Source organism: Sneathiella glossodoripedis JCM 23214, from assembly GCF_000616095.1.
Lineage (GTDB): Bacteria > Pseudomonadota > Alphaproteobacteria > Sneathiellales > Sneathiellaceae > Sneathiella > Sneathiella glossodoripedis.
On record NZ_BAMS01000007.1, the window covers coordinates 1 to 115343 of the forward strand.

Below are 115343 nucleotides of genomic sequence, written 5' to 3' on the forward strand. Positions count from 1 at the left end.
CGCTCCCATAAATTGGGGAGCTTCGCCAGTTGAGATGGCTAGGAGTAATGCTAGAAGCCCGTACACTTCAAGGTTCGCGGGCTTTTTTGTGCCTGCAGTGCCTTGAAGTGGGTGTTTGGGTGATCCATTTACGAAGTAGTAACTTGCTTAATATACATCTTTGTAAATGTACCTACCCCCAAAAGGTAATATTGTTCTCTCTGGTATTTCATAGTTGCGTTCTTTGGCTTTCAGTTTTCCATGTGCCAATGCTTCATAAATAAAATTTCTGGACTCTTTAAAAATTTGTTTCCACTCATGTATCCAGTGTGGATTAAATCGAAGTGTCACTAGAAGCGAATCCAAACTGAACATTATTGTGCATCTATTGAGGGACATAGTACAAGACATATAAATAGGTTGTTCGACATCAATGCTTGGAACAAGACTGGCGTCTCTATATTCTTTCAAAAGTTTTTCTTCGGATTGTGACCATTCACTGAAGTAGATGACATTTTTTTCTTCAGTTCTGACACGCTCGTTATTCATTAGAATTACTTCTCCAGCGTCCTTCCTGCCATCAATAAATATGTCTACATTACCATATATTTGACGCTCTTTAATGGTTTTCCATTTGTCTATACCTGGATACCGGCCAACAACTGAAACATTGTCAGTAGCTCCATTTTCTAGATGAAAAAACCAATATAGTGACCCTGGGGGGAAGTAGATAAATTGATTTTGAATATAATATAGGTGCCAGTCTTCTTTATATGTAGCCCATTTGTAAACTGGATAGCTTGCATAAGTTAGCCCTGCCAAAAGAAGTAGGCATAATGCTATTCTCATTTTAGAGTATCGTTTTAACACTCAGTCTCCTTCTTCATAAACAGTCTGAATTTAGATATTTCAGTACCGGATCGGTATTTTTTGAGAGTAGATTTATTGGTTTATGAAAACAAGTCTTGCGTGGGACTTCATTTTTTGTAAGAAGAAAAGTACCTTTTTGTTTTGCTGGGTATGCCTTTTGCTGATACTCAGATTAGTAGTAATGGATTTTCACTAGTCTTAAATTAGGAGTCTCCATAACTATCATTTAGTCAATTTAGGCACTAAATTTGAATGTATGTTTGAGGTTGTTGCGTGCCCCCGCAACCAAATGAAAAAAAGCTCATCCGCCTAGGATGGCCTTTTTTGTTGACTGCTCAGTCGGTGAAATTGATACCTCAAGGAAAACCCTCAAGCCTTCCCAAGGTTCCCAGCCACAGCGAAGCGCCCCAGACGCCACCAAGCAAAGGGACGCAAACTAATTAAAACTCATATGTCTATCGCTTAGGTGGATTTCAATATTAACGGAAATTGTGCACGTATTAAATTCTGGAAGCGATACGGAAACGTATGACGCAGGCAATTTGTCATGAAATAGAGCTATTAAAGAGCCAATGGTAATTATTATTGCCTTAAACTGACACAGACATTCGTATTGGTAGGCTTTGGGACGCTGCAAACTGAAACTCTTGGGGAAGGGCGTCAATAGAACTACTAAATTCTTATTCCTTAAAAATTTGAATAATTGGTTCTTCGTTAAATCTATTGCGTTTCAGTTTTCTTTCGTCTTTTAAGAATGGCTTTAGTTGTAAATTGACTAGTCCAAAAAGCGTAAATCAAATCGGCAGTCACTATAAGCGATTGAATTATGGTAGTCGTTTTTGCTAATCGGGATAGGTTTATTACAGATCAAGTGGTCTGCCCAAGCCATAATTTTGCATTGACGTAGTTTAGCGCTTTTACCATTGAGTTTGAAATAACACCAGTTTACGGACTTAGAGTAAAAATTTGAACCAGCCCTAAGTTTTTCAAATTTGCTATCTGCTCTGGTTTGGGCCGCTGACTTTTCGGCGTCTGAAAGAACTTGATCCAATTCTGTGAGCGCATTTTTTAGGTTGAAAGGTCTCATTTTAGCAGTAATCAGGTAGTATTCATAGGCTTTGCCAGCGTTTGCTTTTATCTGGAAACCTTTTTTATACATTTGGGCAAACAGGGGGTAGATTTCGTATACGCCGAAATTCAGATGTTTAACTAAGGCGTCAAAAGACTCGGTTTCTATATCTGTATATTGTTCTGCCCAGATATCCATAGTAAGAGATCGTGCCAAAAATATAGCTGATCGGGGATCATTTAGGGTACGGAAATTCTGTTCATAAATCTGTGAGGTGCTCATCCCCTGAAATTGGGGGAATGCCTTGAAAATCTGATCGCTATAGAAATGAACGCCAAACTTGAACTCACGCTCCAGCATTCGAGCGACATATTCGATATATCTACTATCTTCATAATTTTTCCATGATAGCAACAACTCTAGCATTTCCTGAAATTTTCCTGGTGATGGCGTCCCAAAACCACTGATACCAATCCAGGTTAGGAAAGCAAGTTCCTGAAATGCGGGGGCATAACTCTTAGCAACGGCTTTTTTTAAATAAGTAATGCCTCTGTCATATGATATGGGAACTTGTATATTCCTAAAATGTGCCTCACTAATTAGATACTTTAGGTATAAATCACTGCCGCTTGGGTCTGTTGACTTTTTGTTCAGTATATCTTCGACAATTTTATACTCACCGGCCAGATAGTGTGTCCAAGCTACGCGTGAATAGCCTTCCGTAATCTCTGTCGCAGAAGCGCCAGCGGTAAAAAACAAAGTTAAATACAATAACAGATATTTGATCATATACATGAAACACTCAATCTATTACTTGTGAACCAAATGCAGGGCACATTCATCAAGCACGTAGGAATGTAGATTTCTCTTAAAAACAAGAATGGCTTCTTTCGTAAGTGTATTAATTCTATCATAAAATGAATGGTTTTGTGGAATTTACGGCATTTATTTTAAACAAGTGCCATGGAGTTTAAGAGATATCGAAAATTTTCACCTATGGTTCAAGAGCAAGCATTCAACCTTGATTTAGTCCTCTAGCTGACCGTTAAAATATTGCATTGATGGTCTTTGTTAAAACGTTTCCCTTCAGAATTATGCATGCCGGTTTTTATTGATAGATGAAGGTATGCAATGGATCAGTTATAGCTAAATTGATACAGCAAATATATTTGTGGGTAAGTGTAGAGAAGAGAAGTGAATAGTAATTTAGTTAACCAATGTATTTGATATTTTTATAGGTTGCCTTTGCTTGCCGTTTAAAAAAATTAATTCAAACAATATTAATGACTTATAGAGGGTGCCCTTATAGATCTAAGCGTTGTGAGTTCAAGGCGCGTCTTGGAAGTAATTGAAAACGATATCCGGAGTTTGTGCCGACTTTAAGTAGTAGTTACGTCTTTTGAGCATAATATTTGTATTTTTAGTGTATTTCCAAAGGGTGACCGAGTGGTACTCTTACAGAGTTTGAAAGACTAAAAACCAGTTTTTGATCCACCTAATCCAATTCTTCGATAGGGTGTCACTTAGCCGAGGAGGAAATTCTTTTCTTGGCAAATTGTTCTTTACTCCAATTAAGCTTACAGTCGTAAAGCCTGATAAGCTAAATACCGGGGGAATTAAATTGGAAAATAGTGACAAGAAAAAATTCACGTATGATCGTGCAAAGAGTACAATTTATCTGCTTGAGGACCCCTCAATTAGCTTGAAAGAATTTGGATTTCGTCCAGAGCAGGGATATGTCTGGGTCCTTGGGTATGGGTATAAGAAAATAGGCCTGACAACTTTGGATCGGGATGGGACGGAATATTTTCCAGAAACGGCTAGCGATGGAAGGAAGATCCGGATTATCGCTGATATTGGAGTTTATGTAGACAATGGGTCGCTTCGCCCACCTCACGCTAGGGAGTATCGGTTCAGAAGTCAGAAAGAGTTGGATGACGTTTTAAACGTCATTAAAAAAGTTTTTTACATTTTGCCAGGTGACGGGAAATTTGAACGGGGTACAGGCGATAGTTTGCTTCGTTTTTCGGATGGCATGCTGGAGAGGATCAACAATGGGGAGTATCTCAAATGAGCTACGCTGGTATAACTCTTCTAATCGCCTTAAAAGAAACTTCACCCACTCGATAATTTCGAAAATACCTCTTCAGCCTCATTAATCAGGCGATTTGTGAGTTCACTTGCGCTTTCACGGCGGCCCAGTGCTGCGGCTTGACCTGCTAGATAGGAGGAAAATTCCGTTGAGCCTTCGGCTTCTGCTTTCGCCTTGAACTGTGCAAGAACACCATAACCCATCGGAAAATCCATAGGCGTGTCCGTAATTGGCCCAAGATCACGGGTTAAACGGGTAGCGAACCCTCGGGCCGGTTTTCCCGAAAAAACGTTGGTTATGACCGTATTATTATCTGTCGCGCCCTTAAGCTTTGATCGATACATATCATTTGCGAGAGATTCATCGGTAAATAGATAGGCAGTTCCAATCTGCACTGCCGATGCACCAAGCGCGAAAGCTGCAGCAATCGCGCGACCATCAGCAACTCCTCCGGCTGCGATCACAGGTATATTCACGGCGTCAACGACCTGCGGGAGGAGGGCAAAAGTGCCTGCCTGTTCCGCAACTGACTTAGATAGGAACATCCCGCGATGCCCTCCTGCTTCTGTGCCTTGCGCAATGACTGCGTCGCAGCCCGCTCTTTCCAGCCAGAGCGCTTCCTCTACCGTATTTGCGGAGGAAATAACCTTACAGCCAGCTGCTTTTACCCTTTGAAGAAGAGTGGTTTCAGGTAGACCAAAGTGAAAGCTGACAACTTTGGGGCGAAGCTCTTCAACGAGCGCGCAATGCTCGTCCGAGAAGGGATTTTTATTTGACCCGGCAGCGCCAAGAGCGGGTTCGATCCCCAGTTCCGATAGGTATGGGGTGAATTTTTCGAGCCAGGAACGTTCAGCTTTTTCCGTATATTCATTATAACTGTGGCAAAAGAAATTCAGATTTATCGGGTTGCGCGTGGTTTCGCGGATTAGGGAAACTTCCTGCTTTATTTTCTCAACTGAAAGGCCTGCGCAGGGAAGCGAGCCAAGTCCGCCAGCATTGCTAACAGCCGCGGCCAGAGCATGATCGCCTGATCCTGCCATAGGGGACAGGATTATGGGATGCTGTATGTCAAATAAGTCCAAAATTCTGTTGCTCGGCCACATCTCTCGGCTCCTCAATTGTGAGAAGATAAACGCTTACGCATTACCTGTTGTTTGTATTGGATGCCAATTCGCGTGATTTGTACAGCTTGTTAGGTAAGTTTATTGTTCTTCAGAATTTGGATGAAAGGTTTTCCATAATAGAGAAATGGTCGTCGTCACTGCTCGAACACCCTATAGAGCAGATTAGATCAATTCCCGAGAATTTGTTCGGTTCTGGTGCCGAACCAAATCTTTTAAGACTGCATCCCAAGGCGCTCGAAGAGGGCATTCAGTTTTTCAAGTTCTGCTGGTGCCAGTGCATCCTGCGCCCTTTGGAGTGAGGTCCTTGCATGTTCCTCAGTAACCCGGCTCACGTCAGGATCGGAAATCCAGATCAGGGCTTCGTAAGCTTTTGCCAAGCGGGTAACGAGTTCGATAGAACCCGCACCATCCCGTGCTATAAGGGAAAATGCATCATCGTACATGTCCTCAAGTTGCAGTGCCGGGACTTCGACAAGATCGTAGAGACATGCCTCCGGCTTTTCCTCAGGCGGGGTAAGCCATCTGGAAAATATACGAACGAGGGTGCCAATCACGCTGATTGCGGTGCCAGGGTCATTTATACCCGGTGAAAGAGCACGACAGGCGATTTCGGACAATACGATAAGGCCGAAGCGTGGATCGTCGTCAAATGTCCGCTTTTTACCAATTCGAAAGGCTGCTTCAAATTTATCGCTGTTTATGGATTCAGTTTCTTCTTCGGGTTTAATATAGCCGAGAACCCGGCCTGGAGCGGCAAAAGTGCCTGGTAATGCCGTGACCTCAAACCGCACTTTCTGTCTTTTGGCTTCGGTTTGCATCAACTGTAAATCCAATTGCTGAATATAACCAACCCGGTCCGTGAATATGGGTTTAGATATTTTCGTCCGCGGCGTGATCGAACTTGCCCCCATCGTGGGATGAAGCGTCGCCTCTCTAAAGCTTCTAGAGTAGCGTTCTCCACCTTGTCGATCGTCTCCTCAAGCCGTCCAAGGCGGGCAACCCGATCAACCCACCTGATGAATGTCACGATAACAACGATAAAAACGAAAAGTGTCAGCGAAAATAATACGAAGCGGCCAGCATTTCCATACAAACCATTTTGCAAGGCGATCAGCGCAACGATACTGAATATGAATGAGCCTACAAACGCCGAAAGCGCATTTTGAGAAACATCATCGGCAACCACGAGAGTGAATGAGCGTGGAGTTGCAGTTCTGCTCGCGTTGGAGTAGGCAGAAATCATTGCTCCAACAGCAAATGTGGCAATTACCAGCATACTTGCCGAGATAATGGATAATAGCGTGTTCAACGATTCGACGGTCACATTGGGGAGGAGGTGATCTATTCCTGAATTATCCACCAGTCTGGCAAGAAATGCCATGCTGATAGACAGCAGGCAGATAATCAGAGGTCTGATCCAAAGGAGTTCACCCATTCGATTGAGCAGATATCTTAATTTGTCTCGCACGACTTTTTCCTTAGATTTTGTTTAAGTAGCGCCTCTGGCTGAGGGTGGACGCTTTGATTATATCTTTTTCCCTTCAACGATTTTATTTGCACGGCATCTGCATTTCCAAGTCTTAAAAATGCTTACATTGACGGGACGACGTCTTCCATAATGTACTTTGGTATTGCGGGTAGACAATAGGCTTTTTTCCCAAGCATCCCAGTATCTACGCGCAACCGTTGGAAATAATACAGTAACTATATCAATCACATCCAAGAAACACACCCTGCCAAGTGATCGTGAATCTTCGCAATAAGAAGCTACTCTAATCCTCGAAGCCGACGAACACTGTCGCTTCTTCCACGCTTTTACGTGTTGAGACCACGGCGTTTGCGGGAAAGGTTTCATCGGGCCAGCCGAGGGCAATACTCTTCATGATGACTTGATCCTCGGCGATGCCTGCATGTTCACGCACCACGGGAGATTGCATAATTCCCTGACTGTTGATGACTGTTCCAAGCCCCCGCGACCATGCCGCATTCACGAGCGCCGTGGCAACCGCACCGCAGTCGAAAGCTGTATCGTCACTGTCGGCCAATTCGCGGTCATAGGTCACAATTATGCTAACCGGGGCATCAAATTGGCGAAAGCCCCTCAGCACCCAGTCCTGCCGTTTTTCTTTGTCTTCACGGGCGATACCCATTGCCGAAAAAAGTTGCTTTGCAACGCCCACCTGTCTCTCACGATGCTTACCGGTGAAAGGTTCTCCGATGCGAAATTCGCGCGAGTGGGGGACGCCCGCCAGGTTCCGCTCCGTGTTCCCAGCCCGGATCCGGGCAAGCGGCTCACCCGTGATGACATAGAAACTCCAAGGCTGGGTGTTCATTGAGGAGGGCGCGCGCATTGCGAGGGTTATGATTTCTTCAATCAATTCTCTTGGCACAGGGTCGGGTTTATAGCCGCGAATACTGCGGCGATTAAGGATCACTTCATCAAAATTCATTGTTAGCCCTTGAAAGATTTCGTTCTTTTTGGTTTTTCTTACCCCGTGATAACTACCGATTAATACCGGACAACGCAAACAATGATGTAAGTAGGCAGGTTTTCGTTTAATGGTGATCTCAACCATGTAGGCTCAAAAAAAGAAGGCGCGTTCCATCATCTATCAGGAACACGCCTTCTTAAACCGCAAGAGTGAGCCGGAAGGCCCAAGCTTGGTTATTTTACCTGCAGGTTGACCGCAGAAGATTTATTGCGAGCTTTATCAACTTCAACTTCGTAACTTACGTTGTCACCCTCGTTCAAGCCGTTCAGTCCTGCCCGCTCAACAGCGCTGATATGCACAAACACATCCGAGCCGCCGTCTGTTGGAGCAATAAAGCCAAAACCTTTGGTTCCATTGAACCATTTTACTGTACCATTAGCCATTTTGATCGTTCCTTTTCGTCTGATCGTTACAAGTCTTGATTGACTTATTATTTACCGCGATGATGCGGATTATTTCGTTTTGTTGAGCCCGCATTTGCGAGCATGCGATTTAGCCCCGCTACTGTGTCTTTAGGACTTGGGGTCCCGTCACTGCTTTGAGAGTTTTTCTTTGGTTTAGATTTAAACTTTCGGCGGCGGCTTTTTATGCCGTCCTGACTCTGTGAGCTTTTAAATTTTTGATTGGTCGGCTTTGATTTTTTCGGCCGCTCTGTGACTTTTATCGCTTCTGCCAAAGGCTGGTTAACACTCTCGAGGCGGGCCCCAATCAGTTTTTCTATGCTCCTTAGAAGGTCCTGTTCTGCCATATCACATAACGAGATGGCCTGACCTGATCTGCCGGCCCGCGCAGTACGTCCTATTCTGTGAACGTAGGACTCGGGGACGTTTGGTAGCTCATAATTGACGACAAGTGAAACATCATCCACATCGATACCGCGAGCAGCGATATCCGTCGCAACAAGAACGGATATATCGTTGGTACGAAAGGCGGCTAGTGCCCGCTCTCTTTGTGACTGGCTCTTGTTGCCATGAATAGCGGCTGCAGAAATTCCTGCTCCCTCCAGGTGTCGACTTACCTTGTCAGCTCCCCGCTTTGTGCGCGTGAATACAATGGAGCGTGGGCTTTCGCTTAATATTTTTGTCAATGCAGCACGTTTTTCGGCAGCAGGAACGTGCTGAACGGATTGCTCAATTCGGTCAATCGGTTTCGAGACAACAGCAACTGCAATTTCGACTGGATTGTTCTGAAAATCATTTGCCAGTTTACGAATTGCCGGTGGCATGGTTGCTGACATCATGACTGATTGTCTCTGCCGCGGGAGCTGTCCCATGATTTTTCGAATGGTTGGCATAAATCCCAGATCCAGCATCTGATCTGCTTCGTCCAAGACGATTGTGTTCGTCTGCTTTAGAGAAACAACACCAGCCGTCATATGATCAAGTAACCTCCCTGGGGTAGCGACAATGATATCAACACCCGGGGCGAGGGCTCGGATTTGAGGCTTGGGCTTTACACCGCCAACGACAACCGCTACGGAGATTTTCGTAAATTTTGCATAGTTAGCAATATTTTCGGCAATTTGGGCGGCCAGTTCGCGAGTGGGAGCCATTATCAATGCATGGCTTGCTTTGGGCTGAGCCCGTTTTCCATTTTGCAATATCCTCTGCAGCAGAGGCAATACGAAAGAAGCCGTTTTTCCGGTTCCTGTCTGAGCAATACCTAAAACATCGCTTCCTGCCAACATGGCGGGAATAACATCGGCTTGAATTGGAGTAGGGGTTGAGTAGCCTTCGGCATCTATTGCACGAAGTAAAGTCTCGTCAAGAGCGAGATCTGTAAACTTGATCAAGTTGTCACTTTCAAAGACCAGCAGATCAGCACAAATCATCCGTGCCGCATGAAGGTCTGTTTTTATGGAAGCTCGCGTAGATTAGCTGCCGAGTTAAATCCGATCCACAAGGATCTTTCAGGCAACTCTATCAATACGACTAATTGCGAGAAGTCTGCACTGTTAGTGATGTACGGTAATCAACTACGCCCAGCGCAGATCGAGACATGCTCACACTTCAGGAATAATAGCAAGCTGAATTTGTAATTTAAAAAACTAATAAAGCAAATTATTCCAAAAAAGAAACGGGAGATTTGAACTTCAATCGCCCAAATCCGCCGCGTTATTGGTTGCGAATTGATAGTTCCTGTGCCAGATTTTCCGCCGCTATATGCGCGTTTTGGACGGAAAGTTTGTGCCGTCCGTCATTAAATTCCTGATATTCGGCGGTTATCTCGTGGACTGTTTCAACGCCCAGGTAACGGCTTAACGTTTTGATATGGGGGGTTAGATGGTTCATTTTTTCGCGAATGCCGCCCTTCGCAAAACCAAATTCACCACAAGATGTAATCAGCACCAGTGTCTTGCCTGACAAAGTTGGCTCGAGAGGAAAATCCCCGCGCGCCAAATCAAAGCTAAAGGTTTTGTGGACCCGGATTACCTGATCAAACCATGCCTTTAACGAAGCCGGCATGCCGTAATTATACATTGATGTGGACATGGCAATAATGTCTGCCTGTTCCAGCTCTTTGATCAATGTGTCAGATAAGGAAAGTAATGATTTTTGAGTGTCGGTTTGGCTTGCGTCTGGTGTGAAAACTGCGGCAATCCAGTCCTGACTTATGAAATCCGGCGGGTTAGCTCCCACATCTCTATAGATGATATTATCTTCGTTATTCAGCGCTTGCCAGTTTTTTATAAATGTCGATGCAATGGATTTGGAAATTGAGTTGTACTCTGCAACGGGATTGTCTGTTTTTCGCGCACTCGCGTCTATGTGAAGTATGGTTTTCATCTGTTCCTCTTTCATGTGAGCACTGAATTGTTTGAAGATATATGGCACTTGAGAGGGTGTTTGACGACTGATCGTTTCTTTACTATAGATGAATTAAATTCATCTAAAATGAGAGAATGAATGCTTTCGAAATTGCCATCACTAAATGTTCTCAAGGTGTTTGACGCTGCTGCAAGGCTAAAGAGCTTCAAGAAGGCTGCAGAAGAGTTGCATGTGACGCCAACGGCCGTCTCCCATCAGATCAAAACGTTGGAGGAAAGTCTCGGGACGCGGCTGTTTGAGCGACACACTCGTGCCGTTCAGCTAACCAGAGACGGAGAGTTGCTGTCAGAGACCACATTTGACGTGTTTCGTCGGCTGAGCGATACCATTAATTTTATTGTTGGTTCAGAACAGGTACTGACGATCAGTACAACTTCCTCTTTTGCATCACTGTGGCTGGTATCAAATCTGGTGAAATTTTACAAAGAAAACCCCAGTATCGGAATATCCATTCATACGGCGGAGCAGAAGGCTGACATTATGGCGGATCGTCGAATTGATCTAGCAATAAGCTATGGACAATTTGAGGGTGCGATGCCTCATTCTTCAAAATTGATTACCGAGAAATTTGGACTGTATGCGACATCTGCCTATCTTGAGAAATATGAGAAACTGGATGAGGTTCAGCTGCTGGAAACAGAGTGGGTGAATACATCCCTGCCGTCTATCAGTTGGGAGACACTCTTAAGCCAAGATTGGTGCAAGGAAGGGGTGAGCTATCAGATTAGGCGCTACAATCAGGAGCAGCATGTAATTCAGGCGGCATTGGCAGGGCAGGGGATAGCCCTTGTAAGCTCCTTGCTCGTCATGAACGCATTAACGGAAAGCTGGTTGGTGCCTTTTACCAGGAATGAATTGCCGAACGAAATTGCAGGTCTGACATATTATCTTGTCGTACCCCCACGCAATCGACGCAATAAAAATGTTCTGGCTTTTACCAACTGGTTAAATTCTGAATTTGGGAATTTGTCGGCCGATTAATTTTTGAACAGGAACTTAATGACTCCATAAATTCTGTAATATTTCGAGCACCTGATTATATCGTTTCGGTAAAGTCTTGTATTTTTTAGTGACTAAATAAACAGTTTCTTCGCAAGCTTTGTCTATCTTGCCAGTCTCAATCAAGTTGCGATCTGGATACTGCTTTAGTGTACTTTCTGGAAGAACCGTAAAGCCAAGCCCTTTTGATACAGGAAGCAGGATTTGATTAATTTGGTTAACATAACCTGAAATGGGAAAATTATTGAATCCGTTGAATCGGTCCGGGTAGTTCAACTCAAATAGCTGAGATGCATAATGAGCACCATTGGGGTGGTTGATATAGCCTAACTCAAGCAAGTTTGCCCAACTGCTCGTGTGGCCTTTCGGCAATAAAATACAGAGTTGTTCAGAACCGATTTTTTTTAATGCCAGATCCGGGTCATCAATATGACTTGTGATAAGAGCGATATCACTTTCATCTTGTTTGATCTGTTGTATCGACTTTGAATTCGGAGCAGCTTCAAGGCAAACCCGCAGTTTTGGAAATTTTGATTGAAGGTCAAGTAGCTCTGGGTAAAGAAGGATCGCCATTGAGCCCGAGCAAGAGATTTTGATTTCACCTGCATCCAATGTGTCTTTGTGCAGATTTTCCCGAAAATTTCTTTCAGCCCTGAACTGCTCTTCTGCATAAAGGCGCAAGCGCTCACCCGATAACGACAAATTCACTTTTTTCCCATTCCGAAGAAGCAATACCGTGTTTAGTTCTTTTTCTAGGGACTTAATATGTTGGGATACACCGGGTTGGGTCATATTTAAGTTTTCCGCCGTTTTCGTGAAATGACGGGTGTTGCAAAGCTCAAGAAATGTTCTCAGATGGTGAGGATTTATCATAACGAAAATTTATCAAAATGAGTATATCTAATAATTATACATGATGTTATCGGTGTGGCAATTTGATTTCAGAGTTTAAGTTATTCAGGAGATCAAAATGAATAATACAGCCTATCCTAGAGCTTTTTCACACATTGGAATTTCAGTCCCTGATTTGGAGGCTGCAGTCAAATTTTATACCGAGGTTCTGGGTTGGTATCTGATAATGGAGCCAACTCAAATTAAAGAAGATAATTCAGCAATTGGAGAAATGTGCACAGATGTTTTTGGTGCTGGGTGGGACCATTTTAGAATTGCTCATCTTTCTACTGGGGATCGCATCGGTGTTGAATTGTTTGAATTTAAAAATCAAGAAAACCCGGAAGATAATTTTGAATATTGGAAAACAGGCATTTTTCATTTCTGTGTTCAAGACCCAAATGTGGAAGAATTAGCGCAAAGAATTGTCGCTGCCGGAGGAAAAAAGCGTATGGAAAAACCACGTTACTACTATCCGGGTGAAAAGCCATATCGAATGATATATATGGAAGATCCGTTTGGAAATATTCTCGAAATTTATAGCCACAGCTATGAATTGCACTATGGATCAGGGGCCTACTCGTAAGTTGCGGATTTTAAAATAAAGATAAGTGAGCCCGTTTTTTCGCTGTTAAAGTGACGGCTGTTGAGGTTGGTTGTTGTAACCCTCTCGATGGAGTGAAGGGTTTCATTTAGGGCCCTTTCATCGTGGTCTTCCGGGTAAAACTGATAAAAGACTGGGTAATATTTGAAACCTTACGGCTTAACTCTGTCGGCACAGCACCAATAAGCATTAAAAAAACCGCCGAGACCACCGGCGGATTAGAGGCGTTTGGTAGTTGTTCGTAAAGTGGAGATTGCATTGAATTTGATTGTACTCTATTTAAGGGTTTACAATTAAGGGTAGATAATTTATAATTAGAATACTCTAATAAAAATAGGGAGGTATTGTTATGTCCCGTTGTTTTTATCTCATCATTTTCATTTTAGTGTCTGTTATTTGGTCAGAGCGTTCTGCACATGCCGAGTGCAGTAGTGAAACGCTAGAGCGTCTTGCAGCCATGGACGGAATGACAGCTGAAACCATTAAAAAACTTTGCTTGCAAACTGCGACTTCTAATGTAGAGGCCCGAAACATCAGCAATACGCAGCGATATCAGGATGGTGGAGAACGTTGTGCAGTGCAAGCGAGTGCTTTATCGATTAAGGAAGAAGGCGTTTGGCTAAAAACGGAAACAGGTACTCTAGCAAAAGAATGTTGCATTGGTAAAAGTAAAGGAAACTACATTACAGTGAATTTTTATAACTCAATTAATAGAAATTCGTCTACAAAAGTGGGTAGTTCGGATCCAATGGCTGTTTGGGCTAATAATGCTAAAACCTGGAAAACCTTTAATTTCGATGTCACTAGTTTTCTCCCTAAAAATCAACGGAATGAAGTGAAAAGTTTTGATATCACTTGGACTGGTATGGGAGGGTGTTAAGGCTGATGTGACTAATGACCAAATAGACGCAAACACCATGCTCAAGCTCGCAACAAACATTAAAAAAAACCGCCGGGACCACCGGCGGTTTTTTCTGTCACTAACGAGTATTATTGGACTGGGGGGAGGTCAGCTGTCATGACTTGGCTCCATGCGGTGATGAAGTCAGTTACGAATTTATCCTCTGCATCGTCCTGTGCATAAATTTCCGCATAGGATCTCAGGATTGAGTTCGATCCGAAAACCAGATCAATTCGAGTTGCAGTCCATTTGACTTCACCGCTTTTACGGTCCCTAATTTCATACAAGTTGTTACCCGCTGGTTTCCAAGTGTATTTCATGTCGGTCAGATTGACGAAGAAATCGTTTGTCAGGCAGCCTTTGCGATCAGTGAAAACGCCATGTGAAGTCATTGAATGGTTGGTGTCCAATACTCGCATTCCGCCGATCAAAACAGTCATTTGTGGTGCCGTTAAGCCCATCAGTTGGGCTCGGTCCAACAGAAGTTCTTCAGGGGAGACTGCATAATCCTTCTTCAACCAGTTCCGAAACCCATCCGCAATGGGCTCTAGCGGCTCGAAAGACTCTGTGTCTGTCTGTTCAGGGGAGGCATCTCCGCGTCCGCTTCGGAAGGGAACCGTTACCTTGTGTCCAGCTGCCTCTGCGGCCTGCTCAATCCCGACATTCCCAGCGAGAACGATCATATCAGCCAAGCTTGCCCCAACTTCCTCAGCGATGGGTCGCAGCACCGCCAGAACTCGTTTAAGTCGTTCAGGCTCGTTTCCTTCCCAGCTATTTTGAGGGGCAAGTCGAATACGGGCACCATTTGCGCCACCTCGCCTGTCAGAACCACGGAACGTGCGAGCGCTGTCCCAAGCCGTGCTGACCATTTCGCTGATAGACAGCCCGCTTGCAGCAATTTTGGCTTTTGCTTCATCTACATTATAGTCCGAGGGGCCTTCTGGGATAGGATCCTGCCAATCAAGGTCTTCGTTTGGGACATCCGGACCGATATAGAATGATTTTGGTCCTAAATCCCTATGGGTCAGTTTGAACCAAGCCCGGGCGAAGGTTTCTGAAAAATATTCCTGATCCTTGTGGAAGCGTTCGGATATTTTGCGATAGACCGGATCCTTGATCATAGCCATATCTGCATCTGTCATAATCGGGTTCTGCCGGATAGCAGGGTCCTCCACGTCAACAGGCTTATCTTCGTCACTAATGGAAACAGGCTCCCATTGCCACGCACCGGCCGGGCTTTTCTTGAGTTCCCATTCGTGATTGAAAAGCATTTCAAAATAACCATTGTCCCATTTTGTTGTGGGTAGTCCATGCGCCTTCAATGCCGCTGGTGATCGTGTGGCGCCCATGGCCGCTGCCGGTGGGGTTGTGCCATCCAAATCCCTGTTGTTCGACATCTGCTGCCTCAGGATCTTCTCCGAGGAGGGACGCGTCTCCATTCCCATGCGCTTTGCCAATTGTATGGCCACCTGCTGTCAACGCGACAGTTTCTTCGTCGTCCATTGCCATCCGGGCAAAGGTCTCGCGTATTTCCTGAGCGGTTTTTAATGGGTCAGGCTTGCCGCCGACACCTTCAGGGTTGACGTATATAAGGCCCATCTGTATAGCGGCCAACGGGTTTTCGAGAGATTTAGGGTCCTCGTCATTTTCATAACGTCCACGTCCCAGCCATTCTTTTTCCGATCCCCAGTAAATGTCTTTTTCAGGATGCCAAATATCTTCGCGGCCAAACGCAAATCCGTAAGTTTTAAGTCCGGCTGCTTCATAAGCTATGGTGCCGGCTAAAATCATCAGATCAGCCCATGAAAGACGATTGCCATATTTTTTCTTGATTGGCCATAAAAGCCTGCGAGCTTTATCGAGGCTGACGTTGTCCGGCCAGGAGTTGAGAGGGGCAAACCGCTGATTTCCGGTTGCGCTGCCGCCGCGGCCATCTGCAATTCTATAGGAGCCCGCGGAATGCCAAGCCATTCGGATCATCAACCCTGCGTAATTCCCCCAGTCTGCTGGCCACCAATCCTGGCTATCGGTCATTAGCGCGTGCAGATCTTTTTTTACGGCTTCAAAATCGAGCTTCTGAACTTCGTTACGATAATCAAAGTCATTTCCCAATGGGTTGGTTTTGGTGTCGTGCTGATGGAGGATGTCGAGATTTAAGGTTTGAGGCCACCAGTTTGTGTTGGATTTACTTGTTGATGTGTTAGCACCGTGCATTACGGGGCATTTTCCCTGGCTCATAACTGGCTCCTTTAAGTTGGTGTATGAATTTAAGCTAATGCGAAACTCCAGTAATTCGAGCAAAAATTAGTAAGACCCAAAATCCGGGTATTTCGTTCCTTTGATGAACATAAGAAGGATGGGTTGTTCCGTAAAATTCAATTTTTTTAAGTTGAGGTTCAGTTTTTTAGATCGATCTACTTTGCAAGAAGATACGCAGGGTGGATTAGATAGAGGTGTACAACTTACCTGTAAATGACAAGAAAGGTAGTGTTGGCGGGTAAAAACATTCGAAAACATGGATGAGTTGATAAATTATCTGCGTTTTTACATTCTAAATAAACTGGAAAAAAACGAATTTAAATATTTGTATACAACGACTTGGTTTTAATAAAAATTAAATATTTGAATATGATAAATATTTTATATTAATGTGGTTTTTTGATTATTATTAGTATTATTTCGGTTGTTCTTGGCATTATTTTAGAACAACTTATTTAATTCTCCAATTTTTTAATAAAATACTTAAAATCAAATTACGCATAATACCTAATTTGATTATATATATATTTGATTGTTTTGAGAAAATTTCCATATCACTGTTGTTTTATTCTGTGATTTTTGTTTTAATCGCCGCGATTGGGAGATGAGCCGTCTAAGGCTCAAGTTAATATTTGGATGAGAGATACAGGGGGCCAGCTTGGCTAATACAGCAGAGGAGCGCGCGTTTGTTGAGTTTGAGCGTGTGCAGAAGAGTTATGATGGTGAAACTCTTGTTGTTAAAGACTTGAACCTTTCAATGCCCAAAGGGGAATTCCTAACCATGCTGGGGCCATCAGGGTCTGGAAAGACGACCTGCCTGATGATGCTTGCAGGTTTTGAAACCGCAACACATGGTGACATTCGCCTTGATGGCAAAGAAATCAATAACATCCCTCCACACAAAAGGGGAATTGGTATGGTTTTTCAAAACTATGCACTTTTTCCCCACATGACCGTTAATGAGAATCTCGCTTTTCCTCTTGAAATCAGGAAGCTTGGTAAAGCGGATCGGGAAGCGAAAGTAAGACGGGCTTTGGAGATGGTCCAGATGGGGGAGTTTGGCGCACGTCGTATTGCTCAACTCTCTGGCGGGCAACAGCAGCGGATAGCACTGGCACGTGCGCTGGTATTTGATCCTTCGCTTGTGCTGATGGACGAGCCTCTGGGGGCGCTGGATAAACAGCTTAGAGAACATATGCAGTTTGAAATCAAGCGGATTGCAGATGATTTGGACATTACGGTTGTATATGTGACGCATGATCAGACGGAAGCTTTGACGATGTCTGACAGGGTTGCCGTGTTTGATGATGGTCGTATTCAGCAGCTGGCGCCGCCTGATCAGCTTTATGAAGAACCAGAAAACAGCTTTGTAGCGCAGTTCATCGGCGAGAATAATACTCTCGAAGGCGTCGTTCAGGAAATTAGAGACGGGCTTGCTCTCGTCAGGCTCGATAACGGCGAGGTGATTGACACCACCCCTGTGAATGTCAGTGAGGTGGGAGAGAGGACAAAAGTATCAATAAGACCTGAAAGGGTCGAGTTTGATAAAGAGCGTTTGGGTTCAGAGGCGCATACGCTTAAAGCCGAAGTGCTCGAATTCATTTACATGGGAGATATTTTCAGAACCCGACTGCGGGTCGCTGGAAATGAAGATTTTATCGTCAAAACGCGTAACGCGGTTAATCAGACACGGCTTGAGCCGGGGCAGCAAATTGAAATTGGTTGGCTGCCAGAAGATTGCCGCGCACTTGATGCGTAGTTTTGACTGTTGGTTTGCTGCGGCGGTGCTCTTAAGACAGCATTGTAGGAAAGGTTATCCAGTGTCTGGCAGCGAAAATAATTTGTTACTGGGAAAACAGAGGAGATTGGTATGAAATTTATTACGAAACTGTCGGCTGCGATGGTTTTGGCTGCGGTTGGGACGACTGCAGCTACTGCAGCGGATATGGCCAATGAAATGACGATTGTATCCTGGGGTGGAGCATATTCTACATCTCAGATGAAGCGTATCATGAGCCATATATGGAAAAGACCGGCATTAAAGTCATCAATGATGAAAGCTCCGCTGAAGCAGTTGCGAAACTGCGCGCTATGGATGAAGCCGGAAATGTAACCTGGGATCTGGTCGACGTCGTCGCGGCTGATGCCATTCGTCTTTGTGACGAAGGTCTGGCTATGGAAATTGATCATGATGAAGTTCTGGCAAAGGCTCCGGACGGGACGCCGGCAAGTAAGGATTTTGGTGACTTGATCGTCTCTCAATGTTTTATCCCGCAGATTGTGTATTCAACGACATTTGGATATCGCACTGATCTGGTCGGCGACAAAAAGCCAACAAGTGTTTGCGCTGTCTTTGACACCAAAACATGGCCTGGCAAACGGTCACTCGAAAAGCGCCCTATCAACAACATGGAATGGGCTTTGATATGTGATGGCGTAGCCAAAGATGAAGTTTACGATGTATTGGCAACACCAGAAGGGCAGGAACGTGCGCTCAAAAAGCTGGATACGATCAAAGATGATGTGATTTGGTGGTCAGCCGGTGCCGATACACCACAGCTTCTTGCTGACGGTGAAATTGTCATGGGCTCCACATATAACGGACGCCTGTTTTCTGTGATCGAAGAGCAGAAACAGCCTGTCGCAATGTTGTGGGACGCACAGGTGTTTGATCTGGACGGTTGGATTGTTCCTGCCGGCTTGAGCCCTGAGCGTAAAGCACGTGTGATGGACTATCTGAAATTCGCGACCGATACGCAACGCTTGGCGGATCAGGCGAAGTACATCTCTTATGGTCCGGCTCGAAAGTCTTCAGCACCATTGGTTGGCAAGCATGCTGATCTAGGAATTGATATGGCACCACATATGCCAACAGATCCGAATAACGCCAAGAATACATTTTTGTACAACTATGAATTCTGGGCAGATTATCGCGATGATATTGACGCGAAATTCCAAGCTTGGCTCGCCAAGTAAGCAAACTGGGAGTGGGCTCGGCCCGCTCCCTTTTCCCATTCAAGTTATAATTTGATTACGATGGCAATTAGAAAACTGGCGGCAGAAGCATGAGTGAAACTATTGGTTCAGGTCCGGTACTGGCAGCTGACGGAACTCCCTTAAAGAGAAGTTTGCAGCGGTCTTTACGATTGCAAAAGCTGAGGGCGCTTTTATTGATCGCCCCATTGCTGGCCTTTATTCTGATAACATTTATTGCGCCCATCGCCGATATGCTCTTTCGCTCGGTTGAAAACGAGATTGTCAGCGAAACTTTGCCTCAAACGGTTAAATTACTTGATGCTGATGGTCCGTCAGCTCCCATTGTGCCAGGGAATGAGACATTCTCTGCTCTGTATGTTGATTTATATGTGGCGGTGAAAAATAAAGAACATACCCGTTTGGGGAGCCGTCTTAATTACGAGCAAACCGGGGTGTCATCCCTGTTTCGCAAATCCGGGCGTAGAGTAAGGCGTCTGGATGTTGAAATTTATAAAAATCAGTTTCTTGATGTCGATCCAGCATGGGGTGAGGTGACAACCTGGTTGACCCTTATGGAAGATGCCAAGGTTCATAAAGCGCTGCCACAAACAATGTGGGCTTTTTCCGCTTGGCTGGATGACGTGATTGAAGACGGTGATAAGCCGGAAGAAGAAAAGCTTGAAGATTATATATTTGTTGCCTTGTACAATGATCTGTCTGCAGTCAGCGATAAGGCTGTCAGCCGTGATCTTATCAATAAAACCGCTTCGGCAGTGGGTGGTTTTGAAACAGTAGATTTTAAATCTGCATTCGCTAAATTTGATAAAGATTGGCACAATGAAGACGTCTGGAAAACTCTGCGAGTATACTCTCCGCCCTATACAGAAGGGTACTTCCTGAACGCGGTTGATCTGCAAAAAGAATTTGAAGGTTACTCAGTGCGGCCAGAGAATGAACGGATTTACGGAACGCTGTTTATGCGCACCCTGTTCATGTCACTTATCATCACCGGCTGTGCAATATTATTGGGCTACCCAATTGCCTGGCTGATGTCCAACAGGCCGATGCGAGAAGCAAATTTGCTCATGATCATGGTTCTGCTCCCATTTTGGACGTCACTACTTGTGAGAACATCAGCATGGAAGGTTATGTTGCAGCAACAGGGGGTGATTAACGATACACTTGTTTGGCTCAATATCATTGATGAGGCGGGACGGCTGGTTTTGATAAATAATCAGTTTGGCACCATAGTCGCCATGACGCATATTCTTCTGCCATTCATGGTGTTGCCTCTTTATTCCGTTATGCGAACAATTCCAGTCAGTTACACACGTGCTGCGAAGTCATTGGGGGCGACAAACTGGACGGCTTTTTGGCGGGTCTATTTTCCATTATCGGTGCCGGGTATCGGCGCTGGTTCAATCCTCGTATTCATCCTGTCCATTGGCTATTATATTACTCCTGAAATTGTGGGCGGAACATCAGGTACCTTTATTTCAAACCGAATTGCGTATCACATATCCAGTTCCCTCAACTGGGGGTTGGCTGCTGCATTGGGATCAATCCTGCTTCTTGTGGTTCTTCTTCTGTATTGGGTTTACGACAGAATTGTCGGGATCGATAACGTGAAGTTGGGAGGGTAAGGATATGTCTAAAAGTAAACAAAAACCGATTGTCGCATCCCAACAGCAGATTGCAGGTAGTGGTGCATTTTTCGCCGGGCTTTTCGGCTTCCTGTTCGGGATGACACAGGAAATGCCACTGATTGGTATCGCCGGCGGGATTGTCGCCGGCGCGATTGTTGCCTTTCTGGCGAGCAAATATATTCCAACGAAACGGCTGGCCCAGTTGATGTCAGTAATTTTGGGAGGCTTGCTTGGATATGTTCAATCGCAAGTTACCGGCGCTATCGTTGGTGCGGTGTTTGGATGGACATTTATGTGGTTTGTGTACTGGGTCGCAACTGGTGAATATCGTAGACGGTTGCCATCATATGCGACGCCCTGGCAGGTGATCTGGCATCACAGCTTTGTTGTTTTGTGCTGGGCAATTTTCCTGTTTTTGATCACGCCGATCATAGTCGTGATGCCTCTCAGTTTTAATGCAGAGAACTTTTTTACATTTACACCAGAGATGTTGAATTTTGATCCGGCGGGATACTCTCTAAAGCATTATCAGGACTTTCTAACCAATTCAGATTGGCAAAGCGCCTTAAAAAACAGTTTCTTGATCGCACCTGTTGCGACTCTGATTTCTGTGTCTCTGGGAACGCTTGCTGCTATCGGGTTGAGCCAACCATTCGTTCCTTTTAGACGAGCGATCATGGCAATATTGATCTCCCCAATGATCATGCCCCTTATAATCTCAGCGGCTGGAATGTATTTCTTTTATAGTCGGGTCGGCTTGCAAGGTACATATTTGGGGGTCGTTCTGGCCCATGCTGCACTCGGTATTCCATTCGTCATTATTACAGTGACAGCCACTTTGATAGGCTTTGATAGAAGCCTTACGAGAGCGGCAGCAAGCCTTGGAGCAAATCCGATCACGACCTTCTTCAGGGTTCAAATGCCTCTTATCCTTCCAGGAGTTGTATCTGGCGGCCTGTTTGCGTTTATCACCTCATTTGATGAGGTCGTTGTGGTGCTTTTCGTTGGATCTGCTGGACAGAAAACCTTGCCGTGGCAAATGTTTACGGGACTTCGAGAGCAAATCAGTCCAACAATTCTGGCTGTCGCAACAATTTTGGTCGCGCTGTCCATATTAATGCTGACAACGCTGGAACTATTGCGCAGGCGCTCAGAAAAACTAAGAGGGATGACACCGGCTAAGTCGGCTGTTAAGCAGACAGCTGAATGGAGGATGTCAGTTGCCGGGGGCAAGCCGTAGTAATGCGCCGTTGGTGCTATCTGTCAAAACATAGATTGCCCCATCCAGGCCGACTTCTACATCGCGAATTCTGTATCGCCCCTGCAGATATCTGGCCTCGCCGACAACCTTGTCATCTTTGAGTGACAGGCGCACAAGTGACTTGGCTGCCAATCCACCAATCAGAATATTGCCGTTCCAGCTTTTTGGAAACAGGTCCCCCTCATAGAATGTCATTCCACTTGGTGCAATGACGGGATCCCAGTAATAGATTGGCTGTTCCATACCCTCCTTTTGCGTAATACCGTCTCCGACGGCTTCGCCGCTATATTCCTCACCGTAAGTGATCACAGGCCATCCATAGTTTTTGTGTGCTTCGGGTTTATTAAGCTCATCCCCACCGCGCGGACCATGTTCAACCGTCCATAATCGTCCAGTTTGGTCAAGGGCGGCTGATTGAATGTTACGGTGTCCGTAAGACCAGATTTCCGGCAGGATTTTTGCTTTTTGAGGATTGTCGTGTGCAGGTCCTCCATCCGGATGAATGCGAAGGATTTTCCCAATATGTGTGCGCGTGTCCTGCGCAAGTTTTCGAGCATCCTTGTAAGAGCGCTCACCCGTTGTAACAAACAGGGCACCCTGTTTATCAAATACCAACCTCGAGCCGAAATGAAGCGTGGACTGCCAAGGTGGGTTTTGGCGGAAAATAACCCTGACTTCGGCTATTTTGGACATATCTTCCGATAAAGTCCCTGTAGCGACCGCTGTAGCGTTGCGTCCGTTTGAACGTGGCTCAGCGTAACTCCACCAGATTCGATGTGTATTTTTAAAATCTTCTTTGATGGCAATATCAAGCAAGCCACCTTGCCCTCTGGCATCAACGTCCGGTAATCCGATGATTGGTTTGGATATTTCACCCGTAGCTTTAACCAGCCTTAGATTGCCCGGACGCTCAGTAACCAACCATCCACCGTCAGGCAATTGAGCCATACCCCAAGGATGTCTCAGGCCATTTGCGATTATTGCCTCTGACAGGGTTAGCTTGTCGTCAAGTTTCGGTGCTCTTGTTTGCTCTGCGAAAGCGGGTATTTGACCTGTTGCGTTAGGAGGACGACTGTTAAAATTCTCGGCCGTAACTGATGAAGTGAAGGACAAACAAAAAAGCAGGAAAATTGCGAGCCGGACCACAGATCTGTTGATGGCGAGGTTCATTCCAACTCCTTCTATCAAGTGGACGGGTTTGGATATCTGCTGGAGTTTAAGCCAGTTCCTTCACATCTTCCACTTTAAAGAGTTCCTTAAAGCCAATGCTATCATCGATAATTTTCAGATCACGGACGTCCTCGTAATGCTCATAGTCTGGAATGGTTGAGAAAAGGAGCATATTCACTCTTTGACAGTCATCAAAAAGAGGTAGAAGCAAGCGTCGTGTTGTTAATCCTTTTTTGCCTGCATAAAGGAATTTCGAACGAGAATATATAGGGTTTTTAAAAGATACGACTTCCGCATAGAGATCTAGCAGGAAGCGACCATAGGCACCGGATTTAGATGTGGCAACATCCAGTCCAGTGAAATCACGACCAAATAATGTAACCATCGCTGTTCCGATCAGCCGGTAGGAGAATTTATTCGCACCGTCTACATTGATCAGGCCGACATGCGGTAGCAAGGGCACTATTTCCTCAGGCTTGACATGCTTTCTTTGTGGTGGTTTGCCATTTTCAAACTTGCTACGCCAATAGTCATAAAGTTCTGTTTGAACTTTGCATTCCAAATATGCCCTAAACATTTGGCAATTTCTCTCATTGATTGTTCTAGCCAGACATTCACTCGGTACGGACATGTTACACTTGCAACTGTATTTAATACTTATGGCGTATAAGTAAAGTGATTATCATGTGAACTGTATTGAAACCTGCCGATGGATTGGGAGGAAATGGTTAGAACAGGCATGCGGCCCGGCTTGTGGTTAGTTTATGCGACCGTAAAAAGTCTTTCGGGCTTCCTCCGATAAGGAAATACCCGGCTCGGAGTTATAGGCGAGGACAGCCAACATTCTGGTTCGCTCCCCTAAGTTTGGTCTAACCCGGTGCAGGGAGTTGCGCCCTCTAAACAAGACCAGCGTGCCAGCGCCTAAACTTAGTTTTTCCGTAGATAAGTCGCCGTTGAGTACTTTTTCGGTTGTCTCGTAGCCCATGTCGTTGTTTTCAGCACTGCGCGTATTCTTGACGAATTCGAACTCTCCGCCTTGATCAGCGGGTTGAATCATGAGTGTAATGGCAAAGGAAGAGTTATCGTAATGCCAACCTAGTTCCTGACCGGTTTTTGCAAAATGCAAATTCACGGATGACAGTGGATCCGCATAAGGGTACAGGTTTTCTTCTCTCAGAACCGAACATAGAAAGTTCTTGAAGTCTGTGGACCTGTAAAGAATTTTAAGTGGTGAGCTCTCTCCTATCTGGTCGTCGGTCAGGCAACCTTTTGAAGAGATTACTAGCTGATTTCTTATATGTTGGTCGGGGAAAGTTTTATCCGTTGGTGAGAGATAGACAGTGTGTCTTTCCGTTTTGGCATACACCAGGTCCTCATTCGACAAACCTTCTGTTCGGATTGTCTCTACAGCGCGAGGGGAGATAAAGTTTTCAAGGACAATAATGCCATTTTTGTCCAGCGCCTGTTTCTGGCGATCGATGAACTGAGGGTCGCTGATAGGATAATCTCTATGATTGATGATCTGTTCGAGTTTCATCTTTTCACCGAAAAAGTGCAATGGGACAAGAATTTATAGATCAAATTTGTATGCTGGAGAATTAAAAGTTGGATGTAAAAGAACTCTTAGGACATTTGAGTGATGATAACACTCTATTATGGATTGTGTTCTAGTATTTAGTCAGTCAGTATTCAGTGAATGTGCCATGTATAAAAACAACAATACCTATAATCAAAAAGAGAGAGGAATGGAGCGGAGTTTAAAAAATTTAGACCTCCTTGAAACTTTCCCACACGGTGTGTTTGTTTTTGATCAGGATCTGAAACTGGTGTCGCACAATAGTATCGGTGCGCAGATGATGGGTCTTCCAGAAGAACTGATGTTACCGGGCGTTCACATCGAAGACCATTTTAGATTTAACGCCGAGCGCGGAGAATATGGAGCAGGGGACGTAGAGGACCTTGTTCGCATCCGAATGGCTCCGCTTCAAAAAGGGAAACCTTTCGACTATCAAATCGCACGGCCCAATGGCAGAGTAATTTGGCGGCATGGAATATTTAATGACGATGGTTGGCTTGTCGTAACTTTTACAGATGTGACTAATCGCGCGCGTGAAGAGGATCACCTGCGGACGGAGAATACATCTCTTACTGAGATTACACAGTCTCAGAAGGTGGCAATTGAGAAAGTAAGTACGCGCCTCGAAAGACAAAATCATATACTCGATACAATTTTGAATAATATCAGTGATGGCGTTTCGTTGGTTGGTCGCGATCTGATCGTCAAAATGGCCAATGATCAGTTATTTGAGCTTATGGGCTTGCCGGTTGAAATGAACAGGGAAGGGCTTCCTGTCAGGGAAATTTATAAGTTTTTATCCAGTACCGGAAACCTCGGCGATCCTGAGGAGGATACAACTGTCGATGAGTTTATTGGTGAGTTGTTCAAGAAAGGTGACTTCGTTGTCGAAAGGGAGATTAATTCGGGCAGAATATTGAGAATTTCCCGAAAATTGGTGGATGAAGGTATCGTTACGACAATTTCCGATGTCACCGAATTAAAGTCCAGTCAAAGAGAGCTTGAAGCTGAAAATCAGGCGATTGAAAGGCAAATTGAATATCAGGGAGCAGCGCTCTCCGAACAGAGAAAACTTGCCGACCGCCTTCATGCTGCGATTGATGCATCCGATACCAGTATCATCCTGTTCGATGAAAATGATCGCTTCGTATTTGCCAATAAAAGATACCGTGAAGTTAATCCAGAAGGTGCCCGCTTTGTCAGGGTTGGGATGAAGTATGAAGAATTTTTGGATTATAATCTAAAACTGGGTGTTTATCCGGACATCACGGTTGGGCGAGAAGAATATATCGCCAATCGCAAAAAGCATCTCAAATATTATGGTTCAAATACAATTGTTGAAAAAACAAAGTTCGGGACCTGGTTGCAAATACATGAGCATCGCTTGCCGGACGGCTCGTTGCTATCCCTGGCATCGGATATTACTGATTTGAGGGAAGCTCAAATAGAGCTGGAAAAAAATGAGGAACGTTTCAGGGATTTTGCAACCGATGCTGCCGATTGGTTCTGGGAGATGGATGAAACCCTTACATTTAGTTACGTAAATGGCAAGATTGATGAAGTTCTGGGTTTGTCTGCAGAAGAAATGTTGGGCAAAAGCCGTCACGAAGTGCATGGGTATTCCGAGGTAACGGCACAAGGTACCTGGAATAGTTATCTGGATAGCGTAGAAGATGAAATCGAATTTGTGAGCCCACCAGTTACCATCGTGCGTCCAGACGGGGAGACCCGATACATCATTACAAGCGGTAAACCGATTTATTCGCCTTCTGGTGAATTTAGAGGTTACCGTGGCGTTGGACGGGATATCACGGAGCTGACGCGAACGGAAGAAGCGTTGCGTCGCTCGCAAAAAATGGAAGCTGTCGGCCAGTTAAGTGGCGGCATTGCTCATGATTTTAACAACATACTGGGGATCATATTTGGTAATCTGGAACTTCTCGCTGAAGGTTTGGAAGATCCGTCACCACAAAAGCAATTTGCAGAAAATGCATTGAAGGGAGCAGCAAGGGCAGCGGAGCTTACGCACAAACTCCTGGGCTTTTCACGCCACCATCACGGGTCGATTGATCATGCGGATATTAATGAACTCGTCCGGAATATGAGCAATCTAATATCCAAGTCTCTGACGAGCTCCATAACGGTTGAGCTCGACCTTCATGAGGATTTGTACGATGTAGCAATTAATATTGGTGACTTCGAAGACTCTTTGCTCAATTTATCCTTAAACGCCCGTGACGCGATGCCAAGCGGTGGTACTCTGGTGATATCTACAGAGAATAAGGAGTTGAATAGTTCGCAGCTACAGGATTTCCCTGAATCCAGCCCAGGAAATTATGTCGTTGTAACAGTGAAAGACACGGGTACAGGAATGTCGAAAGATATTCGTGAACGAGTTTTTGAGCCCTTTTTCACGACAAAGGATGTCGGCAAGGGCACAGGTCTTGGCTTGAGTATGGTTTTTGGTTTCGTGAAACGTAGTGGTGGTTTTATTGAGTTACAGTCAGAGCCGGGAATGGGAACAAAGTTCAGCCTTTACCTGCCTGCAGATGAAAATGCAGATGCATATGCTGCTAAAGAAGAAAAGGCGGATCAAGGGCCAACTGGGCGCGGTGAATTGATCTTGATTGTTGATGATGAACATGAATTGCTGGAAATAACCCGCAAGGTGCTGGAGACAAATGGATATTCAGTCGTGGCTGCGCAAAATTCGAAACAGGCGCTGGATTTATTATCAAGTAACCCTGAGATAGAGCTTCTATTCAGTGACGTCATCCTGGCAGAAGATATGGATGGATTTGGTTTGGCGGAACTCGCACGGCAGATGAGTTCGGATCTTAAAATATTGTTGACGAGTGGCTATAACCAGCGATCAGCAGAGGGAAATACGGGAAATACTGAAACCATTCTGAAAAAACCTTATACTCGATCCGAATTGGCATCCGCTATACGTAACGCATTGGATGATTGACAAATATTAAAATTTAATTTGGGGGGATTATGTCAAAAACAGCGATAGTAACAGGTGCAGCACGTGGCATCGGGTTGGCGACCTCCAAATTGTTTTTGGGCAGCGGCTGGCAAGTCGTCATGTTAGACCGCGATGGTCCAGAGTTGATCGCAGCTTCAAAGGACCTTCAAAACACCTCACCAATAATATGCGATGTTTCAGAGCCTAAAGAGGTACAAAGCGCGTTTGAGGAAATTAAACTTGAAGCGCAAAATGTAAATGCGCTGGTCAATAATGCGGGAGTAGCTGATTTTGGCCCCATGGAGGAGACCGATTTTTCAAGATGGCGCAATGTTATGCAGACTAACCTTGATGGCGTATTCCTGATGTCCCAGACATTCATCCCGCTCTTAAAAGAAACCAATGGCTCAATTGTCAATATCGCTTCTATTTCTGGGTTGCGGGCTTCAACGCTCAGGGTCGCTTATGGGACCTCAAAGGCGGCTGTTATTCATCTCACAAAACAGCAGGCAGCGGAACTCGGTGAATTCGGGGTGAGGGCAAATTGCGTTTGTCCGGGCCCGGTTAGAACGAAACTGGCGATGGCGGTTCATTCCCAAGACATCATAGATGCATACCACGACGCCATTCCATTAAACCGATATGGAACGGAACAGGAAATTGCCGAAGTGATTGTCTTTTTATGTTCAGATAAAGCTTCCTATGTTACCGGGCAAATAGTCTCGGTTGATGGTGGATTTGAAAGTACAGGGGTCGGTTTACCTGCTTTACGGCAAAACTGATGAGATTTCTTTAGGCTAGATTTACCGCTTGTCGAATCATTAGATAAAACTGAAATTTGTTTTTTGGCTTTCTGGATGACAAATCTTCTTTTGGGTCGATAGGCTGGTTGTTCGCCTGTTTGTGGATCAAGATAGATTTAAACCTGCTCTGTTGTTTTTCTGACGAAGGGCAGTGAAATTTCGAGGGGCGGATAAAGGCTTATAAAATAAGTCTGATTTTCAGCACCAACTATAATTGCAAGGGAAATTCTGGGTCTTTCGCTATCCATTTTAGTGTGCGCAAAAAAGATCTTTGAAACTTTTATGACAAAAATAGAATAGTAATATTAAAACAAACAGTCTTGACTGTTTTTTTATATGAGCGTATTGACGATCATCCTGAAACACTGGGAGGATCGGATGAAAACGTTAGCTAGACTGGAAAATTTTGGACTTGCAAAGTTCGCATTAGGGGCTGCTATGTCAGCAGCAATTGTCTTAACAGGTACTGCTTTTACATCAACTGCGTATGCTGCTGAATATAAGTGGGATCTTGCCAATGCCTATGGGGCTACCAGTATTCATGCTGAAGGAGATATGGTTTTTGCCAACGAATTGGAAAAACTTTCCCAAGGCAAAATTAAAGTGACAGTACATCCAGGCGGTGCCCTCGGCTATAAATCCGCGGATCACTTTGATGCTGTTAGTGATGGTGCAGTTGAAATCGCCGATACCCCGGCGGGATTTATGGGTGGAGTAGACGCCATCGCACTTTTGTCATCTGTGCCTTTTCTCGTAAAAACTGTCGATGATGCAAAAATCCTTATGGAAGTTGCGTTTAATGAGTATGAAAAGTTTTTTGAAGAGAATGGACAGAAACTATTATATACCTCTCCATGGCCGGCATCCGGGATTTGGTCGAAGCAACCTGTAAAAGAACTGGCAAATCTTAAAGAGTTGAAGATCAGAACCTATGATCCGGGTGGAACCAACACGTTCAAAGCCATTGGCGCTGCACCAATTCAACTGGCTTGGGGCGATGTTGTCCCGCAGCTTGCTACAGGCGGCATAACTTCAGTATTGACATCTGCTGAAGGGGGCGTTTCCCAAAAATTTGTTGAGCATACTCCTTACTTCACTGAGATAAACTATGCGCTTCCGTTAAATTTTGTTCATATGAACAAGGACACGTTTGATAACCTGCCTGCAGAGTTGCAGGACGCCGTAATTGCAGCCGCCAAGATTGCCTCCGACCGCAACTGGTCCGAAGTTGTCAGTCGCACAGAGAGAAATTACGAGCAGGTCGAAAAAGATGGTGGCACGTTAATTCTAACGGGAACTGACAAACTTCTTGATGGGCTGGCTGAAGCAGGAAACCTTGCTTTAAATGACTGGTTGAAAAAAACCGGTGATCGCGGTCAGAGGATTATCGACGCTTACCGCGCTCGGAAATCTCAATAACTCTTTTCCTCACCCTGTACCTGTCTTGCCGGGCAGGTGACACTGCCCGGCTTTTTTTTGGAAAGGAACTGGATATGTATCGGCAATTTGTGGATCGACTTAGCCAATGTGCGGCTGTCCTGTCCTGCGTTATCCTGGTTATGATTGTCAGTTTTATACTTCTGGAAATTACCCTGCGCAGTTTCTTTAACTCATCCACTTATGTATTGGATGAATTCGTAGGATATGGCGTTGCGGCTATGACATTTCTCGCTTTCGCTGCGACATTGCGTGATGGGGTCTTCATTCGTGTTGAAATGATCCTGGCTCATTTGTCACCACAACCCAGAAGAGCTGTTGAAGTTCTTTCCCTATTGGTAGGTACAGCTTTGTTCAGCGGACTTACCTGGTATGTAGCAAAGCTGATTTACCGAAATTTTGACAGGGGGGTCGTTAGTAACTCAATCGCCGAAATCCCACTTTGGATACCGCAAAGTTTTATCCTTGCGGGACTGGTGTTGCTCGTGTTGCAGTTCGTTGCCCAGGCGATATCAGTTGCATTAGGTGCTGACTATGCGGGGATGGAAGGCGCGAAAGGGGCTTCAGGTCATGACTGATATCGGCGCCGCACTCATCGTATTACTTCTTATTTTCCTATTCCTTGGCAGCGGAATTTGGGTCTTTATCGGTCTTATTCTTGTATCCGTCACCGTCCAGTTTTTCCTTCTGGATTTCTCATTGGCGCGCATAGGGTCAATTGCCACCAAAATTATGATGCGCAGCGCAAGTTCGTGGGAACTCGCAGCAATCCCCATGTTTATCTGGATGGGAGATATAATTTTCCGAACGGATATTTCACAAAGATTATTCAACGGTCTCGCGCCGCTTGTCGCCAGAATTCCTGGCCGGTTACTTCACGTCAATATTGTTGGGTGCACCCTGTTTGCCGCAGTGAGTGGCTCCAGCACAGCAACCACAGCGACCGTCGGCCGGATCTCTTTGGATGAGCTGACTAAACGCCAGTATGATCCGCTTCTTGCCGTTGGATCTCTGGCTGGTGCAGGCAGTCTGGGTCTATTAATCCCGCCGTCCATAGTGATGATCGTTTATGGAATATTGGCAGAGGTTTCAATCGTTTCTTTATTCGCCGCAGGCGTATTGCCGGGGCTCATGGTTGCGGCCTTGTATTCCACTTATATTGCTTGCCGGGCAAGCCTCGACCCTGTGATATCGGCGCAACTGGCTGCACAGGAAAAATTACCGGTTCGACTTGGAGATTTCCTGAATCTGGTACCTATTGTTCTGTTAATCGTAATCGTGTTGGGGGCGATCTATTCCGGGTTGGCCACGCCCTCTGAGGCTGCTGCAATTGGGGTGCTGGCGGCGCTGTTGATTGCGGTGTTTACGGGACAACTGACATTCGCGGTGATTGGCGAGTCATTGATCAATGCAGTGAAAATGTCAGCGATGGTTATCTCCTTGGTGATCGCTGCGGCATTGCTTTCTACACAATGGGGTATTTGCATTTGCCGCAGTCGGTTGCCTCTTTGATTGCGGGTCTGGAATTATCGCCCTATGCGCTTGTCGCCATTCTCGCGCTATTTTACGTTTTGCTTGGGCTTTTTCTGGAAGGAATTTCGATCACGGTCATGAGCCTTCCGATCACGCTTCCTCTTATTGTTCAAGCGGGATTCGATCCGTTGTGGTTTGGTGTATTCCTCATTTTGATGGTGGAGCTGGCGACGATTACGCCGCCAGTGGGCTTCAACCTTTTTGTTCTACAAGGATTGACAAATATGCCCATAAGCCGTGTCGCTCGGGCATCATTACCCTTTTTCTTACTCTTATGTCTGGGCGTAATTTTGCTAACAGCTTTTCCGAATATTGCGCTTTGGTTGCCTTCCGCACTCAAAGGGGGAGCATGATGACTAATTTCAATGATCAATTGATTGAGCTTGTTAATCAAGACTCTGATCAGCAGCTCATTTTTGACTGTGTTTCCGAAATATTACGCGATCAAGTCGGCTACAAGCTCTTTACTATATTGGGTTTTCAGAACTCCCGGAGAATGGTGTCGCGACTTTATAGCTCCGATCCAGTTAATTTTCCTGTTGGTGGTTTCAAGGCACTTGGCTCAACGGAATGGGGAGCAATCGTACTTCAAAAGGGAGAAGTTCTGATTGCAAAGAATAAAGGCGATCTGCGGAGAATTTTTCCAGATCACACATTGCTCCTGAATATGGGGCTGGGATCTGCGGTCAACATTCCCATTAAATATGCAGGCCAGGTCCACGCGATGCTGAACATGTTGGATGTAGAAGGTTTCTATAACAGCAGGAGCGTCCATAAAGCTGAACGGGTTGCAGAGCTACTCGGGCCTGTGCTGGCAGCAGAGAAAAAAGTCAAATTTTACGATTGCGCGAGGGAATAAAGTGAAACCAACTAGTTTGATACTCAAGAATGCCAACCTTCTGGATACCCGTGCAGGAAATATTGTCGGTAAGCGCAATATTCGCATTGAAGATGGTATCATATCGGAAATTTCAGCGGGTTCAACGAAACCTGCCGACGAAACACTGGATGTTGACGGCAAGGTTGTAATGCCGGGACTTTGCGATGCCCATGTTCATGTGGTCGCCGCAACTGCCAGTTTTCCCGATCTGATAACCTGGTCTCCCAGTTATGTTGCCGCTCGATCAGGCAGATTTTAAGTGGAATGCTGATGCGGGGATTTACAACTGTACGTGATTGTGGCGGGGCGGATTACGGGCTCGCCAAGTCAGTAGAAGAAGGTTACCTCATTGGACCCAGGCTCCTTTTCTGCGGTCACGCCATTTCACAAACCGGTGGACATGGGGATATGCGCGGACCGGGGGAAAATTGGGAAGAATGCACCTGCTGTGCTGGGCTTGGCAGGGTGGTTGATGGCGTACCAGAGGTTAGGCGTGGCTGTCGCGATGAACTGCGAAAAGGTGCGCATTTTATCAAAATCATGGCATCCGGTGGGGTGTCATCTCCGACAGACCGAATTGGAAATACACAATTCTCCATGGATGAAATCAGGGCTGCAGTCGAAGAGGCAGAAGCGGCTGAAACATATGTCGCCGCCCATGTTTATACAGCAAGAGCGGCAAACAGAGCGTTGGAATGTGGGGTGCGTTCGCTGGAGCACGGTAACCTGATCGACGACAGCACGATTGATCTGCTCCTCGAAAAAGAGGCTTTCCTTGTCCCAACAATGTCAACTCATGAAGCCTTGAGAAGAGAAGGTCTCAAGAACGGGCTGTCTGAAGATATGTACAAAAAAGTTCATGAGGTGGTGGAGGCTGGTCACAGAACGCATTCCCGCGCGAGTGACCGAGGCGTGAAAATGGTGTTTGGCACCGACCTATTGGGAGCAATGCACGAACATCAACTGACTGAGTTCGAAATTAGAAGTGCGTTTCAAAGTCCTGCAGAGTTGATCCGATCCGCGACAGTAACCGCTGCGGAGTTATTTCAGATGGAGGGGCAAATTGGCGAAATTATCGAAGGGGCGTTTGCCGATCTGATCGTGCTGGATGGTAATCCGCTGACAGATATTGGCGTACTGCAGGCTCCAGACAGATATTTGAAAGCCGTTATCAAACAGGGAGAGATTTTTAAATCCGCTCTTTAACTCTATAACTTGGGAGGAGTTCATGAAAACACAGATCAAAACAGGCGTCACCGCGTTGGTCTGCAGCTTTGTAATTGGAATGACTGGCATAGGGTCGGTCGCCGCTGACAACTTAAAGGCAAATATATTTTTCCCTGCTCAGCATCCATTGGCAAAATTTGGGTATGTACAATGGGCGGAAACAGTTCGAGAGCTTTCAGACGGCGAACTGGATGCGAAAGTCTTCACTGGAACAGTAATTTTACCTCCACGTTCAGGGATGGCGGGTGTTCGCGATGGTATCGTAAATGTGGGATACCATGCAGCAACTTACACACCAGCGGAACTGCCTATTACCAACGCAATTCAGGAAATGGGGTTCAATTATAGTGACCCGCTGGTGATGATTGCTGCGGCGACGGATTTTAACACGAACAACGAACGAGCGCAGGAGCAATGGCGAAAGGCTGGGGTCGTCTACACTGGTGGCTATAGCACGCCTCCCTATAATTTAATGTGCCGTGAACCTGTAAAAACGCTGGCAGATCTAAAAGGCAAACGGTTGCGGACCGCTGGTGCTGCTATGTCCCGTTGGGCGGAAGAGATTGGGGCTGTTCCTGTAAATATTCCCTCCAGTGAAATGTATCAAGGTGTTGAAAAAGGAACACTTGATTGCGCTGTTAATGTGGCGAATGACCTTAAATCCAGAAGTTTGTGGGATGTGGCCAAGCATACAACCATGGCCCCGCTTGGGCTTTATTGGTCTGGTCCCATGTGGGCTTTCAATCAGTCATACTGGAATGATTTAACTCCCAGAAAAAGAGAAATATTCTTTAGGGCGAACGCACGTTCGATGGCGAACTTGTATGTAGCTATGCCGCTTCGGTCAAGGAAGCGCTTGATGAGGCAGCCTCTCACGGAGTTACAATCTATGAGCCGGGTGAAGATATTTTGAATTCGATTTCCGAATTTGCAAAGACCAATCTGAATGAGGTCTATTCAAAAGGTCGAGAGAAATATGGCCTGCAGGATTCTGAAAAAATATTGGGTGAATTCGATAGCAAGGTCAAAAAATGGGAAAAACTATTCGCGACTGTTGATCGACAGGATGCAACTGAAATTGAAAGAATTATTTGGGATAATTTGTATAGCAGGCTGGATGTAAAAAGTTTCGGTGTGAACTAAAAAATTGGAAATAACCGCTCCTCGATTGTGGAGTGGGGGAAATTATTGATAATATTATTTTATCATTAGTTAATCCATAAGCAGGTCACGATGAACAAAATTGAAAAACCCGGCAAGCAGGCTGTCAGATCTTTAAGAATGCAGGAAAGGTTGCTTCTGGCAACACTGGACAGTATTTACGAAGACGGTTTTCAGAATGCGTCCACGACCGAGATTGTCAAGCGAGCCGGGGTCTCCAGAGGGGCCATGTTGCATCACTTTCCAAGTAAAGAAATGTTGATTGCAGCGGCGATTGAAAAATTATTGGCCGACGAGATTGAGTTCATTCGTGAGGAGGCCGGCGCCTATGCCCGACACGAAAAAACCATCGATGATTTTGTGGATTTCCTGTGGGGTCGTTTTTCCAGCCGCCTGTTCATGATTACGATAGATTTTCTTTCAAGTGCGCGTACAGATGAAAAACTGCGCGATGCTGTTATTCCCGTGAGTTTGAATTTCCATGAAAGCCTGAACGAGATTTGGTCGCAGTTTTTTCATTATAAAAACTCTTCTCCAGAAAAGGTGCAAACCCTTTTAAATACAACACTTTGCCTGATGAGGGGTATGGGAATTCAGACGGTCATCCGCTCCGATGATGCTTATTTTGAAAGCATCAGAAATTGCTGGAAACAGATTTTACATAATCAGTTGGATGAAGATCCAGCCGGATAGTCGCAATGGGGACGAAATGGACGATGTAAAGTTATCAAAATTCAAAACAGAAAAACTGATCCTTTATATTGTCCGAAGCATGATGGCCTTATGTTGCCTGTTTCTGGTCTTAATGATGGTCCATGTTGGGGCAGATATCGCTGCGAAACTGATCCTGAATTCACCGCTTACAGGAACGCTTGAAACCGTTTCTTATTACTACATGGTTAGTCTGGTCTTCCTTGCTTTGCCTTATGTGGAACTGCGCGGGGAGCATGTATCAGTTGATTTGTTTTTCCAGAAATTTCCGCCAAATCTAAAAATATTCGTTTATGTGACAGGTACATTATTAGCGGCAGCCTATTACGGTTTGTTTGCCTATACGACTTTTCTTGATGCTCTTAAAGCGACAGAACAGTTGGAAACGGTGATGGCAAATTTCCTATTTTATGTTTGGCCCAGTCGGTGGGCGTTGCCAATCGGCAGTTCTGCACTGGTATTGATGTTGGTGTTGAATGCGGTGAAAACCTGTTTGTCTTTAAGCCTTCCCGTCACCGAACAGTCCGACCCTACAGAGGCAGTGATATGAGTACCGGAGCCATTGGTATATATGGGGTCATTGCAACTCTTCTATTGATGGGATTGCGTGTTCCTATCGCTGTTGCACTGGGTAGTGTTTCCATTATTGGCATTATCTGGATGCTGGATTTGCGGGCGGGCCTCGGAATTATATCATCCGTTCCGTTCAATTTTATTGGAAACTGGGCGTTGACAGCGGTTCCAATGTTCCTGTTGATGGGATTCATTTGCACGACAACAGGTATGACCAATGGTCTGTTTAATGCTATGCGTATCTTCCTGCAAAATTGCCGGGGGGATTGGCGGTAACTGGAGTTGCAGCCAGTGCTTTATTCGCTTCTGCATCAGGCCCAAGCGTTGCCACTGCCTCCGCCATGGCGAGAATTGCTGTCCCGGAAATGTTAAAACACAAGTATGAGCCCGGATTTGCGAGTGGGGTAATCGCGGCTTCCGGCACTTTGGGATCGTTAATTCCTCCCAGCATTTTAATGGTTCTGTATGGAATTTATGCCGAAGTTTCCATCGGAGCATTATTTATCGCGGGTTTCCTGCCAGGCCTTATCTCAGCCGGTTTGTATGTGGGAATGATCATATTACGCGCTCATTTCAATCCAGAGCTGGCGGGAAATGGTCACTCGCAACCTTCAACTGGAATAGCAGAAAAGCTGTCTGCATTGTCTGATGTCTGGCCGCTTCCAATTTTGATCGGCGCGGTCCTTGGTGGTATTTTTACCGGCCTATTTTCCCCAACAGAAGCCGGCGCGGTCGGTGCGTTAGTGGCAACCATGATTGCGGCATTGCGCCGTCAGTTGAACTGGCAAAATTTCAAAGAGGCGGTGAAGCTTGCCGTAGTCGGCAGCAGCAGTATTTTCGCCATTTTAATAGGAACTTTATTCTTTACCCGGTTTTTGGTTTTAAGTGGCTTGCCGACTGATCTTGCGCAAATGGTTCTATCCCTGACGGATGGTAATCCATATCTTATTATCCTCGGTGTAGCCGTCATTTACGTTATTCTTGGGATGTTTGTTGAGTCGATCGGTTTGATGCTCCTCACTCTTCCGATAATTCTACCGTTGGTAGCTGGCGCGGACATGAACCTGATCTGGTTTGGAATCATTATCATCAAACTGTTGGAAATTGGACTAATCACGCCACCCATTGGTTTGAACGTCTATGTCATAAAAGGGGCGCTTGGAAGCCGTGTTTCCCTGCAAAACATTTTCCGCGGTGTGACCTGGTTTCTCGTGATGGATATAATCGCCCTTTTATTAATTGTCGCAATCCCCTCGCTTTCCCTTTGGTTGCCAAAGGTGATGTGGAATTAAAAGATAGATTGCAAATTTGTTTAAAACTACCATAAGTTGAAAATAACGCCTTCAACACCCATGTACACAACCTTAAGTTAATTTGAAAGGTGTGTACTATGTTTGTCGAAGATATCCATATGGAGCAAAAACTTGTTCCGTCTCTTGCACTAAAACCCGGAACTACATTTAATTTGGAGATCCTTACCGATGCGGAAAAGTCTACAAAATACTTTAAAGCACTGGAGTTGACAGCCGAGAGAATTATAGGAGGGGGTTTTCCAGAAAAAGTTAGTAACCTTGAGTTGCTGTCGCATTATCACTGTAGCAATAACGGGTTTCAGAGCGGGCTTAGTATCGTCCACCCTTTTTTGGAAGTCGGTGGGGCACTCCGGACCCAGGTTCCCTTGCCGAAGACCATGAGCGAACTTGGAATGCTGCTAAAGGTGGTGTTGCATGATTATGGTTCTGAATATCTTGAAGATTTCGCTAAATCTGGCTTGAGAGATTTTCGGCCTCGTGATGGGTTCAATGTAAAAATATCGCACAATATTGGGCTTTTGGTGTGGAATGATGCAGCATCCATGCACAGAAATAACAAAAAATTTGCAGCAGATATTGATGACGGGGATTTTTTTCAATCATTGTCTATTTTGCTGATTAGCGTCATTTATCAACGTGCGGATCTTTCTTACTATGGCAAGCGCGGTAGGTACGGGCCGGAAACGCTTAGGCGATTAATTGATGGTCATGCTTCATCTCCGACGGAGCTAAGCCCTCCGAACAAGACTATCACTACTTTTACTTACTACATTCGTAACGGTGAAAAAGAGTTCCCGGACATTGACGGAATGCCTTTCGCGGCTTTTAGCGGGGTTGTCATTCCCTCTCAATTTAACTATCAGGATGAGCAGGGCGCGTGGCTGACATGCGATGCGGAAAAACCCACCTTACAGTTGAATTATACTTTTACCGAGATCATGCCTCGAGAACTTCAAGAAAAGAATCGTGGGAAATTCAAGCATACGGAGTTTATTGTCGCGGGTTTGTTGCTGAAAGCCTCACAGTTAGAAAATGTGGCACCAGATAAGTTCTATCTAACCATACATACAGACAAATGCGCCGCCGCTAAGGGGTTTCAAAAATATATGCAAGCACTTGATGATAAGTGCGACATATACAAAGCCATTTCCAGAAAAGTGTGGACAAATGTAATCCACAACAGATTGCAAAGTTTTCGCGCGGAAATGGAATGTACTCACAAAGATTGGAAAATGCTGTTCTTCGTAGATAGGTCTACTGTTGAGGAGGGGGATCCCGGGGAAGAGGTGCCGTTTGGCTGTGATAGATTCTATCACGCGATCTACCCTGAATATTGTAGATTGATTAAAAAAAGAACGGGGCAAGAAATTAGTAAACAGTTATTGAATGGGGTAATTGATGAGAAACAAATTGGAGAATTCTGCGAAAAGCATGGGTTGCCGTTCGAAAGATTGATGGAATTGTTGCACACTAAACAGGTGGAAAGAACAAACCCCGACGGAAAAAAAGTAGAATTCAATTTTGTCGATGATGGCCGTATTTCGATCTTCTGGCTTATGAATAATCGCCATTCGGGTGAGGCGTTTGTGGATGACCTTGCGCGGATGCACAAAAAAGAACCAAAAGTGATGGCATCTCCAGAAGAAATGGCGCAGGAATTGGGCATGTTGTTAAATACAATGGCCAAGACAGGTAACACTGCCAATAGTCACTCATGGGCAGGGGAAGTGCCAAATGTTGACCTTGATGTTCCACGACTGACGGAGTTTGCTTATATTTTGACCGGTGAAGTCAAGCTTTCCTCTGCTGAAAATTCTCAAGTTCAACCGAATCCCCAGCTCACCGGCTCTCTTGGCGAGTTGCAGAAAATTCTTCGAGGGCAATTAAACTTGGCAGCAATAAGAGGCAGGGTGCTGAATGCCTGAGTGATGTCATCAATTCAGTTTGGTTGATCAGTTATTCTATTTTTGCTTGCTTGATTGGCCGTTTTCAGAGTAACGGCCAATCAGGTTTTTCCCTTCGAAATTGCACAATATAGAGTCTGACGCTTTTCTCCACTTGCTATGTCAATGAGCATCAATTTCATTAGTTAAATAGAAATTATAAACTTCAAAACAATTTATGGTTGAATAATTATGAGTTTGAAACCATATCCACAACCTTAGGTTTAATTAAGAGGTTTAGGATATGTTTGTTGAAGATACTCATGCAATACAAAAAGCGGTGAGACAGCTTGATATGCGTTTGTGCGATTTTGGTCTACAGGTTCTGGAGCGTTTTGGCGGGGAAGAGCCATATGTTAAAGCGCTAAACGAAGCCGCCGCAAAGATGATTAATTCCGGATTGCCTTACTCGGAATTGTTGGGAAAATATAATTGCGAATTCGATGAAATTATGAACGGAGTGAGTCCGATTCACCCGTTTTTGGAGATTGGCGGAGCCATCAGAATTCAGGTGCCACTTCCAAAAAGTAAAAAAGAATTAAATATCTTACTGACCCTGGTATTGCAGCGGTATGAGTGCCGTGAAAAAGCAGATTTTTTAGAAAATGGTTTCAATTCGTTTAACGGCAAGGATTGCAACCGAATTAATCTGGGCGAGAACGCTGGTTTATTTGTTTGGAATGATGCCTGTAACATGAACAATGTGAAACATCCTCAACATGATACTAATGATTGGATGGAATTTAATCAGTCACTCTTGATGGTATTGTGCAGCGTAATCTATCAACAAGCGGATTTGGATGCTTACGGTAAGCGGGGGCGTTACGGGGCAGAAACGGTTCGGCGATTGATTGACGGGCATGCCTATCAACCCGATCGCTATAATCCTGCGGATAAAACGATTTCAGCATTTATATATGATACTCGTGATGGCAAGCCTTTTGGAGTTTATAACGGCATCGTGTTTGCCCGAAATTTCTTTACCCAGATTGAGGATGGAACGTGGAAAACCTGTCAGTTGCCTGCACCGACCTTGCAATTAAATTATACTTTTCTGCAGAGTTCGCCGGATGGCGTTATTGATCCAGGTCGAAATGCAGGGCCGACAGAGATTAAACCTAGATTCACAGATAAAATTGTTGCTGCTTTGTTGATAAAAGCTTCACGCTTAACGCAATGTCCAGTCGAGGATTTCTTTATTACAATTCACACGGATAAATGTGCTGCTGCAAAGTCAGCTGAGAAATATATGCGCATAATAGAAAGCAACAAGGACTGTTATCGGGAAATATCCCGCAAGGTGTGGACAAACATCATGCATAATAGATTGAAAAAATTCAGGTCCGCAATGGAAACACCAGCATGGCCAAGTTTGTTTTTTGCTGATCTTTCAACGGTTGAAAGAGGTGACCCAGCAGAAGAGGTGCCGTTGGGAAGTGACCGGTTTTATCGTGCAATCTACCCCTCATATGTGGAACTGGTAAAAAGCCGGACGGGCCGCGTTTTGTATGACAGGCTTGTAAATGGTCGGTTTGTTGCCGAGGAATTGCATGCATATTCTCAATCAATCCGCATTGACTTGAGGCAATTAGCGAATATTGTCGAAAATTCTAAATTTAGAAATTCAAATAAACAACTTGTTCCTTTAGTTGTGGATGGGAGAATTAACGAGCACTGGCAAATGAACTCTCGCGATTCATGGAAAACTCTTGACTTGAAATGGGATGAACTGAGAATTCACGACGAGAAAAAAAGGGTCGAGCTTGGTAAATTGCTCAATAAAATGGCGAAGGATGGAAATACAGCAAACTCCAGTAGCCAGGTTTCAGAAAATCCAAACGTTGATCTTGATGTTCCAAGATTAACTGAATTTGCGTTTATCCTCACCGGTAACTTAATGATGTTAGACGGTAATAATAAATATACCGTGTCGGGCAGGCAATTCGTGATTTGACTAGTAGATTTCCTTTGATAGCTCGACTCTAGGAGTGTAACTCCTGTGCATTCTTCAGAGCAAGCATAAGTGAATTTCGTGTGGTCGGCTTCATGATGGTGCCGGCCCACTCCACCTTGGACGCCTTTAACGCCCGCTTGCTTGTTACATCTGCTGTCCATGCATAGATGGGTATGCCTTCTTTTCCGCCGGGAAGTGTTTTAATAGCTTTGGCCGCTGAAATTCCATCCAGAATCGGCATGTGCAAATCCATGAGAATAACATCTGGCGTGTTTTCTCGGGTCCAGTCTATGGCTTCCTGACCATTTCGGACTTTGTGAATTTGACAGTCCATATCAGTCAGCATTGTTTCTAACACATCGAGATTTGTCTCCACATCATCCACCGCGAGCACGTTTAGGCCAAGGTGTGAATCGAAAAGTGACCCATCTTCTCTGTCCAGTCTGGAGAGGCTTTTATGAAGTTTCGTGAGGTCTTTGAAAACAAATCGTGCTGAAAAAATACTGCCAACGCCATAGGTGCTCGTTACATTGACATCGCCGCCCATAAGTTTTGTGAGCTGCCGTGCTATAGGAAGTCCCAAGCCTGTGCCCCCAAAGTTTCGTGCAATGGAACTGTCAGATTGGGCAAAGGGGTCGAAAATATGATCAATTCGGTCAGGTTCGATACCAATACCATTGTCCTTAACAAGAATTTCAATGGCCACTTGCTCGTCGGGCAGTACGCTGGTTACGGTGTTCAAAGTAACCGTACCGCCTTTGGAAAATTTAATCGCATTGTCCAAAAGGTTGAAGATCACCTGACGCATCCTCATGGAATCGCCAAAAACCGTGTAGTTCAAATTGTCATGTTCTGCGAGCAGGGATACGTTATTCTCCGCGCCCGGACTTCGAAGGTAGAAATTATATTGCTGAATTCATCACTCAGTAAAAATGGGCTTTCTGAAAGGTCAAACTGATTGGATTCTATCTTGGCAAAATCCAACAGGTCATTGATAAGTCTAAGTAAGTCACGCCCAGCAGCCCCGATGTTCTTGGCATAATGTGCGATTTTTTCTGGATCCATCTGTTGCGAGGAAAGACCCATATCCACAAATTCCGCAAATCCGATCACAGCATTCAAAGGGGTTCGCAGTTCATGACTCATATTTGCCAGAAAATCGGATTTCGCCTTGTTCGCATCCTCCGCTTCCTGTTTGGCGGCTTTCAAGCGCTCTTCTGCGATGATTTGATCGGTGAGATCCGTGCGAATGGATACATAGCGTGTGGGTTTACCCGTTGCATCCAAAACAGGTATAATGGTGGCCCAAACCCAATAATGCCCGCCTCCTTTTTTTAAGTTTTTAATTTTCCCGTTCCAGGTGCCGCCATTGGCAATGGTTTTCCACAGTTCTTTGTACATTTCCGCGGAATGTTCACCGGATTTCAAAATTCTGTGGTTCTGGCCAATAAGCTCACGTCGTTCATAACCACTGATTTCGCAGAATTTGTCGTTCACATAGGTGATATTACCTTTAACGTCCGCGATACTGACAATGGCATGTTCATCCAATGCTGATTTTTGAAATTCAAGCTCTTTCAAGTGCTCCGATAACTGACTTTCCAAATCCTGTTTGGATTCATGTAGAGCTTCCTGAGCTTTCATAAGCTCTGTGATATCTGTATGGGCGCCGAGCACGCGAATGGGTTTGCCAGTATTATCCCTGATTACCATTCCCCGGCAACGGACCCAAACAGTAGAGCCATCAGCATGCCGATATCGAACTATTTGATCATAAGGGTGAGAGGGATCCGCCTTATGTTTTTCCAGATTTTGGATAGCAAGCTCTAAATCTTCTTTAAAAATGAGTTCCTGCCACTCACTGGCGAGATGCTTTTTTGTGTTTGGATCAAACCCAAGCAGTTTCCAGAACTCGCCGTTCATCCATTCATGTTCAGGGTTTTCCAAATCCCAATACCACAAGCCATCCAGCACCGCGTGTTCAATAAAATCGAAAATGACAGGTTCTGATTTGACGCGTTCCTGCAGTTCCGCTTCCAGATAATGGGAGTTATTTGATACTGGTTTCAGATCTATATTTGACACGCAAACACCTCATTTAAAGATCGTAATAAATACCCAAGCAGCGATTGCAGACATATAAAATGGGATGAGGGGCAACTGCTGTTCTGTTCCTAATTGCGATTCATACTTTAGTATTACGTATTTAGATCATTTAAATATTAGAAAATAATTAATATACAGATACTCCAGATAATTTATGTATCATCTGCATTTAATTCGTGGGGCGTTGTAGGCCTTAGCGTTAGAAACCATCGCATTTCCTCTTTAAAAATATTCGCAATATCAAGCGGATGCGATAAGATGCTGGTAAATAAATTTGGGGGATATTGTGAGCGCAGCTACGAAATTCTGGGCAGTTGTCTTAAAGCCGAGTGGCTGGATAGCAAAATTGCTACTGGTTATCTTTGTGATCGCTTTCTTTTCATTGGATCAGGTAGACGAATTGCGGCCCGTTAAAAAATTTCTTGAATCCGCGCTGTTGACGTTTGAATTTGGGGATACAAAAGTTTCAGCCTATTTAATCGTCAAAGGGCTTATCGCAACAGTTATCCTATTTTGGCTGACAGGGATTATCTCCGAGTTTGGAGAAACACGAATTAAGTCGATCTCCGGCATCCGCGCGAGCAACAAAGCCTCATCGTTAAAATTTTTCAGATTGCCGTTTATTTTGTCGCTTTTATATTTATCCTTGATGTTCTGGGTATCGATCTTACAGCCCTTGCCATTTTCAGTGGTGCTGTTGGTATTGGTATTGGATTTGGCCTTCAAAAAATCACCTCAAACTTTATTAGCGGTATTATTCTGCTGTTTGAAAAATCAGTGGAGGAGGGAGACCTCGTTGAACTTAGCGGGGGCACATACGGTTTCGTTCGCCAGACGGGAGCCAGATATACTCTGATCGAAAGCTTCGATGGGAAGGAAGAGATGATCCCTAATGAGGATTTTATCACCAACCGAGTAACTAACTGGACTTTTACAAATCCCAAAGGACGTGTGGAAATCCTGATTGGGGTTTCATACAATTCCGATATTGAATTTGCTAGAGAATTGATATTACAGGCTGCAACAGAAAATGAAAGATGCAGCAAAGATCCCGCACCGCAATGTTACCTTAGAGAATTTGCCGATAGTTCAGTAAATTTCCTGTTATATTTTTGGGTGGATGACGTAACGGAAGGCCGGTTTGAGCCGCAAAGTGATGTAATGAGGGCGATCTGGCGGAAATTCAAGGAACACAATATTGAAATTCCATTCCCGCAGCGGGACGTTCATATTAAAAGCAAGGATGTCTAGGTCATGGACCAAGTGCTACTCTCATACGCGTTCGATGGTAAAGGCGGTGGTCGTAAGATTGCTGGCGAAGAGATTGCTCAACAGTTGAAAGATGACCAGCTGGCGTGGGTACATCTGGAGGCCAACCATCCGGATACTCGTTCTTGGCTTGAAAAAGAACTTTCCTATCTGGACCCATTTGTGACCGAAGCGCTGCTGGCAGAAGAAACCCGCCCCAGAATGACGCAAATAGGCGATGGTGTGCTGCTAATTCTGCGGGGTGTAAATCTGAACGAAAATGCAAGTCCTGAAGATATGGTTTCAATACGGCTTTATGCTGATAATCACAGAATAATCAGCGTCCGCAAACGTCGTCTGAAAGCGGTGTGGGATCTGGCCGAGCGAATAGATGAGGGGCGGGGACCAAAAAACTGTGGAGATTTTATCGCACAGCTAGCGTCTCGGTTATTTGAACGCATGCAGCCTGTTTTAACTGAACTTGACGAAATAACGGACAATATCGAAGAGCATATTCTGGAAACCGCGGATCAGAGCTTGAGATCTCAGATTATCGATGTTCGCCGAAAAGCAATCATTTTTCGTCGTTATATGGCCCCACAGCGGGATGCCATCAGTCAGCTCGTAATTGCCGATTTGTCGTGGGTAGATGCTCAGAACAAGCGCCACCTGCAGGAAGCACTTAACCATGTTACGAGATATCTGGAAGACTTGGACGCAATTCGTGAGCGAGCGCAGGTTGTAAAGGATGAGCTTGCCAATATCTTGGCAAATAAACTCAATCACAATCTGTATGTATTATCGGTAATTGCAGCAATTTTCCTACCGCTTGGTTTTTTAACAGGTTTGTTGGGTATTAACGTTGGCGGGATCCCAGGCGCTGAAAATACAGCCTCATTCTGGATTTTCTGCGCAATATTGATAGCGCTGGTTATTGCGCAAATTCTGTTATTCAAGAAGCTCAAATGGTTTTAATATCCATTTATCCGGAACGCTTTTGTGTTTGAGTAATGCGCCGAGATATTTTGGGGTTCAAAACCGCCTATTCAGACTTCATGCTAGAGCAGTAATAGGGGTTTTGAACGGGTAGGGGCTGCATGTTTAAATCAAACTATCATTTAATCATGGTCCAGAGGTTTGTCGGTAAACAGATACTCTCTTAATTCCTTGTCGAATACTGGATCCCTGCGGCGGATCCATTCCAGCGTCATTGCGGCATGTTCTTTTTCTTCGTCGCGATTATGCTCGAGAATATTTTTCAATTCTGGATCCTTACAGGCATCAACGCGTTGATTGTACCAGTCAACCGCTTCAAGCTCTTCCATTAAAGAAATGATCGCCCGATGCATGTCTCTGGTTTCGTTTGAAAGTTCGGAAACTGGCTCATGATATCCTTCATTGGACATTTTGTTTGCTCCTCTTATTACTCACCCTATGTGCGCATATTGGAGGTAATTTCGAACAAAAGCTAGTTTCAACATCGAACTAAGCAAAATTCCACAATTCGAAATGATTGAACTGTGGGTTTTTATTTTCTTGCAGTTTGCGGGTTGCAACGGGATTATGCCGAACGGTTTACGTGTTTCCTGCTGAGAGGTTAAGAGTATGGGTTTGTCTGTGGCAATAATCGGGTTGGGTGTAATGGGGCAGCGCATGTTGACAAATATGGCAAAGCATCCGGATTTTACTCTAAAAGTTGCCTGGGATCCTGATCAGACAGCCTGTGCGAAAACGGCATCTGAATATGCGCCGATCGAGATAGAAACATCAGCGATGGCAGCTATTGAACGTGATGACGTGGATGTGATTTACATCGCCAGCCCACCGGTTTCCCATCGCACATACGCAATCGCTGCAGCAAAAGCGGGTAAGGTCGTGTTTTGCGAAAAGCCATTAGGGGTCGATATCGCCGATAGTCGTAGTCTCGTGGAAGAGGTTGAAAAATATGGCGTTCCGAATGCTGTTAATTTTCCTTTCGCGGATTCCGCGGCTATTAACCTGATTGAATCCAGATTAACCAACGGATCAATTGGGGATGTAAAAAGTGTTGATCTGAGACTTCATTTCGCGCGGTGGCCACGCGGTTGGCAACACTCTGCCTCTTGGCTTTCACAGCGGGCCGAAGGTGGATATGTACGTGAAGTTGGCTCTCACTACGTTTATTTGATCGAAAAGCTTTTTGGTAAAGCCTCGCTATTGGATGCATCCGTTAAGTATCAGGATGATCCGATTTTGTGTGAAACTCATTTTACTGCAAACCTGAAAGTAGCAGAAGATATACCAGTATCCTTGGTTGGAGGCTCCGGCGGTGTTGGTCCGGACAGGGTTGAATTCACAATATGGGGAAGCAAGAGTTCCATGCGTCTGTATGACTGGGTAAATGTTCAGTCAACGACGGGGGAGCAGTGGCAGGAGGAGCTTCAACATATTCCAGACCGGCGCGAAGATGGTTATGTTCGAATGCTGGATGCCTTCTCAAATCTATGCACGGGCAAACCAAACCAGTTGCCCCCGCTCAGGGCCGCTTTATCCGTTCAGGAAATGGTTGAAGAAATTCTTGCTCGCGAACGTCAATAACGTTTCGGTATGAATTTGTTAATTTTCACTCTCTAATGTATTCGGCATTAGAAAGTATTAATAGTGTAACGGAAGTATTAAGTGCCAGTAATCGAAGCTGATTTTTTATCGCTACTACAGTTTTCAGAAGATTTGTTTTGGAAGGCAGACAGGGCCGGACAAATTCAAACAGTCGTTAATTCTGAGAAATTCAATCCAGCGATTAAAGCAGGGGAAATAATCACCGCATTCGTTTCCTGCCGCGATGAGTCCTCTCGCGATTGGGACAGGTTTCTGGAGGCGTTTGAAAATCTGGAAAAAGCAGACGCTCTGAGAATTTACCTCACCGGGACAAGAGGCCTTATTCCCGTCGAAGCGACTTTTGCTCCAGTTTATGATGGTAAGGTCTGCGTTGGTTTCCAAGGATGTTTTCGCGATATTCGGGAATTGGTCCGATCGGAGCATCGACACCAACTGGCCGAAGATCGCTTTCAGACATTGTTTGAGGCAAGCCCTTCGCTTATTTCTATCACCAATATTTCAGACAAGATTTATGAGGACGTGAATCCGGCTTTTTGTGATTTCCACGAAAAACCCAAATCACAGTTCATCGCGCAGCAATCGCTTGGTATGTCAGACCGGGTGAAAACAAATGTTTATAAAGATACATCTGAAGCCCTGCTTCATGGTAAAAAAATTGAACCAAAGCGAGTTGAAATCATAAAAGGTGATGGCTGCTTAAGGCAGTTACTCAGTATTCCAACGTTAATTGAGTTTGAAGAAGGGCCTCGCTTAATGGTCATTTCTACAGACATCACATCGGAACTTGAGCTGCAGAAAAGCAACGGAATTTTGCGCGCTACACTCGAATCCATGCATCATGGGGTGTCCTTGTATGACGAGGATCTAGTGCTTATTCTAAGCAATAACCGCTGTCTTGATTTGCTAGACCTGCCAAAAGACATGGGTAAGGCAGGCACGCCATTTGAAGATTTTATGCGCTATAACGCTGAGCGCGGTGAATATGGGCCGGGTGATGTTGAAGAATTGGTAAGAGAGCGGGTTGAGCTCGCAAAAGAGTTTAAATCTCATCGTTTTGACAGGGTTCGTCCAGACGGGACAGTTGTTGAAGTCGAAGGTCATTATGTGCCCGGTGTTGGATTTATTTCCACTTACATGGACATAACAGAACGGGTTCAGGCAGAACAGGAAGTCAGAGAGAGCGAACGGCGCTTGAGAGAGATTGTGGACTCGCTGCCCTTTGCATTCAGCCTTTGGGATCAGGAGGGAAGACGTGTTCTAGGAAACTCTATCTGGAAAGACTGGTATCCGGAATTTTATGATTTAATGCCCGAAATAGGCGGGCATTTTAAAGATCTGGTTCGCAATTTTGTCAAATATGGTCTTGTCGATCCGATGCCAACTGACATCGAAGGCTTTGTCAACGAACGATATGAGTCGCTTTGGAAAGAAGAGCAATCTGATCAGCAGTATCAAAAATACGGTGATCGCTGGTTGCATGTCATTAACAAGGTCATGCCATCCGGATATGTGGCAACAATACGCATTGACGTAACAGATCAGAGGTTGCAGGAAGAAAAACTGCGCCAAGCTCAAAAAATGGAAGCGGTTGGGCAATTAACTGGCGGGGTTGCACACGATTTTAACAATATTCTCTCGGTAATCATGGGTAACATCGACATTATCGAAGAGTTGAATAAAGAAGCTGCCGAGCAGTGCCGCCCGCGATTGAATGCCATAAACCGTGCTGCAAACAGAGGCGCTGAGCTTACCCAACAGTTGCTCTCTTTTTCACGCAAATTGGAGCTTCGCCCGGTTGTCACAAATTTGAACGCCGTCATTGACAATATGAGCATGCTTTTACGCAGCACAATGGGTGAGAGTGTCAAGCTTGAGTTTACTCAGGACCCGGAGCTTTGGGAGTGTTTGATCGATCAGGGGCAATTGGATAATAGTCTGCTTAACCTATGCATTAATGCGCGCGATGCAATGTCGGGTGCTGGTCGTTTCTGTATGTGGACCAAGAATATTCATTTAAGGGAGAAATATTTCCCCCATGAAAATGAAGTGGTGTCTGGAGATTACGTGAAACTGACGGTTGCTGACAGTGGGTCCGGAATACAGGAGAGCCATCTAAAACAGGTTTTCGAACCCTTTTTCACCACCAAGGAAGTGGGTAAGGGGAGTGGGCTTGGGCTTAGCATGGTTTTTGGGTTTGTCCGCCAGTCCGGCGGTCATATCGCTGTTCGGAGCAAAGTGGGAGCGGGGACCCGCTTTGAAATTTTCCTACCGCGATATGTTGCCTAAGGCTTCAGCGTTCAGGCGCACTTTCTCCATCAGGGATTTGAGTTGCTCAACTTCTTTTTCACTCAATCCATCCAGCAGGTCCTGTTCCAGTTCCATTACCATTGGAATAAGTGCGAGATAAACCTTCTCCCCTTCTTCTGTTAGTCGAAGAACGGCTTTTCTCTTATCATCACCGTCGACGTCTCTTTTAAGATATCCCGTCTTTTGCAGTTTCTTGATCGCCCGGCTCACATTGACTTTGTCCATGCTGGAGCGTTCAACAATTTCACTCGCGGAAAGGATCCCGTGAGGTCCCAATACGGCCATCGTTCGCCATTCAGATACTGATAAACCAAATAATGAGCCATATAGATCCGAAACAGAACTGCTGACTGCTTTATAGTAAATTCTTACCAGGTAAGGGAAAAAAGAGGTCAGATTGAAGTCTTTTGATGACTGCTGTGTTTGGTCGGTCAATGGGCGAACCTTGAAGTTTGAGATGCTGAAGATTTTAATTACGTTTGATACTATTTTCAAGTGAGCTTTTGAAGCGCTTAATCATCGTGGAAAACAGCTACCGTTAAAAGCGTGAGACCTACTGAGATTAAAATTTCCAGCCCGGAATTTACAGTTGACTTGGTTTCAAATGTAACTAACCTGTGTAATGCTGAAAATGACTTAAACCGGTGCTGGCAAACGTGAAAAAAATTTTTGAAGAGCCGCTATACCCTTATTTGCGATCCGTTGATCAGGACGAAAATCCGCCAGTTCAAAAACCCGTAATAATTATTGGCGCGGGTCCGGTCGGGCTCACTCTTGCGATTGACCTCGCGCTTAAAGATATCCAGGTTGTTGTTCTGGACGACAATGAAAAAGTCAGTTTCGGATCACGTGCCATATGTTTTGCCAAGCGACCACTAGAGATTCTGGACCGACTGGGTGTTGGGGAGCAATGCATTGAAAAAGGAGTGACCTGGAGTAAGGGTAAGGTCTTTTTCGATGAACGTCAGGTATATGATTTTGACCTTCTTCCCGATCCTGATCACAAGCGACCTGCCTTTATTAACCTTCAACAATACTATCTGGAAACATTTCTTGTGCAGCGATTGGAAAAGCTTAAAGCGGATGGAAAACCTGTTGAAATCAGGGGCAAAAATAAAGTTACGTCAATCGATCAAAAAGATGAGTTTGTCATATTGCAGATAGACACGCCTGAAGGGGCCTATGCCATGCAAGCGCAATGGGTAGTTGCTTGTGACGGTGCTGCTTCGTCTGTTCGCTCCATGCTTGCGCTGGAATTTCAGGGACGTGTATTTGAAGATAACTTCCTAATCGCCGACGTTGTCATGGATGCCAAATTTCCAACGGAAAGATGGTTTTGGTTTGATCCGCCCTTCAATCGCGGACAGTCTGCCTTGCTGCATAAACAGCCTGACAATGTGTGGCGCATTGATCTGCAATTGGGATGGGACATTGATAAAGAGGCGGAGCTGAAACCGGAAAAAGTCAAAGCACGTGTTCAGAAGATGCTAGGTGATGACGTTAAATTCGATCTCGAGTGGGTCTCCATATATACGTTCCAATGCAGGGCAATGGAAAATTTCCGCCACAACAGGGTGATTTTTGCGGGAGACTCGGCTCATCAGGTGTCTCCATTTGGGGCGAGGGGAGCTAATAGCGGTATTGCCGATGCGGATAATCTTGCCTGGAAACTCAAACTGGTTCTGGATCAACTTGCCCCTGAAGAGTTGCTTGATAGCTACGTAGAAGAACGTGTTTTGGCAGCGCGTGAGAATATTCTCAACTCGACACGCAGCACGGATTTCATAACACCCAAATCGAAAATGAGTGGTATTTTCCGAAATGCGGTACTTGAATTGGCAGAACAGTCAGAATTTGCCCGTCCATTGGTAAATTCAGGCCGCCTGTCTGTTCCAAGCGTTTATGATAAGTGCAGTTTGACCGGGAAGGATCACCCGGATATGCCGGCAATCACTCGTCCGGGGGCGCCTGCTATTGATGCCCCAGTTGATAAAAAGTGGCTGATCGATCTTGTTGGAAATGACTTTCAACTGTTGGCGATCAACACGAAAGTACCTGACATGTTGCAAGTCAATGAAATCTGCATCAAATCCCTCATTATTGAAGCCACAGATATCGTTCGCCAACGGTATTTGGGGAACGCAAAATCAGCCGTTTATCTGTTACGACCCGATCAGCATATTATGGCACGCTGGCTTGAATTTGATGAGCAGGCGGTAATTCAGGAAATTAAACGCATCACTCGATATAGTGGGCGAGGTAACTGACAATGGGAACTCTGAACACATTTCCAAACTTGAATGATCCCGACGGTTTTTACGAAGAACTGCTCAGGCTTCATGAGGGGTTATCCGAAGAAGAGAGCACATTGGTAAATGCAAAACTGGTGCTGATTTTGGCAAATCACATCGGTGACCGTGCAGTTATTACAGAAGCACTGACACTTGCAAGGAAATCAGCGAATGTTGATCAGTTTTGAAAATAAACGGAAACGCCATATATCAACAACAGTGAAGGTATAGGGCGCGTCAATGAGGTTAATTGGACATCAACCGCTTACCGTTGGTGAGCGACTGGGAAAAACAGTGAGGGGGCTATCAGGTGCACCGCCAATGAATTGTCGTTAGCTGCAATTCTTTACTTGTTTTTTGACGGAGTCACGCATGACTGATCTATTTGAAAATTCACTTGGCCTTGACGGTTTTGAATTCGTTGAATGGGCCTCTCCAACCCCTAACGTTCTGGAACCCCTGTTTAAAAAGATGGGCTTTACCAAAATCGCTGTCCATCGATCCAAAGACGTAAGCCTGTATCGTCAGGGCGAAATCAATTTTATTATTAACAACGAAAAAGGCAGCCAAGCCTACTATTTTGCCGAGGAACACGGGCCTTCCGCTTGCGGCCTGGCATTTCGGGTTAAAGATGCTCACAAGGCCTATGCACTTGCACTGGAAAAGGGGGCTCAGCCAATTGACATTCCAACCGGGCCGATGGAGCTTCGCCTGCCTGCTGTGAAAGGAATTGGCGGTGCCCCGTTATATCTCATAGACAGATATGGCGATGAGAGTTCCATCTATGACATAGATTTTGTCTATCTGGATGGCGTGGATCGTCATCCCAAAGGTTGTGGATTTAAGGTCATTGATCATTTGACGCATAATGTATATCGCGGTCGGATGGATTATTGGGCCAGCTTTTATGAGAAGATATTCGGGTTTCGGGAAATCCGGTATTTCGATATTAAAGGCGAATATACAGGTCTGACTTCAAAAGCTATGACGTCCCCATGCGGTAAAATCAGAATTCCGCTAAACGAAGAAGCCTCTCAGGCGTTGGCCAGATTGAAGAATTTCTAATGGCTTATAATGGCGAAGGCATTCAGCACGTAGCACTATCATGTGACGATCTGATAGCTGGATGGGACTTGCTAAAAGAAAAAGGGGTGCCTTTTATGACACCGCCTCCTGATACATATTATGAAATGCTTGAGGAACGGCTTCCCGATCATGGTGAAGATGTTGAAGCATTGCAATCGCGCGGCATTTTGTTGGATGGATCCACCACTGAAGGCGATCCGCGGCTGCTTTTGCAGATTTTTTCTGAAACATTGGTTGGACCCGTCTTCTTTGAATTTATTCAGCGCAAGCGCGAAGAAGGGTTTGGCGAAGGTAACTTCAAGGCATTGTTCGAAAGTATTGAACGAGATCAGCTCAAACGTGGTGTCGTATCAGCAAAAGAAGCGTAAAATAAATTCTCTGAAATGTTTAATAAGCCCGCTCGATTTTGGCGGGCTTATTCTGTTTTCAAGGCTTTGCATAAACCCTTAGCTGCTCCTAATAGCCCATACAATTTGCATAGAAAGTCGTTGTCGCAGGCCAGTCAGAGAACACGCCGCTCACGCCCACATCCTTGGCAAGGACATGGAGCAGGTCATAAATTGCAGCGTCACTCTGGACAACAGATTTTATGCTTTTGTAATACCATCCGCCTCCATTCACCATATTGCCGGAACGCTCGATTGTCCAAGCAATAAGCTTAAGGTCTGCTTTCTTTGCTTCCTCTGCATAGGCGGAGGGGACTATCTTGCCATTTTTGGTAGTAACAAGCATCCAAAGGGGCGGTGCGATATAATTAACACCCATCTCCTTGAGTTCACTCATGGTAGGAGAGAAACTCGCGGGATCATTAGGATTTATACCGCTGCGGTATCTGCCATCAAGATAAACGGCTTGTTTTCCGAACTCAGGCTCTGCCTTTATCCAATATAAAATATCTTCCAATTGAAAGGATTGCGGCCACACGTTTGCAGGATCAACTCCAGCTTCCTTATATTCGTCTATAAGTTTCTGCGCATAGTCTTGTTGACTAAATCCGTCATATGGCATGGAAACTGCTGGCTTCTTAAGCTCAGGCGTGAATTTTACATCTAGGTTTTTGAAAAGCTCGATACTTTCTCGGTGGCTTAACACCTCTTCACCTTCCGGCGCCCCTAAATTCTGTCTCCAGGACGGCATTCCATCCAAATAATCCGAAACTGTTTGTGCTTGCTTGTTTGCCCCTTCCATTTTGCCTCTGAGACTTTTGAACTCTGCCAATGTGACATCTGTTGTCTGGCATTCTGCTGTTGCTTTCCCGGTTGAGCTGGCGCTTTCAAAAGGTTTGCTGCATTTGCTTGCCAGGGGGGTCGCAAGAATGTTGGTTGTATAATGCAAATCATCTTGCGAATGACGGCAAACCAGTTTTTTGTCTTTGGTAAAGGTGACATCGCATTCAATGATACCGGCTCCTTGCTCGGCAGCAGCAATATAGGATGCCAGCGTATGTTCAGGATACCCTCTGGCTGCGCCTCTATGCCCGATTGAGAAATCAGTTTTGTTTAACGGTTGTCCTAGGCAGGCTTTCAGTTTTTCTTTTATGGGGCTGTCTTGCAGAAGGTTAATTATTTCCGATGGTCGATTTTTGCTGTCAAACCCTGAAGCAGCAGCAATGTGGGGCTGAACAATGGAAAAAGTCAGGCAGGCGAGGGAAACAGTTATCTTTCTGAACATTTTTTTTAGCCTCTGATTAATGATAACTCACAGTAGAGAAAGGATCACGATTAATCAATATCACTTGTAGTGGGCCGAAGTTGTGGTTGTATCCTTACCAAAATCGTATCATCCGCCAACAAACATGCACAAAAGAATTTTTTTGCTGACATATGCGGTTGTTGAGATCATAATGCGCCAAAAAACGCCATAAACTCCCGCTTAAGAGGAAACAATAATGAATGATAATAAAGCCTTAGAGGGTCTTGTCGTCGCTGATTTCAGCCAGGGTGTTGCCGGACCCTATTCCGGAATGATGCTTGCGCAGGCGGGCGCGACTGTGAATAAGATTGAACCCCATGATGGAGATTGGGCCCGCACACTTGGAACGGCCTATGGGGATCACTGCGCGCATTCCGTTGTCGTTAATCTTGGGAAAAAATCAATCGCGATTGATTTGAAAAGCGAAGATGGCTTGAAGCTGGCCAAAAAAATGGCGAGTGAGGCCGATATTGTGCTGGAATCTTTTCGTCCCGGTGTGATGAAAAAATTCGGGCTGGATTACGACAGCGTTAAAAAAGAAAATGAAAAAGTCATTTATCTGTCTGTTACCGGCTTTGGCCAAGAAGGCCCCTATAGTGACCGCCCTGTAACCGATAGCGCTATTCAGGGCTACTCAGGCTGGATGTCAATTACCCGTGATGATAATGGTCTGCCAATGAAATGCGGCATGGTTGTGATCGACTTTCTGACAGGTATGTTCGCTTATCAAAGTATTCTCAAAGCAATCATTTCTCGGAGTGTGAAGGGAAAAGGCACCTATATTGATTGCAGCCTGATGCAAGCCGCCGCCGCGTTCCAGAGTGCGAAAATTGTTGAGCACCATCTGGAAGGGGGCGAGCCAAGCAAGCTTTATGTACCGGCAGCAACGATGGAAACAAGTGACGGCTATATTGGTATCGCTGTGATGCGTGAAGCCCATTACGCGTCTCTTTGCAACGTGCTTGGTCGGCCTGATCTCATTGATCATGAGGATTATAACAGTCGCGAGAAGCGGCTGAAAAATGAAGCTCCGCTAATGATTGAACTGCGTGAAGTGTTTTTGAAAAAAACAACTGCAGAATGGTCAGCACTTTTAAACGAAGCCGGTATTATCCATAGCCCAATTCATAGCTACAGTGATTATCTGCAGGATGAACAGGCTAAGGCTGTAAGTAGCTATCAATGGGTACAACAGGATGGTGTCGGACAAATTCCGTTGCCTCGCATTCCAGGCTTCGATGGGTTTGAAGAGGGAAGTAAAGGGGCTTATAGCCCACATGTTGGCGAAAACTCTGCAGAAGTTCTGCAAAGCATTGGTCTATCCTCAACTGAAATCGAAGCTTTATTGGCAAGTGGTGCTGTAAAATAGCGCCATAGCTAATCACATAATTCTCGTTTGTGGGCGTTGTTGATACCCAGCAACCGATAGACTGGACAAATCCCAACAACTCCCACAAGCAATGGAACTATTCCAATATAACCCCAATTTGTTTTTGGGCCAAAAAAAACGAGAGATAGAAGGACCAGACCGAGTATTATTCTGAATATCCGGTCTGCCGTGCTTTCATTGGTTTTGAACATATTTTCCACGCCCCCAAATTGAGTGCGTGGAGAGTATGCTAATATTCTTTAATATAAAAGATTGAATATAAAAATTCTTTCATTTATATGTGCAATCTTTAGTTGCTTCAGGTCATGCTGATCCAAACCCGCCACCGCCCGGGGTTTTGATGAGAATAGTGTCACCAGCGGCGACTTCCGTTTCATCATTGCCCTTTAAGATTTCAACTTTTCCGTCTTTACGGATAACAGAGTTTTCACCTCTGGCACCGGCACCGCCGCCCATTAAACCGTATGGATCCGTATTCCTGTGAAGCGACAGAAAGGTGATGGTCATTGGCTCAAGAAAACGCATGCGACGAATTGCACCATCGCCACCGTTGAATTTGCCCAAGCCACCGGAGCCGCGCCGAATAGAAAATTCCTCTACCCGGACTGGGAAGCGCCATTCCAGTACTTCAGGATCTGTCATGCGAGTATTCGTCATGTGACTATGCACTGCGCTTGTGCCCGGATGATCAGGGCCGGCGCCCGTGCCACCGCAAATGGTTTCGTAGTTCTGCAATCGATCATTGCCATAGAGGAAGTTGTTCATGGTACCTTGGCGGATGCAAGAACGCCCAACGCCCCATACAGGCAATCCGTTACACATTGAGAGACTTCTGTATTACCCGCGATAACAGCTGCCGGGTATTTTGGATCGAGCATGCTTCCTTCGGGTACAATAATGTTAATTGGCTTCAGGCACCCTTCATTTAACGGGATTTGATCATCCACAAGCGTTCTGAATACATACAGGACGGCTGCTTTACTAATTGCTTTTGGCGCATTGTAGTTGCCTTTATCCTGTGGTGAGGTGCCTGTAAAATCAACGGTCGCAGTTCGACTTTGTTTGTCGACCTTGATTGAAACCTTAATGACGGCACCTGTATCCAGGTGGTATTCAAAACTGCCATCTTTAAGGACGTCAAGTACACGTCTGACTGTCTCTTCGGCGTTTTCCTGAACATGCCCCATATATGCTTGTACGACATCAATTCCAAAATGATTGATCATTTTACGCAGTTCACGAATACCTGTCTCGTTGGCTGCTATTTGAGCCACCAGATCGGCAATATTCTGATCCACGTTGCGGCATGGATATTTGCCACTGGACAGCATTTTACGTGTTTCTGCTTCCCTGAAATGGCCTTCGGATACAAGCAGGAAGTTATCAATCAGGACGCCTTCTTCTTCAATATGGGTACTATCCGGAGGAGAAGAGCCCGGGGTCCTTCCGCCTATGTCTGCGTGATGCCCGCGTGAGCCCACATAGAAGATTATATTTTCTCCGTCGTCATCAAAAACGGGCGAGATAACTGTTACGTCTGGTAAATGTGTCCCTCCATTATAGGGGGCATTGAGGGCGTAGAAGTCGCCCGGTTTCATGCTTCCTGTATTCTCGCGAATTACAGCTTTGATACTTTCGCCCATAGAGCCCAAATGAACAGGCATATGCGGGGCGTTGGCAACAAGATTACCCTCGGTATCGAATATGGCGCAGGAGAAATCAAGCCGTTCCTTGATATTCACAGACTGCGAAGTATTCGACAGAGTGGCGCCCATTTGCTCGGCGATTGACATGAAAAGATTGTTGAAAACCTCCAGCATTACCGGGTCAGCTTTGGTGCCAATAGCCTCGGTTTTAGGTCTAGCAACAACTCTATCCAAAATCAGGTGCAGTCTTGGATTCAGATACGCCTGCCAGCCATCTTCAACCACGATGGTGCCTGTTTTTTCAATGATAATGGCAGGTCCTGCTATCTTTTGACCCGGCAGTAATCGATCCCGATCAAAAAGCGGTACGGTGCGCCATTCGCTATTGCTGTAAAGTTTGACGTTATCGATAGCAACGGGCTCTTGTATATCCGCGGCTAATGGATGTTCAGGGTCCTCAACGGTGTCTGTTGTTCCAATTGCTTCGACTGAAATCGCCTCGATAATCAGGTTTCTGTCTTTTGCAATGAAGCCAAAACGCTGCAAGTGAGTTTGCTCGAAAGCATCTTTCATCTCTTCAGATGTTGCCAGATCCACGAGCATCGCGGAATCTGTGCCATCGTATTTCAAATGGACTTTCACACTGTATGTGATGTGATCGGCTTCTATTCCTTGTTTGACAACTTCATTCTTTGCGTCTTCTTTCAAGGGTAGACTCAATTCTTCGCATAAGGCCTGAGCGTCACTGTTAAATTTGCGCTCAACCTGTGTTTCGCGCATGGAACGAATGTCCGCCAGACCCATGCCATAGGCAGATAAAACGCCAGAAAAAGGATGTAAGAAGACTTTTGTCATGCCCAGTGCGTCGGCCACCAGACAGGCATGCTGTCCACCGGCGCCACCGAAACAGTTCAGCGTATAACTTGTGACGTCGTAACCGCGCTGGACAGAAATTTCCTTAATGGCATTTGCCATGTTTTCAACTGCTATTCTAAGGAAACCTTCCGCGACTTCTTCTGCGGATTGTTTTTGTGCACCAGTTGTTGCTGCGATTTCTTCAGCAAGGGCGGTGAATTTTTCTAAAACGATATCGCGATCCAGTGCTTCATTTGCATTGGGACCAAAGACATGGGGGAAATAGTCAGGTTGAATTTTTCCCAGCATGACATTGCAATCTGTAACGGCAAGTGGTCCGCCGCGTCTATAGCTTGCAGGTCCGGGATTGGCGCCAGCGCTTTCCGGACCAACTCTGAACCGTGCTCCATCAAAGGTTAATAGAGAGCCTCCGCCAGCAGCCACAGTATGGATATGCATCATTGGTGCACGCATACGCACCCCTGCGACAACGGTTTCAAAGCTTCTTTCATATTCGCCGTCGAAATGAGTCACATCCGTGGACGTTCCGCCCATATCAAAGCCGATCAGCTTGTCAAAGCCGCTCATTGCGGCCGTTCTCGTCATTCCGACTACGCCGCCTGCAGGTCCAGATAGGATGGCGTCTTTGCCTTGGAAAAGATTGGCGTCCGTCAGACCGCCGTTGGATTGCATAAACATGAGCCGTGTAACACTCTTGGTGTTTGTGCCAAGCTCTTCGGCTACCTGATTGACGTAGCGACTCAAAATGGGTGAAAGATACGCATCGACAACTGTAGTGTCGCCGCGGCTGACCAGTTTCATGAGGGGGCTGGTTTTGTGGCTCACGGAAATTTGTGTAAAGCCAATTTCCTTTGCCAGTTCAGCGACCCGATTTTCATGGTCGTGGTAGCGGTATCCATGTAGAAAGGCAATAGCGACAGCCCGAATGCCATCGTCATAGGCAGCCTGAAGATTTTTGCGTGTTTTTTCTATGTTGAGAGGCTGGATAACGTTTCCATCCGCATCAATGCGCTCATCTGCTTCGATAACTCTCTCATAAAGAAGTTCTGGTAAAACGATATGACGGGCAAACAGATTTGGTCGGTTCTGATATCCGATGCGCAATGCGTCGCCAAATCCCTTTGTCGTTACATAAACCGTACGATCGCCTGCGCGTTCGAGCAGCGCGTTTGTCGCGACAGTCGTGCCCATCTTGACATAGCGCACGGTGTTTTCGGGGATGGGATCGCCAGGCTTAAGGCCCAACAGGTCACGAATGCCTTGTACTGCTGCGTCCTTGTATTGCTCCGGGTTCTCAGAGAGGAGTTTGTGAGACAACAGCGATCCATCCGGCTTTTTCGCCACAATATCCGTAAAGGTGCCACCGCGATCTACCCAGAACTGCCACATTTTATATCTCCCTTTTGGCGTTGATTCACAGACGCTAAAATAACATTGACAAAACGTCAACGTTTTTATATCGTTTTTCCGTTAATTACAGAAACGACAGGGAGTCGGACCATGAAAACGATTAAAATGATTGCCGCGGGCGCAGCTTCGCGGCGGGAATTGCTGTTGCGGGAACTGCTAGCGCTGAAAGCTGGGATATGCCAACCCCATATCCGGATAAAACCTTCCATACGGTCAATATCAGTGAGTTTGCAAAAGACGTAGCCGTTGCTACCGATGGCAAACTTGACATCAAGCTTCACACCGCAGCATCACTATTCAAGCATGGTGAAATTAGTAAAGCGGTTCGCGGCGGCCAAGTTCCAATCGGCGAATTTTTTCTGGGTCTGCTGACCAACGAAAACCCTGCTTTTGGTGTAGATACCCAGCCATTTCTGGCAACCAACTATGATGACGCCAAGAAACTTTGGGCGGCTCAGAAGCCTGTTGTCGAAAAATTGTTGGATAAACAGGGCATGATGCCACTTTTCTCTGTACCGTGGCCACCACAGGGGCTGTACACAAAGAAAGAAATCAAAACAGTTGAAGACTTAAAGGGACTTAAGTTCAGAACCTATAATTCAACACTTGAAAAATTTGCTCAAGCAGCCGGTGCTGCGCCTACACAGGTCGCAGTTCCTGACATTCCTCAGGCTTTCTCAACAGGTCGTGTTGAAGCAATGATTACGTCGCCTTCAACTGGTGCCAACTCAAAAGCTTGGGACTTCCTGTCACATTACACAGACATTCAGGCTTGGGTTCCAAAAAATATCGTTGTTGTGAACAAGCGGGCATTTCGTAAACTGGACAAAGATGTCCAGGATGCAGTGTTGAAAGCAGCAGCTGCTGCTGAAAAACGCGGTTGGGAAATGAGCATGGCGGAAACTGAAGCCAAAGTGAAAATTCTGAAAGAAAACGGCATGACGGTGGTTACACCTTCCGCTGAATTGATGGACGGCTTGAAAAAAATTGGCACGCAAATGCTCGAAGACTGGAAGCAGTCTGCAGGTAGTGACGGCGAAGCCATCCTGAAAGCATATAAATAAGTTAGCGTTACTAAGGCGGCTTCGGCCGCCTTATGTTTTTTTACGACTGGGGAGTTGGGATGAGGCTAGTCTTAAACAGCCTGTATAAAGGCGGTGGGTTGCTGGGCGCTTTTTTCATATTGCTAATCGCAGTGCTCGTAGTTGCGCAAGTATTCCTGAACATGATTGATCGAGTGGCCGGTTTGGTGTTCGAAGATGCGATTGGTTTGACGATACCGTCATATTCCGATTTCACAGGCTTCTTTCTGGCGGCATCTTCTTTTTTGGCCCTCGCATACACCCTGCGTGAAGGAGGGCATATTCGGGTCACTCTGGTATTGCAGCAGTTACCTGAAAAAATTCAGCATCTGGCCGAAATTTGGTGTCTGGTGTTTGTGTCTGCCATTACAATTTTTGCAACCATCTATACCGGCTTTCTCGTACATGAATCCTGGGTTTATGAGGATATGTCCTCAGGTATGGTCGCTGTCCCGATCTGGATCCCCCAGTCTTCTGTTCTATTGGGTCTGGCCATTCTGTCCATTGCTTTGATTGATGAGTTGATAACTGTGCTGCGTGGCGGTGCGGCAAGTTATGAGGGTAAAGGCGAAAATCTCCTCGAAAAGCTGGAAGAGGAGGGGCTTTAATGAACGAAATCACACTCACAGCCTTATTGCTGATTGTCCTTTTACTTCTGCTGAGTTCGGGAATATGGGTTGCCTTTTCCCTGATGGCCGTCGGAATGCTGGGAATGGCCTTGTTCAGTGGCGCCCCCTTGGGTGATGTGCTGGCAACGACAATTTGGGGGCATAGTAACAGCTGGGCGCTTGCCGCTTTGCCACTATTCATCTGGATGGGCGAAATCCTCTTCAGATCCCGCCTTTCTGAAGACATGTTTACCGGCCTGTCGCCATGGATGGGGCGCATGCCGGGTAAATTATTGCATGTCAATATCATCGGTTGTGGCATCTTTGCAGCGGTATCCGGGTCATCAGCGGCAACTGCGGCAACGGTCGGAAAACTTTCCATACCGGAGCTTTCAAAACGGAATTACCCTGAAAATCTGGTTATTGGAACTTTGGCTGGGTCGGCAACTCTGGGCTTGCTCATTCCACCCTCCATTATTCTGATTGTTTACGGTGTGGCGACAGAGCAATCAATTGCACGCCTGTTTATTGCAGGGGTCATCCCAGGCATATTACTGGTGTTATTGTTCGTCGGGTTTGTCATGATTTGGGCCCTGTTAAACCGCGGGAAACTTCCTCCGGAAACAACGCGCTATACACTAGCGGAAAAAATGTACGCCTCGCGCAGGCTCATTCCTGTCATCCTGTTAATTGTTGGGGTCATGGGCTCCATTTATGCTGGCATTGCATCTCCAACAGATGCCGCAGCGGTGGGAGTTTTGCTGGCGCTGGTCTTGTCTTGGTCAACGGGGTCCCTTAACCGGGATACGTTCTTTCAAGGGCTGATGGGGGCGACCAAGACCTCCTGCATGATTGCCTTTATCCTCGCAGGGGCCGCGTTTCTGACGGTTGCGATGGGGTTCACCGGGATACCAAAGATGCTGGCGACCTGGATTGGGACGATGAACCTCTCCCCGTATGAGCTTTTGTTCGCGCTCACTATTTTCTTTGTGATACTGGGCTGCTTTCTGGATGGAATTTCGGTGGTGGTTTTGACAACTTCCGTCATTATGCCCATGGTTGAACAGGCCGGAATTGATCCTTTATGGTTCGGAATTTACATCGTCATTGTCGTCGAAATGTCGCAAATCACACCCCCTGTCGGCTTTAACCTGTTCGTTCTGCAATCACTTACAGGGCGCAATATTTTAAATGTCGCCAAATCAGCGCTGCCGTTTTTCCTGCTTATGTTTATTGCGCTCGGTGCGATAGTCGTTTGGCCTGATCTGGTGACTTATCTGCCAAATAATATGTAGGCTGGCTCAAAAACAAGGAGACAAAAATGACTGAAGAGCACACACCTCATATCGTATCCTCAGAACATCTGGCCTCTGAAAAGGGATGGCAGATGAGCGAGCTCGAGTATGGTTTGGTCATGGCATATAACGCTTTAACCGTTGGATGGTTCGCTGTATGACCGCGGTGGGCTATAGCGATTTTAATGGGCTGGATATTCTGGTGCTCCATAACGTCAATCATCGTTCCAGAGAAAAGCGGTTGGTGGATGTTGGGTTTATGCTGAATGTGGAAGATAGCCATACAATTAATTACTCCATGAAAAAACTTGTGAAAGCCGAATTGATTGAAGGCACCAAGCGGGGCAAGGAGATGTTTTACAAGACCACTGCCAAGGGCCAGAAAGTCTGTCAGGAATATCGTAAAATTCGTGAGCTCTGCCTTGTGGAAACAGCCAGTTCCACTGATCGGAACTTTGCAGAAATCAGTAAATCCGCAACTGTGCTTCGGGGGGTTTCCGGTTTGTATGATCAAGCGGCCCGGGCCGCTGCATCCATTTAACGAAAAACTGCTTTGGACATTTGAAGCGATCCGTTACGCTTCATAAAATGCCCAAACAGAGATCTCCAATTCCGCTTAAAATAACTTCGCTGCAAAAAATTGCAGCGGTGTTTGCCTTTATTGTACTGGTGCTGGGCAGCATTTGGTTTGCCCGCATTTCAATTGCTCAATTTTTCTCAACCGTTGCTTTTGATATTCTAGGAATTGAAGAGGCCGAGTTGCAGATTGTTGATCTGAATTTTACAAAACTTCAGATCAAAACCGCAAACCTGTCAGATGTCATTCAGGCAAGCGATGTGACTGTGGAGTTTTCACCCGCAGACCTTGTTGAGGGTGTGGTTCGCAAAATCACCGTTAGCAACCTGTCGATAAATATATCTGATTTACAACATCCGGCATTTGAAAAACTGATGTCTCTGGCCAGTACTGAGCAGAACATCTCGTCGCCCCAACAAGTGCTGGTTCCTCAAATTCAGATTGGTAATTTTCATATTTTTGAGGATACCGACGCCAGATCTATCGATTTAACAGGATCGGCTTCGCTTGGTAGAGATGGAAATATTGATGTGAATGCACTGGCTTCCGGTCATCTGCAGGCTAGTGATAATGTAATTGCCTTGTCTGACGGAAAACTGTCCGTTTCAGGTTCAGCGACAAGTCAGGAGTTTGCGGTAAAACTTGCTCAATTCAAAATTGGGCAGCGAGGCGAAAATCCACTATTTACACCGATGCAGTTGGACGGCGAAGCTGCCGTCTCAAGCACGCATGCTTCTTTGAATATGCAGCTTGCGACCCAGGATCAAACCAAACTTATTGAACTGAGTGGAGAACTTGATCCTGCAAATCTGAGCGGTGAGATATCCTATGTCATTGATGATTTGGTGTTCAGTGAAAATGGATTGCAACCCTTTCATTTATTCCCGGAACTTTCAGCTTTGCCAAAAATTTCAGCGGTCCTCAGCGGTACAGGGCAGGGAGAACTAACGGCAGATCAGTTTGAAATTGACATGCAGAATTCTCTTAAAAGGATTAGCGTTTCCTTGGGAAAGAGTGAAATTTCGGCTCCTCTTCTGGCCCAGAACTCCCGGCTGCAGATTGTGACCACAGGCGAATTCAACATCATTGATGGATCAGTGAGTGTTCCTACTGTTGCAATCCATGCAGGAGGAGAAAAAATCTTGGCAAAGAACTTTACCGCCAAGATTGCAAATAGCACGAAAAATCAAGTGCAGATAGCAGTCACAGGAGTGCTCGAAAACCCGGTAGAGGTTCCTGTTTTTCCAGCTTCGAAAGTGGATGCAAAAATAAATTTATCCAATAATATTATTGGTTTAATCGGAACTGTTAAATCAATTAATAAAGGGTTTGGGATTGTTTTTGATGCGAGGCAGAATTTGCAAACGCAAACTGGTTCAGCAAATTTTCAACTGCCACTTATGACAATTGGGCAAGGTGGCGCCAGCCCCTCTCAGATAAACTCATTATTGGCGTTTCTGGATGGCAAACTCTCTGCCCAGGTTGCGGCGAAAGGGAAAGCTGAATGGGATCGCCATTTTTCCCCGGAATTTGAACTATCTGCAAATCTGAGTGAAGGCTCCTATCAGGATAAAAATATCGTTTTTTCAGCAACGTCCTTTGCTGTATCTGCGCCAAAATTCAGATTGGATCAAAAATCAGAATTAACGGTGTCTAATTTTATCTCCCGCATCGGAGCCAACGATAATTTCTTTGACGTCACACTTTCCGAAATGGTGTTAGAGGTTGGCAAAGATTTTACTGGAATGGGTATTGAGTTCGAAAATGCAAAGCTGCACCCTTTGCAGGAAAATCCCTTAAAGCCAGTCGTCTATCTCAGCACCAGTTCAAAAACCGATTTCAAAGTACTCCAACTGAATTCCGTTTTCAGGTCAGATTTGATCGGGGATTTCTTAACAGCGGAAGGCCGATATGATTTTGATAATGCTACCGGCGAAATTCATGCCCAACTCCCTACAGTTCAGTTCGGGCCCAATGGTTTGAAACTTTCCAGTATTTTGAAAGAACCACCTGAAAACATGACTATTGAGGGTGGCGTCGGGGCAAATATTGTGCTTTCGGTTAAAAACGGGATAACTGATGGTCAGGGTGAGCTTGTCATCGATGATCTTTCCATCGAGCAAGAGGGATCTAAAATATCAGGCTTAAACGGAACAATAGATTTTGCAGGCCTTATTCCGTTAAAAACTGCACCGGCACAATATGTAGAGGCGCGCCAGATAACGGCGGGGATCCCACTACAGGAGCCTAAACTCACCTTTGCGATCGAACAGACAGATAAAGGGCCCGTTTTGAAAATTGATCGGATGATCATGAATCTATTCGGCGGGGCTGCAGAGATAAATAACGAAGTAATTGATCCCTCAGCCAAAGTGAATAGCTTGAAAGTCTATCTAACCAATCTTTCAGTTGAGCAGCTCGTTGCTCTGGGTGATTTACAGGATGTTGTCGCTTCCGGCAGTTTAAAAGGAGTTATTCCCCTGCAATTTGATGGTGAAAAACTGATTATACCCGATGCCCTTCTTGAAAGTGAGGGGCCTGGACGTTTAAGCGTTAAATCAGAAGCTGCGCGTCAGGCGTTATTGTCTGGCGGCTCTCAGACAAAGCTCTTTTTCGATATCCTTGAAAATTTCAACTATTCTGAACTCTCACTCATCATACGAAAACCGGCAAGCGGTGAGGATGTCGTCACATTACATACCAAAGGGTCAAACCCGGAAGTTGAAAATAGTCGTCCGGTTATCCTCAATGTCAATCTTTCGACAAATTTGGATCGTATCTTTGGGACAATTCTGGATGGCTATCGCTTGTCCGAACAGGCGCTACGTGCTACTTTGAAGGGTAGAAAATAATGGTCAGGGGATGCGATTTGAAGAAACCGGATTTATCTTTTGCAGCGTTGCTCGCTATTTCTGCGTTAATGACTGCAACAGCCTGTTCGCCAACGGTAAAAGTTGAAGCTCCTGCAGAGCCAATAACAATTAACCTTAATATCAAACTTGACGCAGAAGTTCGGTTGAAAATCGAAGAGAAAGCAAAAGAAGATATTCAAGCTAATCCGGGAATTTTCTAACATGACCTACTTATCCAAAAGGCAGCCCATGACACGCAGAAATTTCGTAAGAACTGTTTTCGGAAGCTTTTTTCTGGCGGCTTCACTAATGATAATATCACCGGCATTAGCTGATGATCTGGATCAACTTCGCAGCGCCGGTACGGTCGGAGAGGCATTTGACGGTTATGCCAGAGCCAGATCTGACTCAGCCAAAGATTTTGTGGCTACTGTGAACGCCAAGCGCCGGGAAATTTACGCTAAACGAGCTCAAAAAGAAGGGGTTAGCGTAGAGCAGGTAGGGCGTGTTTATGCCGCAGAAATTATAAAAAAGGCGCCTGATGGGACGTGGGTGTTGTCTGAAAGTGGCAAATGGACTCAAAAATAACGCAGGATTTGCGAAGATATCGCGGCTTGAATTTCGCTAATTAATCTGTCCCTGCATTACTGTTGGCGCGGGACAGGTTCTTTGGACGAGATTTAAATTCTGGCACGGTTCAATTTTCCGCTAAAATAATAAACCGATGTCGTGAGTGATCCAAATCTCAAAATTGGTGAGAAAAATGAACAAGGTACAATTGCTTCCCAAATCGCTGCCCAAAGCCATCCGGTGGGAGGATAACAAGCTGTACCTTCTGGATCAGACGCGCCTTCCTGCTGAAGTTGTGTTTGAGCAGCAGAAAGATGAAAAGCAGGTCTGGCAATCCATTCGACAGTTAAAAGTCCGCGGTGCTCCTGCAATTGGGATTGCGGCGGCATATGGCCTTTGTGTTGCGTTGGAGCCTTTTAAAGACGCGGATATATCCGATTATAAATCAAAATCTCTCGCATTTGCGGATTATCTAGGTGATGCACGACCGACCGCTGTAAACTTGAGGTGGGCAATGGACCGCTTGAAGGAGATGGTTGTCCAAACTGATTTGGCTGATACTTCCCAGCTACATCAACAGTTAATTCAGGAAGCGGAAAAAATACATGCGGAAGATATTGTGCTTTGTCTTGGTATGGCTCGCAATGGTTTGCCTCTGATTAAACCCGGAATGGGAATATTGACCCATTGCAATGCTGGTTCACTGGCAACCTCAGAACTTGGAACAGCAACAGCGCCAATGTATCTGGCTCATCAGAACGGGATACCTTTTAAAGTCTATGCCGATGAGACGCGGCCCTTGCTTCAGGGTGCACGCCTGACCTCTTGGGAATTACAGCAGGCGGGTATTGATGTCACCTTGATCACCGATAACATGGCAGCTCACCTAATGAGCCAAGGCCTCGTCGATATGGTGATCACAGGTACTGATCGTGTTGCCGCAAATGGTGATGTAGCAAATAAAATTGGTACGCTTGGCGTTGCTATTTTGGCCAAACATTTCAGTATTCCATTTTATGTTGCCTGCCCATCTTCCACAATCGATCTGAACTCGGCTACGGGTGAGGATATTCCAATTGAAGAACGTGAGGCGGGTGAAGTGACAACATTTGCCGGGGTGTCAACCGCGCCAGAAGGAATTCAGGTCAGGAACCCGGCATTTGACGTAACACCTAATAACCTTGTTAGTGGTTTGATTACGGAAAAAGGGTTAATTACAGCACCCTATCGGGAAAAACTGGCAGATATGTTTGGCTAGCGTCTCTTTGCTCCTGGTAAATGAGATTTCACTTTTTGTCTGAAGGGATACTTGCTCTGCAGCGGTAAGTGGTTTTAGTATCATCTAAAAGAAAAACAAGAACGGGAAAAACCACATGTCGATGCAGGGAATGCAACTTCTAAAAGGCTCTCCAGCCTCTCCATATACGCGTAAAATGACGGCCTTGTTAAGATATCGGCATATTCCTTACAGGTTGCTGCTGACGGAGGCGGATGAGCTTCAAACACTGCCCAAACCGAAAGTTCCCTTGCTTCCAACTTTTTATTTTGAAGATGAAAATGGGAAACTGGATGCTGCGGTCGATAGCACTCCTCTGATTAGGCGGTTTGAGAAAAGCATCACCGGGAAATCCGTGATCCCGAACGATCCAGTGATTGAGTTTCTTGATTTTCTGCTCGAAGACTTTGCTGATGAGTGGCTTACGAAAGCAATGTTTCATTATCGTTGGTATTACTCCGATGATATAGAAAAAGCAGGGAATGTGTTACCTCGCTGGCGGAATATAAAGCCCGCTGATGATGACCAGCTCTTGCAATTGAAACAGGAATTTTCCAATCGTCAGATATCGCGACTTTATGTTGTTGGATCTAATGAGGTAACTGCGCCGGTTATTGAGGGGAGCTATAAACGATATATTAAAGCCCTGAATGCCCATTTGCAGAATTTTGCCTTTTTATTCGGAAGGCGCCCGGCGGCTGCAGATTTTGCAGCTTATGGTCAGCTCACTCAGTTGGCGAAATTTGATCCGACACCCGCCAAATTAACGGAAAAAATGGCTCCGCGCGTATATGCATGGGTCGATATGGTCGACGATTTATCCGGCTTGACAGTGTCTGAGGATGATTGGCTGAGTGGTAATGAAGTCCCTCCAACGCTTCTTGAAATTTTGAAGGAAGTTGGCCGTGGATATGTTCCGGTTATGCTGGCAAATGCCAAAGCGCTTTTGGCGGGGCAAAAGACCGTTGAAGCTGAAGTTGAAGGAAAAGCATGGGTGCAGGATCCGTTCCCTTATCAAGGGAAATGCCTGCAATGGATCAGGGAAAAATTTGAAAGCTTGTCTGAGCAGGATCAAAAACGGGTTTCAGCTATTCTTGAAGAAACCCGTTGCCGTGATCTGCTGGGATAGCAAAATTCATTTTTGATAAGTGTCTAGTTCAGCTCATCTGCAAACGCATGATTGACGTCGCGGTGTCCTGCTTCATCCTCGCGGACGGCCAAAATAACATCGCGTAAACGGGCTTCTTTTGGCAGGTTCCAGTAATCGATCGCAATCTGTGGCGCTTCTACATTTTCATGACGTCCTGCATCCAATTCCTGCAGGTAAGCCGTGTAACTGATTACAGCTTCCTCTTCAAAATAGCCTACCACCCGATGCGCTGTTTTCGGTGACAGAAGATATAGGAAGAAGAAACAGTTATAAAATATGGCCTGGACAATCATGATCAGAAATCGCTCAAACGGGGTGGGTTTGGAAATTTCTACAAAAGTCATTAGATGCATCCTTTCGTTTTCGGCTTCATCCAATAACGTTTTAATCCAACCTTTATCATCCTGAATATGTCGCAGAGATTTCAGATGTTGCAATAGTCCGCCCACCATACCAGGAACCGCTGCAACGGTTTCAAGCACAACAGCCCTGTGACCATAGCGTTTGCGGAAAAACAGATCAGCGAAAAACCGGAGTAGCTTCACGAAAGAATATGCAAAGCGGTCGCTGAGATCTCTTGGGGGAACATGCAATTCTATATTCGGTTTTGAGGCTGAATTCATAATGTGCTCCAATCTTACCGATAATACGCTTAAACCAAAGATAGGTAATTCTTCTGGAATTTCACTGTGACATGACGCCGCAAGTTATTGACGCTTCGATCCAAATCGAAACAAGATGGAGAAAAGTCTGCTATTATGATCTTTATAGAAGAAGTGCAGATGTGGTTGGTCACATCAAAAAACGATAATAAGAAAGCGCATACATAATGGAACCTCAATCTAGGCCTGTCCTATGGATAGAATTACTGCTTCTTTGTGTATTGGCGCTTTTATGGGGGTCTTCCTATCTTTTCCTCAAAGTCGCTGTTACAGAAATTCCTCCTATCACTTTAATTGCCTATCGGGTGAGCGGTGCTGCCGTTTTCCTTTTTCTGGTGATTTCTATCCGGCGCGAAACGCTCCCACGCGATACTAAAAGTTGGAAGATGCTGCTTATTCAGGGCTTCTTGAATAGCTTCGGCGCTTGGGTGCTCCTCGCGTGGGGGCAACAATTTGTAGATAGCGCTCTTACAAGTGTTCTGAATTCCACGTCACCCATATTCGTATTTTTAATTACAGTATTTTTAACACGTCATGAAAAAGTAGGGTTGTTGAAGATTACCGGGGCGATCATAGGTTTAGCTGGCGTCATAATGATTGTGGGGGTTGAAGCCCTCTCAGGCCTTGGCGAGGAAGTAGCAGGGCAATTGGCAGCCCTTGTCGCTGCAGCCCTTTACGGTGGGGCTGCAATCTATGGTAAACGTTTTACTCATCTGAGTGCAGGTGTGACGGCGACCGGGACCATGATTTGGTCTGTTATCGTACTCGTTCCAGCAAGCCTGTTGCTTGAACAGCCATGGACTTTGACGCCTTCATTTAAGGCGGTTGCAGCGGCAACAGCATTGTCCATCCTGTGTACGGGCGTCGCTCTGTTAATATATTTTCGACTGGTGAAAACTCTTGGCTCCCTTGGAACTGCAAGTCAGGCATATTTACGTGCTGGATTTGGTGTCATGTTGGGGGTGATTTTTCTGGGTGAACAAATTTCGCCCATGGTTGCAATTGGTCTATTCGCCGCGATTGTTGGCGTCGCGGCCATCAATTTTCCAGATCGGAAAAATGCCAGCAAAGTCAAAATCTGATATAGACTAAGGGGTAAAGCAGTTTGGAGATAAACAGATGCCTACCCAAACAACCAGACTTAAACAGAAGGCGGCGCCTTGGGTCAGGCTGATATTGCCAGCCCTTAGCGTTGTCGTAGGATTAGCCATTTGGCTTAGAGTTGGCAGCTTCTGGGCACTTGTCTTCCCGTTCTTTTTATTTTTTATAGGCACATATCTGGGCAATCAGATTTTTGATCGCTGGGCATCACTGGATCAGAAAAAAGAAGATATTAGATACCGGATTGACACGGAGTAGGGATTAAGCCATTCGGTAATCATCGCACTGGACGGTTTTTGTCATCCGCCAGTAATCCACCAGTCGCCAGGGGGATACAGATACAATTCGGCCGCTGGAATTTTGGTACCAGTTGGTCACTCCGCTATGTGTCCACACCATTTGCTCATGTTCCTGATCGACTTTTTCATTATAGTGATCATGGGCTTCCTGCTTCACTTCGATTTCCGTTAGCCCCTTTTCCATCATCTGTATCAAGCAACTTGTTATATATCTCGCCTGACATTCGATATGAAAAATCATACTGCCACCATGAGCGAGGTTTGTGTTGGGACCGTAAAACATAAAGAAATTGGGAAAATCTGGCGCGACCATCCCAAGATATGCCCGCGGATCATCATTCCAGCAATCCTGTAATGCCTGACCTTTTTTGCCAAATATCTGAAAAGACCCAAGCAGATTACCTGCTTGAAAGCCTGTCGCGTAAATAATTACGTCCGCTTCATGCTGCTCGTCATTTGTGTCCATCACGCCTGTTTCAGTAATCGCTTTTACCCCCGCTGTATGCAAGGATACATTGGGTTTTTGCAGCATTTCGCACCAGTGGTTATCGATCAACATACGCTTGGCGAAAGGAGGGTAGGCAGGAATAACTTTTTCAAGCAGGTCCTCGCGATTGTTCAAAGCCGATCTCAGGTTTTCGATATACAGATTGCGGTGCCGGTGATTTTCAGCATTTAGGGATATTTCGGCATCGGGCCAGTCAGGGTCCTTGTGCAGTGACTCCCATATTCCATCACCATAGCTCCAGAAAAGTCGAAACCGATACCAGTTCTGATAAAATGGTATATTGCGAAGCAGCCATTTTTTTCCGTCGCCGACCGTGCGATGATAATCAGGCAGAATTCTGATCCAATGGGGAGTTCGTTGCAGAATTTTTAAGGACTTTACTGTTTTGGCGATTTCCGGACAGAATTGCATTGCCGACGCACCGGTTCCAATCACCAGAACATTTTTATCTTTCAGTGAAACATCATGGCGCCATCTGGCGGAATGAAAAGACGGCCCCTCAAATTTGTCTGTACCTTTAAAATCTGGAATTTTCGGCTGGTTCAACTGTCCTGTTGCGCTCACCAGATATCTGCAAGTCAGAGGTTGGCTAGTTCCATTTTCGTCGGTAAGTATCAAATCCCAGGTCTTGTTTGCACAGTTATAGCGGGCTGTTTTCAAGCTATGCGAAAAACGAATATGTTTTATGATATCAAACTCTTGTGCCACTTTTTTGATATAGGAATGGATCTCGTTCCTTTTGGAATAATAGGCGGACCAGTCGTAATTGGGTGCGAATGAAAATGAATAAAAATGATTGGGGGTATCCACACCGCAGGCGGGGTAGGTATTTTCAAACCAAGTTCCGCCAAGGCTGTCATTCTTTTCATAGATCGTGAAAGGAATACCTGCTTTTTGCAGATGAATGGCAGCGCAAATTCCAGACAACCCGGCACCGATTATGACTACATGATTTTCCGCCAGTGAACGTGCATCTGGTTTTGCAGTCCATTTGATATGTTTGTCGAGTGTGTTCTCAAATCCCATATCCTCAAGGAACATGGGGACATACTCCTCGCCAACCGGTTCACCCACATAAATCGATAGCATTCGTTGAAGTGTTTCAGGGTCGGGTAAGGGAGCCAGCTCCTGCTTTCCATCGCGAATATCGCATATCAGTTCGAAAGCGCGTTCACGAAGCTCAGACTGAAATTCTGGTGGCATATGTCGCAGCCCGTCCAGACTTTTGGAAGGCAGATGAGGACCTTCCAGAAACGCCAGGTCGCCACTTAACTGGCATAGCGTTAGCAATAGAGTTGGGTAGTTAGCCTCCTTGAGGGCCTCTTTAAGTTCGTGATCTTTTATATGTTTGAGTGTGGCAATGGTCATTTGGTTTTTGGTTATTGTTTTCTTTCTTAATTTAAAGATTAGCGGAAAGTTTGCGAAAAGGGAATTTACATTTTGTTGATATAAAAAGTTCCTGTGGTTAATCTCAAACTGTTGTTTTGAAATGAATTAAATAAAAACGAAAAAGGACAATAAGATGGGGGAATTCAGTGGGAAGAATGTGTTTGTTACAGGCGGAGCGTCTGGAATTGGCCATGCAACAGCTTTAAAATTTATTGAACAGGGCGCTACTGTTCTGATCACTGACCTTAACGAGAAAGCGGGCACTGAAATCGCCAATAATCACGAAAACCTGTTTTTTGCACCGCATGATGTGGCTGATGAAAAGAGTTGGCAACAGGCTATCGCAAAAATGAAATCCATTTGCGGCTCAATGGACATATTGGTTAATTGCGCCGGTGTTTCCTTTTCTGACCCACTTGAGGACATGACGCTCGAGCGCTGGCGGCAACAACAGGCTGTAAATGTGGACGGTACTTTTTTGGGGGTTAAATACGCCATTCGCGAAATGAAAGAGCGCAAAGGAGCAATTGTGAATATCGCATCCATCGCATCAGATGTCGGTATCTTTGCCGCAGTGGGGTATTGCGCCACCAAAGGCGCTGTAAAATCTCTTACCAAGGCAGCGGCGTTATATTGCGCCCAGTATAAATATGATATTCGCGTCAACGCCATTCAGCCAGGTTATATAGAAACACCGATGGTAACCGATGTCCTCCACATCAATAAAGACGCAGAAAGGTTGGCGCAGAAACTGAAAAAAATGCATCCGCTGGGGCATTTTGGTGAGCCTGACGATATTGCTCATGCGATTTTGTTTGCAGCCTCTGACAGGGCGAAATTCATGACAGGTACGTCGATACCTGTTGACGGTGGCTATCTGGCTCAATAAGACAGTAAGGCTTTCCTTTTCTCTTCGGAGCATTCTTTCGTGTCTGTCAGTGATCGCACCGCCATCTGGTTTTTGGCATTTGGTCAAACTCTGGTCTGGGCGGGTACCTATTATATATTTCCCGCTCTTATTGTCAGATGGGAGGCGGAGCTTGGCTGGTCCCGATCCGAGATTACCGGAGCATTGACCATTGCGATTTTAACATCAGCAATACTCTCTCCTGTTTCGGGCAGACTGATTGACAAGGGCCTTGGCGCACTGACCTTAACGCTTGGTGCTTTTGTCGGGGGCTGGCTGGTTGCCGCTCTGTTTTTTGTTGAGAGTTTAGCGGGGTTCTATGCCATTTGGGCCGGGCTTGGGGTTTGCATGGCATTCGCTCTTTATGAGCCTTGTTTTGCCTTTGTAATTCGCACAAAAGGGCTGGATGCGAAGCGTTTCATTACGCTGATCACATTGGTTGCCGGCTTTGCCAGCACAGTCTCTTTTCCTGTTGCTCATGTTCTTTCCGATGAATTTGGTTGGCGCATATCGTTAATTGCCTTTGTATGTATGGTCAGTTTCGTTGGTGCTCCCCTGATGTATTTTGGGGCCAAAAACCTTACCCCACACGAAAGTGCACTCAAATCAATTGAGGAGACAGCGCAAATTCAAGGGCGTGGGCGATATGGATTTTTGCTTTGGCCCAAATTCTGGTTAATTGCGTTGGCGTTGATGTTGCTTTCAATGGTGCATGCGACTTTGATCAATCACTTGTTGCTCCTGCTTAAAGATCGCCAGATCAGTGCAGATACCGCCGTACTGGCAGCGTCATTCATGGGGCCCATGCAGGTATTTGGCCGGCTCTTGGCAACGCTGGTCGAGCGATATTTTTCAAACGGAATGCTCACGGCCCTTTGTTATATTTTCTCAATTTCCGCTGTTGGGGCCCTGATGCTCGCAGAAAAGCTTCCCGCCATGCTGGCAATCTTTATCATTCTGCAAGGGAGTGGTATTGGGGTCAGCAGCATAATGAAACCCGTGTTATCTCGTGAAATTCTGGGGGGTGAGAATTTTGGTCTTAAATCGGGTGCACAGGCCGTTCCTTTTTTCACTGGTAATGCATTCGCTGCGCTAATTGGCTCTTTATTGTGGGCGCTAGGCGGATATGATCTGGTGCTTAAAGTTTTGATCCTGCTCCTCATGGTCGGTTTTTTCGCGCTTCTGGCAGCAATTCATTTAAACAGGGCAGCCGATACCAAAGGTGGGTAATTGTAATATTACTCACTTGCGAACTGGGCAGGTGATGGCTAAAACATTCTAACCAAACGTTCCAAAAAGAAATTACAAATGACAACAACCCGTACCCCCCTTATCAACCCGATCCTGATCGCGGGTTGTATCATTTTGATGACAGGCTTCGCCATTCGCGCCAGCTTTGGTATTTTTCAGATTCCGATCGCCGAGGAATTTAACTGGCTTCGCTCGGAATTCTCTTTGGCCATTGCCATTCAGAATTTGGCATGGGGAATAGGCCAGCCTTTATTTGCGGCTTTGGCCGAAAAAATCGGGGAGCGAAAAGCCATTATTCTGGGTGCGGCGACTTACGCGCTTGGTCTGGTGTTTAGCGCTTTTTCAACCACGCCACTAGAACACCAGTTTTATGAAATCCTCGTTGGTTTTGGTATTGCCGGGACGGGTTTTGGTGTCATTCTGGCCGTCGTCGGTCGCGCCGCTTCAGATGAAAACCGCTCATTGTCTTTGGGTATTGCGACCGCGGCGGGCTCCGCGGGTCAAATTGTTGGGCCGCCATTTGCAAACCTGTTACTGCAATATATGAACTGGTCCAGTGTGTTTCTGGTTTTTGCGGGCATTATTATGGCGGTTCTGGTTGTTCTTCCCATGATGCGTGCACAACCAGCACCGGCTGGAAGTGCGGGACTGGATGAGTCCATGGGAGAGGTGCTCAAAAAAGCCTTTTTTGATCCAACCTATATCATGATTTTTCTGGGCTTCTTTTCCTGCGGCTTTCAGCTTGGCTTTGTTACGGCTCATTTTCCTGCCTTTATTGCTGAAGCCTGTGCGGCAATCCCGACGAATAGCGTTTTACGCTCAATGGGGGTCAGCACGACAACTGCACTTGGGGCGTTGTCCATTGCCCTGATCGGCATCACAAATATTGCCGGATCGATCGGTGCTGGTGCCCTTGGCGCCAAATACAGCAAGAAATATCTTCTGTCTCTGATTTATGTCGGGCGAACCATTGCCTGCATTCTGTTCATTATGTTCCCCATGACCCCAACAACTGTGATCCTGTTTTCACTGGTCATGGGTGGCTTGTGGCTTGCCACCGTGCCGCCGACATCCGGCCTTGTCGGTCAGATTTACGGCCTCAAATATATGGGCACTTTGTACGGTATCGTCTTCTTCTCTCATCAATTGGCTCATTCCTTGGGGTCTGGATGGGCGGCGAACTTTATGACCAGTTTGGAACCTATGATATTGTTTGGTGGGTCGGAATTGGCGTGGGCGCATTTTCCGCAATCATTCATCTACCTGTAAAAGAACAGCCCTACGAAAGCAGATTTGCAACATAAGGTGGTTCTGTTTTGTGGGCTCACAGATAAAACTCTCACCCTCAGCAATCTATTGGTTATAAATATGCCAAAGATTGCAGGGGGAGGGAACGTTGACATATCTTCGCGTAAAAGGGGCTACTGCGCTCAAGGGACCTAATCTTGTATGCCCTTATCCGGGCGTAACGGTTCGGTTTGTGTTAAATGACAGCGTGGTTGCGGATCAGTCTCTTGTGCTGGATCTGTTACGCGAAACCGCTCATAAGATCTATGATAAGCCCTCTTCCATCAAGAAGCTTAAAATTCCCGAAATCAAAGGGACTTTCAATTCGCAGGTTATTGATTGGATAGGTGTAATTTCAATCCTTATTCAGCGGATGAATGGGAATGAAGCTTCGCTGTATCGGAGTTTTGAGCGGACGAGTCATGGTCATTGCGACCTTTTTGTCGCCCATGAGTTTGAATCCATGGGTCGCGCTGCACTAAGCTCCGCAGTTAATTTCGTAAAACTCATCACCAATGATGAGAATTTGCAGGACAACAAAGCAAGTTATAACGAAATTGTCGAAGAGCAGCTGGCGGCAATTACCCAGATGTATCAGGCCTGGGCACCCAGAATGGAAACACGCCAGTTTCTTAAAGTTGCGACAGCACGCAAAATTCCTTGGCGGTTCAACGATGAGCGAACCAAATTTTTGGAATTTGGATATGGTCGCAAGAAGAGGGTTTTCCTTGAAAATATAATCGATATTGAAGGTCATAATACATTTGCACTGACCAACGATAAAAACCTCACCGCTAAAATTTTAAATGAAGTCGGTCTGCCCGGAACTGTAAATATTCGTGCAACCGACCTGCAGGAGGCAAAGGCCGCAGCGAATGAGCTGGGGTATCCTGTTGTCTTGAAGCCTTTGATGGGGATGCAAGGGTATGGCGTAACACCTGACATCAAAACCGAACATGAGCTTGAAATCGCTTATGAGGCGGCGACAAAACATCATTCACATGTGATTGTGGAACGGCATGTAAAGGGCGATGACCATCGAATGTTAGTGATCGGTGGTAAATATGCCGGCTGCGTGAAACGGTCAATCTCGAAAATAATTGGTGATGGCAAAAGGTCGATTACGGAACTGGTCGCCGAAATGAATAAGCAGGATTTTCGAAATCGAATACCGGGAAATCCAAAATATCAGATCAAGAAAATTCCGGTGATTGATGAAGTCCTTAAAAAGCAGGGGTACGATTGGGATAGCATTCCTGCCAAAGGTGCGATCGTGTCCATGCATATCGTACCAAATGCAAGTCAGGGGGGGATGCTCGAAGCAATTGATGACCGGGATGTTCATCCCGCCAATATTGAGATGGCGGAACGGGCCGCGCTGCAATTTGGCTTGAAGCTCGGCGGTATCGATTATCTGACGGATGATATTTCGAAACCGTATTATGAGAGTGGCGGGGCAATTTGTGAGGTCAACGCCAGACCCGCGATTGACGTGATGCAATTAGGCGATCCGATCGTGCAGGAAAGATTATGCCGTGCAACTTTTGAGCTTAGCTTTCCACCAGAGGAGCGGACTGAATTACCGATCATCGTGCTGGTGGGAAGCGATGAAAGTCTCGGTTTTGATTTGGCGAGTACCCTTACAAAGAAAGGTAAACTTGTATCACATGCTCATTCACGGGGTGTAAAGATCGGACAAGCACCTCCAGTCCATGTGGGGCAGGCTGACAAGGCAGTTGATGCCGCGCTTTGGGATGCCTCAGTTGAAGTCGGTATTATTCAGGAAACGGGTGCTCGCATTCAAAAATACGGGTTATGTTTTACGTTAAGTTCTCTCGTGATTTTCATGGATGTTCCTATTTTGGGCACAAAGCGCATTGCCAAAATTAATACGTTGCTCGCGCGAACGGCCATGCATGGTGGGTATTATGTTCAGGAAAATGAAGCCTTGCGGGAATGGATTGCTACTTTGGATGACGACCTGAAAGTAAAATTTAAACCAGTTTCACTGTCGGAAATAAAAGACAGAGTCCTGTCCGATATAGAAACGATAATTGGCGCTTGACGATCTGTATCCTGTCCATAAGCTGTTGCGGAATTTAAATGCTGTGCGGATAACCCCGTGCGGGGAGAAGGATACTTTTATGAATTTACAAGGAAAAGTCGCACTTGTGACGGGGTCCACAAGTGGTATTGGTCTTGCGATGGCAATAAATTTCGCGAAATTGGGGGCCAAAGTCGTCATTAATGGTCTTGGCGATCAGGATGCGATAGAAGCAGCCAAGTCAGCTGTTCAGGACGCAGGCAGTGGTGATGTGATTTATAACGCCGCGAATATGCTGGACCCGGACGCGATTTCTGCGATGGTGGAGCAGGCGGAAACTTCATTTGGTTCTGTGGATATTCTGGTAAATAACGCTGGTATTCAACATACCTGCAGCGTAGATGCGTTCCCCAAAGAAAAGTGGGACGCGATAATCGGTATTAATTTATCGAGTGCATTTCATACTTCACAGGCTGTGCTGCCGGGCATGCAAAAACGTGATTACGGTAGAATTATAAATATTGCTTCTGTGCATGGGTTGGTTGGTTCAGTTGAAAAATCTGCTTATGTTGCGGCTAAACACGGGATTATCGGATTGACCAAAGTAACCGCTTTGGAAAATGCTGAGCGGAATATTACAGTAAATGCGATTTGCCCTGGTTGGGTGCGCACACCATTGGTTGAAGTACAAATCAAGGCTTTGGCAGAAAAAGAAGGTGTGGACTTGGAAGAGGCTGCGCGCAGGCTTCTCGCAGCAAAAGAACCTTCTTTGCGTTTCACAACACCGCAAGAGCTTGCCGAAGGGGCCGCTTTTTTGTGTAGTCCGGCAGCGTCAAATATGACCGGAACGTCGCTGGTTATGGATGGTGGCTGGACAGCTCAGTAAAGGCTATTGGGCTTCTTGACAGGTCTGGCTGAGTTTGAAACAGTGGTTTCAAGCAAGCCAGACGCACTTAATAAATCAAGAAGAAAGAAGCCCGCTCATGATTAAGGTCCATCATCTAAACAATTCCAGATCCCAGCGAATTTTATGGTTACTTGAAGAGCTTGGACAGGATTACGAAATCGTAAAATATCAGCGGGATGCTGTTACAAGTCTGGCACCCCCTGAGCTTGAAAAAATCCACCCCCTCGGAAAATCACCGGTTTTGGAAGATGATGGACTGATAATCCATGAAACAGGGGCAATCGTTGAATTTCTTGTCAATAAATATGACGATGGTTCATTGGCCCCAACGGATCGAAGTTCAATACTTTATACGCGCTATTCAGAATGGCTGCATTACGCTGAAGGGTCGGCAATGCTCCCCTTGCTTCTGCGTTTGTATGTATCTCGTCTGGGGGATGCAGGCGCACCCTTGCACCCACGAATTAGCAGTGAGTTTAAAAACCATTTTTCCTATGTAAGTAAGTCTCTTAAAGATGATTATTTGTTGGGAAATGAATTGTCAGCAGCAGATGTCATGATGTCTTTCCCGCTGGAAGCTGCAAATCGCGCCGGTGGTTTGAAAGATTTCTCTAACCTGCAGGAATATGTCGCCCGTTTTCAGGCACGCGATGCTTACAAGATTGCCCTTGAAAAGGGTGGGAAATACGATTTCGCGTAATCTGTGTTATCACGAAATGGTCCAAAAAATGAATATGAGTGATATAACAGGGAGCCCGGCGGAAGGATTATCAGACGCTTGGGTGAAGCCCACAAAATTTATCGATTGTGATTCCAAAAATGTTAAAGCATTTGCCAAAAATGCTTTGGCATCCTTGCCCTCAAATGCGAAGGCGAGGGATATTGCCATTCGCCTGTTTGAGGCTGTCAGGGACGATATACGCTATAATCCCTATCAGATTACATTTAATGCTGATGACTATAAGGCCAGCAATGTTGCGACCTTGGATGCCGCTTTTTGCGTCCCTAAAGCCATTTTGCTTACCGCTTCGTTGCGCTATGCAGGTATTGCCAGTGCAGTTGGATTTGCCGATGTAAAGAACCATCTGAATTCCCCCAAACTGCAGGATCTGATGCAAACTGATTTATTTGCCTATCACGGCTATGTTGCTCTGAAAATTGACGGGCAGTGTTTTAAGGTTACGCCAACTTTTAATCGCGATTTGTGTGAACGATTTGGGGTACAGGCAATTGAATTTGATGGACACTCTGATGCTTTGTTTCATGAATATGACGCTCATAAACGGCAGCATATGGAATATGTAAAGGATCGCGGTATGTTCGAGGATCCGCCTATGGAAGATATTGTCAAGGATTTGGCCGTTCTCTATCCGAAAATGAAGGCCATATGTGATGGGAAAGGGGTTGTCGAGGCTGATCCTGATTTTGCGGCCTGAACAATGAACACCCCACAGTTGGAAACTCTTCTAAAGGAAATCCGGCAATGCCGACATTGTGAAGAGTTTCTGTTGGACGGATGTCGCCCTGTCCTGCAAGCCTCAAGCCATGCAAAAATTCTGGTTGTTGGGCAAGCTCCGGGACGAAAAGTACATGCGACGGGTATTCCTTTTAATGATCCAAGCGGCGACAGACTAAGGGACTGGATGGGCATAAGCCGTGAAGTATTTTATGACTCGTCGCTACTGAATATCGTTCCCATGGGATTTTGTTATCCGGGAACGGGAAAATCGGGTGATCTACCCCCGCGTCCTGAATGCGCCGAACTTTGGCGAGCGCGGTTATTGGCGCAGTTTGAAAATACAGAGCTGCTTCTTGTCATTGGTCAATATGCCATCGATTGGCACATCGGCCCGACGCGCAAAAAAACGTTGACGGAAACTGTGCTTGATTGGCGCAAATACTGGCCTTCCACTCTTATTCTACCACATCCGTCACCAAGAAATAACTTGTGGCTGAAGCGCAATCCCTGGTTTGAGGAAGAGGTCATTCCTGAGCTGCGCAAACGGGTAGCCTCTATTGTGAATACAAAAAAATGAACTGGGAGTTTTAAAATGCCGACCGAAACGAACAAAGTACTGATACATACAGAAGAAAACATAACAACAGTGACCATTAATCGGCCCCATTGCCGAAACGCAGTTGACTATGAAACGGGTGAGCTTCTTCTGGATGCGTTTAATCGCTTCGAAGAAGATGACAGTCAATCTGTCGCAATTTTGCGTGGTGCCGGAGATTATTTTTGCGCTGGTTTTGATTTGAAATCTTTATCCGGTCAAAGTGAGCTCTCCTATGATCCTGAGGCGGAGGGAATTATGGGGCCCAGCCGCAAGCTGCTAAGCAAACCTGTTATCGCCGCTGTGGAGGGATATGCTGTTGCCGGGGGCTTGGAGCTCGCATTGTGGTGTGACTTGCGTGTCGCTGCCGAAACTGCCGCTTTTGGTGTGTTTTGCAGACGATGGGGAGTGCCTTTGATTGACGGGGGATGTGTGCGTCTTCCTCGTCTGATTGGCCATAGTCGGGCCTTGGATATGATTTTGACAGGACGGGAGGTAAGCGCACAGGAAGCTTACGAATTTGGACTGGCAAACCGGGTTGTTGCGCAAGGTCAGGCATATGAGGAAGCCTTGAAGCTTGCCAAACAAATCGCCGAATTTCCTCAGACCTGTATGAAAGTTGATCGAATGACCTCTTATCAGCAATGGGGAATGGACGTTATGCAAGCATTGCGTCATGAGGCACGCGAAGGTGCCAAGCCCTTATATGAAGAAGCTCGAAACGGAGCTGGAAGATTTTCATCAGGGCTTGGTCGAGGTGGCGATTTTTCCAAAATTTGATGACCGCGCAACTCTTGGCGGGCTTGTAACTACATAATATTTTGCAGAACTTCCCGCATATGTTGAGGTATCGGGACGGGACGATTGGTCGTCCGGTCTACATAAACATGAATGAAATATCCCTCCGCGCAGGCCTGTTCATCCTCTCCCTTGAACAGGCCAAGCTCATAGCGCACTGAGGAGTTCCCCATTTTCGCAACTTTCAATCCGGCATGGACCAGGTCCGGAAAAACGATGCTCTTGGCATATCGGCAACTTGTTTCCACAACCAGCCCAACAACCGGGCTGTTCTGAATGTCTAAAATTCCCTGATGGACCAAGAACTGGTTCACTGTGGTATCGAAGTAGCTGTAATACTGTACGTTGTTTACATGACCGTAGGCGTCATTATCCATCCAGCGTGTTGGGATAGCCTGAAAGTGGCGATAGTCACTTCTAAGGCTCATTTGTTTTGTGTTTCCCATGGGTTAGAGGACTTTCTTATAGATTAAATACGCATCCTCACGGGTCACTTCGCGTGGGTTGTTAACAAGAAGTCTGGTTTGCTCCATTGCCGCGTCTGCCAGCTTATCCAGATCGTTTTCGCTTACACCAACTTCGCGTAGCCTTGTTTCCAGTCCAAGGTCGGCCCCCAGTTTTTCAAGTCGATTGATGAATTCCTGACAGGTTGCCTGCGACCCTTGTGAAGTGTCGATATCAGTGAAGACCAGCGGTGCCAGTTCGGCATATTGATCTGCACACACCACGGCGTTAAATCGCATCACCTCTGCCAGAACAATGCATTGGATAACCCGTGTGGAACGTGGAATATCCCACCGATCGGATACGCAAGCGCATGGACGGCAGCGACTGGTGAATTAGCAAATGCCTGACCCGCCAGACATGCTCCAAGCAGCATGTTGGAGCGGGCTTCAACATTTGCACCGTCCTCCACTGCGGTTGTAATATTAGCACCCAACAGCCGGAGCGCTTCCTTGCCCAGTGTTGCGGACATGGGGTTATTATTGGCTCCTTTTGATGTATATGCCTCTATTGCATGCACCATTGCGTCGATGCCGGTAGCCGCTGTTACATGTGGCGGCAGTCCCAATGTGAGGTGAGCGTCAAGAATGGCTATGTCTGGTAATAGTTTGGCAGAAACCACACCTTTTTTAGTCTCCGCACCAACGGTAATAATGGAAATAGGTGTAACCTCTGAACCTGTACCGGCAGTTGTTGGAATTTGGATAAGTGGCAACCGGTTTCCTTTGATCATTTCGATGCCGTAAATCTCATCAAGACTTTCCTGCTCGAGCGCGAGCAACGCAACCAGCTTTGCAACATCCATGGAAGAGCCGCCGCCAAATCCAATGATGACTTCTGCGTTATGCTCGATGGCAGATTCACTCGCCTCCAGCACGATTGCCTCTCGGGGATCTGCTTCAACAGTGTCAAAAATAGCCAGTTTTACGCCAGCTTTCTCCAGTGCTGTAATCGCACTTCTGTGTAGATCAAGTTTGACGATCCCCGGATCTGTGACCAGCAGAGCCCGGGTTCCAAATTGATGGACAATATCCCCAAGCTCTTCCATCACACCGGGCTTACAAATCAAACGGGGAGTCGTGTTAAAAACAAATTCTCGCATCAGCTCTTCTTCTTGATTTTTAAAGTTTGTTGGGTTGCCTCTACATTCCCTGCGACATCGGCATTTTGTCAACTCTATCGCATCTCAACCCATAAAATCGATTTTTATTTTACTTATTTGTTGGTGGTGTTCCCATGAACCGTTATTAATAGATTTCACATGCAGATATGCGAGGGGTAAGAGATGCTGGTATCGGAAATTCTAACATTTGTATTTGTCGCATCCCTGCTGGTTATGTCGCCCGGGCCCAATGGTGTTCTGATCGCAAAGACCGTACCCACATCCGGCAAAGTCGCGGGCTTTGCAAATATTGCCGGGTTTATGACCGGGTTTTATTTGCATGGCGCGTTATCTGTGTTGGGAATTTCAATCATACTGGTCCAGTCTGCTACAGCATTCACTCTGGTTAAAATATTAGGGGCAATTTATTTGTGCTGGATTGGTATCAAGGCGTTGATTGATGCTTTTTCGGCGAATGTGAAGGTTGCAAATGTGAAACCGGTTAGGAGAAAAAGAACCTTGCTCAAGGCATACAGCGAGGGGTTGCTCACGAATGCACTTAATCCAAAGGTTTCAATGTTCTATCTAGCTGCCTTCCCGCAGTTTATTTCCAGCGATGCTCAATCCGCAGTCTCCGCATTCATTCTGGTTTTTCTACATTCAGTAATTAACCTCCTGTGGTTTGGCGCGATGGTACTTGTCCTTTCGCGCCTTGGTCAGGTCGCTAAAACTGTGCGTTTTCAAAAATGGCTCAAGGCTTTAACCGGTGTTGTGTTTATCGGTTTTGGACTAAAGCTGGCGAGTTATTCACGCAATGCCTGATACCATTACTCTTCTTACGTAATTTCACGCAGTGCGGTGCCGATACGCTGTTTATGCTCCCAATCTGGCTGTACCAATAGGGGGCGTTGCTTTTTTCAAGCGGGGGTTTTTCCAGGATCATATCAGCCGCTTTTTCTGCGACCATTATGGTTGGCGCATTCAGGTTGCCGTTTGTAATTGTTGGAAAAATGGAGCTATCAACGACCCGCAAACTCTCTAAGCCCCGTACCCGGCAGCTTTCATCGAGCACAGCCATGGGGTCAGACGCAGATCCGATCTTGCAAGTGCAGGATGGGTGATAGGCGCTTTCCACATTGTCTTTCACCCATTGATCTATCTCTTCATCAGACTGGATTTGAGCACCGGGTTGAATTTCCTCTCCGCGGTATCTGTCGAATGCAGGTTGATGAATAATTTCACGGGTGAGGCGAATAACCTGCCGCCAGTCTTTGACGTCCTCTTCGGCCTGTAGGTAGTTGAACAGAATTTCCGGCTTGTCCTTAGGGTCCGCTGAGGAAATCATCACATGTCCCCGGCTTTTGGGTTTATTGGGGCCAACGTGAACCTGAAAACCATGTCCATCAAAAGCCGTGCGCCCATCATATCGCATGGCTGCAGGTAGAAAATGATACTGAATGTCTGGCCATTTTAAACCGGGTCGGGATCGGATAAAGGCGCAGCTTTCGAAATGATTGGTAGCTCCTAAGCCGTTTTTAAACAAAATCCATTGTGCACCGATCAGACCTTTGCTGAGTAATCCCAATCGGTTGTTGAGCGTAATTGGTTCTTTGCATCGAAACTGGAAATAGACTTCCAGATGATCCTGCAGGTTGGCACCCACTCCGGGAAGGTCATGAATTGGCGTAATATTTCGTTTTGCAAGCTCGCTCGCAGGGCCAACGCCAGATCTTTGCAGAAGAGTGGGGCTACCGATCGAACCTGCACTTACAATGACTTCACGTGCTGCTTCTATTCGTTGTGATCCACCGTCTTTTACAAGTGAAATCCCGGTTGCGCGTTTTCCCTCAAATTCGACCTTGTCAACCAGTTCACCGGTCAGGATCGTTAAATTCTTACGGTACCGCACGGGATCGAGGTAACAATAGGCGGTGGATGCGCGAACACCATTTTTTACCGTCATATGCATGGGGCCGAAACCCTCTTGCTGATACCCGTTATAGTCAGACGTGACGGGATAACCCGCTTCTTCACCCGCCTTAATGAAGGCGGAATACAGCGCATTTAGCTGCATGTTGTTGCCATTGTTTACATGCAGTGGCCCGTCATCGCCGCGATATTCATCGGAGCCACCAATCCAGCTCTCCGCCCGCTTGAAATATGGCAGAACATCCGCGTATCCCCACCCTGTAGCGCCTTCGCTTTCCCATTCTTCAAAGTCGCAGGCGTGACCACGGACATATACCATTCCATTGATTGAAGAGGAGCCGCCGATCACTTTCCCTCGCGGACAATCCAGCCGTCTGCCGCCAAGCGCTGGTTCTGGAAGGCTCTCATAGCCCCAGTTGAACTTGTCCATATTCATTGGAATTGATAGGGCTGTTGGCATCTTTATGAAAATATTTTTGTCACTACCGCCAAATTCAACAAGACAAACAGTTACTTCCGGGTTTTCGCTCAAGCGATTTGCCAGAACACATCCGGCGGATCCCGCGCCAACAATCACATAATCAAATTTCATACTCTGAACCTGTTCAATTGAATTCGACCCACGTCAATATAATCACTTACCACAAATGCTTTTGCAAATGCGACAGCAGGATGCCGATTGCGCTTGAGAACGACTTTTTTTAAGCTAAAAGTAAGAAAAACAGTCTAGTTTATTCTATAGTTAGTGTCGCAAAAGTTGTGTGTGGCGATACTTGGCCAACTTTGGGAGTCTTCGAGTGCTCGAGGCAGCAATACCTGATTATGAAGAGCAAAGACTGGAAGCCTTGCGCAAGCTCCGCCTGTGGAAAAGCGCGGACGATGAAGCTTTGATCGAATTACGCGCCTTATTAGCAAATTCTTTGCAGCACCTGCCGTTCAGATCAATTTGGTGGGCGATGGGTATGTCTGGGCCAAGTCATCCCACGGTGAGTTGCCGCGTCAGATAAAACGTGAAGAGAGTCTTTGTGCACACACGATCCTTGAGGATGATATCTTTTGTGTGTCAGATATTCACGCTGATGCACGATACAGTGACATAAACCAGACCATTAACGGTGAACCGGTCCGATTTTATGCCGGTGTGCCCTTGAAGGTGTATGGGGGCTTCAATGTCGCAACGATCTGTGTGATGGATACGAAGCCCAGAACGCTCCAATTCGACGAATATGAAGTGCTTTGGAATTTTGCCGGTGCAGTCCAGCAGCAATTCAGTTTGTCCAGACTGGAACAGGATGGAAAGTTTCTGGTCTCCCAAACCTCACGGCTCAACACACTGCTCGAAGCATTGGCTGACGGTATTGTAACAATTGATGCACGGGGCAGAATTGAAACAGTCAACGGTGCCGCCACTCACATCTTCGGGTATGAGCAGGGTGAACTCGAAGGAATGGAATTCAAGGAATTGATGCCCGACCTCGGCCGAGGCGGATGGGAAGGGTATCTTGAAATCCTGCTAGGTTCGGAAAAAGCTTTCCTACCGGATCAAAATTATAATCTTCAGGGGCGCCGAAAAAATGGCTCGCTGTTTCCGATGGAGCTTGAAATCCGGGAAATGATCCTGGATGGAAATCTGTCATATATTGGTATTATTCGCGACATCACAGAGCGCAAAGCTGCGGAAGACGAAATTCTTCAAAGCCGGCAGATTCTGGAAGTTACAAAAGAAAATGTACCCGCGGGCATCACTGTCTTTGGCAAAACAGCAAGACTTAAAGTCATAAACAAGCACGTGAAGGATCTACTTCTGCTTCCAGATGAGCTGGTAACCCTTGGGGTCAAGTTTAAAGAAATCGTGATTTTCATGTTCGAGCGAGGAGATTTTGGTAAATTTCCTCCAGATCGCGTGCATGACGAAATGGTGAAAATCGTTACCGATTTTAAATCTCCGCGCTTTGTACATATCAAAGAAGTCGACAGATATATTGAAATTACCAGTCGCATGATGCCCGATGGTGGGTTCGTCTCTACCTATCTTGATATTACGTCACGGCTGAAAAACGAAGAAAAGCAGGAAGCCTTGCTCAGGCAGGCCAATGAAGCCAATTCAGCAAAAACCAACTTTCTCTCCACCATCAGCCACGAAATCAGAACACCGTTAAATGGTGTCATTGGCGTTGCGCATATGCTGGAAGAGACGGTCCTCGATCCGAAACAGCGTGAAATGCTGGATACGATCCTGCATTCGGGCAATACATTGCTTTCGATTATTAATGACGTACTGGATATGAACAAAATCGAATCTGGTAGTTTGGAAATCGAGAGTATTTATTGTGATTTAAACGAGATAATTGGCTCGGTCTGTGCTCCGTTTGAAGCGCAGGCAGGGGGCAAAGGTATTGAGCTTGGCTTCACAATATCAGAGGAAATCAATCCGCATATCGTTTCCGATCCAACGCGGCTGCGGCAAATTCTGATGAACTTGCTCGGCAATGCTATGAAATTTACGGAAAGTGGCAGCATTCATGTAAGGGCAACATTATCCAATGAAACAGATGCTCGCGGGCAGCTCGTTCAGATAGATGTCTGCGATACAGGTGTTGGGATCGCAGAAGATCGCCTTTCCACAATATTTGAGGCGTTCTCTCAAGCTGACAACACCATCAACCGGCGCTTCGGCGGGACCGGTCTTGGACTGTCCATTGTCCGCAAATTGGTTGAAATCATGGGCGGTGAAATTTCTCTCAAAAGTACAGAAGGAGAAGGCACTACTTTTACAGTTCTAATGCCGCTGCAGATCGCCCCCAAAGCGGAAGTGGAAGAGGAAGCCAGCCGCCTGAAAGGTGCAGATTTTGAAGATACTACAGGCTTGAAAGTGTTGGTTGCTGAAGACAACCACATTAATGCGATGATTACGTCTTCCTTCTTGAAAACCTTGGGACATACAGCGGAAGTTGTTGAAAATGGGGAGCTTGCCGTTGAAGCGGTCGCCAACAGACGGTTTGATCTGGTTTTGATGGATATTCACATGCCGGTAATGGATGGCATTGAAGCGACAAAAAAAATCAGACTAAAGCAGAGCTCGAAAATCCTGCCAATTCTGGGTGTTACGGCGGAAGCCTTTGCTGATCGTCACGCCTATATGAAAGAAATTGGGATTAACGATGTCATCACCAAACCATTTACAAAGCCACAATTGAAAAAGGCGATTTCAAAATACTTCACGAAAGAACCGTTAGATCTGGATGAGGCTTCTCCAAGTGAAGAACAGGTCAAGGTGCCGCTCAAAAGAAATGACAGTGATGCCCCTGATCTTGGAATGCTGGAAGTTACGCAATCATTGCCAATCGGCAGCGATGAAAAGATGGCGGAATTTGTTGAGCAGCTAGGCGTAGATATGGCAGGCCCTTTGATTGAGAAAACGCCGGATGCTGTTAAATCAGAATTGAACGTTATGAAACAGGGCCTAGAAGATGGGGATATGGCGATTGTTAAACGCGCAGCTCACACAATAGTTGGGGTGGCGAGTTCAATGTGTGCAGAACGACTGGTGGAACAGGCGTCATTATTTGAGAATAACGCCGGTGAACTGGATGATATCTCGGCCGTTTTCCCTATATTTGAAAAAACCGCGGAAGAAACATTTCATTGGTGGTCAGAAAAATCGAAAGCTGACGGCTAGATTACTATTGCCTTGATTTTCTGTTTAATTTTGAATGCCTCCCCCTTATTTGACAGGCTACCGATGTTTCAGTCAGGGATATATACGGAGCTGGACTGCTCATAATATACCATTATTGAACTTGTGAATTTACCGGCCAATTGAAATTCGTTAAATGTAGTCTTCTCTCTTTATCAGGAAAGTTTGTTTTCATGAAAATTACGGTTGTTGGTGGTGCTACGATTGATGTTATTGCGACGATTGATCCAAGTGACATCGAAAGTGTGACCATGCGTAACGCTGCAAACTCCTATCTGTTGATGGAGCAGGGCGCCAAAGTTGAAGCAACTCACATTGACACACAAATGGGAGGGGGAGCCACAAACGCTTCTGTTTCAATGGCTCGCCTTGGCGGTGACGTTAGAACTGTCTTGATGCTTGGAAATGACAGGGATGCTGAGCATGTACTGGATCGGTTGAAATCTGAAAATGTGGATACGTCCTACGTGATGAGGCATCCAACCGAACCGACGGGTAAGTCCGTCATCATTTGCTCACATGATCGCAACGCCGGAGTTTTTGTCAACCGTGGGTCCAATAGCTGTTTGTCCGGCGATGATCTGACAATGGAAATGTTTGAAGGGTCCGATCTGGTATATGTCTCAACTTTGAGTGCTCAATCCGCAGATGCATTTCCGCAAATAGTCCGCATGGCGAAAGAAGCTGGCGCGTTTGTTGTTTGCAATCCAGGTATTCGCCAAATCCGCCAGCGCAAAGACCAGGTATTGGACGCCTTGCAATGGGTCGATATGATCGCGATTAATCGTGATGAAGCAAGCGCGTTAGCTCAAGGCACGGTCACTCTTTGCAATAATCCACCAGCGCTGGATCCGTCACGACCAGACCTGATTAATGAGGGGCTGGGCGAAAAAGGTGCCTTTATTAAACTTGCTGACCTTTCCCGGCTTGTAGCAGAACGTGGCAGTCGTTTTCTGGTCGTAACAAATGGGGCTGAGGGGGCGTATCTGACGGAAAATGGTGAAATCCATTTTTGTCCGACAATTCCTGCCAAACTGGAAAGCACGATTGGGGCAGGTGACGCATTTAATTCAACTCTTGCATTTGCTTTGGTTGCCGGTAAAGCGTTTGACGAAGCCATGAGGTGGGCCGTGACCAACGCGGCGTCTGTCGCCGGCTATGTGGATGCGCAAACCGGTCTCCTTACACAAGAAGAACTTCAAAAACGCCTGTAATTAGCGATTTTTCACGACCGATAAGCTGATCTTAAGTGCCTAAATGAAATCTGGTTGACTTTTATGTACACACATATAAACATAAACCATATTCATAAAGCGAAATCCGTAAAGGAAATAAGGGCACTTGCCTTGGGGGAATGCGCTCTTTTACCGAGAGTCTGAACGACAGGCCCGGGTGCGGGCACTTAAGGAGAAAAAAATGCAAAGACGGGAATTTATGAAAACTGCTGCTGCCGGTGCAGTCGCGTCCACAATCGCAGCTCCAGCCATTGCCCAAGGTAAAATGCAATGGAAAATGGTTACAGCCTGGCCGAAAAACCTTCCCGGACCGGGCGTTGCCGCTCAGAAACTGGCGGATCGTATTACAGCACTTTCAGGTGGCCGTATTGAAGTGAAGTTATTTGCCGCCGGCGAACTGGTGCCGGGGCGCGGTGTGTTTGATGCTGTCAGTCAGGGGACTGCCGAGCTTTATCATGCTGTTCCCGCATATTGGGGATCCAAATCCAAAGGCATTCTTATGTTTGGCTCGCAACCTTTTGGTTTGCGTGCAGATGAGCAGGTGGGTTGGCTCACCCATGGTGGCGGGCAGGCGCTCTATGACGAAATTTATGGTCGCTTTGGTCTGAAGCCGTTTTTGTGTGGTAACTCAGGACCGCAGTGGCAAGGCTGGTTTAAAAACGAAATTAATTCTGTTGACGACTTGAAAGGGTTGCGTTTCCGGACAACTGGTTTGGCCTCTGAAATGTGCTCCAAACTTGGAATGGCGGTTCAGGCAATGGGCGGCCGGGCAATGTTTCAGGCGCTGCAATCAGGCGCTCTTGACGCTGGTGAATTTATTGGTCCATGGACAGATAGCGCGCTTGGTTTTTATCAGGTTGCCAAGAACTATTATTGGCCGGGTGTTGGCGAGCTTCCTCCGCAGAAGAATGCGCCGTTAATGCGAAGGTCTATAACGAACTTCCTGACGATCTGAAACAGGCTGTGTCCTACGCTTGTGAAAGCCTTTATAATCCGGTTTGGACAGAATACACAACGAAGCACGCGCTTGCGCTTACCAAACTGGTTGAGGAGCAGGGTGTACAGGTTAAGAAACTGCCTGACGATGTGATTGTTGCCATGGGCAATGCCGCTGGTGAAGTGATCGCGGAACTGCGCGAAGATGAAGACGAACTGGTTCGCAGAATTGTGGAAAGCTTCCTCGCCTATCGCTCATCTATTTCCAGCTATATGACATATGCTGATAATGGACAAATGAACGCACGGGCGATGGACTATAAGTATTAAATAGTATTTGATGTGTGGCGGGCTCAGGTAAGAGCCCGCTTTTTTTATGGCTGGACAGTCTTATGATGCTGGTTTCGTCTTTTCTTGATCGAATAAATCAAAGCGTAGGCAACGTAATTCGTTGGACAGCGCTGTTGATGGTGTTGCTACAGTTTGCGATTGTATTGTTGCGTTACGTTTTTGGCGTAAGCTTCATTTTCCTCAATGAAGGCGTTCTGTATTTGCACAGCACTCTGTTCATGCTCGGGGCCGGCTATACGTTTCTTGTGGACGGACATGTCCGCGTCGATATTTTCTACGCGAAATTATCCAAGGCCAGAAAAGCCAAAATTGATATCTTCGGTCACCTTGTATTTCTGCTGCCGGCGATGCTCATTCTTTTGTACTGGACCTGGCCGACAGTGCAAACATCCTGGGCGATTTGGGAGGGACCCATTTCCGTTGGCGGAATACCCGCATCTTTTTTGCTCAAATCATTGATCCCCGGATTTTGCATCCTGATTTTAGTGCAGGGTGTATCAGCTATTGTTAAAGACATGCTTGTGACGAAGGAGGCGAGATAATGCCTCTTCCACTAGATTTACTGATGTTTGCCGCGTTAATTGGCGGTATTTTGCTGGGATATCCAGTCTCCTTTTCTATCGCTGGTGTGGCAACCCTGTTTGCGTTGCTGGGCTGGGGGCTTGGTGCGTTTGACATTTCCCTTATGGGGGCGTTGGGACAGAGGATCTTTGGGTTGCTTACCAATGATGTCCTGATTGCAATTCCTTTATTTGTGTTCATGGGCGTGATACTGGAACGCAGCCGCATCGCAGAGGAACTGCTCGAGACAATGGGGCGTCTCTTTGGTTCGATCCGCGGTGGCCTTGGTGTGTCCGTTGTGCTGGTTGGTGCGCTGCTGGCAGCGTCTACGGGAATTGTCGGGGCAACGGTTGTTGCCATGGGCATGATCGCGCTTCCCACCATGCTTCGAAACGGATATAGCCCCAAGCTGGCCTCAGGCATTGTGTGTACTTCGGGAACCTTAGGTCAGATTATTCCTCCTTCCACACTGCTGATTATTCTGTCAGACGTGATGTCCAATGCTTATCAGCAAGCTCAGTTCGAGCAAGGCAAATTCACGATCGAGACAATTTCTGTTGGCCAGATTTTTGCGGCGGCATTAATGCCCGGTCTGGTTTTGGTCGGTATTTATATTGTCTACCTGTTGGTCAGGGCTTGGCTTATTCCCAGTGACGCACCGGCCATGCGTGAAGAAGTGGTCAAGCCAAGCCTGCTCGAAATTGGAAGCGCAATTTTGCCGCCAGTGGTGTTGATACTAGCGGTATTGGGCTCAATTCTTGGTGGGGTCGCAACACCCAGCGAAGCGGCTTCGGTTGGTGCAATTGGGGCCGTCCTGATGGCGGGTATTCGAAAAGGTGCCTCTGTTCCACTTGTATTGCTTGGTGGACTGTCCCTGATCGCTCTCGCCATCCTGTCGGGTCTCTTACCTATTCGCTTGCAACGGTCGGATATTGGCGGATTTGAAATTGCAATGGCAGGCTTTTACATTCTGCTGTCCGTCGTGGGTACAATTTCAATCGCAGTATCTTTGCGGCAAATATTCAAAGCTGATATTTTGAAAGCTGCTTTGACATCAACGATGACTGTCACTGCAATGATTTTCGCGACAATTTTAACTGCCTCTGTCTTTTCGCTGGTATTTGTTGGCCTCGGCGGTGAAGATCGGCTCGCTGATATCCTGCAATCCATGCCAGGCGGTGCAACCGGCGCCTTGATCTTTTGCATGCTGATCATCTTTATTCTGGGCTTTTTTCTGGATTTCGTGGAGATCACTGTCATCCTGCTGCCCTTGATTGCGCCCGCTCTTATTCTGATGGGGCATGATCCAATGTGGCTCGCTGTTTTGATTGCGATCAATCTGCAAACCTCCTTCCTGACGCCACCCTTCGGGTTCTCATTGTTCTACTTGCGCGGGGCAGCCCCCAAAGAAGTGACAACAGGGCATATCTATCTGGGCGTCATCCCCTTCATTGCGTTGCAGATTGTTGGCGTTATTCTGATCTGGTTCTGGCCTGAGATTGCCGTGTGGCTGCCAGCGAAAATTTACTAATGGAATAAAGCCCGTGAACAGCATCGGGCTTTTTCTCATTTACTCATCAAGCCCACACCGTTAAGCTGCCGCAAAAAAAGAATAAGGATAATAATAATGAGAGCATTAGCAGGTATTCGCGTCCTTGACCTTTCCCGTGTCCTTGCGGGCCCCCTATGTGCACAGACCCTTGGCGATTTGGGAGCTGAGGTGATTAAAATCGAAAATGTTGGTGGGGGTGATGATACGCGCACAATGGGTGCTGCAGTTCATGGAAACGACACCAGTTTTTTTAATTCGGTAAATCGCAACAAGAAAAGTATTGCACTGGATTTAACGACAGAAGAAGGGCAGAAAATTGCCGCTGATCTGGCGGCTGAATGTGATGTTGTCATTGAAAATTTCAAACTTGGCGGTGCGGCAAAGTTCGGCCTCGATTATGAAAGTTTGAAAAAACGCAATGAGAAACTGATTTATTGCTCGATCTCTGGCTATGGCAGGGAAGGGGATTTCAATCACCGTCTGGGTTATGACCTTGTCATTCAGGGGGAGGCAGGCCTGATGTTTGCCAATGGTGATGCCACTCAGGAGCCCCTGCGTTTTGGAATTGCGATTGTCGATCTGGTGACGGGGCATCACGCTGCGCAGGCCTGTCTTGCAGCCCTCTTTGCACGTGAGCGCACCGGCGAAGGACAGGCAATTGACATATGCCTCTTTGATAGTGGTCTTGCGTTGCTGGCCTATCATGCGAATAATTCCCTTTGGCTGGATCAGGAGCCACCAAGGCTTGGCAATTCAAACCCGTATGTTGCGCCTTATGGTTTGTTCAAGGTGTCTGATGGGTATGTCATTCTGGCAATTGCCAATGATGGACAGTTCAGACGTCTGGCGGCAGATGTCCTCGGAGCGGGCGAGCTGAACGAAGACGACCGGTTTAAGACCAATCAGCTACGTGCGAAAAACAAAGATGCCCTGCATGAACTTATGCAACCCTACTTGGATAAACTGACGCGGGCGCAGTTATGTGAGGCCCTTGTCCAGCATAAACTTCCAGGCGGGGAGGTTCGCACTGTACTGGAAGCGCTTCGATCAGCTGAAGCGGCTAGCCGTTCAATGGTTCACACTGTGGCGCATCCACATGCCGGTGATGTCTCCTTGATAGGAAGTCCCTTGCGTCTTTCCAAGTCTGGCGTTGAAGCCGTAAATCGCCCTCCCTCTCTTGGGGAAAACTCTCGTGAAGTACTGACCATGCTTGACTATACCGATGATCAGATTAAAGGCTTGATTGATAAAGGTATTGTTGAAACAAGATCTTAAAGTCGTTAGTTAAAGCAGTGGATGATTTTGTGTGCTGGCACCCAGAAAAAGTGTCAGCCCAAAAACCGCTATGATAAGACCGCCTAAAATGGTGACTCCATAAGATGCATATTTAAGGTAGGGGCTCTCTCCTCCGTGGGCGAGCTTTGCGGCGTATTTACGAAAATATACTGCGACACAGGCCAGAAGGGAGACAGTAATTGCAGTCCCAAGAGATATGGCCAGAACCGAGAGGACGCCGCTCCAGCGGAGTCCCCATGCTTCGGCAAAAATCAGCACCAGCAGTGAGCCAGTGCAGGGGCGGATACCGATTGAGAGAATAATTGAAAGGCTCTCTTTCCAGTTAGCGGTTGAAGAGAGCAACTTGGGATCCGGTGCATGACTGTGACCGCAATCAGCGCATTCCTCATGCCCCGTGTGGTGATGAGTGTGAGCATGGTGATGACCATGAGTATGTCCGCAGTCGTGCTGAGGAGACTCCTGGGCACTCTTATCCTGCACCCTTGATGAGGAAACAATTGACCGCACACCTCGTGTAATTAGCAAGACGCCAACTGCCATAACCAGCAGATAGCTTGCCATCTCGAGTGAGGGAACCGCATCGCTCGCTTGTCGGCGGGTCCAGCCCAGCACATATACTGCACCCAGTATCAAAATAATCGCTGTGATCCCTTGCATAAACGCTGACAGAAACGATAGCGCAATCCCTTTTGGAAGATCAGCCTCATTGCTCAAGAGGTAAGTGCTGATAACCGCTTTTCCGTGTCCCGGACCCGCTGCGTGAAAAACCCCGTAAAGAAAGCTGAGGGTAATCATTCCCCCCATCGCGATCAGACCTTCATTTTTCACATTTCTAAGCACCTGCGCCAGTTCTCGGTGATACAGGCTCTGTTGAGATTGAACATAGATGGCAAACTGATCCAGTAATCCTGAAGTGCTTACAAAAGCGGCAAGCATAAAGAGGGTTAGAAATATACCGCTCAATAAAATTAGGTTTAATCGCATGTAATATGGACCCACTCAGCAAAATAGTCACCCAGGCTGAAGTCGACATTTTCACCCTTGTCCATATTGGCCGCCAGCACGCTCATATCCTCCGGTGGAGAGGGGGGAATGAGCTCCGCAGTGCATTTGTCACTAGGCGCATGAGCGAGCGAAATCGCTGGTTCCTTATTGTGGTGTAAAATTTCGATGTAATATGTGGGATCATTTACCGCATAGGAAATGGCCTTGCCCGATGGGTTCACCGGCTTTTCCAGCATAACATCAAATTCCATCCACAGGCGGTTTTCAACCACACCGGTCGTAAATTGGTCAACGGGTTTTAGTGGCGCCTTCTTATCGCTTATCCTGACCTTAGTGAAATAATCGAATTCACTCAGGTTTTTAAGGTTCCCTGTCGCCAGTAATTGCAGAGCGTCCTCGCGCGGGGTGCCATCATCATTTTTTGGAATTTCGGACAGCACAAACGCTGAATAGAAGTCACCGAAAAGCCAATGAAGCCGTAATCCTGTCAGCCGCCCCTGATCATCAAAGAGTGGGGCTGATTTAAGGTCTACCCATGCATGCGGATGAGACTGCGCAAGTGAACTGGAAAATAGAATGAAAATGATCACTAAGGGTGAAAATAGCGCTTTAATGGACATTGTTGCTCCTGCGTCGCGACACTCAACTATCTTTATGGCATTCAAATTGGGCAAGCAAGTGACGGCTGCAAGAAAATTATCATCTGTTGGTCTGGAAATTGTAATGCTTCATTCTTAACTTGCTAGATCAACAGGCAATTTCACTGATGAAGGGCAAGATGACCAAAATATTGACGCTGATGCGCCACGCCAAATCCAGTTGGGAAGACTATTCTCAAAGCGATCTGGATCGACCACTTGCACCTCGTGGCAAGAAAGCGGCTCCCAAAATGGGACAGTATTTATATGAAAATTCTTTGTCACCGGATCTGGTTATTTGTTCGCCGGCTCAACGAACACGTGAAACCCTCTCTCGCCTTCAGACAGCTTTTCCAGACCCATTGCCTGTAAAGTACGACAAGATGGTTTATTCAGCCGGAATGGGCCATGGGTTAATTCCGCTGCTGCATAATATGTCTGATGAGTTGCAGCATATCATGATCTTGGGACATAACCCCGCAATGCAGGAGCTGTCGCTGGCTCTGATCTCTTGGACAGATGATCAGGAGGAGACACGACAAAAAATCCTGCGGAAATTTTCTACTGGCGCCATCACAAGTATGCAGTTCGAAGGTGACAGTTGGTCGGCGGTTAATTTGGGTAAGGGGAGGCTGTCGCATTTTGCCTCACCAAAGCAGTTGGCATAAGGGCCGGGCATATAAATGTGTCTCAATTGATTACCCATTTTGAAAATTGAGATACACTGGCAAATATCGATCCCGCAAAAAGAGATTAAAAGTGAAAAAACAACTGAATATTGGTCTGGTTGCACATGACGCCATGAAGGAAAAATTGGCAGATTGGGCAAAAGCTCATGCAGACAAGCTCGAACGTCATAATCTGTTTGGAACAGGTACAACGTCATCTGTGTTGATGAAATCGGTGCCGGGTTTAAAAATTACTGCCCTGAAATCAGGTCCCTTGGGGGGCGATCAGCAGTTGGGCGCTATGATATGTGATGGAAAACTCGATATGCTGGTTTTTTTCCAGGATGTAATGACTTCCCAGCCGCATGACGTGGATGTAAAGGCGCTTATTCGCATGTCTACACTCTACGACATACCCATTGCCTGTAATATGGCGACAGCCGAAATAATCGCAGACAGATTGTAAAAATATGCTGTCCCGGAGTGTAATTCTCCGGGACATTTACTCTGCGCTTACGCACCCAAGACTTCATTTACCGCATCAGCAGTGGCTTCTACTACGATCTTTGCTTCGTCTTTGGTGATGCAAAGCGGCGGAGCAAATCCCAAAATGTCACCCTGTGGCATTGCGCGGGAAATGACACCTCTCTTTAGCAGGGCAGCGGCCAGTTTGGCGCCAGTGCCAAGTGAGGGGTCGAAGAATTTTCGATTTGCCGGATCTTCTGCAAATTCGACCGCGATGAGTAATCCTTCGCCTCTAACCTCCGCCACATTTTTATGGGCGCCAAGCGCTTCACTCATCAGAGCCTTCATGAAGCGCCCGGTTTTCTGAGCGTTTTCCACAAGATTCAACTCATCAACCAGTTTCAGATTTGCAACCCCTGCCGCGGCTCCGATAGGATGAGCTGAATAAGTCCAGCCATGCCCAATAGGTCCGTTCTCATCGGTTCCGCGCATTAAAACGTCCCACATCCTGTCGCTGACAATGGAACCTGAAAGCGGTGCATAGGCAGACGTTAAACCTTTGGCAATTGTTATCAGGTCAGGTTTCAGACCATAGTGATCGCTTCCCATCATGCTGCCTAACCGCCCAAATCCGGTGACGACTTCATCAGCAATCAACAGGATATCATATTTGTTCAGAACGTCCTGTATGGCGGACCAGTATCCTGCTGGCGGTGGAACCAATCCACCTGTTCCAAGTGCTGGTTCACCAATAAAAGCGGCAATCGTATCCGGCCCTTCTTTCAGAATAAGCGCTTCAAGTTTTTCCGCGCAATCTGCGGAAAACTCTTCCTCACTCATGCTCTCATCCGCGCGACGTAAATAATAGGGGGCCTGCGTGTGAATAACCTGTTCCAAAGGCAGATCAAATTTTTTGTGAAACAGCTCCAAACCGGTAAGTGACCCGGTCATCAGTCCAGAACCATGATATCCGCGCCAACGGGATATGATTTTTTTCTTGTTCGGCCGCCCGAGTATGTTGTTGTAATACCAAACCAGCTTGATGTTGGTTTCATTCGCGTCTGATCCGGAAAGACCAAAATACACTTTGCTCATATGGTTGGGAGCTCTGTCCAAAATCATTTTTGCAAGCGTGATGGATGCTTCGGTTCCATGCCCGACATAGGAATGATAGTATGCAAGCTCCTTGGCTTGCTCTGCAATGGCGTCTGAAATTTCACTTCGGCCATAACCGACATTCACACAATAAAGCCCCGCAAATGCATCCAGAAGCTCTGTGTCATCGCGATCGCGGATATAAACTCCTTTACCACCTGTCACAATGCGATTGGCAAGGTCCCCGCGCGCAAATTGCCCAAGATGTGTAGATGGATGGAAAAAATTCTCCCTGTCCCATTTATCCAGTTGATCATTTGTCAGCATTTTAAATCCTTGTATTCTCTATTTGGGTTAAGCCACTTCGTAGTCGCGGCACACATATTTTATTTCTGTAAACTCTTCCAATCCCTGTCTGGCGCCTTCACGGCCAAGTCCGGATTGTTTGACACCTCCAAACGGGATGGGGGCGCCTGTAACTTTGGTTCTATTGATTGCCACCATGCCAAACTGAAGCGCCCGTGATGTTCTGTAAATTCGGCGGGGATTTTTCGTGTGAACATAAGCAATTAGGCCATATTCAGTCGCGTTCGCCCGCTGCGTAACGTCTTCTTCATGGTCAAATGGTGTTATTGCCGCGATTGGGCCAAAGGTTTCTTCATGGAGTATCGCAGCGTCATCCGGTACCTCCAGAAGTACCGTTGGTTCAAAAAACAGAGAGCCAGGTGCCAGGCGTTTTCCGCCCAACGCCAATCTGGCACCTTTGGATACGGCGTCCTCAATTTGCGCCTCCTGCTTTTGCACTGCCCGTTCATGGATTAACGGACCTATATCTGGGTCATCGGGCCCGGCGCCGACACGCAATTTCGATGTTGCTTCAATAAATAGGTTGCAGAATTCTTCATATATGGGCCGGGCAATGTAAAACCTATTGGCGGCAAGACAATCCTGACCGGATGTCGCGAACTTGGCGGAGATTGCGCAATCTACTGCAGTTTTTAAATTTGCATCATCAAACACAATAAAGGGTGCGTGCCCTCCAAGTTCCATCACCAGCCGCTTAATGCTGGGCGCGCATTGACTGTATAAAAGCCTTCCGATTTCAGTTGATCCTGTAAAGGATAAAACACGGACCCGTGTGTCTTCTGTCCATGGACCAACTATGTCTGGCGCATGTCCTGTAACCACATTGAAAACCCCTTTTGGAAATCCGGCTCTATCAGCTAATTCTGCCAAGGCAATAGCCGAATAAGGTGTCTCCTGTGATGGATGAACAACGACAGTACATCCAGCCGCGAGCGCTGCCGCCGCTTTTCTCGTTATCATCGCGGAAGGAAAATTCCAAGGGGTGACGAGTGCGGCCACTCCGGCAGGCTCTCTCCAAAGTTCAATTTCAGCCCCTTTCAGGTGGGAAGTCACACTTTCAATGTTGGGTCTTTTGGCTTCTTCACCGTAAAACTCAATAAAGTCTGCCCCATAATCAATTTCTCCGCGGCATTCCGAAAGCGGTTTTCCCTGCTCAAATGACATAATTTGCGCCAGGTCTTCTTTGTGCTCTTGGATAAGATCGTTCCAACGCCTTAAAAAAACTGATCTTTCCTGCGGCAACAAGGATGCCCAGTCATCAAAAGCAGATTGGGCGGCCGCAATACTTTCAAGGCTTTCTGCACGGCCAAGCGCTGCAATATATCCAATGAGACCTTTGTTCGCCGGGTTGAAAACCTCAATGACTTGCCCGTTGTCGGAATTCCGCCATTCCCCGTTTATATAGGAAAACTGCTTAAACAGGGACGGGGCAGAAAGCGTTACTGCTTCCGTTTGGGGTGCATCGTGAAATTTAGGCTGTTGCATACGGACCTCCAAAGCACTGAAACTTGAGACAGTTTAGTAACTCTGCTGGAGAGGGTGTGTTTGAACTCCTGTCCGTTTACAGAAGAAAATTTTCTAATTTACCATTTGGACAGAGGAAACTTCTAATCGCCGTTAAATGTCCAATTGATCCGGTACTGGGGGAGAGGGGGTGTCTTTTACGGCTTTGGTGACAACGTAACTGTAATAACGTCTAAGTCCGATCCTGTCATTTAGCATTCTGTCAACCAGTCGCTGGTAAGTATCGACATCCTTGGTCATGAATTTCAGGAAATAGTCAACACCCCCGCCAACGGCCCAGCATTCGACGATTTCTGGAATATCCTGAACGGCTTTTTCAAAGGTTTCAAAGTCTTCGCTTCGATGGCTTTCCAACTCCGCTTGCATAAGAATAATTTCAATGGGGCCGAAACTGTGCAGGGAAATTTTCGCTTCATATGCTTCAATAATGCCTTCTGCCTCTAGTCGTTTCAGCCTTTCCCAGCACGGGGTTGGCGATAACGCAATTTTCTCGGCGAGTGCAGCCTTCGTAATTCGCCCTTCCTTTTGCAGGATGGAAAGAATTTTTAAATCGCGATCGTCAAGCTTGATCAAGTTTATCTCCTGCTGTGTTAATGACAGTGCCCAGTCTGTTGTCTTCAGCCACACTTAGCGCATAGGAAGCGATCGCGGTATCCTGTGCTCCTGTCCCGGTCAAATCGCAGATGGTAATCTGATTGTCATCGGTGCGGCCTTCATGGGGTGAGCAAATAATATTGCCCAAATCTTTTATGTTTAAATCTGAGCTCATTTGAGCCGGATCAACCCACTGCAGCTCGCCCAAAAGTTCACATTGAGACTTGCTATCCACAACATACAGGTCGCTTTGCATCAGCGCATCAGTCTCCAACTCATGTTTGCCTGCCTGATCCGATCCCATCGCTGTGATATGCAAACCAGGATGTATCCACTCGGCTTTGAATATGGGGTGCTCTGCAGGGGTTGTTGTGATGACCAATTGACTTTGTGCCACTGATGTCGCTGGATTACCGCTTGCTGTTACATTGATTTTAAGTTCTCTCGACAGTTGGACCGCAAGCTTTGCAGCTTTGCTCCTATCTCTTGCACAAATAAAGGCTGTGTCCAGGTTGGTAACCGAATGGGCGGCGCGAAGCTGCATCATGGCTTGTGTGCCTGCACCGAATATGGTTGCCGTTGTTGTATTGGTAGGGGCCAGATATTTGGCCGCAATGCCACCTGCGGCGCCAGTTCTTATATTTGTAAGATATCCATTATCCAATAACACGGCTTTGGCGAGCCCAGTACGCGCATCGAGAACTGTCATTAGGCCATTAAGGCTGTTCAGTCCAATCATCGGATTATTAAAGAAACCGGGGCTTACTTTGATTGCAATACCTTCAAACCCTTTGATGTAAGCTGTTTTAATATCAATCTCAGCGTTGTTTTCTGGCATCGCCATGGAAAGAACCGGAGGCATGGTAACCTCTTGCCGGAAGAGTGAGACAAATGCTTTTTCGATGACCTCAATCACTGCAGGATCAAGAGGCACTATCTGTCGCAGTTCGCTTTCCGTTAAAATCGTTACCGTTTTTTCCAATTATCTCTCCGCTGTTTCAGGAAAAAAGAGTTGTCTCCGCTCCCATGACGGCCAGACAATCTCCGCGTTTGATAAGACCAGACAGATGACGGTGGATCACTATTCCATCGCAGGGTGCTGTGTAGACTTTTGGCGCTTCTGTTGGCGCATCGATGTCATAGATGAAGGCCAGTTCCTCTCCTTTTTTCAACTTGGCGCCAAGCTCGCATGCAAACTCAAACAGGCCATCCTGCTCTGCAACCACATAGGCGTTCGATGGTGTTGTTAAAAAACGGGTTTGCGACTTTTTCTTAAAACTGGCGTTTAAAATTCCCATATGAGCGAGGCAGCTGCGAATTCCTTCATCTGCAATTAACTGTGTTTCCGGGGTTGAAAAGCCCCCGCCGCCCAACTCGGTGGAGATGAATATTTTTCCAAGCGCCTCTACAGCGGTATCAAGCAGTCCCACACTATCGAGCTCTTCAAGAACAAGGCAATTGGGGGCAGCAAAGGCTTTTGCAGCAGCGATTGTTTTTTGCATCTGCTTTGGATCATCCAGTTGGTGGATCACACTTGTGGGCAGGAAGCTCATTAAGCTGCCACCAGAATGCACATCGATGACGATATTTGCCATGGGGAGTAGAAAACGGTACACAAAGTCGGCGATCATCTGGGTGATGGATCCATTAGGATCACCGGGGAAGGATCGGTTCATATTACCCCCATCCAAAGGGGAGAGCCGCTTGCCAGCCTTGACCGCGGGATAGTTTAGGGCGGGAAGGATAATGATCTGACCATTAATTGTAGTCGGGTCGAGTTCCTGTATCAGCTTCACAAGGGAGAGGATGCCTTCATATTCGTCCCCATGATTACCGCCAGTTAAAAGTGCTACTGGCCCATCTGCTGCCTTAAAGCTGGAAATTGGCACCATGAGGGATCCCCAAGGTGACTCATCGCGTGAGTGAGGGATTATCAGATGACCGTGATGTGCACCCGAAGCGGAAAGATCAATCGTACATCTAATTTTACTGGGGGGTTTTGTTTCGGTCATGATTTTGCCAATATGCAGTGATGTATACAAATATAGCCATATTACCCAATATTCCGGAATTTAAAGCGGGTCAATCCCGATTTTTCGAATTCGTTGTACACATCTAATTGTACACAACTAAAGGAAAGGCCGTAAATGTTATCACTGCAGAAAATTCTGCAAGCTCGACCAACTGTTTCAAAGGTTGCAGTTAAAACTCCCTTGGCGCTGTCACGATCGCTGTCAGGCGCTGATCGCGAGGTACGCCTGAAGCTGGAGACCATACAGCCGACGGGTTCATTTAAAATTCGCGGGGCAATGAACGCGATCTCAAATCTGTCAGATGCAGAGCGACAGGCCGGAGTGGTGTGCGCGTCAACCGGGAACCATGGACGCGCAATTGCCTTTGCCGCACAGCAACTGGGGGCAAAAGCAACAATCTGTATGTCAGAACTTGTGCCGCAAAATAAAGTAGATGCCATTCGGGAAATTGGTGCAGATGTTGTTATTGTAGGCCGCAGTCAGGACGATGCGCAACGGGAAGTGAACAGGCTGGTTCAGGAAAAAGGGATGAGTGAAATACCCCCTTTCGACCATGAGGATGTGATCGCGGGGCAGGGAACAATTGGGCTCGAGATTGTGGAAGACTGGCCGGAAGTAGATACTATTATTGTGCCCTTGTCCGGTGGCGGTCTTGTGGGAGGCATTGCGTTGGCGGCTAAATCAGTGTCCTTTGATATCAAGGTTATTGGGGTCAGTATGAAGCGCGGCGCTGCGATGGCCGAAAGTTTAAAGAGAGGTCGCCCGATTGAGGTCGAAGAGCAGCCATCCTTGGCTGACTCGCTAGGTGGCGGTATAGGTCTTCACAATGAATTGACATTCCAGCTAGCGCAGGAATTGGTTGACGATGTGATCCTGCTGGATGAAAAGCAGATTGCTTCCGGGATGCAGCATATGTACCACAATGAGGGGCTTGTGACAGAAGGGGCCGCGGCTGTTGCGGTACCTGTGATTACGGAGCAGCTATCGCCCAGACTTGGCAAGAATGTTGCCTTTGTCGTCTCCGGCTGCAACGTGGATATGCAGATGTTCGAGAAGGTTATCGCAGGGGAGCTTCCCTATGGTTCGTGACGGGTCTATTAAAATCCGTCCTGCGCAGTTACGCTGATCAAGGCAAAGAACACAATGGGGACCAATGCCAGTGCGGTGAGGATGAAGGCGGGATAGCCAAATGCGTAAATCGCCAGTATCCAAGCCATTAAAATATTTGCAAAAAATAGAATCTTGCTAATGTCCGAACCCGTTTGAGCATCTTTAATGAGCCAACCTAAAACGGGGATATGGCGCAACAGCGCGACTGCAAATTCCATCAGATTACCTTTCCATCCATCCGATAAACCTGTGAACAGATATAGAAATCTGCGGACTGCTCGGCAATAGACGGTGCGGCGACATATCGCCGCATTCGTCACTGCACCATTCACTTACTTGACGAAAAGCTCCCTTGGAACATTGGCAAGACATTCACCGCCATTTTCGGTGACGATAATGCTCTCGGTCATTTCAAATCCCCAGTCATCGAACCAGAGGCCGGGCATGAAATGAAAGGTCATGCCTTCCTGAAGGGGGGTGTCGTCCTCTGCGCGCAAACTCATTGTTCTCTCCCCCCAGTCCGGCGGATAGCTGAGGCCGATGGGATAGCCGCACCGATTGTCTTTTTCATACCCGTGCTTTTTGAGGGTATCAAAAAAAGTGGTCGCTACTTCACCGCAGGTCATTCCGGGCCTGAAGGTGACCAGTGTTTTTTCAATGCAATCCTGAATGGTTCCTTCAACACGGCGGTATTGCTCCGTCGGTTTCCCAAAATAGAGGGTACGCGATACCGGGCAATGATAGCGGTGATAGGCGCCCGCGATTTCCATGAACATGCCGCTGTCCGCTTCAAGAAGGCCGTCATCCCAGGTCATGTGGCTGGCCGCTGCTTCAGGGCCACTACCGATCAGAGGCACGATTGCCGTGTAATCCCCATAAAATTCCTCGGTTCCTTTGATGGAAGCATGATAGATTTCTGCGACCAGATCGTTTTTGCGCATACCCGGCTCTGCCACATCCAGAATACGTTCATAGGTTTTTTCGATCACGCGCGCGGCGCGGCGCATATATTCGATTTCTGTTTCTGACTTTATGGCCCGTTGCCAGTTTACAAGGCCCGTCGCCTCTTCAAAAGTGGCGTTCGGCAAGTGTTTTGTGAGCGACTGCATAGCTTTAGCGCTGAAATAATAGTTGTCGATTTCAATGCCAATACGTGCCGCGCCAAACCCTTTTTCTATCAGTACTCCGGATAGATAATCCATTGGATGAGCTTTGGGGTTTTGCACGTAAAAATCTGGATAGGCGATGATATTTTCTGCAGTCAAGCTTGTGGTCAGGCGGGCGCCCGCGGCGTCAATTCCCCGGCCAAACCAGTATAAATCACCATTTTCAGTTAAAATGACACATTGGTGCACGTAAAAGGACCAGCCATCATATCCGGTGAGCCATCCCATGTTGGAAGGGTCCGAAACAATCAATACATCCATGCCATGTTCAGCCATTGAATTCAGCGTTTTCTCTCTGCGCTGGAGGAATTCTTCTGCTGTAAAGCGTATGCGTTTGCTCATGTTTGGTAATCCTTCAGAAAGCTAAAAAAACGCTGGCCTGCAAGACGACAGCATTTTAGGCGGACCCAATTATGTTGTACACAACACTCTTTTTTCGTTGTGTACAACCTTTCATTAATTATGCGAATTTCAGATAAAAATATTAAAATATCAATTAAAAAATAGCGGTGTTGTGTATCTCTTTGGTTTTCTATCATTTCGCGGTGATATACGGAGCACGGTTGCAACAGTTCGCCGGTTTTTTATGGAGGGGGAGCAGACCGATTTTGTAAAGACGGAGGCCCGTGTTAAGAACAGGACAGCTATAAACAAGGCATCCACTATGAAAACAAGCAAAAAACAAACACCGGTTGATGACAGCGAACGCAGTCGCTCGCAGGACAGGTTTCACGCCATATACTCCGCCTTGAGAGAAAGAATTGCCTTGCTGGATTATCTTCCGGGCGAAAGGCTGTCGGAAGCATTATTAGCCGAAGAATTTGGAGTTAGCCGTACACCGCTCAGGGCTGCACTGAACAGGTTGGAGTCGGAAGGGTTGGTGGAAAGTCGGCATGGGGTCGGGACCTTTGTGACCGTAATCGACATGGAAAAGCTGCGGGAAGTTTACGCATTGCGCCGCGAGTTGGCTCCTCTCATCGCCATGCTGTCGCCCATTCCCCCAACGGAAGAGTTGATTTCAACTGTTGATCAGTTAGTCGATGAATGCTCGGATATTTATGATTCAGACAATCCAAAGCAAGCTTTTGCCAAGGTTAACATCAAGTTCTTCCTGGCATTAATGCAGCTGATCGATAATTCAGCTTTGAAAGAAATACTGGAGCTACTGTTTTACAGAACGGCTCGCATGTGGCCCGCGCTCACAACTGAGGAGGAAATCATTAAAGAGGCGGCTCAGTTTACCAAAGAAATTTATGATACCTGCGAGCTGATGAAAACGGGGGATATCGACGCGATTGCCAGCTTGCAAAGAGTTCATCTTTCACAGGCCTTCATAAGGTTGGAGGCTTATTGCAAAGAGTGATCAGGATACTGCTTATCGGATGATTTCACGAAGGTCCCCCCAATAGGAAGAGTAATGAAGTCAGCTGCCGATAACCCATTTTCTTTGGCCGCTTTTTTAAGCTCAATCGGCGGCAGAGTTACCGGCTCGCTCGTCAGAACAAAAGTTCCCCAGTGAATTCCAATCGATTTTTCAGATTTGACATCCTGATGAATTTTCACGGCTTCTTCGGGATTGACGTGATAGTTTTTCATAAACCATCTGGGTTCGTAGGCGCCAACCGGGATGAAAGACAGGTCAAAGGGGCCCAGTCTATCGCCAATTTCCCGGAACTGAATTTCATTGTAGCCCGTATCGCCACCGAACCAGATCCGCTGATCTGTTGCCGTAAATTCAATTGCCCATGCTCCCCATAAAGTCTGATAGCGATCAAAAAGTCCACGTCCAGACCAATGCTGGGTGGGGGTAAGGGTAAACTTCACGTCATCCATTTGGGCCGATTGCCACCAGTCCAGCTCAGTCACATTGGTTATACCATTGTCGCCAAGCAAGGCTTTATTCCCAAGGGGGACATACCAGTGAACAGAATTTCCAAGCGCGTTGATCGTGGCTTCATCCATATGATCATAATGATCATGGCTTATTACAACAGCGTCAATTTTTGGAAGATCTTCAATGTGAAGAGCGGGATCTGTATATCTTCTAGGGCCTGCAAAACTAACTGGAGAGGCTCTGTCAGAAAACATGGGGTCTGTTAGAATATTAATTCCCTGATGCTGAATTAACACAGTGGAATGACCCAACCAGGTTGTCTGAATTTTATGTGATGGGGGCCGCTCAATTTTCGGCAGGTTCACTGGTACGGTTGGTGTCGGTGGATTTAAACGCAGTTTTTCTTCATCAGGCCAGTCTTCTTTAAATCGTACATTGAAGATGAAACTAAAAAAGCCAGCTTTTTGGCTATCATCAATATACAGGTTCCGAAAACCAGTAGCAGTGTGATGGGCAAGGGGAGAGTTCGGATCGAAGATGTTCTTGTCAGCAATTGAAGTGCATCCAATTAACATTGCCAGTGCAATTCCACCAATGATATTTCGCTTTTTCATTCAGGTACCCGTGACTTGGTTTTCGCGCACATAAACAGATTACATAATGAGACACCATAATTGGCGATATTCTTTGATGTTGCATTGTTTTTCGTTTTAGATATGGTGCGCGCTCTTTGAATATATTGTTTGATTTAAAACTAAATTTGCAACTTACATAAAATTGAATCTATTTATTTACGAACTCTTTGGGATTTTCGTTTAGGAAATATTTTAATGGGTAATGTGTAAAGTGTGAAGTCAGGTTGAGGCGAAGCACAAGTCGTAAATTCTAAAACTGCGAGACTGTGCCAATAGCATGAGTATGAGTATCTTATGATTGAAATATTATCATGTATAGCGTTCGAGCATGACTATTTTCTGCTAGCATTAGCGGTAGTGATTTGTGCTGTCGGATCGACAATTACAATGCGCCTGTTTGGACGTACGCGGAATAATACAGGCTCAAAACGTCTGCACTGGGTCTTTATTTCAGGTGTCGCGGGTGGCTGTACCATCTGGACTACTCATTTCGTTGCAATGATTGGCTATAACCCGCCTGTTGATAATGGGTACGAGCCGATCATGACAGCGGCTTCCCTGTTTTTGGCCGTAGTGGTTGTGATGCTGGGTTTTGCAATTGCCTGCAGTACCCGAAAATCATTTTTAATTGAACTTGGTGGTGCCATTGTCGGGCTAGGCATCGTTTGTATGCATTATCTGGGCATGCAGGCCTATCTTGTGGCTGGTCATATGAGCTGGGATACAGATCTGGTTGTCTGGTCAGTCATATTAGCCATGTTCTTTGGAGCAACCGCATTTAACCGAGTTGCGCGGCCCGCAACCCGTTTTTGCCGGTACTTTGGTCCCGTGGCGCTTATTCTGGCGATTGCTTCCATGCATTTCACGGCAATGGGTGCCTTAACCATTGAACCCAACCCGATGATTTATGTTCCGCCTTCAACATTGTCGGATACCTTTTTGGTTATCGGTGTTGTTGGGGTTATGGCACTTGTTCTGGGCTCAAGCTTTTCCATCAATATTCTGGATAACAAGAACAAGGCTGAAACCGAAGAGTATTTCCACCATTTGTCACAGCATGATGCGCTGACCGGGCTTCCTCATTTTGAAACATTAATTCAGAAATACGGTAACTGGATCACCGAGGCGGAAGATAACGCGTTGAAGGTAGCCGTAGTCCAGCTGGAAATTGAAGGAATGCGGGAAATCCGCAATGTTCACGGTCAGGCTGTGAGTGACAGTGTGTTCAAGACTCTGGCAGGCCGTATCGCTGAAGTGACTGCAAAAGGTGAATATCTGGCCCGTGGCGTGGTGATACACTGGTTATCGTCATGACAATGGTGCGTAATCACAAGCAGGTCTACAACCTTGTTAATCGTGTGGAAGCTGAGTTTAATATTCCTTATCAGGATCATGAACGGATGCTCACACTCGGCTTTCGTTGCGGGATCGCGCTACACCCGGCGGAGACAACCAGCCACGTGAATTGTTGGGACATTCTGAGCTTGCCCTCACACGTGCAGAGCAATCAAAAACACAGCGGGTTGTTTTTTATGATCCCAGTATTGATGAATGCCATCGCTCAAGAAGCGCGCTTTCAATTGAACTAAAAAGCGCCATCGAGCGTGATGAGTTAAAGCTGTTTTATCAGCCACAAATTGATGTTGCATCGGGTAACCTGATCGGGTTTGAGGTTCTTTTGCGCTGGTTCCATCCTGAACGTGGCTTGGTACCGCCCGATGAATTTATACCTATCGCTGAAGAAACCGGGCTAATTGTTCCAATTGGGGAATGGGTGCTCAGGACTGCCTGTGTCGAAGCTTCCAAGTGGAAAAATCCTTATAAAATTGCAGTGAATGTTGCAACAGCTCAACTGGCGACAGGTGATTTGCCGATGATCATTTTGGACATTCTGGGTCGGACCGGATTGTCAGCAAAAAGGCTTGAGTTGGAAATCACCGAAACAAGTATTATTGATGATCATCATCATACCCTGAATATTGTTCGTCAGCTTAAGCAGCTTGGAATTTCCATTGCGATGGACGATTTTGGTACCGGATATTCGTCCCTTTCCATGTTGCAGACTTTCCCGTTTGACAAGATCAAGATCGATCGGTCCTTTATCAGTGGTGTGTCGAACAGTGATCAATCATCCGCTATCGCCCGGGCAACGATCGTTTTGGCGGAAGGCTTGAAAATGAAAACTCTCGCCGAGGGCGTTGAAGATGAAGATGATCTGGCCTTCCTGCGTCAAAATGGATGTCTGGAAGCGCAGGGCTATTTCTTTGGAAAACCAGTTCCCATTGAAGAAATTGAACATCTTGTCAATGCCGATCTGGAAACGACAGACGAGGATGAGCCGCAAAAAGTATTTCAGCTTTCCCGGGTTATTTAAGCCCAAATTAAGCTCAATTACGCCTCACTGTTCAAGTCTGCTAATTGCTTTTTCAGCTGCTCGTTTTCAGCCGTGATATGTGAAATCGCTTTTTCAATATCCTCTTCCGTATAGCGGGGTGTGATATGTTGAGGGCAATTCCAGTCGAATGCGCTGACATGGATGAGAAAGCCGCGTTCAATGGTTGCGCGGTAGGTGTTGTCTTCGAGTTTTGACAGCGTTTCGACGTCACTTGCAGGTATTTCCTCCATATGGCCCAGAATTTTAAGCCTTGCGCGATTTACGTAATCCATCAGAAATAATGAAACGCGATCATTCGCCGAAAATTACCAGTGCTGATATATTGCTTGTTGCCGCGGTAATCTGCAAAACCGAGCGTTTGTGGCCCAAGAGTCTTCAGGAACCCTTTGGGGCCACCGCGATGCTGGACATATGGCCAGTTTGTTTCACTGACGCTTGCCATGTAGAAACTGTCTCGCTCTGCAATGAATGCCTGTTCTCTCTCTCCGATCAGATGATTGAAATCAGGACCGTCTTCCATTTTGGCGTATGAATTACGGCTGTTTTTCTCGCTTTGAATTTTCTTGACTGTCGGCGTGAAGGTTATTTCGGCGTATTTGTGTGCCATCAGTGAATCCTTATGTTCGAACTGCCGTCAGGGGATAGCCCTGACGGCGAAGGGTGGCAGATATCAGGATGCTTTTTGTAATTCTACTTTCGGAAAATCGATGTCCACGCGGCTCGCTTTGCCCAGAATATTTGTTAAAATGTTTAGGCCCGTATGCGTAATTATTTCGACAATTTCCGCTTCGGAGTAGCCGGCATCGCGAATTTCCAATAATTCCGCAGTTGTCACTTCACCCAAATTATCGGCCAGTGAGCGTGCAAATTTCACTGCTGCTGCAGCTTTTGCATCCTGGCTGGTGCCAGCACGGTTGAGTTCCATTTCAGCGCTGTTTAGACCCGCCTTGCGGCCAATTGCTGTATGGGCTGAAACGCAATAGGCGCATTCATTCTGTTCGGCAAGGCCAAGTGCAATTCGTTCTTTCGTTTGATCATCCAACTCGCCTTCACCAGCGATGGAATGCAAGCCAAGAAAAGCCCGCAATGCTGCGGGTGAATTGGCGAAGACTTTCAGGAAATTTGGCACCATACCCAATTGGGACTGGATTGCATCAAAGAGGGCCTGTTGTTCTTCTGTCGCGGTGTCACTTGTGACAATGTTTAATCTGCTCATTTTTGTCTCTCTTTCAGGTTTAATGTATCTGGTGTGGTTCAATCACCTGCTAGAGATATTATTGTTGTAACTTTGTTTTTTAATATCTACATAATGAAATTAATTATTTCAGTTATTGCAATAATAGGTGAGTTTTGGATCAGCTTCATCAAATGAAGGTTTTTGTGTGTGTTGCGGAACAGAACAGTTTTGTGGCGGCAGCCCGTTTACTGAAAATGTCTGCCCCTGCAGTGAGCCGAGCCATAGCGGCACTTGAGGGCAGGCTTGGCGTGAAGCTGTTTCTGAGGACAACCCGGCATGTACGAACAACAGATGCTGGCGGGCGATATCTGGAAGACTGCCGCCGTATTCTGTTAGAGGTAGAACAGGCAGATGAGGCTGTTGTCGGGGTTCATTCGGATCCTTCGGGTCAATTGATGGTGACGGCGCCAGTTCTGTTTGGGCAGAAATACATAATGCCGGGAATAGTTCAGTATCTTGAAGAATATCCGAATATGCGCGTTACAGCCGCGCTTCTGGATCGTGTTGTTAATTTAATGGATGAGGGATTTGATATCGGTGTTCGAATTGGAAATCTGCCGGATTCAACACTGCATGCCAAAAAGGTAGGTTCCGTTCGGCAGGTATTAGTGGCGTCACCAGAATATCTTGGGAAAAATGGGGTGCCGAAGTCACCGCATGAGCTGCAACAGCATTGTCTGATCAGTTCAGTTGGCAGTAGCCTGACCCATGACTGGAATTTTCTAGATCAGGGAAAGAGGCAAGGGGTGAGTATTTCACCAAAACTGGTGGTGAATACCAATCAGGCGGCTATTGACGCTGCTGTTTCGGGTTTTGGAATTACAAGAGCGCTCTCCTATCAAGTAATCGATGAAATTTCCGCGGGGACCTTGGCTGCTATTCTTATCCCTTATGAATTACCGCCCTTGCCAATTCATCTTCTGCACCGGGAGGGAATTCAGGCGTCCGCTAAAGTACGAAGTTTTATTGATTTGATGACTAAACGGCTGATTGGGGATGCGCAATTAAACTAATCTGGCAGTTTACTTGTTATTTGTTCAATTTTTCATTATATTAAGTTAATCTTAATAAATTGGGAGCGCAGGATGCAGCATGTCATTCCTGCAAATTGGCTGAAAACCTTTTTAAGGCAAGGCTACAAGGCTATCCGAACAGGAAAGCCCTTGTTTATTGCACCTTTGCTTATGCCGTTTTTTCTGCAAATTTCCTATGGGGATGAAACCAAATTTGAACAGGCGGATGCCAACCGTGAAGCGGCGCGCGCACGTGCAGAAAGTCAGTTGGGCTATCCTTATGTGTTTCGCGATGCCCGGGATCGACATGTTGACTATATTTCCCTTGCAGCGCAGATATCAGAACTTTCCAAGATTATCGCCATATTGGCAAAGAGAGACGCGACACCAACGGTAAGCCCGCCGCCATCGGTACCGCTTGCGACAGGGCTTGGACGGCCGGAAGGTGCGAACCTGACGCGTGCCTCCTACGGTCCCGAAGGGCCGACCATTAAATCTGTCAGCCTGATCGCCGAATACCAGCTTTTGAAGAACGGAAACAAACGCTTAAAGCTGGGGGATGTTGCGGATAATGGCCCACAGATAACTGCTGATATCATTACATTGGATGGCTCTTTGGTGGAGCGCTATCAGATTGATAAAAAAACGGGGATATGGACACCCGTAAATGATCCTTGATTAAATTTCGACGAACAGGCCCTGCTATGACCAGAGAACACGCATTTACAGGATTTTCAGCTCTTAAAGCCGCTATTGGTGGGATTGCGCTTTTGGTTGTTGGTGTTACGAACATACAGGCTGAGGAGGAAAAGGTTCCTATCCTTATAGGGGAGGTTCAGGAAATTCAGGGGCCAAAGCGGGTCGTGTCCGTTGGCAAATTTGATGCAATTGGTTCTTTTGAGCAGCAATATGGTGATTGGGACGTGGGGGGCGGCATTTCATCCATGATGACGACCGCTTTGGTTGAAAGTAACCGGTTTATTGTGCTTGAGCGAGCCAATATGGGTCAGGTGTTGGCAGAACAACAGATGAAGGGCCAAGGAGTTGTCAGCGCCACAACAGGTCCGGAGCTTGGGCAGGTCACAGGAACGAATTTTCTGATCTATGGATCTGTCACAGAATTTGGAACAGCTGACTCAGGGGGTGGAATGAGCCTGGGTCTTTCCGGAGGAAGCCTTGGTAAGATGCTGGGTGTTGGCCTTTCGCGCCAAACTGCCAGCGGTAAGGTCGCAATGGATATCCGGCTGGTGAACGCTACAACCTCTCAGGTGGAAGAAGTTTATACCGTGTCGGAGCAGATCGACAATTCCGCATGGGATGTCAACGTTGGGTATGAGGGCGTTAGTCTTGGCACCAATCAGTTCCTGAAAACCCCATTGGGTGAAGCCGTTCGAAAATGCATTACGAGCGCGGTTCAGCAAATTGCAGCCAAAACCAACAGTTTGCCATGGACCGGTCATGTGGTCGATTTTGATGGTGGGGAAGTTTATATCAATGCAGGTGCTGAGACCGGCCTTAAGACCAATGATAAATTTGTGGTTGAACGCATTGTCAAGAAATTGACAGACCCGGCAACCGGCGAGCTTTTGTTGTTGCGCAAGAAAGAGCTGGGATTGGTTACGGTGACTGAAGTGTTGCCCAAGATCTCCCTCGGTAAATTTGCTCCGCTGGCGACCGATGCACCCCAAAGGGGCGATCTTGTCGTGACTGCAAAACAATAGGGGGGAAGGAGGCATGGTATGCTTGCGTATATGTCATCTCCTGTCAGGGGGAAATTTCGCCGCATAAGTTATTCTATTGGGCTTTCAATTGGGTTGGCAATTGCGCAGATACCATCCGCAGCCGCCCAGCAAACCCCCAGTTATTATCAAAATTCATCCCCTCTACAATTA

General features: G+C 46.3%; 95 protein-coding genes and 13 pseudogenes. 69 read left to right on the forward strand and 39 right to left on the reverse strand.

Annotated elements, in window-relative coordinates:
• Window positions 1-147: 147 nt before the first annotated feature.
• Window positions 148-849, reverse strand: coding sequence for a hypothetical protein (locus tag JCM23214_RS17325; protein WP_148301929.1), 702 nt, complete (start codon window positions 847-849; stop codon window positions 148-150).
• A 775-nt stretch (window positions 850-1624) separates the two neighbouring features.
• Window positions 1625-2713 (reverse strand): hypothetical protein, encoded by a 1089-nt coding sequence (locus JCM23214_RS17330; protein WP_025900046.1) that lies wholly within the window; start codon window positions 2711-2713, stop codon window positions 1625-1627.
• Window positions 2714-3539: 826 nt separating this feature from the next.
• On the opposite strand from JCM23214_RS17330, the gene JCM23214_RS17335 reads away from it, so the two are divergent.
• Window positions 3540-3992, forward strand: a complete 453-nt coding sequence (locus tag JCM23214_RS17335; RefSeq protein ID WP_148301930.1) for a hypothetical protein — start codon at window positions 3540-3542, stop codon at window positions 3990-3992.
• Window positions 3993-4033: 41 nt separating this feature from the next.
• Here the strand turns inward: JCM23214_RS17335 and JCM23214_RS17340 are convergent, their stop codons facing one another.
• The 7 genes from JCM23214_RS17340 to JCM23214_RS17365 all read right to left on the reverse strand — a co-directional run bounded on the left by JCM23214_RS17340 (window position 4034) and on the right by JCM23214_RS17365 (window position 10412).
• Window positions 4034-5128 (reverse strand): NAD(P)H-dependent flavin oxidoreductase, encoded by a 1095-nt coding sequence (locus tag JCM23214_RS17340; protein WP_500801830.1) that lies wholly within the window; start codon window positions 5126-5128, stop codon window positions 4034-4036.
• Between the two features lie 218 nt (window positions 5129-5346).
• Window positions 5347-6045, reverse strand: a complete 699-nt coding sequence (locus JCM23214_RS26175) for a DUF2254 family protein (RefSeq protein WP_199899715.1) — start codon at window positions 6043-6045, stop codon at window positions 5347-5349.
• Window positions 5952-6602 carry a DUF2254 family protein gene (locus tag JCM23214_RS26180; protein ID WP_199899716.1) on the reverse strand — a complete coding sequence of 217 codons (651 nt, stop codon included), beginning with the start codon at window positions 6600-6602 and terminating at the stop codon, window positions 5952-5954. Before JCM23214_RS26180 ends, JCM23214_RS26175 begins: the two co-directional genes overlap by 94 nt.
• Before the next feature lie 304 nt (window positions 6603-6906).
• Window positions 6907-7584, reverse strand: a complete 678-nt coding sequence (locus tag JCM23214_RS17350) for a nitroreductase (RefSeq protein WP_025900049.1) — start codon at window positions 7582-7584, stop codon at window positions 6907-6909.
• A gap of 215 nt (window positions 7585-7799) precedes the next feature.
• Window positions 7800-8009: a cold-shock protein gene (locus tag JCM23214_RS17355; RefSeq protein ID WP_025900050.1), complete on the reverse strand. Its 210-nt coding sequence runs from the start codon at window positions 8007-8009 to the stop codon at window positions 7800-7802.
• A gap of 47 nt (window positions 8010-8056) precedes the next feature.
• Window positions 8057-9457, reverse strand: a complete 1401-nt coding sequence (locus tag JCM23214_RS17360) for a DEAD/DEAH box helicase (protein WP_084264921.1) — start codon at window positions 9455-9457, stop codon at window positions 8057-8059.
• Between the two features lie 283 nt (window positions 9458-9740).
• Complete coding sequence (locus tag JCM23214_RS17365; protein WP_025900052.1) at window positions 9741-10412, reverse strand: FMN-dependent NADH-azoreductase; 672 nt, start codon at window positions 10410-10412, stop codon at window positions 9741-9743.
• A 120-nt stretch (window positions 10413-10532) separates the two neighbouring features.
• Here JCM23214_RS17365 and JCM23214_RS17370 point away from each other — a divergent pair, with 120 nt between their 5' ends.
• Complete coding sequence (locus tag JCM23214_RS17370) at window positions 10533-11435, forward strand: LysR family transcriptional regulator (RefSeq protein WP_025900053.1); 903 nt, start codon at window positions 10533-10535, stop codon at window positions 11433-11435.
• Between the two features lie 15 nt (window positions 11436-11450).
• Here JCM23214_RS17370 and JCM23214_RS17375 read toward each other — a convergent pair whose 3' ends face one another.
• Window positions 11451-12326: a LysR family transcriptional regulator gene (locus JCM23214_RS17375; RefSeq protein ID WP_025900054.1), complete on the reverse strand. Its 876-nt coding sequence runs from the start codon at window positions 12324-12326 to the stop codon at window positions 11451-11453.
• A 97-nt stretch (window positions 12327-12423) separates the two neighbouring features.
• Here JCM23214_RS17375 and JCM23214_RS17380 point away from each other — a divergent pair, with 97 nt between their 5' ends.
• A complete protein-coding gene (locus JCM23214_RS17380) occupies window positions 12424-12930 on the forward strand; it encodes a lactoylglutathione lyase family protein (RefSeq protein WP_025900055.1) in 507 nt (168 codons plus the stop codon).
• 367 nt (window positions 12931-13297) lie between these two features.
• Complete coding sequence (locus JCM23214_RS17385) at window positions 13298-13828, forward strand: hypothetical protein (protein ID WP_025900056.1); 531 nt, start codon at window positions 13298-13300, stop codon at window positions 13826-13828.
• 110 nt (window positions 13829-13938) lie between these two features.
• Here JCM23214_RS17385 and katG read toward each other — a convergent pair.
• A pseudogene (gene katG / locus JCM23214_RS26870) lies at window positions 13939-16087 on the reverse strand (catalase/peroxidase HPI).
• 679 nt (window positions 16088-16766) lie between these two features.
• Between katG and JCM23214_RS17395 the strand changes: the two are divergent.
• From JCM23214_RS17395 to JCM23214_RS17410, 4 genes and pseudogenes are all read left to right on the forward strand, one after another.
• Window positions 16767-17867 (forward strand): ABC transporter ATP-binding protein, encoded by a 1101-nt coding sequence (locus tag JCM23214_RS17395; protein ID WP_025900057.1) that lies wholly within the window; start codon window positions 16767-16769, stop codon window positions 17865-17867.
• Window positions 17868-17978: 111 nt separating this feature from the next.
• Window positions 17979-19084 (forward strand): annotated as a pseudogene (locus JCM23214_RS21615) (extracellular solute-binding protein).
• Window positions 19085-19173: 89 nt separating this feature from the next.
• A complete protein-coding gene (locus JCM23214_RS17405; protein WP_025900058.1) occupies window positions 19174-20727 on the forward strand; it encodes an ABC transporter permease in 1554 nt (517 codons plus the stop codon).
• 4 nt (window positions 20728-20731) lie between these two features.
• A pseudogene (locus tag JCM23214_RS17410) lies at window positions 20732-21910 on the forward strand (ABC transporter permease); the annotation flags it as partial.
• Between the two features lie 36 nt (window positions 21911-21946).
• Here JCM23214_RS17410 and JCM23214_RS17415 read toward each other — a convergent pair.
• The 3 genes from JCM23214_RS17415 to JCM23214_RS17425 all read right to left on the reverse strand — a co-directional run bounded on the left by JCM23214_RS17415 (window position 21947) and on the right by JCM23214_RS17425 (window position 24698).
• Window positions 21947-23161 (reverse strand): PQQ-dependent sugar dehydrogenase, encoded by a 1215-nt coding sequence (locus JCM23214_RS17415; RefSeq protein WP_051548236.1) that lies wholly within the window; start codon window positions 23159-23161, stop codon window positions 21947-21949.
• Between the two features lie 46 nt (window positions 23162-23207).
• On the reverse strand, window positions 23208-23738 hold the full coding sequence (locus tag JCM23214_RS17420; protein WP_025900061.1) for a PAS domain-containing protein: 531 nt from the start codon (window positions 23736-23738) through the stop codon (window positions 23208-23210).
• A 180-nt stretch (window positions 23739-23918) separates the two neighbouring features.
• Window positions 23919-24698 (reverse strand): HalD/BesD family halogenase, encoded by a 780-nt coding sequence (locus JCM23214_RS17425; RefSeq protein WP_025900062.1) that lies wholly within the window; start codon window positions 24696-24698, stop codon window positions 23919-23921.
• Between the two features lie 208 nt (window positions 24699-24906).
• Here JCM23214_RS17425 and JCM23214_RS22870 point away from each other — a divergent pair, with 208 nt between their 5' ends.
• The 14 genes and pseudogenes from JCM23214_RS22870 to JCM23214_RS17495 all read left to right on the forward strand — a co-directional run bounded on the left by JCM23214_RS22870 (window position 24907) and on the right by JCM23214_RS17495 (window position 41243).
• Window positions 24907-27708: a PAS-domain containing protein gene (locus JCM23214_RS22870; RefSeq protein WP_159104386.1), complete on the forward strand. Its 2802-nt coding sequence runs from the start codon at window positions 24907-24909 to the stop codon at window positions 27706-27708.
• Window positions 27709-27737: 29 nt separating this feature from the next.
• Window positions 27738-28490 carry an SDR family NAD(P)-dependent oxidoreductase gene (locus JCM23214_RS17435; RefSeq protein WP_037493947.1) on the forward strand — a complete coding sequence of 251 codons (753 nt, stop codon included), beginning with the start codon at window positions 27738-27740 and terminating at the stop codon, window positions 28488-28490.
• A 399-nt stretch (window positions 28491-28889) separates the two neighbouring features.
• Window positions 28890-29930 carry a TRAP transporter substrate-binding protein gene (locus tag JCM23214_RS17445; RefSeq protein WP_025900065.1) on the forward strand — a complete coding sequence of 347 codons (1041 nt, stop codon included), beginning with the start codon at window positions 28890-28892 and terminating at the stop codon, window positions 29928-29930.
• A gap of 74 nt (window positions 29931-30004) precedes the next feature.
• The gene (locus JCM23214_RS17450) at window positions 30005-30526 is read left to right on the forward strand and encodes a TRAP transporter small permease subunit (RefSeq protein WP_025900066.1); all 522 of its coding nucleotides are present in this window, start codon (window positions 30005-30007) and stop codon (window positions 30524-30526) included.
• Window positions 30519-31834: pseudogene (locus JCM23214_RS21625) on the forward strand (TRAP transporter large permease). Before JCM23214_RS17450 ends, JCM23214_RS21625 begins: the two are co-directional and overlap by 8 nt.
• Complete coding sequence (locus tag JCM23214_RS22875; protein WP_148301931.1) at window positions 31831-32340, forward strand: GAF domain-containing protein; 510 nt, start codon at window positions 31831-31833, stop codon at window positions 32338-32340. The pseudogene JCM23214_RS21625 and the gene JCM23214_RS22875 overlap by 4 nt, the downstream one beginning before the upstream one ends.
• Window positions 32324-33567: pseudogene (locus tag JCM23214_RS21635) on the forward strand (metal-dependent hydrolase family protein). Before JCM23214_RS22875 ends, JCM23214_RS21635 begins: the two are co-directional and overlap by 17 nt.
• A 22-nt stretch (window positions 33568-33589) precedes the next feature.
• Window positions 33590-34501: a C4-dicarboxylate TRAP transporter substrate-binding protein gene (locus JCM23214_RS21640; protein ID WP_051548237.1), complete on the forward strand. Its 912-nt coding sequence runs from the start codon at window positions 33590-33592 to the stop codon at window positions 34499-34501.
• Window positions 34498-34731 carry a hypothetical protein gene (locus JCM23214_RS22880; protein WP_051548238.1) on the forward strand — a complete coding sequence of 78 codons (234 nt, stop codon included), beginning with the start codon at window positions 34498-34500 and terminating at the stop codon, window positions 34729-34731. The genes JCM23214_RS21640 and JCM23214_RS22880 overlap by 4 nt, the downstream gene beginning before the upstream one ends.
• A 90-nt stretch (window positions 34732-34821) precedes the next feature.
• Window positions 34822-35442 (forward strand): TetR/AcrR family transcriptional regulator, encoded by a 621-nt coding sequence (locus JCM23214_RS21645; RefSeq protein WP_037493949.1) that lies wholly within the window; start codon window positions 34822-34824, stop codon window positions 35440-35442.
• 16 nt (window positions 35443-35458) lie between these two features.
• On the forward strand, window positions 35459-36010 hold the full coding sequence (locus JCM23214_RS21650) for a TRAP transporter small permease (protein WP_159104387.1): 552 nt from the start codon (window positions 35459-35461) through the stop codon (window positions 36008-36010).
• Window positions 36007-37325, forward strand: a pseudogene (locus JCM23214_RS21655) (TRAP transporter large permease). Before JCM23214_RS21650 ends, JCM23214_RS21655 begins: the two are co-directional and overlap by 4 nt.
• Window positions 37326-37423: 98 nt before the next feature.
• Window positions 37424-39271 carry a hypothetical protein gene (locus tag JCM23214_RS17490; RefSeq protein WP_025900069.1) on the forward strand — a complete coding sequence of 616 codons (1848 nt, stop codon included), beginning with the start codon at window positions 37424-37426 and terminating at the stop codon, window positions 39269-39271.
• 262 nt (window positions 39272-39533) lie between these two features.
• The gene (locus tag JCM23214_RS17495; protein WP_025900070.1) at window positions 39534-41243 is read left to right on the forward strand and encodes a hypothetical protein; all 1710 of its coding nucleotides are present in this window, start codon (window positions 39534-39536) and stop codon (window positions 41241-41243) included.
• Window positions 41244-41271: 28 nt separating this feature from the next.
• Here the strand turns inward: JCM23214_RS17495 and JCM23214_RS17500 are convergent, their stop codons facing one another.
• Window positions 41272-42057 (reverse strand): ATP-binding protein, encoded by a 786-nt coding sequence (locus JCM23214_RS17500; protein WP_267879435.1) that lies wholly within the window; start codon window positions 42055-42057, stop codon window positions 41272-41274.
• Window positions 42058-42080: 23 nt separating this feature from the next.
• The gene (locus JCM23214_RS22885) at window positions 42081-43328 is read right to left on the reverse strand and encodes a sensor histidine kinase (RefSeq protein WP_025900072.1); all 1248 of its coding nucleotides are present in this window, start codon (window positions 43326-43328) and stop codon (window positions 42081-42083) included.
• Between the two features lie 681 nt (window positions 43329-44009).
• Between JCM23214_RS22885 and JCM23214_RS26875 the strand changes: the two are divergent.
• From JCM23214_RS26875 to JCM23214_RS17515, 3 genes and pseudogenes are all read left to right on the forward strand, one after another.
• A pseudogene (locus JCM23214_RS26875) lies at window positions 44010-44219 on the forward strand (mechanosensitive ion channel domain-containing protein); the annotation flags it as partial.
• Window positions 44220-44231: 12 nt separating this feature from the next.
• Window positions 44232-44600, forward strand: coding sequence for a mechanosensitive ion channel family protein (locus JCM23214_RS26880; RefSeq protein WP_051548241.1), 369 nt, complete (start codon window positions 44232-44234; stop codon window positions 44598-44600).
• 3 nt (window positions 44601-44603) lie between these two features.
• Window positions 44604-45572 (forward strand): zinc transporter ZntB, encoded by a 969-nt coding sequence (locus JCM23214_RS17515; protein ID WP_025900073.1) that lies wholly within the window; start codon window positions 44604-44606, stop codon window positions 45570-45572.
• 143 nt (window positions 45573-45715) lie between these two features.
• On the opposite strand, the gene JCM23214_RS17520 is transcribed toward JCM23214_RS17515, so the two are convergent.
• Window positions 45716-46003 (reverse strand): encapsulin-associated ferritin-like protein, encoded by a 288-nt coding sequence (locus JCM23214_RS17520; RefSeq protein WP_025900074.1) that lies wholly within the window; start codon window positions 46001-46003, stop codon window positions 45716-45718.
• Between the two features lie 199 nt (window positions 46004-46202).
• Between JCM23214_RS17520 and JCM23214_RS17525 the strand changes: the two genes are divergently transcribed.
• Together JCM23214_RS17525 and JCM23214_RS22900 are read left to right on the forward strand one after the other, a co-directional pair.
• Entirely contained in the window at window positions 46203-47174 is a 972-nt protein-coding gene (locus JCM23214_RS17525; RefSeq protein WP_025900075.1) for a Gfo/Idh/MocA family oxidoreductase, read from the forward strand.
• An 81-nt stretch (window positions 47175-47255) separates the two neighbouring features.
• Window positions 47256-49481 (forward strand): PAS-domain containing protein, encoded by a 2226-nt coding sequence (locus JCM23214_RS22900; RefSeq protein ID WP_025900076.1) that lies wholly within the window; start codon window positions 47256-47258, stop codon window positions 49479-49481.
• On the opposite strand, the gene JCM23214_RS17535 is transcribed toward JCM23214_RS22900, so the two are convergent.
• A complete protein-coding gene (locus JCM23214_RS17535; RefSeq protein ID WP_037493973.1) occupies window positions 49461-49937 on the reverse strand; it encodes a MarR family winged helix-turn-helix transcriptional regulator in 477 nt (158 codons plus the stop codon). The two genes, JCM23214_RS22900 and JCM23214_RS17535, sit on opposite strands and share 21 nt — an antisense overlap.
• Window positions 49938-50158: 221 nt before the next feature.
• Here JCM23214_RS17535 and JCM23214_RS17540 point away from each other — a divergent pair, with 221 nt between their 5' ends.
• The 3 genes and pseudogenes from JCM23214_RS17540 (at window position 50159) to hppD (ending at window position 53247) form a co-directional block, all read left to right on the forward strand.
• Window positions 50159-51769, forward strand: a complete 1611-nt coding sequence (locus JCM23214_RS17540) for an FAD-dependent oxidoreductase (protein WP_025900078.1) — start codon at window positions 50159-50161, stop codon at window positions 51767-51769.
• A gap of 2 nt (window positions 51770-51771) precedes the next feature.
• Window positions 51772-51981, forward strand: a complete 210-nt coding sequence (locus JCM23214_RS17545) for a DUF2783 domain-containing protein (protein WP_025900079.1) — start codon at window positions 51772-51774, stop codon at window positions 51979-51981.
• 184 nt (window positions 51982-52165) lie between these two features.
• Window positions 52166-53247: pseudogene (gene hppD / locus JCM23214_RS21675) on the forward strand (4-hydroxyphenylpyruvate dioxygenase).
• 88 nt (window positions 53248-53335) lie between these two features.
• Here hppD and JCM23214_RS17555 read toward each other — a convergent pair.
• On the reverse strand, window positions 53336-54550 hold the full coding sequence (locus tag JCM23214_RS17555; RefSeq protein WP_025900080.1) for a glycerophosphodiester phosphodiesterase family protein: 1215 nt from the start codon (window positions 54548-54550) through the stop codon (window positions 53336-53338).
• A gap of 217 nt (window positions 54551-54767) precedes the next feature.
• On the opposite strand from JCM23214_RS17555, the gene JCM23214_RS17560 reads away from it, so the two are divergent.
• On the forward strand, window positions 54768-55940 hold the full coding sequence (locus JCM23214_RS17560) for a CaiB/BaiF CoA transferase family protein (RefSeq protein ID WP_025900081.1): 1173 nt from the start codon (window positions 54768-54770) through the stop codon (window positions 55938-55940).
• An 8-nt stretch (window positions 55941-55948) separates the two neighbouring features.
• Here the strand turns inward: JCM23214_RS17560 and JCM23214_RS17565 are convergent, their stop codons facing one another.
• Window positions 55949-56152: a YgaP family membrane protein gene (locus JCM23214_RS17565; RefSeq protein ID WP_025900082.1), complete on the reverse strand. Its 204-nt coding sequence runs from the start codon at window positions 56150-56152 to the stop codon at window positions 55949-55951.
• A gap of 112 nt (window positions 56153-56264) precedes the next feature.
• Window positions 56265-59872: pseudogene (locus tag JCM23214_RS21680) on the reverse strand (hydantoinase B/oxoprolinase family protein).
• A 158-nt stretch (window positions 59873-60030) separates the two neighbouring features.
• On the opposite strand from JCM23214_RS21680, the gene JCM23214_RS17575 reads away from it, so the two are divergent.
• The 10 genes from JCM23214_RS17575 to JCM23214_RS17615 all read left to right on the forward strand — a co-directional run bounded on the left by JCM23214_RS17575 (window position 60031) and on the right by JCM23214_RS17615 (window position 69282).
• Window positions 60031-60957: a TRAP transporter substrate-binding protein gene (locus JCM23214_RS17575; RefSeq protein ID WP_037493951.1), complete on the forward strand. Its 927-nt coding sequence runs from the start codon at window positions 60031-60033 to the stop codon at window positions 60955-60957.
• A gap of 59 nt (window positions 60958-61016) precedes the next feature.
• Window positions 61017-61583: a TRAP transporter small permease gene (locus JCM23214_RS17580; protein ID WP_025900084.1), complete on the forward strand. Its 567-nt coding sequence runs from the start codon at window positions 61017-61019 to the stop codon at window positions 61581-61583.
• Complete coding sequence (locus JCM23214_RS17585; protein ID WP_025900085.1) at window positions 61583-62878, forward strand: TRAP transporter large permease; 1296 nt, start codon at window positions 61583-61585, stop codon at window positions 62876-62878. Before JCM23214_RS17580 ends, JCM23214_RS17585 begins: the two co-directional genes overlap by 1 nt.
• 26 nt (window positions 62879-62904) lie before the next feature.
• On the forward strand, window positions 62905-63039 hold the full coding sequence (locus tag JCM23214_RS26195) for a hypothetical protein (protein ID WP_267879436.1): 135 nt from the start codon (window positions 62905-62907) through the stop codon (window positions 63037-63039).
• Window positions 63036-63419, forward strand: a complete 384-nt coding sequence (locus JCM23214_RS21685) for a winged helix DNA-binding protein (protein ID WP_199899729.1) — start codon at window positions 63036-63038, stop codon at window positions 63417-63419. The genes JCM23214_RS26195 and JCM23214_RS21685 overlap by 4 nt, the downstream gene beginning before the upstream one ends.
• 47 nt (window positions 63420-63466) lie before the next feature.
• On the forward strand, window positions 63467-66307 hold the full coding sequence (locus tag JCM23214_RS17595; RefSeq protein WP_025900086.1) for an intermembrane phospholipid transport protein YdbH family protein: 2841 nt from the start codon (window positions 63467-63469) through the stop codon (window positions 66305-66307).
• A 17-nt stretch (window positions 66308-66324) separates the two neighbouring features.
• The gene (locus JCM23214_RS17600) at window positions 66325-66528 is read left to right on the forward strand and encodes a YnbE family lipoprotein (protein WP_025900087.1); all 204 of its coding nucleotides are present in this window, start codon (window positions 66325-66327) and stop codon (window positions 66526-66528) included.
• A gap of 88 nt (window positions 66529-66616) precedes the next feature.
• Window positions 66617-66895, forward strand: a complete 279-nt coding sequence (locus tag JCM23214_RS17605; RefSeq protein WP_051548246.1) for a YdbL family probable chaperone protein — start codon at window positions 66617-66619, stop codon at window positions 66893-66895.
• Window positions 66896-67070: 175 nt separating this feature from the next.
• Entirely contained in the window at window positions 67071-68135 is a 1065-nt protein-coding gene (gene mtnA, locus JCM23214_RS17610) for an S-methyl-5-thioribose-1-phosphate isomerase (protein WP_025900089.1), read from the forward strand.
• Window positions 68136-68250: 115 nt separating this feature from the next.
• On the forward strand, window positions 68251-69282 hold the full coding sequence (locus JCM23214_RS17615) for a glutathione S-transferase N-terminal domain-containing protein (RefSeq protein WP_025900090.1): 1032 nt from the start codon (window positions 68251-68253) through the stop codon (window positions 69280-69282).
• Window positions 69283-69305: 23 nt separating this feature from the next.
• Here JCM23214_RS17615 and JCM23214_RS17620 read toward each other — a convergent pair whose 3' ends face one another.
• Window positions 69306-69926 carry an alternative oxidase gene (locus tag JCM23214_RS17620; RefSeq protein ID WP_025900091.1) on the reverse strand — a complete coding sequence of 207 codons (621 nt, stop codon included), beginning with the start codon at window positions 69924-69926 and terminating at the stop codon, window positions 69306-69308.
• A 206-nt stretch (window positions 69927-70132) separates the two neighbouring features.
• Here JCM23214_RS17620 and JCM23214_RS17625 point away from each other — a divergent pair, with 206 nt between their 5' ends.
• Both JCM23214_RS17625 and JCM23214_RS17630 read left to right on the forward strand, forming a co-directional pair.
• Complete coding sequence (locus JCM23214_RS17625; protein ID WP_025900092.1) at window positions 70133-71047, forward strand: DMT family transporter; 915 nt, start codon at window positions 70133-70135, stop codon at window positions 71045-71047.
• A gap of 37 nt (window positions 71048-71084) precedes the next feature.
• Window positions 71085-71324, forward strand: coding sequence for a hypothetical protein (locus tag JCM23214_RS17630; RefSeq protein WP_025900093.1), 240 nt, complete (start codon window positions 71085-71087; stop codon window positions 71322-71324).
• Window positions 71325-71327: 3 nt separating this feature from the next.
• Here the strand turns inward: JCM23214_RS17630 and JCM23214_RS17635 are convergent, their stop codons facing one another.
• Entirely contained in the window at window positions 71328-73241 is a 1914-nt protein-coding gene (locus JCM23214_RS17635) for a flavin-containing monooxygenase (protein ID WP_025900094.1), read from the reverse strand.
• Window positions 73242-73395: 154 nt separating this feature from the next.
• Here JCM23214_RS17635 and JCM23214_RS17640 point away from each other — a divergent pair, with 154 nt between their 5' ends.
• The 9 genes and pseudogenes from JCM23214_RS17640 (at window position 73396) to JCM23214_RS17680 (ending at window position 82492) form a co-directional block, all read left to right on the forward strand.
• The gene (locus JCM23214_RS17640; protein WP_025900095.1) at window positions 73396-74151 is read left to right on the forward strand and encodes an SDR family NAD(P)-dependent oxidoreductase; all 756 of its coding nucleotides are present in this window, start codon (window positions 73396-73398) and stop codon (window positions 74149-74151) included.
• Window positions 74152-74190: 39 nt separating this feature from the next.
• A complete protein-coding gene (locus JCM23214_RS17645) occupies window positions 74191-75399 on the forward strand; it encodes an MFS transporter (RefSeq protein ID WP_025900096.1) in 1209 nt (402 codons plus the stop codon).
• A gap of 78 nt (window positions 75400-75477) precedes the next feature.
• A pseudogene (locus tag JCM23214_RS21690) lies at window positions 75478-76724 on the forward strand (MFS transporter).
• A gap of 92 nt (window positions 76725-76816) precedes the next feature.
• Entirely contained in the window at window positions 76817-78772 is a 1956-nt protein-coding gene (locus tag JCM23214_RS17655) for an ATP-grasp domain-containing protein (protein ID WP_025900097.1), read from the forward strand.
• Between the two features lie 79 nt (window positions 78773-78851).
• On the forward strand, window positions 78852-79637 hold the full coding sequence (locus JCM23214_RS17660; RefSeq protein ID WP_025900098.1) for a 3-hydroxybutyrate dehydrogenase: 786 nt from the start codon (window positions 78852-78854) through the stop codon (window positions 79635-79637).
• 97 nt (window positions 79638-79734) lie between these two features.
• Window positions 79735-80358, forward strand: a complete 624-nt coding sequence (locus JCM23214_RS17665) for a glutathione S-transferase family protein (RefSeq protein ID WP_025900099.1) — start codon at window positions 79735-79737, stop codon at window positions 80356-80358.
• A 34-nt stretch (window positions 80359-80392) separates the two neighbouring features.
• Window positions 80393-81094, forward strand: a complete 702-nt coding sequence (locus tag JCM23214_RS17670) for a transglutaminase domain-containing protein (RefSeq protein WP_148301932.1) — start codon at window positions 80393-80395, stop codon at window positions 81092-81094.
• A 3-nt stretch (window positions 81095-81097) separates the two neighbouring features.
• Window positions 81098-81694 (forward strand): uracil-DNA glycosylase family protein, encoded by a 597-nt coding sequence (locus JCM23214_RS17675; protein WP_025900101.1) that lies wholly within the window; start codon window positions 81098-81100, stop codon window positions 81692-81694.
• A 15-nt stretch (window positions 81695-81709) separates the two neighbouring features.
• On the forward strand, window positions 81710-82492 hold the full coding sequence (locus JCM23214_RS17680; RefSeq protein ID WP_025900102.1) for a crotonase/enoyl-CoA hydratase family protein: 783 nt from the start codon (window positions 81710-81712) through the stop codon (window positions 82490-82492).
• A gap of 29 nt (window positions 82493-82521) precedes the next feature.
• Here the strand turns inward: JCM23214_RS17680 and JCM23214_RS21695 are convergent, their stop codons facing one another.
• Together JCM23214_RS21695 and JCM23214_RS21700 are read right to left on the reverse strand one after the other, a co-directional pair.
• Window positions 82522-82938, reverse strand: coding sequence for an acyl-CoA thioesterase (locus JCM23214_RS21695; RefSeq protein WP_199899731.1), 417 nt, complete (start codon window positions 82936-82938; stop codon window positions 82522-82524).
• A 21-nt stretch (window positions 82939-82959) separates the two neighbouring features.
• A pseudogene (locus tag JCM23214_RS21700) lies at window positions 82960-84116 on the reverse strand (iron-containing alcohol dehydrogenase).
• A 183-nt stretch (window positions 84117-84299) separates the two neighbouring features.
• Between JCM23214_RS21700 and JCM23214_RS17695 the strand changes: the two are divergent.
• The gene (locus JCM23214_RS17695) at window positions 84300-84938 is read left to right on the forward strand and encodes a LysE family translocator (protein ID WP_025900103.1); all 639 of its coding nucleotides are present in this window, start codon (window positions 84300-84302) and stop codon (window positions 84936-84938) included.
• 14 nt (window positions 84939-84952) lie between these two features.
• Here the strand turns inward: JCM23214_RS17695 and betA are convergent.
• Window positions 84953-86637 (reverse strand): annotated as a pseudogene (betA, locus tag JCM23214_RS17700) (choline dehydrogenase).
• 205 nt (window positions 86638-86842) lie between these two features.
• On the opposite strand from betA, the gene JCM23214_RS17705 reads away from it, so the two are divergent.
• From JCM23214_RS17705 to JCM23214_RS17735, 7 genes and pseudogenes are all read left to right on the forward strand, one after another.
• The gene (locus JCM23214_RS17705; protein ID WP_025900105.1) at window positions 86843-87052 is read left to right on the forward strand and encodes a hypothetical protein; all 210 of its coding nucleotides are present in this window, start codon (window positions 86843-86845) and stop codon (window positions 87050-87052) included.
• 53 nt (window positions 87053-87105) lie between these two features.
• Window positions 87106-89724, forward strand: a complete 2619-nt coding sequence (locus JCM23214_RS22905) for a PAS domain-containing hybrid sensor histidine kinase/response regulator (RefSeq protein ID WP_025900106.1) — start codon at window positions 87106-87108, stop codon at window positions 89722-89724.
• A 191-nt stretch (window positions 89725-89915) separates the two neighbouring features.
• Window positions 89916-90956, forward strand: coding sequence for a carbohydrate kinase family protein (locus tag JCM23214_RS17715; RefSeq protein ID WP_025900107.1), 1041 nt, complete (start codon window positions 89916-89918; stop codon window positions 90954-90956).
• Window positions 90957-91158: 202 nt separating this feature from the next.
• Window positions 91159-92243: pseudogene (locus JCM23214_RS26200) on the forward strand (TRAP transporter substrate-binding protein).
• A 62-nt stretch (window positions 92244-92305) separates the two neighbouring features.
• The gene (locus JCM23214_RS17725; RefSeq protein ID WP_025900108.1) at window positions 92306-92806 is read left to right on the forward strand and encodes a TRAP transporter small permease subunit; all 501 of its coding nucleotides are present in this window, start codon (window positions 92306-92308) and stop codon (window positions 92804-92806) included.
• On the forward strand, window positions 92806-94356 hold the full coding sequence (locus tag JCM23214_RS17730; RefSeq protein WP_025900109.1) for a TRAP transporter large permease: 1551 nt from the start codon (window positions 92806-92808) through the stop codon (window positions 94354-94356). Before JCM23214_RS17725 ends, JCM23214_RS17730 begins: the two co-directional genes overlap by 1 nt.
• 96 nt (window positions 94357-94452) lie before the next feature.
• Window positions 94453-95652, forward strand: coding sequence for a CaiB/BaiF CoA transferase family protein (locus JCM23214_RS17735; RefSeq protein ID WP_025900110.1), 1200 nt, complete (start codon window positions 94453-94455; stop codon window positions 95650-95652).
• 9 nt (window positions 95653-95661) lie between these two features.
• Here the strand turns inward: JCM23214_RS17735 and JCM23214_RS17740 are convergent, their stop codons facing one another.
• Both JCM23214_RS17740 and JCM23214_RS22910 read right to left on the reverse strand, forming a co-directional pair.
• Window positions 95662-96657, reverse strand: a complete 996-nt coding sequence (locus JCM23214_RS17740) for a nickel/cobalt transporter (protein WP_025900111.1) — start codon at window positions 96655-96657, stop codon at window positions 95662-95664.
• Complete coding sequence (locus JCM23214_RS22910) at window positions 96648-97298, reverse strand: DUF1007 family protein (RefSeq protein ID WP_025900112.1); 651 nt, start codon at window positions 97296-97298, stop codon at window positions 96648-96650. Before JCM23214_RS22910 ends, JCM23214_RS17740 begins: the two co-directional genes overlap by 10 nt.
• A 158-nt stretch (window positions 97299-97456) precedes the next feature.
• Here JCM23214_RS22910 and JCM23214_RS17755 point away from each other — a divergent pair, with 158 nt between their 5' ends.
• Together JCM23214_RS17755 and JCM23214_RS17760 are read left to right on the forward strand one after the other, a co-directional pair.
• Window positions 97457-97984, forward strand: a complete 528-nt coding sequence (locus JCM23214_RS17755; protein ID WP_037493986.1) for a SixA phosphatase family protein — start codon at window positions 97457-97459, stop codon at window positions 97982-97984.
• A gap of 91 nt (window positions 97985-98075) precedes the next feature.
• Entirely contained in the window at window positions 98076-98450 is a 375-nt protein-coding gene (locus JCM23214_RS17760; RefSeq protein WP_025900114.1) for a methylglyoxal synthase, read from the forward strand.
• Between the two features lie 47 nt (window positions 98451-98497).
• Here JCM23214_RS17760 and JCM23214_RS17765 read toward each other — a convergent pair whose 3' ends face one another.
• The 5 genes from JCM23214_RS17765 to JCM23214_RS17785 form a co-directional block, all read right to left on the reverse strand.
• The gene (locus JCM23214_RS17765; protein ID WP_025900115.1) at window positions 98498-99871 is read right to left on the reverse strand and encodes an aspartate aminotransferase family protein; all 1374 of its coding nucleotides are present in this window, start codon (window positions 99869-99871) and stop codon (window positions 98498-98500) included.
• 27 nt (window positions 99872-99898) lie between these two features.
• Entirely contained in the window at window positions 99899-101395 is a 1497-nt protein-coding gene (locus JCM23214_RS17770; RefSeq protein WP_025900116.1) for an NAD-dependent succinate-semialdehyde dehydrogenase, read from the reverse strand.
• 132 nt (window positions 101396-101527) lie between these two features.
• Window positions 101528-102007: an Lrp/AsnC family transcriptional regulator gene (locus JCM23214_RS17775; protein WP_025900117.1), complete on the reverse strand. Its 480-nt coding sequence runs from the start codon at window positions 102005-102007 to the stop codon at window positions 101528-101530.
• Entirely contained in the window at window positions 101994-103010 is a 1017-nt protein-coding gene (locus JCM23214_RS17780; protein ID WP_025900118.1) for a cyclodeaminase, read from the reverse strand. The genes JCM23214_RS17775 and JCM23214_RS17780 overlap by 14 nt, the downstream gene beginning before the upstream one ends.
• Before the next feature lie 16 nt (window positions 103011-103026).
• The gene (locus tag JCM23214_RS17785; RefSeq protein ID WP_025900119.1) at window positions 103027-104040 is read right to left on the reverse strand and encodes a succinylglutamate desuccinylase/aspartoacylase domain-containing protein; all 1014 of its coding nucleotides are present in this window, start codon (window positions 104038-104040) and stop codon (window positions 103027-103029) included.
• Between the two features lie 135 nt (window positions 104041-104175).
• On the opposite strand from JCM23214_RS17785, the gene eutB reads away from it, so the two are divergent.
• On the forward strand, window positions 104176-105150 hold the full coding sequence (gene eutB / locus JCM23214_RS21720) for a hydroxyectoine utilization dehydratase EutB (protein ID WP_037493957.1): 975 nt from the start codon (window positions 104176-104178) through the stop codon (window positions 105148-105150).
• Between the two features lie 8 nt (window positions 105151-105158).
• Here the strand turns inward: eutB and JCM23214_RS17795 are convergent, their stop codons facing one another.
• Together JCM23214_RS17795 and JCM23214_RS17800 are read right to left on the reverse strand one after the other, a co-directional pair.
• Entirely contained in the window at window positions 105159-105503 is a 345-nt protein-coding gene (locus JCM23214_RS17795; protein ID WP_199899736.1) for a hypothetical protein, read from the reverse strand.
• A complete protein-coding gene (locus JCM23214_RS17800) occupies window positions 105504-106679 on the reverse strand; it encodes a M24 family metallopeptidase (protein ID WP_025900121.1) in 1176 nt (391 codons plus the stop codon). It lies immediately after the preceding gene.
• 322 nt (window positions 106680-107001) lie between these two features.
• Here JCM23214_RS17800 and JCM23214_RS17805 point away from each other — a divergent pair, with 322 nt between their 5' ends.
• Window positions 107002-107700 carry a GntR family transcriptional regulator gene (locus tag JCM23214_RS17805; protein ID WP_051548248.1) on the forward strand — a complete coding sequence of 233 codons (699 nt, stop codon included), beginning with the start codon at window positions 107002-107004 and terminating at the stop codon, window positions 107698-107700.
• Here JCM23214_RS17805 and JCM23214_RS17810 read toward each other — a convergent pair.
• Window positions 107685-108785 carry an MBL fold metallo-hydrolase gene (locus JCM23214_RS17810; RefSeq protein WP_025900123.1) on the reverse strand — a complete coding sequence of 367 codons (1101 nt, stop codon included), beginning with the start codon at window positions 108783-108785 and terminating at the stop codon, window positions 107685-107687. The two genes, JCM23214_RS17805 and JCM23214_RS17810, sit on opposite strands and share 16 nt — an antisense overlap.
• A gap of 315 nt (window positions 108786-109100) precedes the next feature.
• Between JCM23214_RS17810 and JCM23214_RS21725 the strand changes: the two genes are divergently transcribed.
• Together JCM23214_RS21725 and JCM23214_RS21730 are read left to right on the forward strand one after the other, a co-directional pair.
• Window positions 109101-110120 carry a sensor domain-containing diguanylate cyclase gene (locus JCM23214_RS21725; RefSeq protein WP_037493960.1) on the forward strand — a complete coding sequence of 340 codons (1020 nt, stop codon included), beginning with the start codon at window positions 109101-109103 and terminating at the stop codon, window positions 110118-110120.
• A gap of 106 nt (window positions 110121-110226) precedes the next feature.
• Window positions 110227-111180, forward strand: a complete 954-nt coding sequence (locus JCM23214_RS21730) for a putative bifunctional diguanylate cyclase/phosphodiesterase (protein ID WP_051548245.1) — start codon at window positions 110227-110229, stop codon at window positions 111178-111180.
• Between the two features lie 17 nt (window positions 111181-111197).
• On the opposite strand, the gene JCM23214_RS25085 is transcribed toward JCM23214_RS21730, so the two are convergent.
• From JCM23214_RS25085 to JCM23214_RS17825, 3 genes are all read right to left on the reverse strand, one after another.
• Window positions 111198-111473, reverse strand: coding sequence for a hypothetical protein (locus JCM23214_RS25085; RefSeq protein ID WP_199899737.1), 276 nt, complete (start codon window positions 111471-111473; stop codon window positions 111198-111200).
• The gene (locus JCM23214_RS25090; RefSeq protein ID WP_199899738.1) at window positions 111473-111808 is read right to left on the reverse strand and encodes a pyridoxamine 5'-phosphate oxidase family protein; all 336 of its coding nucleotides are present in this window, start codon (window positions 111806-111808) and stop codon (window positions 111473-111475) included. Before JCM23214_RS25090 ends, JCM23214_RS25085 begins: the two co-directional genes overlap by 1 nt.
• Window positions 111809-111871: 63 nt before the next feature.
• Complete coding sequence (locus tag JCM23214_RS17825; RefSeq protein WP_025900124.1) at window positions 111872-112417, reverse strand: carboxymuconolactone decarboxylase family protein; 546 nt, start codon at window positions 112415-112417, stop codon at window positions 111872-111874.
• 152 nt (window positions 112418-112569) lie between these two features.
• Here JCM23214_RS17825 and JCM23214_RS17830 point away from each other — a divergent pair, with 152 nt between their 5' ends.
• The 3 genes from JCM23214_RS17830 (at window position 112570) to JCM23214_RS17840 (ending at window position 115172) form a co-directional block, all read left to right on the forward strand.
• Window positions 112570-113451, forward strand: coding sequence for a LysR family transcriptional regulator (locus tag JCM23214_RS17830; RefSeq protein ID WP_037493962.1), 882 nt, complete (start codon window positions 112570-112572; stop codon window positions 113449-113451).
• A 72-nt stretch (window positions 113452-113523) separates the two neighbouring features.
• A complete protein-coding gene (locus JCM23214_RS17835) occupies window positions 113524-114129 on the forward strand; it encodes a hypothetical protein (protein WP_025900126.1) in 606 nt (201 codons plus the stop codon).
• A 26-nt stretch (window positions 114130-114155) separates the two neighbouring features.
• Window positions 114156-115172: a CsgG/HfaB family protein gene (locus JCM23214_RS17840; RefSeq protein WP_025900127.1), complete on the forward strand. Its 1017-nt coding sequence runs from the start codon at window positions 114156-114158 to the stop codon at window positions 115170-115172.
• The last annotated feature ends 171 nt before the right edge of the window (window positions 115173-115343 follow it).

Excerpts from the sequence above, each read along its gene's own strand:
- JCM23214_RS17415 (WP_051548236.1), bottom strand. The coding sequence starts at position 23,161 with ATGAACCTCGCCATCAACAGATCTGTGGTCCGGCTCGCAATTTTCCTG.
- JCM23214_RS17800 (WP_025900121.1), bottom strand. The coding sequence starts at position 106,679 with ATGAGCAAACGCATACGCTTTACAGCAGAAGAATTCCTCCAGCGCAGA.
- eutB (WP_037493957.1), top strand. The coding sequence starts at position 104,176 with ATGTTATCACTGCAGAAAATTCTGCAAGCTCGACCAACTGTTTCAAAG.
- JCM23214_RS17755 (WP_037493986.1), top strand. The coding sequence starts at position 97,457 with ATGACCAAAATATTGACGCTGATGCGCCACGCCAAATCCAGTTGGGAA.
- JCM23214_RS17605 (WP_051548246.1), top strand. The coding sequence starts at position 66,617 with ATGATAATATCACCGGCATTAGCTGATGATCTGGATCAACTTCGCAGC.
- JCM23214_RS17425 (WP_025900062.1), bottom strand. The coding sequence starts at position 24,698 with ATGAAACTCGAACAGATCATCAATCATAGAGATTATCCTATCAGCGAC.
- JCM23214_RS17450 (WP_025900066.1), top strand. The coding sequence starts at position 30,005 with ATGTATCGGCAATTTGTGGATCGACTTAGCCAATGTGCGGCTGTCCTG.
- JCM23214_RS17355 (WP_025900050.1), bottom strand. The coding sequence starts at position 8,009 with ATGGCTAATGGTACAGTAAAATGGTTCAATGGAACCAAAGGTTTTGGC.
- JCM23214_RS26880 (WP_051548241.1), top strand. The coding sequence starts at position 44,232 with ATGATCCCTAATGAGGATTTTATCACCAACCGAGTAACTAACTGGACT.
- JCM23214_RS17560 (WP_025900081.1), top strand. The coding sequence starts at position 54,768 with ATGAATGATAATAAAGCCTTAGAGGGTCTTGTCGTCGCTGATTTCAGC.
- JCM23214_RS17420 (WP_025900061.1), bottom strand. The coding sequence starts at position 23,738 with ATGTTTAGGGCATATTTGGAATGCAAAGTTCAAACAGAACTTTATGAC.
- JCM23214_RS17830 (WP_037493962.1), top strand. The coding sequence starts at position 112,570 with ATGAAGGTTTTTGTGTGTGTTGCGGAACAGAACAGTTTTGTGGCGGCA.
- JCM23214_RS17635 (WP_025900094.1), bottom strand. The coding sequence starts at position 73,241 with ATGACCATTGCCACACTCAAACATATAAAAGATCACGAACTTAAAGAG.
- JCM23214_RS17405 (WP_025900058.1), top strand. The coding sequence starts at position 19,174 with ATGAGTGAAACTATTGGTTCAGGTCCGGTACTGGCAGCTGACGGAACT.
- JCM23214_RS17770 (WP_025900116.1), bottom strand. The coding sequence starts at position 101,395 with ATGCAACAGCCTAAATTTCACGATGCACCCCAAACGGAAGCAGTAACG.
- JCM23214_RS17825 (WP_025900124.1), bottom strand. The coding sequence starts at position 112,417 with ATGAGCAGATTAAACATTGTCACAAGTGACACCGCGACAGAAGAACAA.
- JCM23214_RS26195 (WP_267879436.1), top strand. The coding sequence starts at position 62,905 with ATGACTGAAGAGCACACACCTCATATCGTATCCTCAGAACATCTGGCC.
- mtnA (WP_025900089.1), top strand. The coding sequence starts at position 67,071 with ATGAACAAGGTACAATTGCTTCCCAAATCGCTGCCCAAAGCCATCCGG.
- JCM23214_RS17360 (WP_084264921.1), bottom strand. The coding sequence starts at position 9,457 with ATGATTTGTGCTGATCTGCTGGTCTTTGAAAGTGACAACTTGATCAAG.
- JCM23214_RS17495 (WP_025900070.1), top strand. The coding sequence starts at position 39,534 with ATGTTTGTTGAAGATACTCATGCAATACAAAAAGCGGTGAGACAGCTT.
- JCM23214_RS17840 (WP_025900127.1), top strand. The coding sequence starts at position 114,156 with ATGACCAGAGAACACGCATTTACAGGATTTTCAGCTCTTAAAGCCGCT.
- JCM23214_RS17725 (WP_025900108.1), top strand. The coding sequence starts at position 92,306 with ATGATGCTGGTTTCGTCTTTTCTTGATCGAATAAATCAAAGCGTAGGC.
- JCM23214_RS21640 (WP_051548237.1), top strand. The coding sequence starts at position 33,590 with ATGAAAACACAGATCAAAACAGGCGTCACCGCGTTGGTCTGCAGCTTT.
- JCM23214_RS21685 (WP_199899729.1), top strand. The coding sequence starts at position 63,036 with ATGACCGCGGTGGGCTATAGCGATTTTAATGGGCTGGATATTCTGGTG.
- JCM23214_RS17805 (WP_051548248.1), top strand. The coding sequence starts at position 107,002 with ATGAAAACAAGCAAAAAACAAACACCGGTTGATGACAGCGAACGCAGT.
- JCM23214_RS17500 (WP_267879435.1), bottom strand. The coding sequence starts at position 42,057 with ATGAGGATGCGTCAGGTGATCTTCAACCTTTTGGACAATGCGATTAAA.
- JCM23214_RS21650 (WP_159104387.1), top strand. The coding sequence starts at position 35,459 with ATGGACGATGTAAAGTTATCAAAATTCAAAACAGAAAAACTGATCCTT.
- JCM23214_RS25090 (WP_199899738.1), bottom strand. The coding sequence starts at position 111,808 with ATGGCACACAAATACGCCGAAATAACCTTCACGCCGACAGTCAAGAAA.
- JCM23214_RS17525 (WP_025900075.1), top strand. The coding sequence starts at position 46,203 with ATGGGTTTGTCTGTGGCAATAATCGGGTTGGGTGTAATGGGGCAGCGC.
- JCM23214_RS17580 (WP_025900084.1), top strand. The coding sequence starts at position 61,017 with ATGAGGCTAGTCTTAAACAGCCTGTATAAAGGCGGTGGGTTGCTGGGC.
- JCM23214_RS17615 (WP_025900090.1), top strand. The coding sequence starts at position 68,251 with ATGTCGATGCAGGGAATGCAACTTCTAAAAGGCTCTCCAGCCTCTCCA.
- JCM23214_RS17435 (WP_037493947.1), top strand. The coding sequence starts at position 27,738 with ATGTCAAAAACAGCGATAGTAACAGGTGCAGCACGTGGCATCGGGTTG.
- JCM23214_RS17670 (WP_148301932.1), top strand. The coding sequence starts at position 80,393 with ATGAGTGATATAACAGGGAGCCCGGCGGAAGGATTATCAGACGCTTGG.
- JCM23214_RS17385 (WP_025900056.1), top strand. The coding sequence starts at position 13,298 with ATGTCCCGTTGTTTTTATCTCATCATTTTCATTTTAGTGTCTGTTATT.
- JCM23214_RS17835 (WP_025900126.1), top strand. The coding sequence starts at position 113,524 with ATGCAGCATGTCATTCCTGCAAATTGGCTGAAAACCTTTTTAAGGCAA.
- JCM23214_RS17640 (WP_025900095.1), top strand. The coding sequence starts at position 73,396 with ATGGGGGAATTCAGTGGGAAGAATGTGTTTGTTACAGGCGGAGCGTCT.
- JCM23214_RS21695 (WP_199899731.1), bottom strand. The coding sequence starts at position 82,938 with ATGAGCCTTAGAAGTGACTATCGCCACTTTCAGGCTATCCCAACACGC.
- JCM23214_RS17555 (WP_025900080.1), bottom strand. The coding sequence starts at position 54,550 with ATGTTCAGAAAGATAACTGTTTCCCTCGCCTGCCTGACTTTTTCCATT.
- JCM23214_RS17630 (WP_025900093.1), top strand. The coding sequence starts at position 71,085 with ATGCCTACCCAAACAACCAGACTTAAACAGAAGGCGGCGCCTTGGGTC.
- JCM23214_RS17565 (WP_025900082.1), bottom strand. The coding sequence starts at position 56,152 with ATGTTCAAAACCAATGAAAGCACGGCAGACCGGATATTCAGAATAATA.
- JCM23214_RS22875 (WP_148301931.1), top strand. The coding sequence starts at position 31,831 with ATGATGACTAATTTCAATGATCAATTGATTGAGCTTGTTAATCAAGAC.
- JCM23214_RS25085 (WP_199899737.1), bottom strand. The coding sequence starts at position 111,473 with ATGGATTACGTAAATCGCGCAAGGCTTAAAATTCTGGGCCATATGGAG.
- JCM23214_RS17680 (WP_025900102.1), top strand. The coding sequence starts at position 81,710 with ATGCCGACCGAAACGAACAAAGTACTGATACATACAGAAGAAAACATA.
- JCM23214_RS17380 (WP_025900055.1), top strand. The coding sequence starts at position 12,424 with ATGAATAATACAGCCTATCCTAGAGCTTTTTCACACATTGGAATTTCA.
- JCM23214_RS17675 (WP_025900101.1), top strand. The coding sequence starts at position 81,098 with ATGAACACCCCACAGTTGGAAACTCTTCTAAAGGAAATCCGGCAATGC.
- JCM23214_RS17810 (WP_025900123.1), bottom strand. The coding sequence starts at position 108,785 with ATGAAAAAGCGAAATATCATTGGTGGAATTGCACTGGCAATGTTAATT.
- JCM23214_RS17625 (WP_025900092.1), top strand. The coding sequence starts at position 70,133 with ATGGAACCTCAATCTAGGCCTGTCCTATGGATAGAATTACTGCTTCTT.
- JCM23214_RS17490 (WP_025900069.1), top strand. The coding sequence starts at position 37,424 with ATGTTTGTCGAAGATATCCATATGGAGCAAAAACTTGTTCCGTCTCTT.
- JCM23214_RS17595 (WP_025900086.1), top strand. The coding sequence starts at position 63,467 with ATGCCCAAACAGAGATCTCCAATTCCGCTTAAAATAACTTCGCTGCAA.
- JCM23214_RS17620 (WP_025900091.1), bottom strand. The coding sequence starts at position 69,926 with ATGAATTCAGCCTCAAAACCGAATATAGAATTGCATGTTCCCCCAAGA.
- JCM23214_RS17665 (WP_025900099.1), top strand. The coding sequence starts at position 79,735 with ATGATTAAGGTCCATCATCTAAACAATTCCAGATCCCAGCGAATTTTA.
- JCM23214_RS26175 (WP_199899715.1), bottom strand. The coding sequence starts at position 6,045 with ATGGGGGCAAGTTCGATCACGCCGCGGACGAAAATATCTAAACCCATA.
- JCM23214_RS22870 (WP_159104386.1), top strand. The coding sequence starts at position 24,907 with ATGGAGCGGAGTTTAAAAAATTTAGACCTCCTTGAAACTTTCCCACAC.
- JCM23214_RS17660 (WP_025900098.1), top strand. The coding sequence starts at position 78,852 with ATGAATTTACAAGGAAAAGTCGCACTTGTGACGGGGTCCACAAGTGGT.
- JCM23214_RS21725 (WP_037493960.1), top strand. The coding sequence starts at position 109,101 with ATGATTGAAATATTATCATGTATAGCGTTCGAGCATGACTATTTTCTG.
- JCM23214_RS17765 (WP_025900115.1), bottom strand. The coding sequence starts at position 99,871 with ATGCTGACAAATGATCAACTGGATAAATGGGACAGGGAGAATTTTTTC.
- JCM23214_RS17545 (WP_025900079.1), top strand. The coding sequence starts at position 51,772 with ATGGGAACTCTGAACACATTTCCAAACTTGAATGATCCCGACGGTTTT.
- JCM23214_RS17445 (WP_025900065.1), top strand. The coding sequence starts at position 28,890 with ATGAAAACGTTAGCTAGACTGGAAAATTTTGGACTTGCAAAGTTCGCA.
- JCM23214_RS17785 (WP_025900119.1), bottom strand. The coding sequence starts at position 104,040 with ATGACCGAAACAAAACCCCCCAGTAAAATTAGATGTACGATTGATCTT.
- JCM23214_RS17735 (WP_025900110.1), top strand. The coding sequence starts at position 94,453 with ATGAGAGCATTAGCAGGTATTCGCGTCCTTGACCTTTCCCGTGTCCTT.
- JCM23214_RS17515 (WP_025900073.1), top strand. The coding sequence starts at position 44,604 with ATGGACCAAGTGCTACTCTCATACGCGTTCGATGGTAAAGGCGGTGGT.
- JCM23214_RS17520 (WP_025900074.1), bottom strand. The coding sequence starts at position 46,003 with ATGTCCAATGAAGGATATCATGAGCCAGTTTCCGAACTTTCAAACGAA.
- JCM23214_RS17730 (WP_025900109.1), top strand. The coding sequence starts at position 92,806 with ATGCCTCTTCCACTAGATTTACTGATGTTTGCCGCGTTAATTGGCGGT.
- JCM23214_RS17695 (WP_025900103.1), top strand. The coding sequence starts at position 84,300 with ATGCTGGTATCGGAAATTCTAACATTTGTATTTGTCGCATCCCTGCTG.
- JCM23214_RS21645 (WP_037493949.1), top strand. The coding sequence starts at position 34,822 with ATGAACAAAATTGAAAAACCCGGCAAGCAGGCTGTCAGATCTTTAAGA.
- JCM23214_RS17330 (WP_025900046.1), bottom strand. The coding sequence starts at position 2,713 with ATGTATATGATCAAATATCTGTTATTGTATTTAACTTTGTTTTTTACC.
- JCM23214_RS17370 (WP_025900053.1), top strand. The coding sequence starts at position 10,533 with ATGCTTTCGAAATTGCCATCACTAAATGTTCTCAAGGTGTTTGACGCT.
- JCM23214_RS17585 (WP_025900085.1), top strand. The coding sequence starts at position 61,583 with ATGAACGAAATCACACTCACAGCCTTATTGCTGATTGTCCTTTTACTT.
- JCM23214_RS17375 (WP_025900054.1), bottom strand. The coding sequence starts at position 12,326 with ATGATAAATCCTCACCATCTGAGAACATTTCTTGAGCTTTGCAACACC.
- JCM23214_RS17715 (WP_025900107.1), top strand. The coding sequence starts at position 89,916 with ATGAAAATTACGGTTGTTGGTGGTGCTACGATTGATGTTATTGCGACG.
- JCM23214_RS17365 (WP_025900052.1), bottom strand. The coding sequence starts at position 10,412 with ATGAAAACCATACTTCACATAGACGCGAGTGCGCGAAAAACAGACAAT.
- JCM23214_RS17740 (WP_025900111.1), bottom strand. The coding sequence starts at position 96,657 with ATGCGATTAAACCTAATTTTATTGAGCGGTATATTTCTAACCCTCTTT.
- JCM23214_RS17350 (WP_025900049.1), bottom strand. The coding sequence starts at position 7,584 with ATGAATTTTGATGAAGTGATCCTTAATCGCCGCAGTATTCGCGGCTAT.
- JCM23214_RS22910 (WP_025900112.1), bottom strand. The coding sequence starts at position 97,298 with ATGTCCATTAAAGCGCTATTTTCACCCTTAGTGATCATTTTCATTCTA.